Origin of the sequence: Aquibium pacificum, assembly GCF_040839445.1 — a bacterium.
Lineage (GTDB): Bacteria > Pseudomonadota > Alphaproteobacteria > Rhizobiales > Rhizobiaceae > Aquibium > Aquibium pacificus.
In genome coordinates, this window is sequence record NZ_JBDPGJ010000010.1 from 1 (window position 1) to 115,343 (window position 115,343).

101 protein-coding genes and 1 pseudogene (1 of these 102 running past the window's edge) are annotated in these 115,343 nt (G+C 65.4%); 57 read left to right on the forward strand and 45 right to left on the reverse strand.

The genetic code is table 11. The features are described 5' to 3' along the window. Window positions 1–162: 162 nt before the first annotated feature. The 13 genes from ABGN05_RS28200 to ABGN05_RS28260 all read right to left on the reverse strand — a co-directional run bounded on the left by ABGN05_RS28200 (window position 163) and on the right by ABGN05_RS28260 (window position 12,061). Entirely contained in the window at window positions 163–921 is a 759-nt protein-coding gene (locus tag ABGN05_RS28200) for an SDR family NAD(P)-dependent oxidoreductase (RefSeq protein WP_367957377.1), read from the reverse strand. Further along, a complete protein-coding gene (locus tag ABGN05_RS28205) occupies window positions 918–1,391 on the reverse strand; it encodes a PaaI family thioesterase (RefSeq protein ID WP_367957378.1) in 474 nt (157 codons plus the stop codon). The genes ABGN05_RS28200 and ABGN05_RS28205 overlap by 4 nt, the downstream gene beginning before the upstream one ends. Before the next feature lie 11 nt (window positions 1,392–1,402). Next, a complete protein-coding gene (locus tag ABGN05_RS28210) occupies window positions 1,403–2,419 on the reverse strand; it encodes a zinc-dependent alcohol dehydrogenase family protein (protein ID WP_367957379.1) in 1,017 nt (338 codons plus the stop codon). Window positions 2,420–2,449: 30 nt separating this feature from the next. Then, a complete protein-coding gene (locus ABGN05_RS28215) occupies window positions 2,450–4,549 on the reverse strand; it encodes a 3-hydroxyacyl-CoA dehydrogenase NAD-binding domain-containing protein (protein ID WP_367957380.1) in 2,100 nt (699 codons plus the stop codon). Then, window positions 4,546–5,766, reverse strand: coding sequence for an acetyl-CoA C-acetyltransferase (locus ABGN05_RS28220; RefSeq protein WP_367957381.1), 1,221 nt, complete (start codon window positions 5,764–5,766; stop codon window positions 4,546–4,548). Before ABGN05_RS28220 ends, ABGN05_RS28215 begins: the two co-directional genes overlap by 4 nt. Before the next feature lie 115 nt (window positions 5,767–5,881). Next, entirely contained in the window at window positions 5,882–6,349 is a 468-nt protein-coding gene (locus ABGN05_RS28225) for a DUF3237 domain-containing protein (protein ID WP_367957382.1), read from the reverse strand. Between the two features lies 1 nt (window position 6,350). Continuing rightward, on the reverse strand, window positions 6,351–6,815 hold the full coding sequence (locus ABGN05_RS28230; RefSeq protein WP_367957383.1) for a DUF3237 domain-containing protein: 465 nt from the start codon (window positions 6,813–6,815) through the stop codon (window positions 6,351–6,353). Between the two features lie 28 nt (window positions 6,816–6,843). Beyond that, window positions 6,844–7,620, reverse strand: coding sequence for an ABC transporter permease (locus tag ABGN05_RS28235; RefSeq protein ID WP_367957384.1), 777 nt, complete (start codon window positions 7,618–7,620; stop codon window positions 6,844–6,846). Continuing rightward, window positions 7,610–8,467: an ABC transporter ATP-binding protein gene (locus ABGN05_RS28240; RefSeq protein WP_367957385.1), complete on the reverse strand. Its 858-nt coding sequence runs from the start codon at window positions 8,465–8,467 to the stop codon at window positions 7,610–7,612. Before ABGN05_RS28240 ends, ABGN05_RS28235 begins: the two co-directional genes overlap by 11 nt. 2 nt (window positions 8,468–8,469) lie before the next feature. Next, the gene (locus tag ABGN05_RS28245) at window positions 8,470–9,234 is read right to left on the reverse strand and encodes an ABC transporter permease (RefSeq protein WP_367957386.1); all 765 of its coding nucleotides are present in this window, start codon (window positions 9,232–9,234) and stop codon (window positions 8,470–8,472) included. A gap of 10 nt (window positions 9,235–9,244) precedes the next feature. Continuing rightward, window positions 9,245–10,297 (reverse strand): ABC transporter substrate-binding protein, encoded by a 1,053-nt coding sequence (locus ABGN05_RS28250; RefSeq protein WP_367957387.1) that lies wholly within the window; start codon window positions 10,295–10,297, stop codon window positions 9,245–9,247. Between the two features lie 127 nt (window positions 10,298–10,424). Further along, window positions 10,425–11,330, reverse strand: a complete 906-nt coding sequence (locus tag ABGN05_RS28255; protein ID WP_367957388.1) for an NAD(P)-dependent oxidoreductase — start codon at window positions 11,328–11,330, stop codon at window positions 10,425–10,427. Between the two features lie 20 nt (window positions 11,331–11,350). After that, window positions 11,351–12,061 (reverse strand): arylmalonate decarboxylase, encoded by a 711-nt coding sequence (locus ABGN05_RS28260; protein WP_367957389.1) that lies wholly within the window; start codon window positions 12,059–12,061, stop codon window positions 11,351–11,353. Between the two features lie 146 nt (window positions 12,062–12,207). Between ABGN05_RS28260 and ABGN05_RS28265 the strand changes: the two genes are divergently transcribed. After that, on the forward strand, window positions 12,208–12,684 hold the full coding sequence (locus tag ABGN05_RS28265; protein ID WP_367957390.1) for a TRAP transporter small permease: 477 nt from the start codon (window positions 12,208–12,210) through the stop codon (window positions 12,682–12,684). Then, the gene (locus ABGN05_RS28270; RefSeq protein ID WP_367957391.1) at window positions 12,677–13,978 is read left to right on the forward strand and encodes a TRAP transporter large permease; all 1,302 of its coding nucleotides are present in this window, start codon (window positions 12,677–12,679) and stop codon (window positions 13,976–13,978) included. Before ABGN05_RS28265 ends, ABGN05_RS28270 begins: the two co-directional genes overlap by 8 nt. A 33-nt stretch (window positions 13,979–14,011) precedes the next feature. Here ABGN05_RS28270 and ABGN05_RS28275 read toward each other — a convergent pair whose 3' ends face one another. From ABGN05_RS28275 to hpaR, 9 genes are all read right to left on the reverse strand, one after another. Continuing rightward, window positions 14,012–14,815, reverse strand: coding sequence for an enoyl-CoA hydratase/isomerase family protein (locus tag ABGN05_RS28275; RefSeq protein WP_367957392.1), 804 nt, complete (start codon window positions 14,813–14,815; stop codon window positions 14,012–14,014). 4 nt (window positions 14,816–14,819) lie between these two features. Continuing rightward, the gene (locus ABGN05_RS28280) at window positions 14,820–15,272 is read right to left on the reverse strand and encodes a nuclear transport factor 2 family protein (protein WP_367957486.1); all 453 of its coding nucleotides are present in this window, start codon (window positions 15,270–15,272) and stop codon (window positions 14,820–14,822) included. An 82-nt stretch (window positions 15,273–15,354) separates the two neighbouring features. Then, window positions 15,355–16,368 (reverse strand): TRAP transporter substrate-binding protein, encoded by a 1,014-nt coding sequence (locus ABGN05_RS28285; protein ID WP_367957393.1) that lies wholly within the window; start codon window positions 16,366–16,368, stop codon window positions 15,355–15,357. An 84-nt stretch (window positions 16,369–16,452) separates the two neighbouring features. Further along, on the reverse strand, window positions 16,453–17,736 hold the full coding sequence (locus ABGN05_RS28290) for a TRAP transporter large permease (protein ID WP_367957394.1): 1,284 nt from the start codon (window positions 17,734–17,736) through the stop codon (window positions 16,453–16,455). Continuing rightward, the gene (locus ABGN05_RS28295) at window positions 17,733–18,230 is read right to left on the reverse strand and encodes a TRAP transporter small permease (RefSeq protein WP_367957395.1); all 498 of its coding nucleotides are present in this window, start codon (window positions 18,228–18,230) and stop codon (window positions 17,733–17,735) included. Before ABGN05_RS28295 ends, ABGN05_RS28290 begins: the two co-directional genes overlap by 4 nt. Before the next feature lie 6 nt (window positions 18,231–18,236). Next, window positions 18,237–19,214, reverse strand: coding sequence for a TRAP transporter substrate-binding protein DctP (dctP, locus tag ABGN05_RS28300; RefSeq protein WP_367957396.1), 978 nt, complete (start codon window positions 19,212–19,214; stop codon window positions 18,237–18,239). 136 nt (window positions 19,215–19,350) lie between these two features. Then, window positions 19,351–19,821, reverse strand: a complete 471-nt coding sequence (locus ABGN05_RS28305; RefSeq protein WP_367957397.1) for a DUF3237 family protein — start codon at window positions 19,819–19,821, stop codon at window positions 19,351–19,353. After that, a complete protein-coding gene (locus ABGN05_RS28310) occupies window positions 19,818–21,389 on the reverse strand; it encodes a class I adenylate-forming enzyme family protein (protein ID WP_367957398.1) in 1,572 nt (523 codons plus the stop codon). Before ABGN05_RS28310 ends, ABGN05_RS28305 begins: the two co-directional genes overlap by 4 nt. A gap of 199 nt (window positions 21,390–21,588) precedes the next feature. Further along, a complete protein-coding gene (gene hpaR / locus ABGN05_RS28315; RefSeq protein WP_367957399.1) occupies window positions 21,589–22,164 on the reverse strand; it encodes a homoprotocatechuate degradation operon regulator HpaR in 576 nt (191 codons plus the stop codon). 141 nt (window positions 22,165–22,305) lie between these two features. On the opposite strand from hpaR, the gene ABGN05_RS28320 reads away from it, so the two are divergent. From ABGN05_RS28320 to ABGN05_RS28360, 9 genes are all read left to right on the forward strand, one after another. Then, entirely contained in the window at window positions 22,306–24,153 is a 1,848-nt protein-coding gene (locus ABGN05_RS28320) for a feruloyl-CoA synthase (RefSeq protein WP_367957400.1), read from the forward strand. Between the two features lie 28 nt (window positions 24,154–24,181). Beyond that, window positions 24,182–25,006 (forward strand): enoyl-CoA hydratase-related protein, encoded by an 825-nt coding sequence (locus ABGN05_RS28325; RefSeq protein WP_367957401.1) that lies wholly within the window; start codon window positions 24,182–24,184, stop codon window positions 25,004–25,006. 346 nt (window positions 25,007–25,352) lie between these two features. Then, window positions 25,353–26,078, forward strand: a complete 726-nt coding sequence (locus tag ABGN05_RS28330; RefSeq protein WP_367957402.1) for a FadR/GntR family transcriptional regulator — start codon at window positions 25,353–25,355, stop codon at window positions 26,076–26,078. A 99-nt stretch (window positions 26,079–26,177) separates the two neighbouring features. Then, window positions 26,178–27,314, forward strand: coding sequence for a sugar ABC transporter substrate-binding protein (locus ABGN05_RS28335; RefSeq protein ID WP_367957403.1), 1,137 nt, complete (start codon window positions 26,178–26,180; stop codon window positions 27,312–27,314). Window positions 27,315–27,410: 96 nt separating this feature from the next. Further along, entirely contained in the window at window positions 27,411–28,922 is a 1,512-nt protein-coding gene (locus tag ABGN05_RS28340) for a sugar ABC transporter ATP-binding protein (RefSeq protein WP_367957404.1), read from the forward strand. Beyond that, window positions 28,919–29,959, forward strand: a complete 1,041-nt coding sequence (locus tag ABGN05_RS28345) for an ABC transporter permease (RefSeq protein WP_367957405.1) — start codon at window positions 28,919–28,921, stop codon at window positions 29,957–29,959. Before ABGN05_RS28340 ends, ABGN05_RS28345 begins: the two co-directional genes overlap by 4 nt. Before the next feature lie 9 nt (window positions 29,960–29,968). After that, window positions 29,969–30,919 (forward strand): ABC transporter permease, encoded by a 951-nt coding sequence (locus ABGN05_RS28350; protein ID WP_367957406.1) that lies wholly within the window; start codon window positions 29,969–29,971, stop codon window positions 30,917–30,919. 58 nt (window positions 30,920–30,977) lie between these two features. Next, complete coding sequence (locus ABGN05_RS28355) at window positions 30,978–31,841, forward strand: SMP-30/gluconolactonase/LRE family protein (protein ID WP_367957487.1); 864 nt, start codon at window positions 30,978–30,980, stop codon at window positions 31,839–31,841. Window positions 31,842–32,085: 244 nt separating this feature from the next. Beyond that, complete coding sequence (locus ABGN05_RS28360; protein WP_367957407.1) at window positions 32,086–32,529, forward strand: MarR family winged helix-turn-helix transcriptional regulator; 444 nt, start codon at window positions 32,086–32,088, stop codon at window positions 32,527–32,529. Between the two features lie 35 nt (window positions 32,530–32,564). Here ABGN05_RS28360 and ABGN05_RS28365 read toward each other — a convergent pair whose 3' ends face one another. Beyond that, window positions 32,565–33,302, reverse strand: coding sequence for an SDR family NAD(P)-dependent oxidoreductase (locus tag ABGN05_RS28365; RefSeq protein ID WP_367957408.1), 738 nt, complete (start codon window positions 33,300–33,302; stop codon window positions 32,565–32,567). Window positions 33,303–33,422: 120 nt separating this feature from the next. Next, window positions 33,423–34,169, reverse strand: coding sequence for an SDR family NAD(P)-dependent oxidoreductase (locus ABGN05_RS28370; protein ID WP_367957409.1), 747 nt, complete (start codon window positions 34,167–34,169; stop codon window positions 33,423–33,425). Window positions 34,170–34,361: 192 nt separating this feature from the next. Here ABGN05_RS28370 and ABGN05_RS28375 point away from each other — a divergent pair, with 192 nt between their 5' ends. The 7 genes from ABGN05_RS28375 (at window position 34,362) to ABGN05_RS28405 (ending at window position 42,280) form a co-directional block, all read left to right on the forward strand. Next, window positions 34,362–35,129 (forward strand): SDR family NAD(P)-dependent oxidoreductase, encoded by a 768-nt coding sequence (locus ABGN05_RS28375; protein WP_367957410.1) that lies wholly within the window; start codon window positions 34,362–34,364, stop codon window positions 35,127–35,129. A gap of 280 nt (window positions 35,130–35,409) precedes the next feature. Next, complete coding sequence (locus tag ABGN05_RS28380) at window positions 35,410–35,958, forward strand: nuclear transport factor 2 family protein (protein WP_367957411.1); 549 nt, start codon at window positions 35,410–35,412, stop codon at window positions 35,956–35,958. 399 nt (window positions 35,959–36,357) lie between these two features. Then, the gene (gene dctP / locus ABGN05_RS28385; RefSeq protein WP_367957412.1) at window positions 36,358–37,458 is read left to right on the forward strand and encodes a TRAP transporter substrate-binding protein DctP; all 1,101 of its coding nucleotides are present in this window, start codon (window positions 36,358–36,360) and stop codon (window positions 37,456–37,458) included. Window positions 37,459–37,514: 56 nt separating this feature from the next. Further along, complete coding sequence (locus ABGN05_RS28390) at window positions 37,515–38,105, forward strand: TRAP transporter small permease subunit (protein WP_367957413.1); 591 nt, start codon at window positions 37,515–37,517, stop codon at window positions 38,103–38,105. Then, window positions 38,102–39,421 (forward strand): TRAP transporter large permease, encoded by a 1,320-nt coding sequence (locus tag ABGN05_RS28395; protein WP_367957414.1) that lies wholly within the window; start codon window positions 38,102–38,104, stop codon window positions 39,419–39,421. Before ABGN05_RS28390 ends, ABGN05_RS28395 begins: the two co-directional genes overlap by 4 nt. A 13-nt stretch (window positions 39,422–39,434) precedes the next feature. Beyond that, complete coding sequence (locus tag ABGN05_RS28400; RefSeq protein ID WP_367957415.1) at window positions 39,435–41,315, forward strand: flavin-containing monooxygenase; 1,881 nt, start codon at window positions 39,435–39,437, stop codon at window positions 41,313–41,315. Next, the gene (locus tag ABGN05_RS28405) at window positions 41,267–42,280 is read left to right on the forward strand and encodes an alpha/beta hydrolase (RefSeq protein ID WP_367957416.1); all 1,014 of its coding nucleotides are present in this window, start codon (window positions 41,267–41,269) and stop codon (window positions 42,278–42,280) included. Before ABGN05_RS28400 ends, ABGN05_RS28405 begins: the two co-directional genes overlap by 49 nt. Window positions 42,281–42,300: 20 nt before the next feature. Here ABGN05_RS28405 and ABGN05_RS28410 read toward each other — a convergent pair whose 3' ends face one another. The 4 genes from ABGN05_RS28410 to ABGN05_RS28425 form a co-directional block, all read right to left on the reverse strand. Beyond that, on the reverse strand, window positions 42,301–43,053 hold the full coding sequence (locus tag ABGN05_RS28410) for an SDR family NAD(P)-dependent oxidoreductase (protein WP_367957417.1): 753 nt from the start codon (window positions 43,051–43,053) through the stop codon (window positions 42,301–42,303). A 75-nt stretch (window positions 43,054–43,128) separates the two neighbouring features. Beyond that, window positions 43,129–43,902 carry an SDR family oxidoreductase gene (locus ABGN05_RS28415; RefSeq protein WP_367957418.1) on the reverse strand — a complete coding sequence of 258 codons (774 nt, stop codon included), beginning with the start codon at window positions 43,900–43,902 and terminating at the stop codon, window positions 43,129–43,131. Between the two features lie 27 nt (window positions 43,903–43,929). Next, complete coding sequence (locus tag ABGN05_RS28420; RefSeq protein ID WP_367957419.1) at window positions 43,930–45,543, reverse strand: flavin-containing monooxygenase; 1,614 nt, start codon at window positions 45,541–45,543, stop codon at window positions 43,930–43,932. 123 nt (window positions 45,544–45,666) lie between these two features. Then, window positions 45,667–47,154, reverse strand: a complete 1,488-nt coding sequence (locus ABGN05_RS28425) for an aldehyde dehydrogenase (RefSeq protein WP_367957420.1) — start codon at window positions 47,152–47,154, stop codon at window positions 45,667–45,669. A gap of 313 nt (window positions 47,155–47,467) precedes the next feature. Here ABGN05_RS28425 and ABGN05_RS28430 point away from each other — a divergent pair, with 313 nt between their 5' ends. The 5 genes from ABGN05_RS28430 (at window position 47,468) to ABGN05_RS28450 (ending at window position 54,948) form a co-directional block, all read left to right on the forward strand. Continuing rightward, entirely contained in the window at window positions 47,468–49,192 is a 1,725-nt protein-coding gene (locus ABGN05_RS28430; protein WP_367957421.1) for a GMC family oxidoreductase, read from the forward strand. After that, complete coding sequence (locus tag ABGN05_RS28435) at window positions 49,189–50,364, forward strand: mandelate racemase/muconate lactonizing enzyme family protein (RefSeq protein WP_367957422.1); 1,176 nt, start codon at window positions 49,189–49,191, stop codon at window positions 50,362–50,364. The genes ABGN05_RS28430 and ABGN05_RS28435 overlap by 4 nt, the downstream gene beginning before the upstream one ends. A 147-nt stretch (window positions 50,365–50,511) precedes the next feature. Next, window positions 50,512–51,939, forward strand: coding sequence for an MmgE/PrpD family protein (locus tag ABGN05_RS28440; RefSeq protein WP_367957423.1), 1,428 nt, complete (start codon window positions 50,512–50,514; stop codon window positions 51,937–51,939). A gap of 106 nt (window positions 51,940–52,045) precedes the next feature. Further along, the gene (locus ABGN05_RS28445) at window positions 52,046–53,467 is read left to right on the forward strand and encodes an MmgE/PrpD family protein (protein ID WP_367957424.1); all 1,422 of its coding nucleotides are present in this window, start codon (window positions 52,046–52,048) and stop codon (window positions 53,465–53,467) included. Beyond that, window positions 53,464–54,948, forward strand: a complete 1,485-nt coding sequence (locus ABGN05_RS28450) for an aldehyde dehydrogenase family protein (protein ID WP_367957425.1) — start codon at window positions 53,464–53,466, stop codon at window positions 54,946–54,948. Before ABGN05_RS28445 ends, ABGN05_RS28450 begins: the two co-directional genes overlap by 4 nt. Window positions 54,949–55,004: 56 nt before the next feature. On the opposite strand, the gene tcuA (ABGN05_RS28455) is transcribed toward ABGN05_RS28450, so the two are convergent. Then, complete coding sequence (tcuA, locus tag ABGN05_RS28455) at window positions 55,005–56,543, reverse strand: FAD-dependent tricarballylate dehydrogenase TcuA (protein WP_367957426.1); 1,539 nt, start codon at window positions 56,541–56,543, stop codon at window positions 55,005–55,007. Between the two features lie 68 nt (window positions 56,544–56,611). Here tcuA (ABGN05_RS28455) and ABGN05_RS28460 point away from each other — a divergent pair, with 68 nt between their 5' ends. The 5 genes from ABGN05_RS28460 to ABGN05_RS28480 all read left to right on the forward strand — a co-directional run bounded on the left by ABGN05_RS28460 (window position 56,612) and on the right by ABGN05_RS28480 (window position 61,563). Then, a complete protein-coding gene (locus ABGN05_RS28460; RefSeq protein ID WP_367957427.1) occupies window positions 56,612–57,547 on the forward strand; it encodes a LysR substrate-binding domain-containing protein in 936 nt (311 codons plus the stop codon). 51 nt (window positions 57,548–57,598) lie between these two features. Then, window positions 57,599–58,333 (forward strand): cyclase family protein, encoded by a 735-nt coding sequence (locus tag ABGN05_RS28465; protein WP_367957428.1) that lies wholly within the window; start codon window positions 57,599–57,601, stop codon window positions 58,331–58,333. A gap of 199 nt (window positions 58,334–58,532) precedes the next feature. Further along, a complete protein-coding gene (gene dctP, locus ABGN05_RS28470) occupies window positions 58,533–59,612 on the forward strand; it encodes a TRAP transporter substrate-binding protein DctP (RefSeq protein ID WP_367957429.1) in 1,080 nt (359 codons plus the stop codon). 131 nt (window positions 59,613–59,743) lie between these two features. Beyond that, window positions 59,744–60,247 carry a TRAP transporter small permease subunit gene (locus ABGN05_RS28475; RefSeq protein WP_367957430.1) on the forward strand — a complete coding sequence of 168 codons (504 nt, stop codon included), beginning with the start codon at window positions 59,744–59,746 and terminating at the stop codon, window positions 60,245–60,247. Continuing rightward, on the forward strand, window positions 60,244–61,563 hold the full coding sequence (locus tag ABGN05_RS28480; RefSeq protein WP_367957431.1) for a TRAP transporter large permease: 1,320 nt from the start codon (window positions 60,244–60,246) through the stop codon (window positions 61,561–61,563). Before ABGN05_RS28475 ends, ABGN05_RS28480 begins: the two co-directional genes overlap by 4 nt. Window positions 61,564–61,601: 38 nt before the next feature. Here the strand turns inward: ABGN05_RS28480 and ABGN05_RS28485 are convergent, their stop codons facing one another. Then, window positions 61,602–62,309, reverse strand: a complete 708-nt coding sequence (locus ABGN05_RS28485; protein ID WP_367957432.1) for a 4-carboxy-4-hydroxy-2-oxoadipate aldolase/oxaloacetate decarboxylase — start codon at window positions 62,307–62,309, stop codon at window positions 61,602–61,604. A 172-nt stretch (window positions 62,310–62,481) separates the two neighbouring features. Here ABGN05_RS28485 and ABGN05_RS28490 point away from each other — a divergent pair, with 172 nt between their 5' ends. The 3 genes from ABGN05_RS28490 to ABGN05_RS28500 all read left to right on the forward strand — a co-directional run bounded on the left by ABGN05_RS28490 (window position 62,482) and on the right by ABGN05_RS28500 (window position 66,065). Continuing rightward, entirely contained in the window at window positions 62,482–63,288 is an 807-nt protein-coding gene (locus tag ABGN05_RS28490; RefSeq protein ID WP_367957433.1) for an N-acyl homoserine lactonase family protein, read from the forward strand. A 226-nt stretch (window positions 63,289–63,514) separates the two neighbouring features. Beyond that, complete coding sequence (locus tag ABGN05_RS28495) at window positions 63,515–64,996, forward strand: aldehyde dehydrogenase family protein (protein ID WP_367957434.1); 1,482 nt, start codon at window positions 63,515–63,517, stop codon at window positions 64,994–64,996. Window positions 64,997–65,078: 82 nt separating this feature from the next. After that, the gene (locus tag ABGN05_RS28500) at window positions 65,079–66,065 is read left to right on the forward strand and encodes an NAD-dependent epimerase/dehydratase family protein (RefSeq protein WP_367957435.1); all 987 of its coding nucleotides are present in this window, start codon (window positions 65,079–65,081) and stop codon (window positions 66,063–66,065) included. Here the strand turns inward: ABGN05_RS28500 and ABGN05_RS28505 are convergent. From ABGN05_RS28505 to ABGN05_RS28525, 5 genes are all read right to left on the reverse strand, one after another. Next, window positions 66,034–67,017, reverse strand: coding sequence for a MurR/RpiR family transcriptional regulator (locus ABGN05_RS28505; RefSeq protein ID WP_367957436.1), 984 nt, complete (start codon window positions 67,015–67,017; stop codon window positions 66,034–66,036). The two genes, ABGN05_RS28500 and ABGN05_RS28505, sit on opposite strands and share 32 nt — an antisense overlap. A 95-nt stretch (window positions 67,018–67,112) precedes the next feature. Next, a complete protein-coding gene (locus tag ABGN05_RS28510) occupies window positions 67,113–67,778 on the reverse strand; it encodes an RraA family protein (protein ID WP_367957437.1) in 666 nt (221 codons plus the stop codon). After that, window positions 67,775–68,449 carry an RraA family protein gene (locus ABGN05_RS28515; RefSeq protein WP_367957438.1) on the reverse strand — a complete coding sequence of 225 codons (675 nt, stop codon included), beginning with the start codon at window positions 68,447–68,449 and terminating at the stop codon, window positions 67,775–67,777. The genes ABGN05_RS28510 and ABGN05_RS28515 overlap by 4 nt, the downstream gene beginning before the upstream one ends. Further along, on the reverse strand, window positions 68,446–69,093 hold the full coding sequence (locus tag ABGN05_RS28520; RefSeq protein ID WP_367957439.1) for a 4-carboxy-4-hydroxy-2-oxoadipate aldolase/oxaloacetate decarboxylase: 648 nt from the start codon (window positions 69,091–69,093) through the stop codon (window positions 68,446–68,448). The genes ABGN05_RS28515 and ABGN05_RS28520 overlap by 4 nt, the downstream gene beginning before the upstream one ends. Before the next feature lie 17 nt (window positions 69,094–69,110). Continuing rightward, window positions 69,111–70,544, reverse strand: coding sequence for a serine dehydratase alpha family protein (locus tag ABGN05_RS28525; RefSeq protein ID WP_367957440.1), 1,434 nt, complete (start codon window positions 70,542–70,544; stop codon window positions 69,111–69,113). 437 nt (window positions 70,545–70,981) lie between these two features. On the opposite strand from ABGN05_RS28525, the gene tcuA (ABGN05_RS28530) reads away from it, so the two are divergent. The 9 genes from tcuA (ABGN05_RS28530) to ABGN05_RS28570 all read left to right on the forward strand — a co-directional run bounded on the left by tcuA (ABGN05_RS28530) (window position 70,982) and on the right by ABGN05_RS28570 (window position 82,256). Further along, window positions 70,982–72,499: an FAD-dependent tricarballylate dehydrogenase TcuA gene (tcuA, locus tag ABGN05_RS28530; protein ID WP_367957441.1), complete on the forward strand. Its 1,518-nt coding sequence runs from the start codon at window positions 70,982–70,984 to the stop codon at window positions 72,497–72,499. Between the two features lie 160 nt (window positions 72,500–72,659). Continuing rightward, a complete protein-coding gene (locus ABGN05_RS28535) occupies window positions 72,660–73,625 on the forward strand; it encodes a LysR substrate-binding domain-containing protein (protein WP_367957442.1) in 966 nt (321 codons plus the stop codon). Between the two features lie 145 nt (window positions 73,626–73,770). Next, window positions 73,771–75,159, forward strand: a complete 1,389-nt coding sequence (locus ABGN05_RS28540) for an MmgE/PrpD family protein (protein ID WP_367957443.1) — start codon at window positions 73,771–73,773, stop codon at window positions 75,157–75,159. Window positions 75,160–75,174: 15 nt separating this feature from the next. Then, the gene (gene acnA / locus ABGN05_RS28545; RefSeq protein WP_367957444.1) at window positions 75,175–77,868 is read left to right on the forward strand and encodes an aconitate hydratase AcnA; all 2,694 of its coding nucleotides are present in this window, start codon (window positions 75,175–75,177) and stop codon (window positions 77,866–77,868) included. Between the two features lie 293 nt (window positions 77,869–78,161). After that, window positions 78,162–79,265: a copper-containing nitrite reductase gene (gene nirK / locus ABGN05_RS28550; protein WP_367957445.1), complete on the forward strand. Its 1,104-nt coding sequence runs from the start codon at window positions 78,162–78,164 to the stop codon at window positions 79,263–79,265. A 58-nt stretch (window positions 79,266–79,323) separates the two neighbouring features. After that, on the forward strand, window positions 79,324–80,232 hold the full coding sequence (locus ABGN05_RS28555) for an SUMF1/EgtB/PvdO family nonheme iron enzyme (RefSeq protein ID WP_367957446.1): 909 nt from the start codon (window positions 79,324–79,326) through the stop codon (window positions 80,230–80,232). Then, entirely contained in the window at window positions 80,229–80,615 is a 387-nt protein-coding gene (locus ABGN05_RS28560; RefSeq protein ID WP_367957447.1) for a hypothetical protein, read from the forward strand. Before ABGN05_RS28555 ends, ABGN05_RS28560 begins: the two co-directional genes overlap by 4 nt. Then, window positions 80,612–81,859, forward strand: coding sequence for an NnrS family protein (locus ABGN05_RS28565; protein ID WP_367957448.1), 1,248 nt, complete (start codon window positions 80,612–80,614; stop codon window positions 81,857–81,859). The genes ABGN05_RS28560 and ABGN05_RS28565 overlap by 4 nt, the downstream gene beginning before the upstream one ends. Before the next feature lie 31 nt (window positions 81,860–81,890). After that, window positions 81,891–82,256 (forward strand): hypothetical protein, encoded by a 366-nt coding sequence (locus ABGN05_RS28570; RefSeq protein ID WP_367957449.1) that lies wholly within the window; start codon window positions 81,891–81,893, stop codon window positions 82,254–82,256. Here ABGN05_RS28570 and ABGN05_RS28575 read toward each other — a convergent pair. Genes ABGN05_RS28575 through ABGN05_RS28585 form a run of 3 tightly spaced genes read right to left on the reverse strand, consistent with a single transcriptional unit; the run spans window position 82,143 to window position 86,757 of the window. Continuing rightward, a complete protein-coding gene (locus tag ABGN05_RS28575; protein WP_367957450.1) occupies window positions 82,143–83,021 on the reverse strand; it encodes an isocitrate lyase/PEP mutase family protein in 879 nt (292 codons plus the stop codon). The genes ABGN05_RS28570 and ABGN05_RS28575 overlap by 114 nt on opposite strands. An 11-nt stretch (window positions 83,022–83,032) precedes the next feature. Continuing rightward, entirely contained in the window at window positions 83,033–84,709 is a 1,677-nt protein-coding gene (locus tag ABGN05_RS28580; RefSeq protein ID WP_367957451.1) for a hydantoinase B/oxoprolinase family protein, read from the reverse strand. Beyond that, window positions 84,706–86,757, reverse strand: a complete 2,052-nt coding sequence (locus ABGN05_RS28585; protein WP_367957452.1) for a hydantoinase/oxoprolinase family protein — start codon at window positions 86,755–86,757, stop codon at window positions 84,706–84,708. The genes ABGN05_RS28580 and ABGN05_RS28585 overlap by 4 nt, the downstream gene beginning before the upstream one ends. Window positions 86,758–86,989: 232 nt before the next feature. On the opposite strand from ABGN05_RS28585, the gene ABGN05_RS28590 reads away from it, so the two are divergent. Continuing rightward, window positions 86,990–87,700 carry a GntR family transcriptional regulator gene (locus tag ABGN05_RS28590; RefSeq protein ID WP_367957453.1) on the forward strand — a complete coding sequence of 237 codons (711 nt, stop codon included), beginning with the start codon at window positions 86,990–86,992 and terminating at the stop codon, window positions 87,698–87,700. Window positions 87,701–87,704: 4 nt separating this feature from the next. Here ABGN05_RS28590 and ABGN05_RS28595 read toward each other — a convergent pair. The 3 genes and pseudogenes from ABGN05_RS28595 to ABGN05_RS28605 all read right to left on the reverse strand — a co-directional run bounded on the left by ABGN05_RS28595 (window position 87,705) and on the right by ABGN05_RS28605 (window position 90,583). Further along, window positions 87,705–89,071, reverse strand: a pseudogene (locus ABGN05_RS28595) (TRAP transporter large permease). Next, window positions 89,013–89,525 (reverse strand): TRAP transporter small permease subunit, encoded by a 513-nt coding sequence (locus ABGN05_RS28600; protein ID WP_367957454.1) that lies wholly within the window; start codon window positions 89,523–89,525, stop codon window positions 89,013–89,015. The pseudogene ABGN05_RS28595 and the gene ABGN05_RS28600 overlap by 59 nt, the downstream one beginning before the upstream one ends. 56 nt (window positions 89,526–89,581) lie before the next feature. Next, on the reverse strand, window positions 89,582–90,583 hold the full coding sequence (locus ABGN05_RS28605; RefSeq protein ID WP_367957455.1) for a TRAP transporter substrate-binding protein: 1,002 nt from the start codon (window positions 90,581–90,583) through the stop codon (window positions 89,582–89,584). Window positions 90,584–91,491: 908 nt separating this feature from the next. Between ABGN05_RS28605 and ABGN05_RS28610 the strand changes: the two genes are divergently transcribed. The 6 genes from ABGN05_RS28610 to ABGN05_RS28635 all read left to right on the forward strand — a co-directional run bounded on the left by ABGN05_RS28610 (window position 91,492) and on the right by ABGN05_RS28635 (window position 98,255). Further along, a complete protein-coding gene (locus ABGN05_RS28610; protein WP_367957456.1) occupies window positions 91,492–93,162 on the forward strand; it encodes a thiamine pyrophosphate-binding protein in 1,671 nt (556 codons plus the stop codon). Window positions 93,163–93,274: 112 nt separating this feature from the next. Next, a complete protein-coding gene (locus ABGN05_RS28615) occupies window positions 93,275–93,808 on the forward strand; it encodes a TRAP transporter small permease (protein WP_367957457.1) in 534 nt (177 codons plus the stop codon). After that, the gene (locus ABGN05_RS28620) at window positions 93,801–95,294 is read left to right on the forward strand and encodes a TRAP transporter large permease (RefSeq protein WP_367957458.1); all 1,494 of its coding nucleotides are present in this window, start codon (window positions 93,801–93,803) and stop codon (window positions 95,292–95,294) included. Before ABGN05_RS28615 ends, ABGN05_RS28620 begins: the two co-directional genes overlap by 8 nt. 115 nt (window positions 95,295–95,409) lie before the next feature. Further along, the gene (locus tag ABGN05_RS28625; RefSeq protein ID WP_367957459.1) at window positions 95,410–96,669 is read left to right on the forward strand and encodes a type 2 periplasmic-binding domain-containing protein; all 1,260 of its coding nucleotides are present in this window, start codon (window positions 95,410–95,412) and stop codon (window positions 96,667–96,669) included. Between the two features lie 224 nt (window positions 96,670–96,893). Further along, a complete protein-coding gene (locus tag ABGN05_RS28630; RefSeq protein ID WP_367957460.1) occupies window positions 96,894–97,766 on the forward strand; it encodes a beta-keto acid cleavage family enzyme in 873 nt (290 codons plus the stop codon). Between the two features lie 105 nt (window positions 97,767–97,871). Beyond that, complete coding sequence (locus tag ABGN05_RS28635; RefSeq protein ID WP_367957461.1) at window positions 97,872–98,255, forward strand: PaaI family thioesterase; 384 nt, start codon at window positions 97,872–97,874, stop codon at window positions 98,253–98,255. A 262-nt stretch (window positions 98,256–98,517) separates the two neighbouring features. On the opposite strand, the gene ABGN05_RS28640 is transcribed toward ABGN05_RS28635, so the two are convergent. Further along, window positions 98,518–99,351 (reverse strand): MerR family transcriptional regulator, encoded by an 834-nt coding sequence (locus ABGN05_RS28640; RefSeq protein WP_367957462.1) that lies wholly within the window; start codon window positions 99,349–99,351, stop codon window positions 98,518–98,520. Between the two features lie 170 nt (window positions 99,352–99,521). On the opposite strand from ABGN05_RS28640, the gene ABGN05_RS28645 reads away from it, so the two are divergent. From ABGN05_RS28645 to ABGN05_RS28690, 10 genes are all read left to right on the forward strand, one after another. Continuing rightward, window positions 99,522–101,549 carry a hydantoinase/oxoprolinase family protein gene (locus ABGN05_RS28645; RefSeq protein WP_367957463.1) on the forward strand — a complete coding sequence of 676 codons (2,028 nt, stop codon included), beginning with the start codon at window positions 99,522–99,524 and terminating at the stop codon, window positions 101,547–101,549. 11 nt (window positions 101,550–101,560) lie between these two features. Further along, window positions 101,561–103,360, forward strand: coding sequence for a hydantoinase B/oxoprolinase family protein (locus tag ABGN05_RS28650; protein WP_367957464.1), 1,800 nt, complete (start codon window positions 101,561–101,563; stop codon window positions 103,358–103,360). Window positions 103,361–103,488: 128 nt separating this feature from the next. Further along, window positions 103,489–104,826 (forward strand): ABC transporter substrate-binding protein, encoded by a 1,338-nt coding sequence (locus ABGN05_RS28655; protein WP_367957465.1) that lies wholly within the window; start codon window positions 103,489–103,491, stop codon window positions 104,824–104,826. Window positions 104,827–104,865: 39 nt separating this feature from the next. Next, window positions 104,866–105,732, forward strand: coding sequence for a branched-chain amino acid ABC transporter permease (locus ABGN05_RS28660; protein ID WP_367957466.1), 867 nt, complete (start codon window positions 104,866–104,868; stop codon window positions 105,730–105,732). A 1-nt stretch (window position 105,733) separates the two neighbouring features. Next, window positions 105,734–106,747, forward strand: coding sequence for a branched-chain amino acid ABC transporter permease (locus tag ABGN05_RS28665; protein ID WP_367957467.1), 1,014 nt, complete (start codon window positions 105,734–105,736; stop codon window positions 106,745–106,747). Then, a complete protein-coding gene (locus tag ABGN05_RS28670) occupies window positions 106,744–107,559 on the forward strand; it encodes an ABC transporter ATP-binding protein (RefSeq protein WP_367957468.1) in 816 nt (271 codons plus the stop codon). Before ABGN05_RS28665 ends, ABGN05_RS28670 begins: the two co-directional genes overlap by 4 nt. Continuing rightward, window positions 107,543–108,259 carry an ABC transporter ATP-binding protein gene (locus ABGN05_RS28675; protein WP_367957469.1) on the forward strand — a complete coding sequence of 239 codons (717 nt, stop codon included), beginning with the start codon at window positions 107,543–107,545 and terminating at the stop codon, window positions 108,257–108,259. The genes ABGN05_RS28670 and ABGN05_RS28675 overlap by 17 nt, the downstream gene beginning before the upstream one ends. Before the next feature lie 42 nt (window positions 108,260–108,301). After that, on the forward strand, window positions 108,302–109,432 hold the full coding sequence (locus ABGN05_RS28680) for an MFS transporter (RefSeq protein WP_367957470.1): 1,131 nt from the start codon (window positions 108,302–108,304) through the stop codon (window positions 109,430–109,432). A gap of 78 nt (window positions 109,433–109,510) precedes the next feature. Beyond that, window positions 109,511–111,961, forward strand: coding sequence for a GcvT family protein (locus tag ABGN05_RS28685; protein WP_367957471.1), 2,451 nt, complete (start codon window positions 109,511–109,513; stop codon window positions 111,959–111,961). Window positions 111,962–111,991: 30 nt separating this feature from the next. Further along, window positions 111,992–112,435 (forward strand): GNAT family N-acetyltransferase, encoded by a 444-nt coding sequence (locus ABGN05_RS28690; RefSeq protein WP_367957472.1) that lies wholly within the window; start codon window positions 111,992–111,994, stop codon window positions 112,433–112,435. On the opposite strand, the gene ABGN05_RS28695 is transcribed toward ABGN05_RS28690, so the two are convergent. The 3 genes from ABGN05_RS28695 to ABGN05_RS28705 form a co-directional block, all read right to left on the reverse strand. Continuing rightward, a complete protein-coding gene (locus ABGN05_RS28695; protein ID WP_367957473.1) occupies window positions 112,411–112,827 on the reverse strand; it encodes a recombinase family protein in 417 nt (138 codons plus the stop codon). The genes ABGN05_RS28690 and ABGN05_RS28695 overlap by 25 nt on opposite strands. Before the next feature lie 635 nt (window positions 112,828–113,462). After that, the gene (locus tag ABGN05_RS28700) at window positions 113,463–115,214 is read right to left on the reverse strand and encodes a thiamine pyrophosphate-binding protein (protein ID WP_367957474.1); all 1,752 of its coding nucleotides are present in this window, start codon (window positions 115,212–115,214) and stop codon (window positions 113,463–113,465) included. 12 nt (window positions 115,215–115,226) lie between these two features. Then, a protein-coding gene (locus ABGN05_RS28705) for an HpcH/HpaI aldolase family protein (protein ID WP_367957475.1) crosses the window boundary here: on the reverse strand, window positions 115,227–115,343 show its 3' portion. The gene runs 579 nt beyond the window's last position; 117 of the gene's 696 nt are visible here — the last part of the coding sequence; its start codon lies beyond the right edge, outside the window — the gene reads right to left on this strand; it ends in the stop codon at window positions 115,227–115,229.

Sequence of the window (115,343 nt, forward strand, 5' to 3'; positions counted from 1 at the left end):
CTTTCGTGATCCAAAACCATGCGCACCGCTCGGGCACGCACCTCGGGAGAAAACCTGTTCGTCGTCTTGCTCATGATGGCTCCACCTTCTCAAGGTTTGGAACCTCCGGCAAACCCGGCGCGGTTCAGTTTCCGATTTGCAGAGCGGCTTCGGGGCCGGTGCTCAGATGGCCTTGACGGTGACGCCACCGTCCACGTGCAGGATCTCGCCGGTAACGAATTCGGCTTCGGGACCGATCAGGAAGGCGACGGCGCGGGCGACGTCCTCTTCCGTGCCGAGGCGCCCGAGCGGAGATTGCCGGCGGCGCTTCTCATAGCCCGCTGCATCCACCATCGCACGGGCGCCGGGTGTCGGGACCGCGCCGGGGGTGACGCCGTTGACGCGGATGCCCTGGGGGCCGAGTTCGACCGCCTGCTGCCGCGTCAGCGCCACCAGCGCGCCTTTAGCCGCGGTGTAGCAGGCCGTGTTCGGCAGGCCGAGATCGGCGACGGGGGAGGTGATGTTGACGATCGTCCCCGGTTGCCCGTCGCGATGCGCCAGCAGCGCCTGCGCGGCCCAGAACGCGCCCTTGACGCCGACGGCGAGCATCCGGTCGAGCACCTCTTCGGTGACCTCGCCGAGCGGCGCGTAGTGGATCCACATGGCGTTGGCGACGACGCTGGTCAGCGGTCCGTGCGCGTCGCGCAGGCGCGCCGCGGCATCGAGGACGCCCTCCCGGCTCGCGACGTCGCAGGGCAGGGCGATCGCCTTTCCGCCCGCCGCCGCAATCGCCGACACCGTTTCCTCGACCAGGGCGGCGTCGACGTCCAGCACGCCGACGGCCGCGCCGCGCTCCGCCAGAAGCCGCGAAATGCCCGCGCCGATGCCCCGGCCGGCACCGGTAACGAGGACGACCTGGCCCGCCAGCTGCTGCTGGATCATGCGGTTTCTCCTCCTGGTTTCGCGAGCGCCTGGCCGGCCGGCAGGACCAGCAGCGTCGAGGTCGCGGTTGCGATCACCGCCTCACCGTCCGATATCTCGGCCGCGGCGAACATCACCCGCCGGCCCGGTTTCTCGATGCGCCCATGCGCGGTGTAGCGGGCGCTCCGCGCCGCCTTCTGGAAGACGACATTCATGGTGAGTGTCGACAGGACCGCGTCGTCGGCGAGCTGCGTGAAGCCTGCGAAGGCCATGGCAAAGTCGAGCATCGTCGCCACCGCGCCGCCCTGCACCACGCCGGCGCCCTGCCGGAAGGTCTGCTGCGGCTCGTATCGGAAGACCAGCTCCCGGCGCCCGGGCTCCCACGCCTCCAGCACGCAGCCGAGGGCGACCGCGAGCGGATTGCTGTCCACGGCGACGGCCTCCCCGCCGTTGGCCATGAAGCGCCGCACGAGCACGAGATCGGGGTTCATCCGCGCCGCACTCACTGGATGTCGATGCAGACCTTGCCGACGTGGCGACCGGCTTCCAGGTAGCGCAGCCCGTCGGCCAGTTCGGAGAGGCCGAACCGTTTCTCGTCGATGACCGGCTTCAGGCCATTGGCGGCGATCGCATCCACCATCTGCTGCAGCATCAGCCGGCTTCCGGCGTTGGCGCCCTCCAGGCGCAGCGCCTGCATGGCCACGATTGGCACGTTGAGTTCGGCCCTGGGGCCCGTGACCACGCCGATGAGGGTGATGGTTCCGCCGGGCCTGAGGGCCCGCATGGAGTGCTTGAGGGTTTCGGCGCCGCCGATGTCGACAACGTGGTCTATCCCCGCGCCCCCCGTGAGGCCCATGATGGTCTTGCCCCATTCGGCGTCCTCGCGATGGTTCACCACGTGGTCGGCGCCGAGCCGTTTGAGCAGCTCGAGCTTTTCGGGACTGGACGAGGTGGCGAACACCGCCGCGCCGGCCATCTTGGCGAACTGCAGGGCGAACAGGGACACCCCGCCGGTTCCCTGGGTCAGCACGCGCTGGCCGGGCCGGATGCCGCCGCGCTCGATCAGCCCGTTCCAGGCGGTGGCCGCCGCGCAGGGCAGCGCCGCCGCCTCGGGAAAGGACATCGACGCCGGCATGCGCACCAGCGCGTCCTCGCGAAAGACCCGCTTCTCGACGGCGACACCGTCGAACATGCCGCCAAGATCCTCGGTGACGCATTCCAGACGCAGCGGCCCGGCCTGCCAGCGCGGGAAGAAGCAGTTCAGCACGCGGTCACCGACCTTCCAGGCGCGAACCTTCGCGCCGACGGCCACGACCTCGCCCGCGGCGTCGGAGAGCGGGATCAGCCGCGCCTGCTTCTGCATGCGGCCGTAGCCGCCTTTCACAGCCAGGATGTCGCGGTAGTTCAGCGACGCGGCGCGGATCGCGACGAGGACCTCACCGGGTCCGGGCTCCGGTTCGTCCATCTCCACGATGCGCAGGTTTTCGATGCCCATCGGGTCGACCAGTGCAGCTCTCATTGCCCGTCTCCTCGTTCTTTCGGTTCTTCTTCACAGTGCGTGGAAGCGTTCGCCGCTTTCGGCCATCCGCACGAGCGAGGCGGGTGGTTCGAAGCGCGGGCCGTATTTTCGCGAAAGGTCGCGTGCCTCTTCCACCATCGTCGCCGCGCCTATCATGTCGACATAGGCGAAGGGACCTCCGAGGTGAACCGGATAGCCCCAGCCGAGCACCGCGGCGACGTCGCCCGACAGCGGATCGCCCAGCACGCCGTCCTCCAGCGCGCGTGCGGCTTCGAGCGATTGCGTAACCAGCAGGCGGGAGCGCACGTCGTCATACGGCACGGGCGAGGCCGCGGGGAACATCCCGGCCAGGCCGGGCCAGGGCTCGGCGCCGTCCTCGGCATAGTCGTAGAGGCCATGTCCTGTCGGCCTCCCCACGCGGCCGGCGGCTTCGAGCTTCGCCAGCGCCTCGACCGCCTTCGAGCCGTCCATCGACTTCGGAGATCCCGGTCCGCTCATGGAAGTCAGAATGTCCTTCAGCAGCGGGATCTTTGTCAGGTCCGCCAGCGTCGCGGCACCGATGGCGAAGCCCGCGGTCGTCATCAAATTGTCGATCACCTGCGGGGCGACGCCCTCGGCGACGAGCGTCATCCCTTCGCCGGAAAGGCTCGACACGACACGGCTGGTGTAGAAACCGAGCCCGTCCTTGACGGTCAGAACCGTCTTGCGCATCGCGGCCGCGAGCATGACGGCGTCGCGCCAGGCCTTCTCAGACGTCGCGTCCGCCCGCACGATCTCCAAAAGTTTCATCGCCTCCACCGGCGCGAAGAAGTGCATGCCGACCATCCGCGACGGATCGCCGACGGCGGTCGAGAGCGAACCGATCGGTATCGTGGAAGTGTTGCTGCCGATGGTGGTGCCGGGTCGCATCGAGGAGTCGAGCCGGCGCAGCACGTCATGCTTCACGTCGAGGCGCTCGAAGACGGCTTCGATGGCCATGTCGGCATCGGCGGTCGCATCGTAGCTTTCCGTCGCCTCGATGCGGCCGAGAAGGGCCGCGGCCGCGTCGGCGGCGAGGCGGCCCCGGCCAACCTGCCGCTCGGCGAGTTTGCCGATGCGGCCGCGCGCCTCGTGCGCCTTCTCCCGAGAGACCTCGACGAGGACGACCGACAGGCCCGCAAGCGCCGCCGCATAGGCGATGCCGGTGCCCATCTGTCCGCCGCCGGCGACCGCGATGGTCCGCAGCGACCCATCGGGCTTGACCGATGGCCGGGCGGCTCGCGTCCCGTAATGGAGGACCCGCATGCGGTTGCGCGCGCCGTCGGAGACCGCAAGGCGCGCGAACTGCCGCGTCTCGACCGCGATGCCCGCGTCGAGCGTGCGCTCCAGCCCGTGATGCAGGGTGTGGAGAATGGCCGTGCCCGCCTCGTTGGTCGCGGCGGATTTCGCCCGCATCCGCGCCCAGGCGCCGGTGAGAAAGTTGCGCCCCTTCACCGTGTTCGGGTCGAGACCCGGCAGCGTCCATCCCTTGCGGTCCCATGGCTGGGCCGGTTCTGGGTTGGCGGCGATCCAGTCCGTGCAGGCATCCAGGAGTTCGCCGGCCGGCACGACGGCGTCGATCAGCCCGGCTTTGAGAGCGGTGGCGGCGTCCAGCGTGCGGCCCGGCAGGATGAGATCGGCCGCGGCCTGCATGCCGATGAGGCGCGGCAGGCGCTGCGTCCCGCCGGCTCCGGGCATCAGGCCGAGGCCGGCTTCCGGGAGGCCATACAGCGCGTCCGGCCGGTCCGCGGCAATGCGACGGTGGCAGCCGAGCGCGAGTTCGTAGCCGCCGCCGAGCGCGGTACCGTTGAGCGCCGCGACCACCGGCCGGCCCCAGGTCTCGAGCTTGCGGATGGCGAGGAGGAAGGGCGAGACGATCGCCACGATATCCTCCGGGGTTCTCGCCGCGCGCAGTTCGTCGAGATCGCCGCCGGCCGCGAAGCCATCCTTGGCCGAGCTGATGACGATCCCTTTCACCGAGGCATCGGCGAGAACCTCCTCGACCAGCGCGAGGAAGGCGTGGTTGAAGGCCTTGGTCAGCGTGTTGACCGGGCCGGGCGTCTCGATGGTCAGGAGGACGATGCCTCGTTCGAGGTCCGTGCGGCGGATCACGATGCGAGCCCCACGCGCTCAATGCAGGTGGCGACCCCCATGCCGAGGCCGACGCAGAGCGTCACCACGCCGCTTTCCTTGCCGGTCCGCTCCAGTTCGTCGAGCAGGGTGCCGACCAGCATGACGCCGGTCGCGCCGATCGGGTGGCCCATGGCGATGGCGCCGCCATTGACGTTGACGCGGTCGTGGCCGACGCCGGTGCGCTCCATGAAGTGCAGCACCACGGAGGCGAAGGCCTCGTTCACCTCGTAGAGGTCGATGTCGTCCAGCGTGCGGCCGGCGCGGGCGAGACAGCGCCGCGTGGCGTCGGCGGGAGCCGCGAGCATCAGGCACGGGTCCATCGCGGCATTCGCGAAGGAACGGATTCTGGCGCGCGGCTTCAGCCCCAGGCGTTCCCCGGCCTCTGCGGTGCCAACGAGCATGGCCGCAGCGCCGTCGACGATGCCCGACGAGTTGCCGGCGGTGTGGACGTGCGCGACCTTCGCGACCTGCGGGTAGCGCTGGCGCACGATGGCGTCGAACCCGCCCTTCTCGCCCATCGTCCTGAAGGCCGCCGGCAGTTTCGCAAGGTCCTCGATCGTCGTACCGGGCCTGACGTGTTCGTCACGATCGAGCATCAGCGTGCCATTGACGTCGTGCACGGGAACGATGGACCGGTCGAAGCGCCGCTCGTTCCACGCGTCGGCGGCGCGGGCCTGCGAGGCCGCGGCATAAGCGTCCGCGTCCGCACGGGAATGGCCGCAAAGGGTTGCCAGCAGGTCGGCCGCTTCGCCGAGCGGCGTGAAGTGCGCCTCATCGTTGAAGATCGCGTCGGTCCCGTTCGGGCCGCCGGTGCCGGCGATCGGAATGATCGACATCATTTCGACGCCGCCAGCCACGATCAGCTCCGCCTGGCCGGCCATGACCCGCGCCGCCGCAGAATTGACCGCGTCGAGGCCCGAGGCGCAGAAGCGGCTGACCGTCGATCCGGGAATAGTATCGGGCAGGCCCGCATGCAGGACCGAGGAGCGGGCGATGTTGGCGCCCTGGTCGTTGACGCCATCGCCGCAGCCGAAGATCACGTCCTCCGGCTCGAAGCGCGAGAAGCGCGTCCGCTCGTCCAGCGCCGACAGCACGGTCGCGCCGAGGTCGATCGGCGACAGCGTGTGCAGCGCTCCGGACGGTCGTCCCTTGCCGCGCGGGGTGCGCACGGAATCGAAGATATAGGCGTCTGGCAATCTCGTCTCCTGGCGGGTGTTCGCGCGTCCCGCGCGTGCGTCGGCCTGTGGCGCGGTCGCGGATATTGTTTAATTTGTTAATTTAATCCGTCAACCTCCTCGCGTCCCACATCGGTCACAGCACCTTGAAATAGCGGATGCGGTTTCCCGTCTCGAAGCGTTCGCCGAGGCCGACGAAGACGTGGCGCGACAGCCATCCGTGCGGACCCGGCGCGACCTCGAATGCGGGCGTGCAACGGAAGTAGTATTCGGTGGGTGAGACGACATCGCCGGGCCTCAGGGCCCACAGGCGCTCCATCACCTCCGGCGACGCGTGGCGGTAGCCGCGATTGTGCAACAGGATCGTCGTGCCGTCTTCGGTGCGCAGATGGTACCGCGCATCGAAGCAGAAGACGTCGTCCTCGCGCACGTGCGGCCACTCCCCGCCGCCCGGCAGGACCTCGCCGCGGATTGCGGGGCCCTCGAAGCTGCCGCCTTCGATGCCGACGCTGAGCCGGTTTCCGCCGACCGGCAGGGGCCCTAGCGAAAGGCGCTTCTTGAGGCGGATGGTGACCGCCATGGCGAATTCGAAGCGCGGTTCCATGTCAGCTCACCTCGAACAGATCGATCGAGGCGACGCTCCACGAGAAGGTTCCCACCGCAAGGAACACCGCCTTCGCAAGCCATTCGTGCCGCCCGGGGGGCGCTTCGAACCATGGCGCGCATCGGCGGGAAAACTCGGCCGCGCCGTCCGCCGGTCCGTTGCCGAAAGCGGCGCAAGCCTCGGGTGTGGCCCGGATCAGGCCGCGGCTGCGAAGGTAGACGTGGCTTCCGTCTTCGGCCGCCAGCATGAGCCGCGTGTCGGTCTCGATGATGCCGTCCGGCCGGAACACCAGCCAGTCCCCGCCGTCGTCGGCAACCGATGCCGCAATGCGTTCTCCCGCCAGGGTTCCGGACGCCGCCCGGAGAAAGCCGCGCCGCCCGGCATGCGTGTCGTAGACGAGCGGCGGGGCGTATTCGAGATCGAGGCGGCCGACATGGACAAGGCCGGGCGGGAGCGTCGTTTCCATCGCTTGCATCTCGTTCTTCCTCGTTCGGCTACCGCGACGGCCGGGTCGGCCTGGACCGGCGCTCCAGCATCCCGAGCGGGATCATGATGACGCTGGAGAGCACGAGAAGCACGACGACCGCCCCGAACACGCCGGCGGAATTGAACTGGGAGGCGGAGTATTCGATCAGGAAACCCAGCCCGCGATTGGAGGAAAGTGCCTCCGAGACGACGGTCGTGGTCAGCGCATAGCCGATAGAGGTGCGTAGCCCCGTGTAGATCCAGGGCAGGATCGCAGGCAGGCGCACCTTGCGCGTGATCTCGTCGCTTCGGGCACCCATCAGCCGCATTGACTGGATGATGTCCCGGTCGATGTCGCGCACCCCCGCGAGCGTCGCGTAGAAGAGCAGGAAGATCACCACCGAAGCGACCAGCGCTACCTTGGAGACGAGCCCGATCCCGAAGAAGATGACGAAGAGCGGCAGCAGCGCCACCTTCGGCAGGCCGTAGAGCGCGGCGATGAACGGCGCGACCAGCCGCTCCGTCCGGGGGGACAATCCGAGAAGGAGCCCGAAGCCGATGCCGAGCAGGGCGCCGACGGCATAGCCCATGAACAGCGTGATGATCGTGGAACCGACATGCAGCCAGATCGAGCCGTCGGCCAGCCACTTCCAGACGATTGCGACGATGTCGGACGGACTGCTGATGTAGAAGGCGGGGATCAGGCGTCCGGACGCGAACTGCCAGGTCGCCAGCAGAACCACCAGGAAGACCAGCTGCTGGGCCAGCACGACCTCCGGCTTCGGCGCCGCGTTCCTATTTCGCACCGCGCTCACCGCCGATGCTGGCCGCGAACTCGTCCTTCAGCTCGTTCCAGAGTTCCTCGTGGATGGCGCTGAACTCGGGCCGGAACCGCAGCTCCATGGCGTTTCTCGGCCGCTCGAAGGGGATGTCGCGCGTGGCACGGATCCGGCCCGGCCGGGAGGTGAACACCACGACGCGGTCGGCCATGAGCACGGCCTCCTCGAGATCGTGCGTGACCAGGATGACGGTCATCTGCCGCCTCTCGACCAGGTGCAGCAGTTCCTGCTGGAGCAGAAGGCGGAGCTGCGCGTCGAGTGCGCCGAAAGGTTCGTCCAGCAGCAGCGTCTCCGGCTCGTAGATCAGCATGCGGGCAAGCGCGGCGCGCTTGCGCATGCCGCCGGAGAGCTCGGCCGGATAGTGACGCTCGAAGCCGCCGAGGCCGACGAGGTCGATCATCTCCGCGACCCGTTCGCGGCGTTCGCCGGCACTTGCCTTGCGGCAACGCAATTCGAACGCGATCCCGATGTTGTCGGCGACGGTGCGCCAGGGCAGCAGCGTATCCTTCTGGGTCATGTAGCCGACCCGCGTGTTGGCGGCCAAGACCGGAGCCCCGTCGTATTCGATCGTGCCTTCGGTTGGTGCGAGCAGTCCGGCCACCATGTTCAGGATGGTGGATTTTCCGCAGCCGCTCGGCCCGACCAGGGCGAGGAACTGCTTTTCGGGAACCTCGAGCGTCACGCCATCGACGGCACGCACCGTCTTGCCGCGCGTCGCAAAATCGACCGCCACCTTCTCCAGGCCGATCTTGCGGCGGCGCGCCTCCGTCGGCCCGACGGCCGGTTCGGGGTGTACGAGACGCAGTACGGGCATCGTCAGCCTCCTCGTGTTTCCAGGTGGCGCCAGCGCAGCAGCCTGTCTTCCATCAGCGTGGTCGCCTCGTTGACGAGGCCGCCGAAGACCATCAGCACGAAGAGCGCGGAGTAGATTCCGGTCATGTCGAACTGCTGCGCGGAGCGGGTGATGAGATGACCGAGACCGCTGCGCGACAGCATCATCTCGCCGATCACCGCCGCGATGAGGGCATAGGGCAGCGCATTGCGCAGCCCTGCGATCGTCCATGTCAGGCAGGAGGGCACCACGACCTTGAAGAAGCGCTCGCTTGCGGTCGCACCCATCAGTTCCAGCGAGTCCATGAGTTCGTCGTCCACCGCGCGAGCGCCGGAAAAGGAGTTGAAGAACATCAGCAGGAACGACACGAAGGCCACCAGCACGATCTTCGGCTGCATGCCCAGGCCAAACCACATGATGAGCAGCGGCGTCAGGGCAACGATAGGCAGCGAGTTGAGGAGCACGATGAAGGGCCGGAACACGGCCGCGAGCCGCACCGAGCGTCCGAGCAGCATGCCGGCGAGCACCCCCGCCGGTATGCCGATTGCCAGTCCCGACGCGATCTCGGTCGCCGTGACGGCCAGGTGGTACCAGAGATCGCCGGCGACCCACTGGGCGAGCCGTCCGGCGATTGCGACCGGACTGCTGATCCAGCGATCCGAGACCAGGCGCGCGCACGCCTCCCACGCCGCGAGAATCGCGGCCAGAAGGAAGACGCGCTGCACCCAGAGGCTGGATCCGCCCGACACCGTCGGCAACCTATTTCAGGATCTCGCCCGCCGCCTTCTCGGCGAAGCTGTCGTCGACGAAATCCTCGTAGGTGACGGTGACCGGCTCCGGGGAAGTGATGGCCACCCAGTCGAGCAGCTTCTGGTAGCCTTCCTTGGAGATGACCGGCGTCGTTGCCGACTTGCCGCGGAACTTCGGCTCGAATGCGGAGAAGAGCGCGGCATCGGTTTCGGGGAAATAGCTCTTCAGCTTGGCGCCGACCGCGTCGGCATCGGCCGCCTGTGCCTTCATCGCTTTGGTCAGGGCGTTGACCATGCGCTGGGCGAGTTCCGGCTTCTCCTTCGTCAGCGCTCCGCGCGTGATGATGGCCGTATACGGAACGCCTGCGAGTTCGGGGATGTCGTCGGTCAGCGGATCGATCACGACCTTGCCGAGACCGGCCGCTTCGGCCTGCTGCGGAAAAGGCGCGCCCAGCATGAAGCCGTCGACCGCTCCCTGCTCGAACGCAGCGAACATGGCGGGGGGACTGCCCAGCGGCTGGATCGTCAGCGCCTGCTCGGGGTTCTTGCCGCGCTGCACGAGCCAGCTGCGCAGGAGAACGTCGGTGGTGCTTCCGATTCCGGTGACGCCCACCGATATGTCCTTCAGCCTCTCGACCTTGTCGTCGACTGACATGTCGGGGGTGATGCCGGTCTTCTCCAGCGCGGCGTTCGAAAGCACGAGCTGGATCGGATAGCCGTTGAACAGGGCTCCGACCGAGACGAGGTCAGCACCGTTCTGGCGCGCGGTGATGGCCGCCTGCATGCCGACTACGGCGAAGTCGGCGCTGCCGCCGGCGACTGCGGCGATCTGGCGCGAGCCGGAACCGACGTCGACCCAGTCGATCGCAATGCCCTCCTTCTCGAAGAGGCCCTCTGCCTCGGCGACGTAGAAGGGATAGAAGTGCAGCGCCGCTCCGGGCGTCGCGATGGTGACGGTCTGCGTGTCCTGGGCGGCGGCCGGGGCCGCCAGGGCCAGTCCGGCCGCGACGGCGAGTGCGCGCAGGGGAACTCGCAGCGCGGATGCGAATCGGTTGTCAGTCATGGATTCCTCCCGATGTCATTTCCGCCGCACGCAGGACTGGCGGACAATGTGTCGGCCAGGCTCCTCCCTGCATCGGCAGCTCAAAACTAATTAACTTGTTATATTTTTGCAAGCTTCGAATCGCGGCTCATGGCGCCGCCTCGGGATCGCCGCCGACGATGACGTCGCCCCATTCCTCGAAGACCTTGATCATGGTCGAGTAATCGGCATCGGCGCCCAGCCGCGCGGCGATGTGGGTGAAAAGGCCCGAGACGGTGAAACCCATGGTCGCCGGCATGCGCAGGTCCTGCGCGAGTTCGAGATAGAGGCCGATGTCCTTCAGCCCGATCGTCAGCGGCCCGCCATAGTCGAAGGTCCGCGGCAGGATCGCCTTGGGAAACTTGTCCACGGTGGCAGAGTTGCGCCCCGTGCTGACGTTGATGACGTCGATCATCGTTCTTGCGTCGAGGCCGGCCTTCACGCCCATCGAGATCGCCTCGCAGGTGGTGACGAAGGCGGTGATGGACAGGATGTTGTTCACGAGCTTGCACACCTGGGCCATGCCCGGTTCCGCGCCGATCACGAAGATGTTCGAGGCGACGGAGGCAAGCGCCGGCCGCGCCGCTTCGATCAGATCAGGCGCGCCCGCGACGATCGCGGTGAGCTTGCCTTCCGCCGCGCCGCGCGGTCCGCCGCTGATCGGCGCATCCAGGAAACCGATGCCGGCGGCCCCGAGCCTCGCACCGATCGCGGCGATGGTGCCACGCCCCAGCGTCGACATCTCGACATAGGTCGCGATCCGGCTACCGTGAAAGACGCCGAGATCGCCGAAGGCCGTATCCAAACTCGCCTGCTTGCCGGGCAGGCAGGCGAAGACGATTTCCACGCGATCGGCCACGTCTCGCGGGCTTGCGGCGATCGTGCCGCCCGCTGCTTCGAGCAGCCGGAGCGCTTCGGCGGCGCTGTCGAAGCCCACCACCTCGTGACCGCACTCGATCATCCGCCGCGCCATCGAGCCACCCATGTGGCCGAGGCCGATCATGCCGATTTCCATCGCCGTTCCTCCCGTGGATTCTAGGTTTGGTAGAGGCGCCCGAAGCCGGGCGCGCTGCCGCTTCGCCCGGCCAGCCGGACGGCGGCCCAGGCGCCCACCATCGCGCTGGAGACGACGGGCACCGCGAACTCGTTTTCGAGACCCGGACAGACCGCGTGCGTGGAGAGCCCGGCACAGGAGATCACGACAGCATCGGCCTCAGGCGCGCGCTCCCGGACCCGACGGGTCAGCGAGGCGATCCGTTCCGGCGCGGCCTCTTCGGCCTCCGACAGCGAGACGATGTCGAGGCCCTCGATCGCATCGATCGCAAAGCCCTCCGCCGAGAAATAGGAAGAAAACATCGCATTCACGTCGTTTGTGTAGGCGGTCGCCACCGCGAGCCTGCGCGCGCCGAGACTTCGCAGTGCCTGCACCAAGGCGGTGGCCAGCGTCGCGCACGGCAGCCCGCTCGCATTCTTCATCCGCCCGGCGAGTTCGCGGTCGAAGGCCGCACCCCGGAAGAAGCTCAGGGAGGTTCCGAAGAGCACGACGGCCTCGGCGCCCCGACCGGCCAGGTTTGCGCAGGCGGATTCCAGGCGCGCGATCGCTTCGGCGTATCCGGCTTCCGTCATGGCCGGGACCCCGATGCCCTCGACGAGGAATTCCACGTCGGGGAACATCGCCGTGGCGTCCGGGGGAACGCGTCCGGACGCCGGCGGCACGACGAGCCCGACCTTCGTCCTTGCGCCCAAAGCAGTTCCTCCCGTGGCCAGATTTATTTAATATGATAAACATTGACAGTTTCCGTGGCCAGCCCCTAGGGTCGCCGCGATCCGCCGGGTGGAAGCCGTTTTCGGCGACAGCCAGCGGTGGACCACTCGGAGCCAGGGAGGTGGCGATGAGCCTTTTGACGCGCGCCGTCGATCTGATTTCCGGTTTGCTGCTTGCCCTGATTGCGCTCACCACCTTCGGCGAGGCGACCCTGCGCTATCTGTTCGCAATCCAGATCCCCGACGCCTACACGCTGGCGGGCTACGCCCAGGCGATCGCCATCTTCTGGGGCATCTGCAGTGCCACCTATGCCGGCCGGCACATCACCGTCGATCTGCTGTGGGAATTCCTCGGCCGCAACGGCCGCCGCGTCGTGGACGTCGTCGCCGCGCTGTTCAGCGCGATCTTCCTCGGTGCGCTGGCCTGGATGCTTATCGCCAAGGTGCAACGCGCCCACGACAGCTTCGAGATGACCAGCGTGCTGCACTGGCCGATCTGGCCCTTCATCGCGGCGGCGGCGGCGGGAATCGCGGTCGCTTTCGTCCTCTCCCTGTTGCGCACTTTCGAGATGGCCCGCGGCGGAGCCGATCGCCCCCATGACTGACACCCTGATCGCCGTGGCCGGGTTCGTCGGCCTCTTCGTCCTCATCGTTCTGCGGGTGCCGATCGGCTTTGCCATGGGTATTGCGGGCGTGGCGGGCTTCGCCGCCGTCAGCGGCTGGAAGCCCGGCCTCAACCTGCTCATGAACTCGCCGCTTCGCACGGCTTCGGACTACACGCTGAGCGTCATCCCGATGTTCGTGCTGATGGGCGTCTTCGCCAGCGCGTCGGGCATGAGCCGCGAACTGTTCCGCGCCAACCGCTCATGGTTCGGCCACTTCAAGGGCGGCACGGCGATCTCCACGATCCTGGCCTGCGGCGGCTTCGCGGCAATCAACGGGTCGTCGGTCGCCACGGCCGCGACCATGACGACGGTGGCCCTGCCGGAGATGCGCAGGGCGGGCATGGAGCCGGGCCTCGCGGCCGGCACCATCGCGGCGGGCGGCACGCTCGGCATCATGATTCCCCCGTCGGTGACGATGCTGATCTATGGCATCCTCACCGAGCAGGACATCGCCAAGCTGTTCATGGCCGGCGTGATTCCAGGCCTGCTCGGCATCCTCTTCTACGTGATCGTCGTGCGCCTGATCGCCAGCCGGCGTCCCGATCTCTGTCCGGTCGGCGAACGCGCCGACCGTGCCGAGCGCTGGGGGTCGCTGCGCGACATCTGGGCGACGATGCTGCTGTTTGCCGTCATCATCGGATCGATCTACGGCGGTTTCGTCACCGTGACCGAGGCGGCGGGCATCGGCGCCACCGGCGCCTTCATCATCGGCGTCCTTCGCGGCCGGCTGAACGCCGCCCGGGTCGTCGAATGCCTGGTGGAAGCGCTGCGCACCTCGGCCTCCATCTTCGTCATCGCGATCGGCGCCTACCTGTTCGGATATTTCCTCACCGTCACGCAGACCGCGCAAGCTCTGACCGAAACGCTCGTGGCGCTGCCGATCGGCCCCTACGGCACGCTTGCCCTCATCCTCGTCGTCTACATCCTCCTCGGCGCCGTGATGGACGAACTGGCCATCATCCTGCTCACCGTCCCGATCATCTTTCCGGTGATCGTTTCCCTCGGCTTCGATCCGATCTGGTTCGGCGTCATCATCGTCATGACCGTGACGCTGGGTCTCATCACGCCTCCGGTCGGGATGAACGTCTTCGTCATCAATTCCATCGCGCGGGACGTGCCGCTGACGACCATCTTCCGCGGCGTCGCGCCGTTCATCGCCGCCGACATCGTGCGGCTCGTGGTCCTGTGCGCCGTACCGTGGCTCTCGCTGGCGATACCGAACACGATGAACTGAGGAGGGCGCCCCGACCGGTGGGCGAGGCGAGCGTCAGGCTATCCGGCCGGTCGTGCGCGCACGGGCCGCCGCATAGTCGGGCGCTTCGCGCACCAGGAACGCCCGCAGGCCCTCGCGGCTTTCGGGCGATCGGCCGAGCGCAATGGCGCGGTCGAGTGCTGAGTCGAGGGCAGCCGCTTCATCGAGGTCGAGCGCGTCGCGCAGCGACTGCCTGATCATCGCCACAGCCTCGCGCGGACCTGTCGCGAGAGCGCGGGCGAGGCCGAGCGCTTCGTCTTCGGCGGAGGAGCCCGAGGCGGCCAGGCGATTGACGAAATTCCAGCGATGGGCCGTCCCGGCGTCGATCTCCTGTCCGGTCAGCATCATTTCCAGCGCCCGGGAATAGCCGATCCGGCGCGGGATCCACACGGTCCCGCCAAGGCCAGGAAAAACGCCGAGCCTGATCTCGGGCAGGCAGAAGCGCGCATTTTCGCCGGCAATGACGATGTCGCAGGCTGCGGCGAGTTCCATGCCGCCGCCGAAAGCGACGCCGTCCACCGCAGCAATCGTTGGAAGCGGGAGCGACGCAAGGGTCCGCAGGGCCGCGCTTTCGGTGCGCAACATCGATGCGGGACCGTCCGGCGTGTCCTGCAGGCGCGCGAGTTCGCGAATGTCCGATCCCGCGCAGAACGCGCCGCCCCTCGTGCCGGCGACGAGGACTGCGCCGGCTTGGGATGGAACGTCGGCAAGGATCTCCGTCAGCCTTGCCGCCATATCGGGGGTCAGGGCGTTGGCGCCGCCGTTGCAAAGCCGCAGGACGAGGACGCCGTCCTCCACGGCCGCGCGGATTTCACCCATCGGATCAGGAATTGCCGGCGGTGCCGTCAGGCTCCCAGGGGCAGTCGACGTCGCGCCAGTAGTGGACGCGCCGTTCGCTGAACAGGAAGCCGGTGTCGGTGCGGCGGAAATTGTCGGTGGAGTGGCCGATGACCTCGAAGATCTTCTTGCCCGCTTCGCTATGCCACTTGGTCACGGTCCAGTAGGAGCGCGTCGCGTAGCCCCATTCGGTGGGCGTGAGCAGCAGGTTGTCGATGTGATGCTGCCGGCCGCGGAAGGCGGGGGTGGCCATGAGCGTGCGGAAGTAGCCCTCGAAGGCCGCGCGTCCCTCGTAGACGTTGCCGGCGGTATCCTCGAAGACCGCGTCGTCGGTGAACACGGCCCCGAGCCTGCCGATGTCGGCGGTATCGAGGGCCCACACGTATTCGGCGATCAATGTCTGGATCTTAGGGTAGTCGGCCCAGTTCGCGTCCGTCATCGGCACGATGGCAACTCCTGGCACGTCGGGGGAGAGGAGGGGCCGCCGACGCCCGTTGCGGGGCGCCGGCGGCCGACGGGGATCAGTAGCGGGCGTCGTTCGCGTCGAGCCGGTCGAACAGCTCGGCCTGTACCTGCTTCGCGTCCATGCCGTAGCGGTCGCTGGCCGTCTTCAGCACATCGTCGACCAGGGGAGCCGCCGCTTCCTTCCACTTGCCGAATTCCTCGTCGGTGAGGGTGTAGACGGTGTGGCCCTCAAGGCCCTTCAGCTTCTCCAGCGCGGCCATCTCGCCGTTGGCCCAGCCCTGGTTCACCTTGGCCGACCACTCCGGCGTGCAGTGGGAATCGATCACGGCCTTCTGCGCGTCCGAGAGGCCGGCATAGAAGTCCTTGTTGATCACCTGCGCCTGCGCGGTGATGTAGAAGGGCGCGCCCATGTGATACTTGAGCGCGCTCTCGGCCTTGATGACGAAGATGTCCGGCGGCCAGGTGACGCCGTCGACGACGCCGCGCTCGGCGAGTTCGCGGATCTCAGGCAGCGCCGCCTGGACGGTGTTGCCGCCCTGCGCGGTGACGAAGGCCGACGTGACGGGACCGGCCGGACGAATGCGCAGGCCCTTCAGCTGGTCAGGCGTGCGAACCTCGGTTTTCGCCAGATGCAGCGTGCCCGGATGGTGCATCGTCACCAGGCACAGCTTGACGTCCGGCATTTCCTTGTCGACGTAGGCCGTATACCACTCGTGCAGCGCCTTGGCGCCCGCGGTGCTGTTCTTGAACGTGAAGGGCAGCTCGATGATGCTCCAGATCGGGAACCGCCCGGGCGAGTAGCCGGGAGCGACCATCGCCATGTCGACGATGCCGTCCCTGGCCATGTCGTAGTGATCGGCCGCCTTGCCGAGCTGTTCGGCGGGGAAGACCTTGACGGCGATCTCGCCGCCGGATGCCGTCTCCACGTCCTTGCCCCATTCCGTGAGCCCCGCCACGAGCGGGTGCATTGGCGGAATCCAGAGCGAAAACTTCATGTCGACCGCCTGCGCGCTGGTCGCGCCGGCGAGCACGGACGTTGCAAGTGCTGCGGATAGAAACAGGTTTCTCATTGGTTCTCCTCCCAGAAAGGCGTCGGGTCGTCCGGGCGCCAATTCTATAACAAGTTAAACATTTCGGCGTGCCGCTGTCCAGCCTCAACCGTATCCGGCCCGGCGCGGCAGCCACGTGGCGAGGTCCGGCACGACGAACATGAGGGCGAGGAACATCACAAGCACGACGATGTAGGGAAAGGCTCCCCGGATGATGGTCGAAAGCGGCGCGCGCGTCGTCGCCTTGAGAACGAACAGGTTGAGCCCGACCGGCGGCGTCAGCATTGCGAGTTCGAGGTTCACGACCAGGAGGATGCCGTACCAGATCAGGTCCACGTCCAGAGCCAGCAGGACGGGCAGGACGATCGGCGTGGTGATGAGGATGATGGCGACCGCCTCGAGGAACATGCCGAGCACGAAGATGAACACCATGACGAGCAGGATGAAGGGAAGCGCGGAAAGTTCGAGGTGCGCCACGGCCTCCAGCACCTGCATGGGAAGGCGCGAGATGGTCAGCACATGGCTGAAGAGGCCGCTTGCGGCCACGATCGCAAGAATCATGGTGGCGGTCATGGCCGCCCCGTGCGCCGCTTCGTAGAGGGCGCGCCAGGTCAGGGTCCGGTAGACGAAGAGGGCGATGAGCAGGGCTCCGATGACGCCGACGGCTGCCGCTTCGCTGACGGTGAAGTAGCCGGAGTAGATGCCGCCCAGGACCGCGACGGGGAGCAGGAGGGGCGCTATCGCCGACCGCGCTGTGGCTACGATCTCCGGCAGTCCTGCGCGGGGCCGGGTTTGTTCCTGCGTCGAAAACCTGGACGAAACGGAGACGTAGACCGCGAAGGCGACCGCCAGTAGCAGGCCCGGCAGGATGCCGGCGATGAACAGCGCGCCGACGGAGGCGTTCGAGACCGCCGCGTAGAGGATCATCGGCCCCGATGGCGGAATGAGAATGCCGAGCGTGCCACCGCCGGCGACCGCGCCGGAGGCGCGTGCGGTCGCATAGCCGTACTTCTGCATCTGCGGGACGGCAACCGCGCCGATCGTCAGGGCGGTCGCCACCGACGAGCCGCTGATGGCCGCGAAGACGGTGCAGGACAGGATGGTCGCGACGCCGAGGCCGCCGGGCAGATGGCGGGTCAACGTATCGGCGAAACGGAAGAGGTCGTCGACGACCCGGGTCCGTATGATGATGTTCGCCATGAAGGCGAAGAGGGGGATGGCGACCAGGAGGTAGCTGTCGATCTCGCCCACGAAAATGTCGGCAAGCCCCATCAGCGAGCCGTGCGCGATGTAGCTCGCGACGATGGCGCTGAGCGCCAGCCCGGCGAAGATCGGCACGCCGGTGAAGAGCAGGAGCAGCGTTCCGAGGAAAAGGACCGCGAGGATCACGGCTCCTCCTCCTGCGCCGGGGGCGGTCCGAAAAGTCGCCGCGCGGCCGCGAGCGCCAGCATGAACGCGCCGACCGGCATGGCTGCCTGGACGATATGGAGAGGCAGTTCGACGTAGTCGGACGTGTGGAGATTGATGGCGCGCGAGAATTGCACCATGTCGATGCCCGTCCACAGGAGCACCGCCGCGGTGACGAGCACCACGAGGGCGGCCCAGCGGTCGGCGATGGCGCGACCGCGCGGCGGCAGCCTGGCGGTCAGGAGGTCGACGCCGATGTGCTCATTGCGCCGGAATGCCTCTGCCGCGGCGAGCATGACGATGTAGACCAGCGTGTGTCCGGCCATGTCGATCGGCCAGATGGACGAGGCGCCGGTGGTCAGGCGCACGAGGATGCCGTAGCCGAGCGAGCCGGCGCAGAAGATCATGAGCAAGGCGGAGAGGGCGGCTCCCAATGCAAGGAGCCGCCCCAGCCAGACATCGATGACCGCGAGCATGACGCCCTAGAGTTTCTCGAGGAGTTCGACGAGCTTGACACCGTTGGGAGAGGCCTGCTTGAGGAACTCCTCCTTGCCGGCGGGCTTCATGAAGTCTTCCCACTCCTTTGCTTCCTCATCCGTCTGGATGTGAAGCGTCATGCGGTCCTTCATATTCTCGTAGGCGTGCTGGTAGTTCTTTTCGTAGTCCTCGAACAGGCGCGCCTCGAGATTGGCGCTGGCTTCCTCGATGACCTTGCGGTTCTCCTCCGACAGGCCGTCCCACCATGCCTGGTTCGCGACGACGTTGCCGAAGACGCAGTTCAGCCGGTTCACCGTCCCGTACTTCTGCACCTCGTAGTACTTGCGCTCGAACGAGCCGATGAAATCGCCGCTCGCCGCATCGACGATGCCGGTGTCGAGCGCCTGGTAGACCTCGGCCGCGGACATGATGACCGTGCTTGCGCCGGCGGCCACGAAACCCGAATCGAAGATCTTGCCGCCGCCGCGCAGCTTTACGTCCTTGAAATCCTCAAGATGGACCAAGGGCTTGCTGTTCGACGAGATCAAGTTTGCGTTGCCGAGGAAGATCCACACCATGTTGTGGACGCCCGCCTTGGCGAGTTCCTCGTCGAGCATCCGCGCGGCCTCCGAATCGGGGAAGGCCTTGCCCCGCTCGGTACCGGACAGGATGAAGGGGATCAGCAGCGCGCTCATGTCTGGAAGCGTGCTGCCCCACTGGATGGAAACCTGGAAGCCGGCTTCGATCTGTCCGCGCACGACGGCCGGATAGACCTGGTTCGGCTTGTAGGCCTGCGCGGCCGGGAACATCTGGACGTCGATGCCGCCCCCGGAGTTCTTTTCGATTTCCTCGCCCCACGCATCGAGCGCCTTGGCCATGTAGTGGGCGGGCGGGAACTGATGCGCGACGCGTAGAACTTCCGTTTGCGCATAGGCGACGGTGCTGACGGCCATTGCCGCCAGCATGATGGAAAGTCTTTTCACCGTACTCCTCCCGTGACTGGTGAACGACATTGCCCGTGCCGGAATATCGCATCCGGCCTGGCAGGATTATTAAACATGTTTAGTAGTTTGGAGTAAAGCGCTTTCTCCGCCGGGCGGGGTGGCCGGAAGCCTGCCGCTACAGCACGGCGAAATAGTCGAAGACGGAGTGATCCGCGTGGCGTTCGGCGCGGCCGACGATGACGGTTCGCGTCAGCCAGTCGTGCGGACCGCGCGGCGTGTCGAAGGTCGGGGCGAGCCGCATGTAGTATTCGTCCGGGCCGACGGGTTCGAGCGCCTCCATCTTTCGCGCCGTCTCCGGCGGGGCGTGGCGATAGCCCGTGTTGCGCATGTAGATCTGTGTGCCGTCGTCGGCCTCCAGCATGTAGTGTGCGGTGAATGCCACGGTGTCGTCCGGGCGATAGAGCGCCCAGTCGCCGCCCGAGTTGGGCACCACTCGGCCATTGAGGCGCGGACCTTCGATCTCGCCGCCGGCCGCCGACACGAATCCCCGTATGCCGCCCGACGGCAGTTCGCCGATCTTCTGGCGGATGCCGAGCTTCAGCCGGATGCGGAAGACGAATTCGAGCTTCGGTGGGACGATGTTCATGCGCGGTCTCCCGGTTCTGACGATGAGGCGGCGCGGCCGACGAATTCCTCGCGCAGCTGTTTCTTGGATATCTTGCCGGCACCGGTGACGGGCAGGGCGTCGCGAAATTCGACCGAGCGCGGGCTCTTGTAGCGCGCGATCCGGTCCTTGCAGAAATCGATCACCGCGTCCGGGTCGAGGGCTGCGCCGTCGTCGGCGATGACGACGGCATGCACCGTCTCGCCCCAGAAGGGGTCCGGGACACCGATGACGGCGACCTGCTTCACGCCGGCCATCTGGCCGATCACGTTCTCGACCTCGAGGGAATAGACGTTCTCGCCACCGGTGATGATCATGTCCTTGATGCGGTCGACGATGTAGAAGAAGCCGTCCTCGTCGACATAGGCGGCGTCGCCGCTGTGCATCCAGCCATCGCGCAGTGCCTGCGCCGTCTCGTCGGGGAGATTCCAGTATTCCTTCATGACCATGGGCCCGCGCACGACCAGTTCGCCCACCTCGCCGGGAGCGCATTCCCGTCCGTCGGGCGCCACGATGCGCGCCTCCTCGTTGTAGACCGGCATGCCGCAGGAGCGCATGCGGTCGCCGGCCGTCTTCGGGTCGCGCCATTCGAACGGCATGAGCATGCCGAGCGGCGATATCTCGGTCATGCCCCAGCCGTGCAGGAAGAGGAGATCCGGCCACAGCCTGATCGCCCGGGCCAGCGTCGCCTCCGGCATGGGCGCCGCGCCGAACTGGATCTGGCTCAGCGAGGAGCAGTCGAACGTCTCCGTCTCGGCGAGGTTCACCAGCATCTCGATCATGGTGGGAACCAGGCAGATATGCGTGACGGCATGCTCCTGGATGAGCTCCAGGCAGTGGCGCGCGTCGAAACGCGGCATGAAGACGTGGGTGCCGCCCGCCATGGTCAACGAGTAGGTCGACATGCCGTCCGTCAGGTGGAACATCGGCGCGGCGTGCAGGTAGACGCTTTCGCGGCCATAGCCGATCAGCGCCAATGCGTTGAGCGCATTGGTGGAGAGGTTGTCATGCGTGAGCACGACGCCCTTCGAGCGGCCCGAGCTTCCCCCGGTGTAGAAGATTCCCGCCATCTCGCCGCCGCCGCGCAGCCGGTCGGGCAAGGGCTCCGCGCCGGCCACCATGTCCTCATAGTGGATCCACCCCTCCACGGGCGTCTCCGACAGAGAGATCACAGCCTTCATGCCGGACAGGATGTCGCCGAGCTGCTCCGCGCAGGCGCGCTGCGAATCGTCGACGACCAGCGCCACCGCGCCGCTGTCGCGCAGCACGTGGGCCACTTCGGCCGGCGAGAGCCGCGTGTTGACGGGGACCATCGCGGCGCCGGCCCACGGCAGGGCGAATTCGAGTTCGAAGTAGCGGTCGCTGTTGAGCGCCAGCAGGGCGACCCGGTCGCCGTATCCGATGTCCAGGGCGGCGATGCCGCCAGCCGCGCGCGCGACACGATCGAGCACCTCGGACCATTTGCGCCGCCGACCGCCATCGATCGTGGCGAGGCCGTTGCGGTTGACGAGCGCGGCGCGCTTCAGCGGCTGTGTGAGATAGGCCGGCATCCAGTTCCTCCCGCGCGGATTGCCGTAGGCCGGCCGGACCCCGCGTCTTGCGCGAACGATCGGCCGGCATGACGGCGCGCCCCTCGGGGAGCCACGCCGTCGGCATCCGGTTACGATCCGATATTAAACAAGTTAAATAACTCCGGTCAATCGGCGACCGACAGATCTGCCGTTCGCGACGCCTGATCCTGGTCGGAAGTCAGCCGGCGACCTTGCGGGGACGCCCGCGCGCCTTCGGCGGCGTCAGGGGGACGAGATCTGCCGGCAGGCCCTGACTTCCCGATGGAGGGAACGTCAGCGCCGAGACCTTCTCGTCGAGTTCCACGAGAAGGCTCTGGAGCTGGCGCAGCTTCTCGGTTCCCATGACATCGCGAATGCTGCGGTAGACCGCGCGCGCATCGGGCGCCACGAGTTCGAAGAGCGCCGCGCCGCGGTCGCTGAGCGAGACCAGCATGCGGCGCAGGTCCGAAGGGTCGGTGCGGCGGGTGATGTATTCGCGCTGTTCGAGGTCCCGCACGATGCGCGAGAGAGACGGAAACAGGATCGCGGTCATGCGCGCGAGTTCCGTCATCTCGACCTCCTCGAGCGATTCGATCGTCCAGATCACCCGCCATTGCGGCTCGGTAAGCGAATAATTGTGCAGGACGGACCGGAAGCTGCCCATCACGCTCTCGCGTGCGCGCACGATCGACAGCGGCAGCGCCTCGACCACCTGCTCCCTCGTCAGGTGCGCATGGACCCGCTTCTTCCTGCGCTCTTGCTCTGTCATGTTCATGCCGCCCAAGATTCCCGCATACTGTTCGTCTTCCCGCACGGACGCCCGAAAATCAAGTTGCGCGGGCGGATGGCGGAAATTAATAAATCTGTTAATCAAATATGCAAGTCCGGCGCCCGCCGCCGGGGAGGAGGCCACCGCATGCGGGCCAGCGACAGGAAAGATGCAGGATCGACGGACGCCGCGACGTCGCGCGCGCGTCCCTTTCGTGCGCTCGAGTCGGGCTCACGCGGCGTCGTCTGCAGCGCCTCACCCGACGGGACCTTCCGGCTCCGGTCGGACGAGGAACTGGCGGCATTCCCGGTTTCGCTGACGACCCGGGTTCTCGACGGCGCCCGCGACCACCCGGACCGGACCCTGTTCGCACAGCGGCCCGCCGAGGGTGGCGCATGGCGCCGGTGGACCTATGGCGAGGTCGGGCAGGCGATGCGCTGCGTTTCGCAGGCGCTCCTCGACCGCGACCTCTCGGATGAGCGGCCAGTGGTGATCCTGTCGGGGGCAAGCCCCGAACACGCCGTGCTGGCCTATGCCGCCATGCATGTGGGGGTTCCCTATGCACCGGTGAGCCCGGCCTACGCGCTGCTGTCGACCGATTTCCGCAAGCTGCGCCACGTTCTCGACCTCCTGAGGCCGGGGCTCGTCTTCTGCGACGATCATAGCCGCTACGCGGCCGCGATTCTCGCTGCGGCACCGCCCGATTGCGAGGTGGTGGCGGTGACGAGCGACGATCCGGGCGTGACCCGTTTCGACACCCTGCTGGCGACGCCGCCGACGGCGGCGGTCGATCGCGCCGCGAGACGTGTGGGGCCAAACACGGTCGCCAAGATCCTCTTCACCTCGGGCTCGACGGGGCTGCCGAAGGGCGTGATCAACACGCAGCGCATGCTGTGCAGCGCCCAGCAGATGTTCGCCCAGGCTTTTCCGTTCATGACGCGAAAGCCGCCGGTGCTGGTCGACTGGCTGCCCTGGCATCACACGTCCGGCGCCAACCAGGTGCTCGGCATGGTGCCCTATCTGGGTGGCTCTCTCTACATCGACGGCGGAAAGCCGACCGCGGAGGGAATGCCGCTCACCGTGGCCAACCTAAAGGATGTCACGCCGACGGCCTATTTCACCGTGCCCAAGGGCCTCGCGGAACTGATCCCGTACCTGAACCAGGATGCGGAATTCGCGAAGCGCTTCTTCGGCAACGTCGAGTTCGTCTTCTATTCGGGCGCGGCGCTGTCGGAGCCGGTGCTGCGGGCCTTCGACGCGGTGTCGGTTGCGGCTACCGGCTTCCGCACGCCGATCATGAGCGCCTACGGGGCCACCGAGACCGCGCCCTTCGCGCTCGTGGCGAACTGGCCGAGCGAGGAGACGGGGCTGGCGGGCGTGCCGCTGCCCGGGGTGGAGCTCAAGCTGGCGCCCTCGCAAGGCAAGCTGGAGGCGCGCCTCAAGGGTCCGAACGTGACGCCGGGCTACTGGCACGAGCCAGAACGCACGCGCGAGGCCTTCGACGAGGAGGGTTTCCTCCGTTTCGGCGACGCCATTGCCTTCGTCGGGGACGATCCCGCACTCGGATTGCGCTTCGACGGGCGCCTGTCGGAGGATTTCAAGCTTTCCACCGGCACATGGGTGAACGTCGGCGCCTTGCGCGCCGCCTTCCTGGCGGAGGCCGGCATGGCCATCCATGACGTCGTCATCTGCGGGGAGGGACGCGACGACGTGGGGGCGCTGGTGTTCCTTTCGCCGCAAGCCGTCGGGGGCGCGCGGACGCGCGTACAGGAAGCGCTGGACCGGCTGGCGGCGCGCGGCACGGGATCGTCGACCTTCATCGCCCGCGCGATCGTGCTGGCCGCCCCGCCGGCCGCCGACGCAGGCGAGATCACCGACAAGGGCTCGCTCAACGCCCGTGCCGTCCTTGCCAACCGCAGCGCCGATCTCGCCGCCCTCTACGCCGAACCGCCCGGAGACTCCCTGATGCGCGCCGCGCGCCCCGGAACGACCTGAGAGCATTCATTCTACCCGGAGAACCCAGATGCAGAATTCGGACCTGATCGTGACCTACGACGGCAATGTGGCGCGCGTCGCGATCGTCCGTCCCGAGACCAGGAACGCGCTGCGGCGCGAGACCCTGGAGCAGTTGCGCGCGGCGATCGCCGGACTTTCCGCGCGGGCCGACGTCCGCGCCATGGTGCTGACCGGCTGCGACCGGAGCTTCTGTTCGGGTGCCGATCTCGCCGACCCCATGATGGGCGGCCACCTGCCGCCGCAAGAGCGCGGCGAGGCCTGCGCGGCCGTGCTGGACGGGCTGATGCATGCCTTGATCCGCGACGTTCGCAACGCGCCGTTTCCCGTGGTCGTGGCCGTGAACGGCGTCGCGGCCGGCGGCGGCGTCGGGCTGGCGCTGGCTGGCGACATCGTGATCGCGGCGCGATCGGCGCGCTTCGTCCTCACCTTCACCCCAAAGCTCGGTCTCGTGCCGGATCTCGGCACGTCCTGGCAGCTCGCGCGCACCCTCGGCCGGGCGCGGGCGCTGGGCGTTCTGCTGACGGGCACGCCGGTTTCGGCCGAGCAGGCGCTCGACTGGGGGCTGATCTGGTCCGTGGCCGAAGACGACGCGCTGGAGGAACAGGCGATGGAAGTCGCAGCCCGGCTCGCGGCGGGACCCGTCGCCGGCCAGGTCGCGACGCGCCGTCTGCTGGACGGCGCCTTCGTCAACGACCTCGACGCGCAGCTCGATGCCGAGCGCGACGCCCAGGCGTCGCTCGTCGGCGGGGCGGAGGTGGTGGAAGCCATGGAGGCCTTCGCCCAGCGGCGGACACCGGAATTCCTGGCAGTCGTCCGGCCCGACGTTTCCTGATCCCCACACGTCGGGGAGTATCCCCGTGCTCGCCCGGACGGCCGAGAAGGGGTCGTCCTGAAACGCGATGAAGTCCTTCCGCCCGCCCTCGCGGAGCCCGCCTGGCTCGCCGGAAAACCACGATCCGCCCGCCATCGCACAGTGGTCGAATACCTCCGGTCGCGGCCGGACGTGCCTCCTCCATCATGAGGCGAGCCGATTTCGGGCGCGGCGGCTGGTAGGACAAATAGCGGACATTTTCTTCTCATGCACGACACTGGACCCCGTTGACAGCCCGTAGGCCATCGCCTTAACTCTTCTGGTCTGACAAATGGTACTCGGGGTCGCGAGCAAGCGCAGCAATTGCATGAACGACAAGACGGGATCAGGATCAGGCAGGGAAGAAGCTGGCGGTTCGGCCGTCGATGCGGTCGTGCGCGAGATCCGGAGGTTCATCGCCGATTCCGGCCTCACGGTCGGCGACAATCTCCCGACCGAACGGGACCTGTGCATCCGCTACGGTGCCAGCCGCAACACCGTGCGCGAGGCGATGCGCATCCTGAAGGCCTACGGCATGGTCGACGTGCGCCCGAAGATCGGCGCGACCATCACCGACAATCGAATGGCACGGGCGTTCGAGCTCCTGTCCTTCAACACGATGGAAGTCTCGCGCAAAACCTTCTCCGACGTCCAGGGGTTCCGGGACTTGCTGGAAGTCGGCTCGGCCGATCAGCTTCTCGACCGCATCACCGATCGCGACGTCGAGGAACTGTATGCGATCAACGGCAGGCTCGCCGACATCCACGACCTGCAGCAGGCCTCGGAGCTCGACTATTCTTTTCACGTCCGGCTGATCTCCATCCTCGACAATACGGCGATGCTCGACGTCTACAACGTCATGAAACCGGTCATCCTGCGCATCATGCAGAAGGGCAAGACGAGGCGCACCTTCATGACCGAGACATATTCCGAACATCAGGGGGTGATCGACGCGCTCGCGGCGAAGGATCGTCTCTCGTTCCAGTACAGGCTGCGCAGCCACCTGATGACCGGCTTCAGGAACTTCAGCGAGGAGATGGCGGGGGCGGCCTGAGGTTTCGCGGAGGAATATGCGTCCCGGACGGGCGCAGGGGGTGACGACGCCGGCCCGGTGGAGCGATCCGCGAACGGGCGTCGACAGGGAGGAAGAACCATGAAGCGACTGTTGAAATCGGCCGCCGCGATTGCCGTACTGGCGCTCGGCACCCAGTTTGCCTATGCCGGCCCCGAAATGGTGTCGGGACCGGGCGCGAACCCGGAATGTTTCGCCCCATGGTCGGGCGAGACCAAGTTCATGAAGTGGAATGCCAAGCCCGGACCATACCGCATCGCGGTGGTGAACGGCTTCGTCGGTAACACCTGGCGTATCCAGATGATCAAGACGGCGAAGGCCTTCGCCGAGGATCCGGCGATCAAGGACAAGATCAAGGAGTTCAAGGTCGTGTCGACCGGCACGGATGCGCCGGCGCAGCTCGGCGCCATCGAGGACTTCATCAACCAGGGCTTCGACGCGATCGTGACGATCGCGGTATCGCCGGACGGATTCGACCGCGTCATCCGCCTTGCCGACAAGAACGATGTCGTCATCGTTCCTTTCGACAACGTTCTGGATACCGACAAGGTCATGCAGGTCAACGAGGACCAGCTCGAGATGGGCCGCAAATGGGCGTCCTTCGTGCTCGACGAGCTGAAGGCCAGCGGCAAGACCTCCGGCAAGCTGCTCGAGGTCCGCGGCCTTCCCGGCAACTCGGTCGACCGCGACCGCTCGGTCGGCATCCACGAGGTGCTGGACAAGTCCGGCGGCACATGGGACGTCGTCCAGGTGGTCGGAAACTGGGACGACGGCACGGCCCAGAAGGTCACCGCCGACGCGATTGCCGTCCACGGCCAGTTCGACGGCTTCCTCGTCCAGGGCGGCACCACCGGCGTCGTGCAGGCGATGATGGATGCCAAGCACCCGATGGTGCCGATCGCCGGCGAATCCGAGAACGGCTTCCGCAAGCTTGTCGCGCAGCATTCCGGCGAGGGGTTGAAGGGCATCTCCATCGGCCAGTCGCCGGGCCTCGTCGCGATCGCGATGAAGGCTGCTGTTTCGGCGCTGGAGGGCAACGTCATGCCGCAGCTCATCTCGGTTCCCCTGCCGGTCGCGACCTACGATGAACTGAAGGACGGCACGAACTACTGGTCCGATCTGCCGGACAACTTCTTCACGGTGAACGAGTTTCCGCCCTGCGGCGTCAACGTCTCCGGCCCCGCGATCATGTCGCAGTCCGAGGCGGACGTGAAATAGCGCTGCGCCCTTCGCGGTCCCGGAAGACACCTTCCGGGACCACCATCGCCAGATTCCGCGAATTCCTGTAGCCTGTCGCCGGCGGGAGGAGATCCGTTGACCGAACCGATCGTCGAGTATCGCGGAATCTCGAAGTATTTCGCCGGAATCCGTGCGCTCGAGAAGGTCGACTTCGCGTGCAGGCCGGGCACGATCCATGCGATCCTCGGCGAGAACGGCGCGGGGAAGTCGACCCTCATCAAGATCATGGCCGGGGTGCTCGTGCCGGACGCCGGCGAGATGCTGCTCGAAGGCAGGACCGTTTCGTTCGCATCGCCGGATGAAGCGACGCGCAACGGCATCGTCTGCATGTTCCAGGAGCTGTCTCTCGTCCCCGACCTGACGGTTGCCGACAACATCTGCATTTCCGATCCGCCGCGCCGGTTCGGGCTGATCGACCGCCGCGCGCAGGTTCGCCGGGCGGAGGCTCTTCTTGCGCGTGTCCGCTGCGAGGACATCGATCCGCACGCGCTGGTCCGCGAACTGCCCCTGTCGCGCCGCCAGATGGTCGAGATCGCCAAGGCGCTTGGACGCGATCCGAAGGTGCTGATCCTCGACGAGGCGACCTCGGCGCTGACCTCGCGCGACGTCCAGACGGTGTACGACCTCCTTGCCGACCTCAAGGGCCGCGGCGTGTCCAGCCTCTTCATCTCCCACCGCATGCATGAGGTGGAAGCGCTCTGCGACACGCTGTCGGTGTTCCGCAACGGGCAGCATATCGAGACCTTCGCGAAGGGAGCCCATTCCGACACCGAGATCGTGCGACTGATGATCGGCCGCGACGTCGAGGCGCAGTTTCCGCCAAAGCCGCAGCCGAAGGCGCTGGACCCGATCCTGACGGTGAAGGGCCTGCGCTGGGAGAACCGTCTCAACGGCGTGGATGTCTCGATCGGGCGCGGCGAGATCGTCGGGCTGGGCGGGCTGGACGGCCAGGGACAGAAGGAACTGCTGCTGGCGCTGTTCGGCGTCCTGCGCGGCGTGTCTGGTTCGGTCGAGGTGGCGGGAAAGCGCGGCATCCCGTCCTCGCCTTACGCCGCCAAAAGCGGCTCCACGCGTATCGCATTGGTGCCGGAGGACCGCAAGACGGAGGGATTGATGCTCGGCATGCCGATCGCCGACAATCTGCTTGCCGCCGCTTTCGACCGCGTCTCGCGCGGGCCGGTGATCGACAGTGGCCTGGCCAGCCGCGCCGTCGCGGAGGCCCTTGCCAAGCTGCAGGTCAGGATCGGCGCGCCCACGGACGCCGTCATGACCCTGTCCGGCGGCAACCAGCAGAAGGTGGTCATCGCCAAGTGGCTCATGGTCGATCCCGACATCATCCTCCTCAACGATCCGACGCGCGGCATAGACGTCGGCACGAAACAGGAGATCTACCGCCTGATGCGGTCGCTTGCCGACGATGGCAAGGCGATCCTGTTCTATTCCTCCGACTACGCCGAACTGATCGGCTGCTCTGACCGCGTCTACGTGCTCTATGACGGGCGCGTGGTGAGTGAGCTGGAAGGCGACGCGATGACCGAGGAGGGGATCGTGGCCGCCTCACTGAACATCGACGTCGAGGCGGCATGACGCTCGCCCCGCTTGCACGCTGGCTCCGGCAGAACCGGGGTTTCGCCGGAGCACTCCTCCTCTTCGCGGCGATCTACCTCGTCTACAACCTGATGCATCCGCGCGGCTTTTCCGCTGCGGTCTTCGTGCAGAATTCCAACGAGGCGGTGGCGCTGGCCTTCGTCGCCATGGCGCAGACGGTACCGGTGCTGCTCGGCGGCCTCGATCTCTCCGTCGGCGCGGTGATGACCCTGACGAACTGCATCGCCTCCGAACTGGTCAGCGGCTCGCCGGCGCAGATCCTTTTCGGGATGGTGGCGACGCTTCTCGCCGGCACGGCGTTCGGGCTCATGAACGGCCTTGTCGTCGTCTACGGCCGCATCCAGCCCATCATCGCGACCCTGGCCACCGGTGCGATCGCCATGGGGCTGGCGCTGTGGATCCGGCCGAAGCCGGGCGGAGAGGTCGATGGCGATCTGAACTGGGCGCTCACCAATACGATATGGGATTTTGCCGACACCTACGGCTTCGACGCGGATTCGCCCTGGCTGGCCCCATTTGCCGACCTGCCGGTGCCGATCCTGATCCTGTTGGCGATCGCGGTGCTCGTCTGGGTGCCGTTCCGCCGCTCGGTGACCGGCCGCACCGTCTATGCCGTCGGTTCGGCCGAGGGCGCGGCCTACATGTCGGGCCTGCCGATCGCGCGCGCCAAGATCGCCGCCTTCACGCTCGGCGGATTCTTCGCCGCCTGCGGCGGGCTCTACCTCGCCATCCAGACCTCGTCGGGAAACGCCGACATCCAGCAGGCTGGTGCCTACACCTTGAACTCGATCGCCGCCGTCGTGCTCGGCGGCACCTCGCTGCTCGGCGGGGCGGGAGGCGCCATCGGCAGCCTGGTCGGCGCGCTCATCCTGCGGGTCATCTCCTTCTATTTCCGCATCCTTTCCATCGATCCGCTGCTCCAGCCGCTGATCGAGGGTCTGGTCCTGCTCGTGGCCGTGTCGTTCGGGGCTATCCGCACGCTCAGAGTGCGAAACAAGCTCGATCTCTTCCGCTGAGGTATCGCAATGCTCGCCAGGCTCTCGCCCGAAGACAGACCGATCGCCATCGCGGCGCTGTTCATCCTCGCGATCCTGATCGCCGGCACGGCATACACGCTGATCACCAGCGGCACCGTTCCCCTGCTGTCGCCGGGCTACCTCCTGCAGCAGCTGCAGACGGGCGCCTTTCTGGGCATCTGCGCGGCGGGCATGATGATGGTCATCCTGCTCGGCCACATCGACCTGTCGATCCCGTGGACGCTCTCGGCCGCCGCCATGACCGCCACCGCCGTCGGCGGCGACCTCGCTTTGCCCACCGCGCTGGCGGTGGGGCTGGCCGTCGGGTTGTTCAACGGGTTCGGCGTCGCCTATCTGCGCATTCCCTCGATGATCTTCACGCTCGGCGTCGACACCGTCCTTCGCGGCCTGATGGTCGCGCAGACGGGCGGCTTCGCGCCGCAGGACCGCGCCACGCCGATGATGCTCTTCCTGGCCAAGGAGAAGATTCTCGGCATCCCCGTCGCCATCTTCGTCTGGGCCGCCGTCTCCGTGGCGATTTCGGTGATCCTGACGCGCACGGCCTTCGGCCGCTCGGTCTACGCGACCGGTTCGCGGGAGGCCGCGGCCTATCTCTCGGGCATCCGCACCCGCCGCGTCATCATCGGCGCCTTCGTGACATCCGGCCTCTGCGCGGCGCTCGCCGGGTTCCTGCTGACGGGATACTCGGCCAAGGCCTACCAGGGCATGGGCAACGCCTTCCTGTTGCCGGCGATCGCGGCGCTCGTGCTCGGCGGCACGCATATCCTCGGCGGGCGCGGACGCTATGCCGGCACGCTGGTCGGCGTCATCCTCATCGTGCTCCTGAACTCGGTACTTTCGATCATGCAGATGCCGGAAGCCGGGCGCCAGATCATCTACGGCACGGTGATCATCGGCATGCTGCTCGTCTACGGCCGCAACGCCCGCGTCACGTCCTGAGGGAGGAAGAACCGTGCCTGCGCATCACTACGACATTCGCGACGGGCGTTTCGCCCGCATGGTCCACATGAACGCAGGCCCCGAAGTGTTGTGGTCGGGAGGGCGGTGGACCGAGGGGCCGGTCTACTTTCCGGCCGGCCGCTACGTGATCTGGTCCGATATCCCCAACGACCGCATCCTGCGCTGGGACGAGATGAACGGCGCGGTGGCCACCTTCGAGCAGCCCTGCCGCAACCAGAACGGCCACACGCTCGACCGCCAGGGGCGGCTGATCGCCTGCGAGCACCGCGGGCGCTGCGTCAGCCGCTACGAGTTTGGTGGCTCGCGCACAGTGCTGGCGGACCGCTTTGACGGCAAGCGCCTGAACTCGCCCAATGACGTGGTCGTGAAATCCGACGGGTCCGTCTGGTTCACCGACCCTTCCTACGGCATCGACAGCGACTACGAGGGCGACGCCTCGCCCATGGAACAGGACGGCCGCCACGTCTACAGGATCGATCCCGACGGCACCCTGACGCGTGTCGTGGAGGACATGAAGCAGCCCAACGGCCTCGCCTTCTCGCCCGACGAGGCCGTCCTTTATGTCGCTGATACGGGCAGGACGCATTTCCCCGACTGTTCGCCCGACATCCGCCGCTATCGGCTTTCCCCCGATGGCAAGTCTCTTCGCGACGGCGAGACGTTCGTCACCTGCGATGCCGGCCTGTTCGACGGCTTCCGCGTCGATACCGGCGGAAATCTCTGGTGTTCTGCCGCCGACGGCGTGCACTGTTTTGCCTCGGACGGGACGCTGCTCGGCAAGGTCCTGCTCGACGAGGTCGTATCAAACCTTTGTTTCGGCGGCCCGAAGCGCAACCGGCTGTTCATCACCGCCACGACGTCGCTCCGCTCGATCTACGTCAACGCGCGCGGCGCCGGCTAGCCGGCGCCTCAGACAACGCCTCCCGAAAATCTTGCCGGACTTGGCGCGGCGGCGCCGGACGATCCGCGTTGTTCGGTCCGCAACTGCGATAGGGCCGCGGCCCCGACGCCCTGATCGCGACCATGAGCGACGCAGCGACGCGACATCCGTGGAGTGGCCGACGCCAAGGGAATGTTTTACTGGCCTTCGCTATCGACGCTCGGCAAAGCTGCGCCGGAGCGGCGGGAAGAATGGGGAAAGCTCGATGCACGTAAGCTCCAGGATGCCGGGGCACCTGATCCGACGGCTGCATCAGCTGTCGACGCAAGTCTTCCTGCAGAGGGTGCGCGAGGCAGGGTTCGATCTGACGCCAGTGCAGTTCGCCGCGCTCGACGCGCTTCGACACAGTCCGGGCATCGATCAGGCGGGCCTTGCTCAGGCCATCGCCAAGGATCGCGCGACCGTCGGCGCGGTGGCCGACCGGCTGGCCCAGAAGGGCCTGGTGACGCGCATCGTCAGTGACCGGGACAAGCGGTCGCGCGAACTGGCGCTGACCGAGGCAGGCGAAGCGACCGTCACCGCGATATTGCCGGTGGTGGAACGGTTGCAGAAGGAGATCCTTCCCGGCCTCGACGAAGCCGAGTACGCGGCGTTCGTCGCGCTTGCCCGCAAGGCGGTGAGGGCGGCGCAGGCGTCCGGGCGAGAGTGAGACGCTAGCGGACGTCGCGTTCGGGATCAGGGGCGCTAGGCGGACAGGCCGCCGTCGATCGCGGTCTCTGCGCCGGTGATGAAGGCGCTTTCGTCGGACAGGAGAAACATGACGAGATCGGCCACGTCTCCGACCGTTCCCGCGCGTCCGAGCGGAATGCTCTTGCGCCTCATCCCGAAGTTTTCCGGGGTCATGGCGTCGAGGATCGGCGTGCTGATGAAGGCCGGATGGATCGAGTTGACGCGGATGTTGCGCGGCGCGAGTTCGACCGCAGCAGTCCTGGACATGCCGCGGACCGCCCATTTGCTCGCGGTATAGGCGATGCCTTTCGTACCGCGCAGGCCGGCATAGGAAGAAAGGTTGACCACCGAGGCGCCCGAAGGCGCGGCGGCCTGTTCGATGAAGCGGATGCCGAGGAACGTGCCCAACACGTTGATCTGCATGTTGCGTTCGAAGAACGCGACGTCTGTCTTCGCTATGGGCCGGGGGTCGAAGATGCCGGCATTGTTGACGAGGCCGCCGACGCCGCCCTCCGCCTTGCAGACCTCGGCGAGCCTGGCCCACGCGTCCTCGTCGCCGACGTCGTGCGCCACGAAGCGCGCGGGCGACCCCAGCTCCTCCGCCAGCTTCTGACCGTCGTCGCGGCGCACGTCGCTGATGATGACGCGGGCACCTTCGCCGGCTGCCTGGCGCGCGATCTGCGCTCCGATCCCGCCCGCGGCGCCGGTCACGAGGACGATGCGGCCGTCCAGCCTCTTGTTCCTGTCCTGCAAGGAATGCCTCCCGAATGAAATTGCCGTCACGATTGGAGCGGCTCATGGTGATTCTGAAACGGTTGCGCCGCCACCTGGCCGCGATCCGGAAACGGGCCGCGCCCGCGCGGTGCGTCAAGCCTAGGCGGCGGACGCTCCGATGCTCCAGCCTCCGTCGATGACGAGCGTATGGCCATTTATGAATTCCGCATCTGTGGAGGCGAGGAAGACGATCGCCGCCGCGATGTCTTCGGGACGCCCGAGCCGTGGCCATGGCGTTCCCTCGATCCAGATGCGCTGGAATTTCGGATCGGTACGCAGCTTCTCCGCAGTCAGCTCGGTTTCGACGAGACCGGGGGCGACGGCATTGCACCGTATCCCGCGCGGGCCATACTCGGCCGCCATCTGCCGGGTCAGTCCCGCGAGCGCCGCCTTGCTGGCGGTGTAGGCCGAGGTCGATGGCGTGGCCCGGAAATTCACGACCGAGGACACATGGACGATGCTGGCTCCCGCCTGCATGACCTTGAGCGCCTCGCGCGACATCCGGAAAGGCACCGTGAAGTTGATGTCCATGATGCGCGCCAGATTGGCGTCGTCGGTCTCCGCGACCGGCTTGGCGCCGGATATCCCGGCATTGTTGACCAGCAATCCCACCGACCCGAAATGACGGACCGTCCTGGCGATGATTTCGGCGGGGACGGCGGGGTCCGTCAGGTCGCATTCGATCGAGAGGAAGCCGTCGCGGAACTCGGGGGGAATGTCCGCGATACGGACGCGATCGACACCCGCGACACTCCAGCCACATGCTAGCAGCCGTAACGTCGTCGCCCGTCCTATGCCGCCGGCGGCGCCCGTGACGACGGCAATGCGTGAAGGGTCGGGCGCCATCGCCATTTCCACTGATTCCGGATTCCATGGAGGCGCAAACGCGCCGACCGAAGCATATCCCACGCATGAAACCCGGATCAGATCGTTTCCTCATGCTGGTATGCGCGACACGTATTCAACTTGTCGCTCCGCAGTCTCTATGCCGGCCGCATGCGGCCGAGGGAACCAAGGGCCGCGGAAAGCGGACATGCCATGATGGAATTCGATCTGACCGGAAAAACCGCACTGGTGACCGGCGGCGGACGCGGCATCGGCCGGGCGATCGCGCTCGGCCTGGCGCGTGCCGGCGCCCGGGTGATCGTCGCCGACATCGATGCCGGTAACGTCGCCGTCGTGGCCGGGGAGATCGCGGCCCAGGGAACCGGATCGCACGGCCTCCCGATGGACGTCTCCAGGGTCGACGATATCGACAGAGGCTTCGCGGCGATCGACGATCTGGGATGGCCGCTCGACATCGCCGTCCTCGCCGCGGGCGTGCTGCGGGCCAAGCCTCTCCTGGACCACACCGAGGATGACTGGAAGTTCATGTCCGAGGTCAACCTGAAGGGGACATTTTTCACCTTGCAGGCGGCGGCGCGGCGGATGGTGAAAGCGGGGCAGGGGGCGATCCTGACCCTCTCGTCCACCTCGGCATTCGTGGCCTCGAGGGTCCCCGAGATCCTCTACGACGTCACCAAGGGTGGCATCCGCCAGATGACCGTGTCGGCGGCGGCGGAACTGGCGCCGCACGGGGTCCGCGTCAACGCGCTCGCTCCGGGCACCATCGTGACGGACTTCAACCGGGCCACGCTCGATACGCCCGACAAGATCGCCTCGGCGGAATCGCGCCTTCCGATGGGCAGGCTGGGCGGTCCGGACGATGTCGTCGGGGCGGCGGTATTCCTGTGTTCTCCTGCGGCCGGCTATGTCACCGGGCATCTGCTCGCGGTCGATGGCGGGCGCCTGACGCGCTCCGGCTAGCCGGGCAACGCCGCGGAACGCATTGCCGCATAGGTACCCATCGGCAGGGGACGACGAAGCCAGGTCCATCGGATACCCCAGCATGCAGACGCGGAATTCCAGCAGTCGGGGAAGTCCTTCGATCGCGCTGGCATATTGACCTATCGCTACCCGGTTTGCAGTGGTGCCCGGGAGCAGCCGCGCGGCGGATCCAAATCCGAGCCGTGCCGCGGTGCGCCGTCGAACGGCCGGTCCGCTGCAGCAAACGATGCTGAAACCGGATCTGGGGGGAAAGATGGACGTGACTGAATCGGAACGCTTCGCCGCTCTCGACCGGCGCCTTCGCGCCGTCGAGGATCGTTTGGAGATTTACCAAATCGAAGGCGCCTACAGCCGCGCCTACGACGGCGCAAAGGGCGACGAGTGGGCCGCGCTGTTCACGGAGGACGGAATATACCAGGGCCGACAGCTGGCGGGCATGGGCGAGTTGAACTTCGTCCAGGGACGAAAGGCCCTGTCCGAATTCTGCTCGTCGAGCCCGGTCAACTGCATTCACTATATCAATGTACCCGATATCAGCATCGACGGCGACGAAGCGACGGCGCGGGCAAACTTTACCTTCCGCGCCTTCGGGACCGACAGCTTCGGCAGGGTGAACGCGACCGAGGCGCAAGGGTACTACGACGTCGCCTACCGGCGCACGTCGGAAGGGTGGCGGATCCGCCGACGTTTCACGGTCTACTTCGAGCGCCGGCAGGGCACTGCGTACGGCTACGAGCCGAGCGCATCGCCGTTCGGCGACAGCAATCCGCCCTTCGACGCCACGGCCGGTTTCCGGGATCGCCGGTGAGGTTCGGCACGGCGCCGGCATATGCGCGAATCGGAGGATTGGCGCCTTCCAGTATGTTTGCAGGGAATTCTAGAAGTTGGAAAAAGGCTGCGACTGCATTCGTCTCGTCAACTACGGTCGCGTTGCTTGCAGGGCGTGAGGTGATGATCGCTCAGAACCGGGAACAGGACGGCCGCGAGTAGTGGGAGGAGTTCATCGTCCGCGATGGGGTGGTCGTCTCGAGACCGTAGGCGAACCGTATCTTCGGCAATCGCCGACGGCATCCTTGCCGGCACACTCTTGGTGTCCGCAGGGCGGGCGAGGTGCCGCGGTTATCCGTGACGAAAATCTCCATCCGCTGATCGCCGTGAATCGCCAATTTGACAGCGAATTGTAACGACAGGCAAAGGGAGTGAGGAAATGAACATTCTGGGAATTCTGAGGGACGGCACGGGAAAGATGGCAGTAGGGGCCTCGGTCGCCGCTTTCGTGGCCGCCACCTGTCTTGCCGCGTTGCCGGCCCGGGCCGACGACGTGACGTGGACGATGGCCACCCATGCCGGTGGTCACTGGCTCGAACATGGCGCACAGGGATTCGCCGACAAGGTCGCGCTCTACACGGAAGGGCGGGTCAAGATCAACGTCGCCCAGCCGGGTGCGCTCGGAAGCCCCCTGACCACGACGCAGACGGTGAAGGACGGCATCGCCGAGGCTGCGACCACCTGGGGCGGCCACGTCCAGGGCATCGACAAGACCGGCGCGATCGTCGGTGGATGGCCGGGCGGCTTGAGGCCGGAAGAATGGTTCTTCTGGGTATACGAGGATGGCGGACTCGACCTGATAAAGCAGTGGCGGATGGAGAAGTTCGGGGTCGTCAGCATCCCGTGCGACACCGGCGAGACTGAGATCTTCCTGCATTCGCACAAGCCGGTTCGCACCATCGAGGACTTCAAGGGCCTGCGCGTTCGCACGTCCGGCGCCTGGGCCGAGATTGCGGCGAAGCTCGGCGCGAGCACGGTGGTGATCCCCGGAGACGAGGCCTTCTCCGCGCTCGAGCGCGGCGTGGTGGACGCCCTCGAATGGGCGGGACCGGGCCAGAACTTCAAGTCCGCGTTCCATACGATCGCGAAATACATCATCACGCCGGGCGTCCATTACGCATCCGGCTTGACCGAGTGCATCATCAACAAGGACGCCTGGGACAAGCTGTCCGAGCACGACAAGGTGATGGTCGAGGTCGCCGGCCGGCTGAACCTCTACGAATCCTATGCACGGTACGGCGAACTCGACATCGCCGGCTGGGCGAAGCTCAAGGAAGCCGCCGCCAGCGGCAACAACGAGTTCATCAAGCTCGACGATAGCTTCATCGCCGCCGCGCAGAAAGCTTCGAACGATTGGGCTGACGAGCAGGCTGGCAACAACGAATGGTTCAAGAAGGTGCTGGAATCCCAGCGCGCCACCTTGGATAAGCTCGAGACATGGGATGAATTCCGCCTTCCCATAGGCGGCGTGCGCGAATAGCGGCACATCCTCCCGGAGGTGCGGCGTAACTCGCCGCACCTTCTTCTCGATGCCGGTTGTCCCGCCGGCGACCGTCCACCACCGACTGTCTTGGCGGCATTCGCCGTCGGGATAGCTCCATCGGGAAACCGGAAATGCGATTGCTGACTATTGTCGACCGGATCACCAGCGGCGCGGCGTTGCTTGGTATCTGTGGCGTGCCGCCGCTGATAGCGATCATGGTGTTCGAGGTATTCAGCCGCTACGTCCTGAATGCTCCGACGATCTGGGTATTCGAATTGAGCTGGATGCTCATGGGCTTCATCTTCATCATGGGGGTTCCCTATGCAATGAAGCGCCGGGACCACGTGTCGGTCGACTTGATCTACGGGGCATTGTCGTTGCGCAAGCGCGCGGCGATCGACGCGATCGGATTTGCCCTTCTTCTGCCCTGCATCGCCTGGCTCGCCTACAAGATGGCCATGTTCGCGTACGCTGCCTTCATCAGCGGGGAAGTTTCCGGCGTGAGTGCATGGACCCCCGTCTTGTGGCCCTTCCGTACCGCACTCGCCGCCGGTCTCACCGTCTTTGCATTGCAGATCTTCGCCGAATTGATCCGCGCGCTTCGAACGGCGCTCGTCGGAGCCGAACGGGCACCGTCCAGATGAGCGAGTTCATCGGACTGCTCATGTTTCCGGCGCTGCTGGTCCTGATCGCGACCGGTATTCCGATTGCCTTCTCGATGCTCGTCGTCGCGCTGTTCTTCGGCCTGATGCGGTTCGGCGACGCGGCGATGTCGCTCTTCGTGACGAAGACGATAGACGTCTCTTCGAACTACGTCCTGGGTGCCATTCCGCTCTTCATCTTCATGGGCGCGATCCTGCAGGGATCCGGCGTCGCCGATCGCCTGTTCCAGGCGATCTACATGTGGACGCGCAGGTTGCCGGGCTCGCTCGCGCTTGCCGCGATGCTGATGTGCACGGTCTTCGGCGCGGTGACCGGCATCGCCGGGGCTGTCGAGACCCTCGTCGGCCTTCTCGCGCTGCCGCCCATGCTGAAGCACGGCTACGACAAGTCGCTGATCTCCGGCACGATCTGCGCCGGCGGCTCCCTGGGGACGGCCATACCGCCATCGATCACCGTGATCGTTCTCGCTCCGATCGCCAACGTTTCGGTCGGCGATCTTTTCGCCGGCATCATGCTGCCCGGCCTTCTGATGGCCGGCCTGTTCACGCTCTACATCCTCCTGGTGTCCTGGCTGCGCCCGGATTTCGCGCCTGCGACACCGCCCGAAGGGGACGAGCCGTCGTTCATCGAGAAGATCAAGGTGACGTTCGTGGCTCTGGTGCCGACGGTCGCTCTGATCGTCACCGTGCTCGGGACGATCCTCGCGGGCGTTGCGACGCCCACGGAAGCGGCGGCCTGCGGCGCGTTTGGCGCGCTCGTGCTCTCGGCGCTCAATCGCAGGCTCAATTTCAGCATGGTCGTCGCCGCGCTCTATCAGACCCTTTCGATTACGGCGATGATCATGCTGATCGTCCTGGCCGGGAACATCTTTGCCGCCGTGTTCTACGCGTCGGGCGGCATGACCGAGGTGAAGACCATCCTGACCGACTATGGCATCGCCGGCTGGCAGGCCATCGCCTTCATCATGGTCCTCGCTTTCCTCGGCGGCTTCATGCTCGACCTGATCTCGATCGTGCTGATCCTGATCCCCATCGCCATGCCTCTGGTGGTCAGCTACGGCGTCAACGAGTTGTGGTTCTGCGTGCTCTTCCTGATCATCCTGCAGACCAGCTACCTCAGCCCGCCGATGGCGCCGTCCATCTTCTACCTGCGGGCGATCGCTCCCGTCGAACTGCGCCTGGCGGACATGTACCGGGGCGTCGTCCCCTTCATCGTCCTGCAAGTGGTGACCTTCCTCCTCGTCTTCACCTTCCCCGAAGTGGCGTTGTGGCTGCCGCGGGTATTTTACGGAAACTGACGTGCAAAACCTGATGACAAAGAAGAGCGACGTGGCGGCGCGGCAGATGATCGAGGGCGCCGATCCCTATCTCCTGATCGCCACGCTCGCGTGCTGCGACGCCGACGGGACGCTGCTGGAAGAGGCGATGCCATATGCGATGCGGGGCATCGCCGACCGAACGGCCGCCGACCTGCCGGACGACCTGCGCGCGCGCCTGACCGAGCGCGCCCTGGCTCACCTCGCGAGTGGGAACGCCCAGGCCCTTCCCCCTTCGGACCCAAGATGGCGCCGCATCATCGATTTCGCCGCAGGGGCTCCGGTGCCGGATGAGTATGTCGACATGCTCATGGAGGAGGGCGGCCTGTGGCCGCGTCGCCTCTACCAGTCGGAGCTACCGCCGGCCTCGGTAAAACGGACACCGGAGGTGGCGATCGTCGGAGCCGGGCTTTCGGGCATCGGTCTCGGCGTCTATCTCAAGAAGGCCGGCATTCCCTTCACCATCTACGAGAAGAATCCGAGGCCGGGCGGCACCTGGTTCGACAACCGCTACCCCGGATGCGGTGTCGATACCGCCAGCCACATCTATTCGTTTTCGTTCGCTCTCAACCCCTCCTGGAAGCGATACTTCAGCAAGCAGGGCGACGTGCTCGACTACATCGAAACCTGCATCGATCGCTTCGACCTGCGTCCGCACATCCGTTTCGACACGAAGGTGAGCGACACCCGGTATGACGAGAAGGACCGTCGCTGGCGGTTTGCCACTGAGGCCGGTGGCGAGACGCGACAGCACGACGCCGACGTTCTCGTCAGCGCCGTCGGGCAGTTGAACGTGCCGTCGGTCCCCCGCCTGAAGGGGCTCGACAGTTTCAAGGGCGAGGTGGTGCACACGGCGGAATGGCGGCCGGAGATCAACTATGCCGGCAAGCGGGTTGCCCTGATCGGTTCCGGCGCGAGCGCGGTGCAGCTTGGCCCGAGCATCGCGCCCTCGGTGGCGAAGCTCACCGCCTTCCAGCGTTCTCCGCAATGGCTCTCGTCGCGCCCGCTCTACCACCAGCCGGTGCGCGAGGAGGACCTCTGGCTCTTCGAGAACGTCAAGTCATACATGAACTGGTACCGGATGACGCTTTTCTGGCAGTTCGGCGACCGGCTCTACCCGACGCTGATGATGGAGGAGGGACCGAACGGGCTCCGGGCTTCGGCGCAGAGCGACGGCGTGCGCGAACTGTTCACCAAGTATATCCGCGAGAAGCTGGCCGACCGCCCCGACCTCATCGAGAAGGTCGTGCCCGACTATCCGCCGATGGCCAAGCGTATCCCGATCGATTTCGGCTGGTTCGACATGCTCAAGCGCGACAATGTCGAGCTGGTCAGCGATGCGATCGACCATATCGAGCCCGATGCCGTGGTCACCGCCGACGGCCGGCGCCACGAGGTCGACCTGATCGTGCTGGCCACCGGCTTCGAGGCGACGCGCATGCTGCAGACCGTTCCGGTCAAAGGGCGGGACGGCGTGGAACTGCAGAAGGTCTGGTCGGGCGACGATCCGCGCGCCTATCTCGGCATCATGGTGCCGGGCTTCCCGAACTTCTTCATCATGTACGGCCCCAACACCAATCTGGGGCATGGCGGCAGCCTGATCTTTCAGATCGAGTGCCAGGCACGCTACGTCGCCTCCGCGATCAGTCATCTGGCATCGACCGGAGCCGCCGCGATCGAGGTTGGCAAGGAAGCCTGCGACGACTACAACCGCGAACTCGACCAGCTTCTGGACCGCACCGTGTGGAGCGCGCCCGGAGTCAACAACTGGTTCAAGAACAGCCGCGGCCGTATTGCCACAAACTCGCCCTGGCGCCTGGTCGACTATTGGCAGAAGACGCGCAGCTTCGATCCGTCGGTCTGCATCATCGACTGAGCATATCGGCTCGCTGGACGCATCGAGGAGAACGTCGGCTGAACGCGACCGCACTTCATCCCGCACTTCAAGCGCGCCTCGCCGAGGTCCAGGGTGCCCCACCGGTCGACACCCTGCCGGTCGAGACGGCGCGCCAGGGCTCGCTGGCGCGCTTCGGTTCCTTGCCGAAGGTGCCGGTTTTTCAGGTCACTGATCGAGCGATCGATGGCGGTCGCCTCCGGCTGCGGATCTACCGACCTCACAATCGGGGGACTGCGCCGATCCTGGTCTTCTTCCACGGGGGCGGCTTCGTCCTCGGCAGCGTCGACACGCATGATGCCTTGTGCCGCCAGCTCTGCGTGGGCGCCGACGCGGTCACGGTTTCCGTGGACTACGCGCTCGCGCCCGAGCAAAAGTTCCCGGCCGGCCTCGACGACTGCGTTGCCGCCATCCGATGGGCGAGGGAGCACGCAGCCGAATTCGGCGGCGATCCCGATCGCGTGGCGCTCGCAGGCGACAGCGCCGGCGCGAACCTCGCGATCGTCAGCGCCCTCCGCCTGCTGCGGACGGCCGGGCTGTCGTTCCGCGCGCTTCTGGCGGCATATCCCGTGACAGACGCGCCCGATCTCGCGCGGGCGTCTTATGTCGAGAGAGGCGCCGGCTTCGGACTGACGACGCAGGCCATGATCTGGTTCTTCGATCACTATCTCGACGAACCGGGCCGCGCGTCCGATCCGGATGTGTCGCCTTCGCGGTCGCCGGATCTGGCGGTCTTGCCGCCGACCTATGTCGTCACGGCGGAGTTCGATCCCCTGCGGGACGAAGGCATCGAGTTCGCGCGAAAGCTCGCGGCGGCCGGTGTCGCCGTCGTCCATGCCCATCACGACGATGCCAATCACGGCTTTCTGTCCTGGGCCGGGACCAACGAGCCGTCACAGGTGGCACTCGACGCCGCCTGCGCCTGGCTGACCGCGCAACTGGGATAGGCTGCCGGTTCCGGCAGGGCTCAACTCATCGAGCCGCCGTCCACCGGATAGACCGAACCCGTACAGAAACTGCTTTCGTCGCTAGCGAGGAAGAGCATCATCGATGCCACCTCCGAAGGTTCGGCGTAGCGCCCCAGTGGAATTTTCGCTGCGGGGTCCGCGGTCCGCCCTGCCGCATCCAGGTGGGCATCGATGGCCGCCATCATGCGCGTGCGCGTCTGGGCGGGATTGATGGAATTGACCCTGATCCTGTCCTTGGCTCCCTCGAGCGCGGCGGATCTCATCAACCCCAGCACGGCGTGCTTGCTGGCGCTGTAGGCGGCCAGGCCCGCCGAGCCGCGAAGACCGGCGCCGGACGAGGTGATGACGATGCTTCCCCCCGTCGCGCGCATGGCGGGCATCAACGATGCCAGCCCCAGCCAGACGCTGCGCACATTGACCGCCATGACGCGATCGAACGCGGAGACCGGCAATTCGTCGATCCTGCCGATCTGGCCCTCGATGCCGGCGTTCAGAAGCGCGATGTCGAGGCCTCCGAGCCGCTTGGGTGCCGCAGCGACGAAGGCCTTCGTCGCCTCTTCGTCGGTCACGTCCGCGACGAAGTAGGACACCTGGTCGGCCGGCAGGAGGTTCGCCAACTTCACCAGACCCTCTTCCTCGCGATCCACCAGCAGGACCTTCGCGCCCTCCTTGGTGAAAAGCTGCGCGGCGGCCGATCCCATGCCGCCGGCGGCGCCCGTGATGATCGCGACCTTTCCCTCTAGCCTCGGCATCTGGTCCTCCGACTTCCATGAATTCTCGCGGGCTGCGTCCGCGCGTGATCGCGCCCGCCTCGAAGGCGGACAAACCTAAGCTTCGGATGCGTTTCCGGCGTCGCCGAATGCCGCCCAGCCGCCGTCGACGGAAAGGACCGAACCGGTGATGTAGCGGGCGCTGTCGGACGCGAGGAACAGGATGGCCTCGGCGACTTCGTCCGGCGTGCCAAGCCGGCCCATCGGGATGCGCCGCGACAGGCGGCCTTCGTCGACCAACCCTCGCTCGACCAGCCCCTGCACCATGGAGGTGGCGATGAAGCCGGGGGCGACGGCGTTGACGCGAATGCCCTGCGCCGCCCATTCGCTGGCCAGCGCGCGCGTCAGGGAATGCACGCCCGCCTTCGCAGCCCCATAGGCGTTGCGCCGGGGCAGGCCGACCAGGCCGGCGATCGATCCGACGTTGACGATCGCACCCTTACGCTGCGCCGCCATCGGATGATAGGCAGCGCGGGAGCACAGGAAGGTGCCGTTGACGATCACCTTCGTGATGCGGTCGAAATACTCCATATCCTGGTGGATCGACGCTTCCTGGGATCCGACGATGCCCGCATTGTTGACCAGCACGTCCAGTCTCCCGAACCGCTTGTCGATCGCCGCGAAAGCCTTCGCGACCTGATCGGCGTCGGAGACGTCGCAGGCGAAGCCGTCGTGGTCGCCGGAGAGTTCCTTCGCCCGCGCGCGGGCCGTGTCCAGGTCGAGATCGATGGCGCATACGGCGTAGCCGGCCGCCGCGAACTGCTGCGCCAGCGCCCAGCCGATCCCGTTCGCCGCCCCGGTGATCGCGGCGACCTTCTGTTCAGAAGCCATTTCTTCCTCCCGCAACGCTGACGAATCTCATTTGATGATAAAGCCGCCGTAGTCCGACGCATCGGCGGCCGCCGTTATTTCGCGCACGTAGTTGTTCGTGCCACCCATGTACATGAAGTAGGAGTTGTCCTTGCCGGACACGTTCGCGCCCGTGTACCAGGACTTGGTCCGGAATATCAGCGTCTTCTGCGCCAGCGAGATGAGGTGATCGACCCATTTCGCTTCTTCTTCCGGCCGCGCCTCGATCGAAGCGTTGTCGCGGCTCTTCAGGTAGCCGAGGCAGGCCGCGAGCCAGTCGACGTGCTGTTCGATCGAGATCACCATGTTCGACAGCACCGAGGGGCTGCCGGGACCGGCGAGCATGAACATGTTGGGGAAGCCGGCGACCGTCAGGCCGAGATAGTTGGCCGGGCCGTCCGACCACTTCTGCTTCAGCGGCAGGCCGCCGCGACCGCGGATGTCGATGCGGACGAGGGCGCCGGTGAAGGCGTCGAAGCCGGTGGCGAGCACGAGATCGTCGATCGCGTAGTCGGCGGCCTGCGTCCTGAAGCCGTGCTCCGTCATCGAGACCAGTGGCTGTTCGCGAAGGTCGACGAGCGTCACGTTTTCCCGGTTGAAGGTTTCGTAGTAGCCGTTGTCGACGCAGAGGCGACGGCCGCCGATGCCGTATTCGGTGGGCACGAGCCGGGCGGCAACCTCCGGATCATTGATCTTGCCCGCGATCTTGCGACGGACGAAGTCGGAGGCGTGGCGGTTGACCTCCTCGTCGAGCGTGAGGTCGGGATAGGCATAGGTGAAGCCGAGCCCGCCGGTCTTCCACCGCTCCTCGAATTCGCGCTCGCGCTCTTCGGGCGGCGTGTCGCGTCCGGCCGCCGTGCCGGGGCGGAAGAGGTTGTTGTTGCGCGTCGCGGCGGCCTGCTGCCGGTGCTCGCGGTAGTTCGCCTTCCAATCCCGCTCGAAGTCGGGGTCCATCGGGGCGTTGTATCCCGGCACCGAATAGTTCGGCGTGCGCTGGAGGACGAAGAGACGCTCCGCCTGTTGCGCAACGGCGGGAACGACCTGGATGCCGGAGGATCCCGTGCCCACGACCGCGACGCGCCGTCCGGCGAAGTCGACGGCCGCCTCCGGCCATTTCGATGTCCGGTATACTTTGCCTTGGAACGCGTCGAGGCCGGGAATCGACGGCTCGACCGGCACCGACAGGACGCCCGTCGCGAAGATCACGTAGCGGCAGTCCATCTGCCGCCCGTCCTCCGTCGTGACGGTCCAGCGCTCGCGGGTCTCGTCGAAGACCGCCGATTTCACGCCCGCGTTCAGCTCGATGTCGCGCTTCAGGTCGAATTTTTCAGCGACGAAGTCGATGTAGCGCAGGATCTCCGGCTGGCTGGCGAACCGCTCGGTCCAGTGCCATTCCTGCTGCACCTCGTCGGAGAACGAGTAGGAGTATTGCAGGCTCTCGACGTCGCAGCGCGCGCCGGGGTAGCGGTTCCAGTACCACGTGCCGCCGATCTGCGATCCCCGTTCCAGCACCCGCGCGGAAAAGCCCAGTTCGCGCAGCCGGTAGAGCGTATAGAGGCCGGCAAAACCCGCCCCGACGACGATGGCGTCGAAGCTCGTATGTTCGCTCCGGCTGTCGGACATCTTTTGTCTTTTCCTTCTTGGAGACCGCACGCTTGAGCGCCGCGCTTCTCAGGATCGGATGGTGCGATTTCCGGACGCTTTCGAACCGGTCGGCGGCGCGGACCGCCGCACCCGAAGCGAGCCTCAGGTCTGGATGGCGAAGGGATCGCGTTCCTCTTCGGAGAAATTGATCATGACGTTCTGCGGCGCGAGGAACTCCATCAGACCCTCCTCGCCGCGTTCGCGCCCGAAGCCGCTTTCCTTGACGCCGCCGAAGGGGATCTGCGCGGCGACCGCGCGATAGGTGTTGACCCAGACCATGCCGGTGTTGAGGGCTCGGATGACCCGGTGGGCGCGATTGATGTTCTGCGTCCAGATGCCGGACGCCAGGCCGTAGCGCGTGTCGTTGCCGATCGCGATCGCCTCTTCCTCCGTATCGAAGGGGATGACCGCCAGCACCGGGCCGAAGATCTCCTCCTGCGCCAGCTTCATGTCGTTGCGCACGTCGGCGAAGATCGTCGGCTGGATGAAGAGGCCCTTGCCGAGGTCGCTGCCGGTGGCGCGCGCGCCTCCGGTGACCAGCCGGGCTCCCTCCGATTTGGCCGACGCGATGAAGCCCATGATGCGGTCGAACTGCGGCTCGTTGGCCGCCGTCCCCATCTCGGTCTTCATGTCGAGCGGATTGCCGAGGCGGATCGCCGGCGCGCGCTCGGCCAGCCGGGAGACGATCTGGTCGTAGACCGGCCGCTGCACCAGGAGGCGCGAGCCGGCGACGCAGGTCTGTCCGGTGGCGGCGAAGATGCCGGCGAAGGCGCCGACGCTCGCCTTGTCGAGATCGGCATCGGCGAAGATGATGTTGGGCGATTTCCCGCCGAGTTCGAGGATCACCGGGGTGAGCGTGCGCCCGGCCGCCGCCGCGATCGCGCGGCCCGCCGTGCCGCTGCCGGTGAAGCTGATCTTGTCGAGGCCCTCGGCGCTTGCGAGCGCCGCTCCGGTCCTGGCATCTCCGGTGACGACGTTGAAGACGCCCGTCGGGAAACCGGCCTGCTCGACCAGCCGGCTGAACTCGAGCGTGGTGACCGAGGCATGCTCCGAAGGCTTGACGACTACGCAGTTTCCCGCCGCCAGCGAGGCCGCGAGCTTGTTGCCGAGCAGCGCCATCGGCGAATTCCACGCCGTGATGATGCCGATCACGCCGAGCGGGCGCAGCGAGGCGTAGTCGAATACGTCGTTGCGGTCGAGCGGGATGACCTTGCCCCAGATCTTGTCGGCATAGCCGGCATAGAAGCGCAGCGTCCTGGCGAGGAAGCGGACCTGGTTCGTCGTCTCGCGGATGACCTTGCCGTTGTCGGTCGTCTCAAGCGTGCCGATTCGTTCGGCCGACTGTTCCGTGAGGTCGGCGAGCTTGAACAGCAGGGTCGCCCGCTCGAGCCCTGTCTTGCGCGACCACACCTCGTTGAACGTCTTGCGCGCCGTGGCGATTGCCTGTGCGACGTCGTCGGCATCGGCCTGCGAGACCGTCGCCCAAGGTTCCTGCGTGAACGGATTGAAGGTTGGAAAGCGTTCGCCGGCTGCCGGAGGCACCCATTGGCCGCCGATGTAGAGATCGTAGCTTTGCCCGGCATGCGCCATCCGACGGTCCTCCTCTTGCTTCGCGGGCTATGCGGAGCAAGCACGCCATGCGACCAGTCCGGATTGTATAAGGGAGGCCGAGAAGAACAAGAAAATAACTTTTGGGATGGCCAGCATTACCAGCAATTATTCCCGGAGCGTCGCTTCGCCCTCGATTTTCCACGCACTTCGTGCAGGAGGCAAGGTCGTCCGGTATGCTCGGCCGTTATGCTGCCACGCCGCCAAAGTCTTTCACCGAACGCGCGCGGTCGGCTAGGCAGAGCCTGTCTGCGGCTCGCCCGGAAGGCGCGGGTCCATCTTTGGGAGGTAGTGCGTGTCCGGCTCCGTAACGCTGCGCGAAGGGCGTCCGTCGCCGACGTTCGACTACATCGTGGTCGGAGCAGGCTCCGCCGGATGCGTCGTTGCCAACAGACTGTCCGAGGACGCCCGCACCCGGGTGCTGCTGATCGAGGCAGGGCCGAAGGACCGCAGCATCAATTTCCGCGTTCCCCTGCTGGTCGTGAACCTCCTCAAGAATCCGGACGTCACATGGCCGCTCGTGACGGAGCCGCAGAGGGCGCTGAACGACCGCACGCAATTGTGGACCCGGGGACGCGTGCTGGGCGGATCGAGTTCGATCAACGGCAACGTCTATGTGCGGGGCGATCCATGGGTCTTCGATTCCTGGGCCGGCATGGGTGCGCCGGGCTGGGGCTGGGACGACATGATGCCCTATTTCAAGAAGATGGAGACCTATGTCAGCGGTGGCGACGACGCCTATCGCGGACGCAAGGGACCCATCGGCGCCGTCAAGCTGGACCGGTTCGACGAACTGGCCGACGGGTTCGTCGCGGCCAGCGGCGAGGCCGGGCACAGGATCGTCGACGATTACAATGACGGCTCCTACGAGGGGACGGCCTACCTGCAATATTCGACAAAGCGAGGTTTCCGCTCCAGTACCTCCTGGTCCTACCTCCGCCCGGTCCGCAACCGCCGCAATCTCGAGGTCTGGACGGATACCGAGGTGGCTCGGGTCATTGTCGAAAATGGCGTCGCCGTCGGGATCGAGTGCCGCCGAAACGGCGTCACGACACGCGTCGATGCATCGGCCGAGATCATCCTTTCCGCCGGGCCGGTCATGTCGCCGAAACTGCTGGAGCTTTCCGGCTTCGGCAATCCCGACATCCTCGCCGCGCAGGGCGTGGAGGTTCAGCGCAACATGCCCGGCGTCGGCGAGAACCTGCAGGATCATCCGAACACGCGCCTCACTTTCGAATGCGCCAAGCCGATCACCATCAACGACGTGCTCCAGAACCCGGTCGTGCGCGTGAAGCAGGGCCTGAAATTCCTCATGTTCGGCAAGGGACTGCTGTCGATCTGCTCGGCGACCGCGCACACGGTGATGTACAGCCGGCCGGACGAGACCTCCCCGGACCTGAAGATCCAGCTGCAGCCGTTCTCCGGGCGGGACCGCTACGCGCGGCGCCCACAGGACGGGCTGGATCCGCATTCGGGCTTCACCGTCGGCGTCATGGGGCTCAAGCCAAAGTCGCGCGGTTCGGTGCATATCGGCTCGCCCGACCCTTATGCCTATCCGAAGATCGATCCCGCCTATCTGGAGCACCCGGACGATGCCCGGGTCCTGCTCCAGGGCATCAAGGCGGTCCGCGCGGTGGCCGCGCAGCCCTCGATGCGGCCGCTGATCGTCAAGGAGACGAGGCCCGGCGCCGCCACGGTTACCGACGAGGAGATCATGGCCTATATCCGCGAGACCACGCAGACGACCTGGCATATCGTGGGAAGCTGCCGGATGGGCACGGACGACGACGCAGTGGTGGCCCCCGACCTCAGGGTTCACGGCGTCCGGAACCTGCGCGTCGTCGATTCCTCGGTCTTCCCCACCATTCCCTCCTCGAACACCAATGCGCCGACCATCGCGCTTGCCGAAAAGGCCTCGGACATGATCCTTGCCGAGCGCAAGGCCGGCGCGTCCCGGCGAGGGGATACGACCGGGCGGCGCCCGGTCGGACCGGGCGAAACGATGAGGATCGCATCATGAAGATCGAGCGCATCGAGGTCCGCATCACGGAGATGCCGATCCGCATCAAGCGCATCTTCTCCAGCGGCTCCTACGATTCCGGCCCGGCGGGACAGCTTCTGGGGAAGCCGGTCTTCCTTCGGCTGATCGGCGAGGGGATCGAGGGCCACGCGCAGATCCGTCCCATCAGCCCCGGCCATTTCGTGGCCGATACGTCGGAGAGCGTCGCTACCGCCATCCGCGAGGTCTACGGGCCGCTGCTGATCGGCAGGAGCGTCTTCGACATCGAGGCGATCGACGAACTGCTGACCTCGCGCCTTGCGGGAAATCCGGCGGCGCGGGCGCTGATCGACATCGCGCTGCACGACGCGATGGGCAAGGCGCTGGGCGTGCCGGTGCACCGATTGCTCGGCGGATGTTCGCAGAGCCGGATCGAACTGGAATGGTCGGTCAGCCTGGCCGACGACGTCGGCGTCATGATCGAGGAGGCCCGGACCGCCGTCGACGACTACGGCATCAAGGTGCTATGTCTCAAGGCGGCCGGCAAGGGCGGCTGGCGCCGCGACGTCGAAAACTTCGGCAAGGTGCGGGCAGCACTCGGAGACGACGTGGTGATCGGCGTCGACCCGAACACAGGCTGGACCGTTCCGGAAACCATCGCCTTCATGCACGCCGTTCGCGAGCATGACCTCGGATATGTCGAGCAGCCGGTGCTGCGGCGCGACGTCCGCGGCATGGCCGAGATCAGGGCGCAGGCGAAGGGTGTGCCGGTCATGGCCGACGAGGGCCTGTTCACCCTGTCCGACGCGGCGGACCTGGCACTTGCCCGCGCGGTCGACGTCTACTGCATCAAGCTCTACAAGGTCGGCGGGCTGACTCCGGCCCGCAAGATCGCCGCGCTCGGCGAGGCGCATGGCATCCTGATCAACAGCGGCGGGCTGGCCGTGGCATCTCAGTTCGAGGCCGCCGCGTCCTGCCATTTCTGCGCGACGATCCCCGCGCGCCGTACCTTCGGCGCGGCCGAATTCGCCTTCGGCGTCGGCCCCAAGGGACCCGATCCGCTTGTCGCCGAAGGCGCGATGTCGATCACTGACGGGGCGGTGGACGTGCCGATGGGACCGGGCCTCGGCCTGACGCTCGATCTCGCCGCGCTCGAGCGCATGACGCTGCAGACCTTCGAGATCCGGGCCTGACCAGGATACGATCGGGTAATACCAGTCGGTCAAACAATAATTGGACGGTATGGCCGATCTTCGCGAAATTGGTGACAGCAAGACGTGTGATCGAGCGCGCTCCCATGGCGCCGCGAGGTCGCGCGCGATCAATACGGGAATGAAACCATGAACATCGACGTCGCTTCCACCCAGAGCCTGAAGCAGAGCGAAATGGGGCAGGGCGCTACGCGCGCGGTCGCCGAATTCGCGGTGAACCTCACCTACGAGGACCTGCCGCCCGAGGTTATCTCGGATGCCAAGCGCTGTATCCTCGACAGTCTGGGCTGCGGCGTCTTCGGCGCGCAGACCCCCTGGACGCAGTCCGTGCGGCGCGTCGTGGAAAGCCTCGGCCAGTCGCAGAAGTCGAGCGCCTGGGGCCAGAAGTTCAAGGCCGACCCGCTCGGCATTGCCTTCATTAACGGCACCTCCGCGCAGGGCTTCGAACTCGACGACTGCCACGACCAGTCGATGTCGCATTACGGCGCGGGCGTCGTGCCGGCCCTGCTCGCCTGCGCCGAGGCATTCGGCCCGTTCTCCGGCAAGGATCTCATCCTGGCGACTGTCGTCGGTTTCGAGCTCGGGACGCGCATCGGCAATACCGTCAGCCCGCATGCGTTCCACCGCGGGTTCCACCCCTGCGGCCTGACCAGCACCTTCGCCTCGGCCGCCACCGTCGGCAAGATGCTGAACCTCGACGTCGAGCAGTTCGTCAACGCGCTCGGGCTCGCGGGTTCCCAGGCGGCCGGTCTCATGGCCTCGCAGTTCGGCGCCATGGCCAAGAGGTTCCATTCAGGCAAGGCCTCGCAGAACGGCATCATCGCGGCGCTCTGCGCCCGCGAAGGCCTGACCGGCGTGCGCGATGTGCTGGAAGCGCCGTATGGCGGGTTCTGCTCCACCTATGCCGACAAGTACGATTTGAGCTGGGCCACCAACAAGCTCGGCGAGGAGTTCGAGATCCGCAAGAACGGGTTTAAGCAGTATTCGTCGCTGGCGAGCAGCCAGACGACCGTCGATGCGCTGCGCGCTATTCGCGCCGATCACGGGATCAGGGGCGAGGACGTGGCGAGCGTGCTCGTGCGGACCACCAACATGGTCTACGTCCACTGCGGCTGGCCCTACGAGCCGAAGGAGACCATCACCGCGCAGATGAACCTGCCCTATACGGGTGCGGTCACCCTGCTCGAGGGCACCGCCTTCATCGACCAGTACACCGACGACAAGCTGCGCGATCCGAAGATCATCGACCTCGCCAACCGCATCAAGGTCGTCGTCGATCCGGAACTCGATGCCGGCGGGCCGCACGAGATGCGCGCCGTGCGGGTCACGGTGACGATGAAGTCGGGCCAGGAATACCACCACGAACAGACCTACCGCAGCGGTCACTGGCGCAACCCGATCAGCGACGCGGACCTGTCGGCGAAGTTCAAGAACCTCGCGGGCCGAGTCCTGAAGGAAGACGCCGTCGAGGGCATCAACGCGATGGTACAGGGCCTGGACACCGCGGCCGAGCCGGCGCCGGAACTCGGCCGCATGCTGCAGGACGTCAAGGCCTAGTCAGGCCGATCACGGGATTGCTCGGGGCCGTCCCGCCGCGATCTTCCGATCGCGCTGCGATGCGGACCCGCTGCCGCCGGGCGCGGCCAAGGGAGTTATGACGAACATGGGCAAGCTGCTCGCACGGACCATCGCCGATTTCTCGGCCGATTTGAGCTATGACGACATCCCCGAAGCGGTGCGCGACGCGGCCCTGCTGCACATCGTCGACACCATCGGCGTGTGCATCGCCGGCGCCAGCCCGGCCGAGGAAAGCGGGCGCGCAGCGCAGGCGCTCGCCCGCGGTTGGGGCGGATCGTCCGGAGCCACGCTGTTCGGCGTGGGCGGACAGGCGCGGCCGGAACTCGCGGCACTGTTGAACGGCTCGCTGGCGCAGGCGCTGGAGATGGACGACAAGCACGGCTCCTCGCTGGCGCGCCCCGGCTCTACCGTCACCCCCGCCGTGCTCGCTGCGGGCGAGGCGCGTGGCGCTTCCCTGAAGGAAATGATCGCGGCGGTGACCGCCGGATACGAGGTGATGATCCGCCTCGGCTTCGTTGGCGGCGACCGGTTCCTGGCTCGCGGCTACCATACGAGCTCGCTCCTGGGGCCTTTCGGCGCGGCGGCGTCCATCGGCAATCTCGTCGGCGCCAAGGCAGAGAAGATCGTCGACGCGCTCGGCATCTCCGGGACGTTCGCCTCCGGCATCCAGGAATCGACCCGCACAGGCTCGACCTCCAAAATCCTGCACGGCGGCTGGGGCGCCCACGCCGGCATCCTGGCGATCGATCTCGCCCAGGCCGGCATCACCGGTCCGGAGAGCGTGTTCGAGGGAAAGTTCGGCTTCTTCGAGACGCATCTCACGCCGATCACCGGAAAACTCGACTTCGTCACGGGAGGCAGCGGTTTCGGATCGAAATGGTACCTGCCGGACACGGCGTACAAGCCCTATCCCTGCTGCCAGCTCCTGCACGCCTTCATCGAGGCCGCCAAGCGGATCCTGAAGGAGTTCGAGGCCGACGGCGTGACGGTCGACGACATCACCGCCGTCAACTGCAAGCTGGCCGAGCCGGGCCTGACGCTGGTCACCGAGCCGCGTGAGCGCAAGAAGCGCCCCCAGACGCCGCACGAGGGGCGCTTCAGCCTGTTCTTCGGCGTGGCCTCCGCGCTGATCTTTGGTACCGTCGGGCTGGAATCCTTCGCCGAAGAGAGGCTGCGCGACGAGCGCATCCTGAAGCTGGCGGCCAAGATCGAGGCCGAGGAAGACCCGGACTCCGACTATCCCGCGCATTGCCCGGCGATCCTCGACGTGACCGCGAAGGGCAAGACCTATCACTGCCACGTGCCCTACCATCCCGGATGCCCGGAAGCGCCGCTCCTCGAGGACGACGTCCTCGACAAGTTCGAGCGCAACACGTCCTGGTATTTCGGGGACGCGGCCCGCGCGGTCGGCCAGAAGCTCGCCAAAACGCCGCACGACGCGACGTTCGCCGCGGTCGTCTCGGCAATCGAATCCGCTGCCGGAGGGACAGCAAGGGCGGCCGAATGAGCGGCGACGGCCTCTTCGTCCGCGACCGCCTCTATATCGGTGGCGAATGGGTCCTTCCGCATTCCGGCAGGATCATCCAGTCGATCGATCCGGCGACCGAAAAGGTCTGGGCGCACGTCGCGGAGGCCGACGAGGCCGACATCGACGCGGCCGTAAAGGCGGCGCGCGCCGCGCTCTCCGGCCCCTGGTCGCGCATGGACCCATCGAGGCGCGGAGCTATTCTCTACAGGCTTGCGCAACTGATCACCGCGAATGCGCGCCAACTCGCCGAAATCGAAAGCCGCGACAACGGCAAGCCGGTCCGCGACACGTTCGGCGAGATGCAGCGCGCCGCCGACTGGCTGACCTTCTTCGCCGGTGCCGCCGACAAGGTGAACGGCGCGCAGATCCCCTTCAGGACAGACATGCTGGCCTACACGCGCCGCGAGCCGGTCGGCGTCGTCGGTGCCATCCTGCCGTGGAACTCGCCGATCCTCCTGTGCTGCTGGAAGCTCGGCCCGGCGCTGGCCGCCGGCAACACGATGGTCATCAAGCCGGCGGAACAGACGCCCGCGAGCATCCTGGAGATCGCGCGGCTGGCCGAAGAGGCCGGCGTGCCGCCTGGCGTGGTCAACGTGTGCCCGGGCTACGGCAAGATCGCCGGCCAGGCGCTGGCCTCCCATCCCGGCGTCAACAAGATTTCCTTCACCGGCCACCACGGCACGGCAATCCGCATCATGAAGTCGGCGGCGGACAATCTGAAGCGCTGCACGTTCGAATGCGGCGGCAAGTCGCCCTACATCGTCTTTGCCGACGCCGACATCGACCGCGCGCTGACGGTCGCCGTCCACAGCGCCTTCCGCTCGACCGGCCAGTCCTGTTCGCTCGCCTCGCGCGTCTTCGTCGAGCGCCCGGTCTACGAGAAGTTTGCCGCGACGATTGCCGAGCGCGCGGCGCGCATCCGCGTCGGCGCGCCGTCCGATCCGAAAACCCACATCGGCCCACACACCTCGGCCGAGCAACTGGCGAAGACGCAGAGCTACATCCAGCTGGGGCGCGAGAGCGGCGCCAGGCTGCTGACCGGTGGCGGCAGGCCCGAGGGACTGGATGTCGGCTACTACGTGCAGCCGACCGTGTTCTCCGACGTCGATCCCACGACGCGGCTCGCGCGCGAGGAAGTGTTCGGTCCCGTGCTGGCGATCATGCCGTTCGATACCGAGGAGGAAGTGGTCGGGCTTGCCAACTCGACCGACTACGGGCTGGTCGGCGGCCTGTTCACCTCGGACCTTTCCCGTGCCCACCGTGTCGCGGCGCGGATCGAGTGCGGGCTCGTCTCGGTCAACACCTTCCGCCCCGTGCACTGGATGCTGCCCTATGGCGGCTACAAGCTGAGCGGCATCGGCCGGGAGAACTCTATGCAGGTCATGGACCAGTTCACCGAGACGAAGACCATCGTCGTCGATCTGTCGACCGGCGTGCCCGAAGATCCCTTCGCCAACTGAGACTCGAAATTGCCATGACGCGCCGTGCGCCGCGCCGTGGCGGGGAGGCTATCGCCTCATCCCGCCAGAGCGGCCGCGGCCGCACTTGCGCCCGCCAGCCGGCCGAAGACCGTCCCGCTGGTGAGGCCGCTGGCGCCCGGATAGTTGTGGTAGAAGATGCCGCCCACCATCTCGCCGGCGGCGAACAGACCCCGTATCGGCCGTCCGTCCGTGTCCAGCACCTGGCCCTTCAGGTCGATCTTCAGGCCGCCGAACGTGAAGGTGATGCCGCAGGTGACGGCGTAGGCTTCGAACGGAGCGGTATCGAGGGGGTTCGCCCAGTTGGAACGAGGCACCGGCAGTCCCCTGGCGGCGCGGCCGTCGAGGTTGTTGGCATCGAACGGCACGCTCGTATCCACCGCAGCATTGTAGGTTTCGATCGTGTGGAGCAGACGCTCGCGGTTCACCTCGTCGAGCTGTTCGACCAGGCCCTCGATCGTGTCCGCGCTGACCTTGGTGACGAGCCGTGAGCGATACTCGTCGGTCAGGAGATGCAGCACCTTGCCGTCGTAGATCTGCCAGGCGACCTGCTCGGGCTGCCTCAGCACCTCCTGGCCATATTTGGCATAGGTGTAGTTGCGGAAGTCGGCACCCTCGTCGATGAACCGCTCGCCGTTCTTGTTCACGACGATGCCGAACGTGTAGCTGTGGCGCTGGTACTGGATGGTATCGGAGGAATTGCCGAAGTCGGCGGCGTAGCGTTCCCAGGCCGTGGCATGGCATCCCGACCAGTGGCCGGTCGGCTGCGCGCCGATCTGCAGCGCCATGGCCAGCCCGTCGCCTGTGTTGAAGCGGCTCCCGCGCACCTTGGCGAGATCCCAGCCCGGCCCGAGATACTTGGCGCGCCATTCGGCGTTCGCCTCGAAGCCGCCGCAGGCCAGCACAACGGCCTTCGAGCGCACCGTCTTCATCTCTCCATCCACGAAGACGCGCACGCCGGTGACCCCGCGCCCGTCCTCGTGGACGAGGCTTTTCACCGCCGCCTCGTAGCGGATCTCGACGCCGAGTTTCTCCGCGCGCGTGTAGAGGCCGTCGACCAGCCCGGGTCCCCCGGCGGAGACGACCAGCGTGGTGCCGCCCCAGAACTTGAAGCGGCCGTCCACCTTGTAGGCCTGGCGGCCGTAGTTGGCCATGAAGCGGATGCCCTGCTCCTTCAGCCAGAACAGGGCGTCGCGGCTGCTGCGCACGAGGATTTCGCACAGGTCCGGGTCGGTCCGCATCTGGGTGATGCGGGCCATGTCGTCGAAGAAGTCGTTCTCGGTGTATTCGCCGAAATCGGTGGTATCGATCTCCGCTTGCGTCAGGTCCGGCACCAGGGCCTTGACGTCCTCCAGCCCGTTGTAGACCGCGCGGAACTTGCCGTCGGTGAAGGTGCTGTTGCCGCCGCGTTCCTCCTCCGGCGCCCGCTCCAGGAGCAGCACGCTGCCGCCCGCGTTTCGGGCCGATATGGCGGCGCAGAGCGCCGCATTTCCCCCACCGACCACGATCACGTCGTACCTGGCGTCCTCGGACATAAAGGCGCTCTTCCCCGTCTCGAACTCTGTCGACGGTGACACTTACGGGCCTCCGAGTATGCATACAAAGAACGAGTTGACATTCTTGGATTTGCTGATGTTATACCCAGATGAAGTTGCAGCAGCTCAGATACGTCGCCGAGATCGCCAAACAGGGCAATCACCTGTCCGCGGCGGCGGAGGCGCTGAACACCTCCCAGCCGGGCGTCAGCCGCCAGATCCAGGTGCTCGAGGGGGAGCTCGGCGTCGACATCTTCCGCCGCACGCGCAACCGCATCATCGGGCTGACCGAGCCCGGCGAGCACGTGCTGGCGATCGCCAAGCGGGTGACGGCCGACGTCGCCACGCTGCGCTCCCTCAAGATGGATCTGGAGGCGCTCGACCAGGGCCAGATGGTGATTGCCACGACCCACACGCAGGCGCGCTACGTGCTGCCCAACATCGTGGCGAGCTTCATCAAGCGGTATCCGAAGGTGGAGCTGATCCTCAAGCAGGGCGATCCCGAAACGATCTGCGCCATGGTCGAGGACGGCGAGGCCGATTTCTCGGTCGGTCCGGAAACCCAGCGCAACTTTCCCGAATTGCTCCGCCTGCAGGGAAACGAGATCCATCGCATCGTGGTCGGCCCCAGCGGGCACTCGATCTTCTCGGAGCCGGAGCTCACCTACGAGAACCTCGCCGCCCATCCGCTCATCGCCTACGACACCCGCTACAGCGGCCGGTGGAAGGTGATGGAGGCGTTCCAACGCGCCGGCTGCACACCGAGGTTCGCGCTGAGCGCCATCGACGCGGACGTCTCCAAGACCTACGCGCTGCTCGATCTCGGGCTCGCGATCCTGACCAACGTCGCCTACAACCCGGCGCAGGACATCGGCCTGGAAGCGCGCGACGCCAGCCACCTGTTTCCGCCCAGCACCACGACCATCACGCTGCGCCCGACGAGCTACATCCGGCCCTACGTGCTGGAATTCATCTCCTCGCTGTCCGAGAACCTCTCCTTGAGGGCAGTGCGGTCGGCGTTGAAGAGCGCGATCGCGCGCGACTGACGGCAGGTTTTCGCGGCGGGCCGTCCGCCGAATTTTCTCAGGGAGGCCATCATGTGTGAAGCGGTGCAGCCGGGCACCGGCTGGCTGGGCTGGAACGAGTTCGTGGCGCCCCAGCCGGGGCTGCCAGCCGGACCGTGGATCGATCTGTCCTACCGCGTGGAGCCGGGAATGCCCTGCGCGTCGATCTTCGACAAGCCCTCCTTCCGCCGGGTCCGCGAGATGCCGGACCATCCCTTCAACGTCACCGAACTGAAGATGGTGGTGCATGCCGGGACGCATATCGATTCGCCGAGGCACTACTATCTCGACGGTCCGGCCTTCGAGGACATTCCGCTCGACCGACTGCACGGCGCGGGCGTCGTCTGGTCGGTCCCCTGCGAACCCGAGGAAGTCATCGCGCTCGACCGCCTGACCGGGATGTCCCCTGGATTGCGCGAGGGCGACATCCTGGCGATCGACACGGGCTGGGACAGGCGCTTCGGCACCCCGGCCTATGACCGCCACCCGAGCCTGTCCGTCGAAGCCGCGCAGTGGCTGGTCGAGCGCAGGATCAAGCTCTTCGCCTGCGACTATGCCACGCCGGACCTCGTCTACGATCTTCGCCCGGAAGGTTTCAATTGGCCCGTCCATCGGGCCCTGTTGAGCCGCGGCATCCTGATCTGCGAGCACCTTCGTGGCCACGGGACGTTGGCCGGGCGGCGGGTGGAGTTCCTGTTCAACGCGCTGAACATCGAGGGATCGGACGGCGCCCCGGTTCGGGCGTTGTGCCGGGAAGTCGCGGGCTGACCGATCCACTCCCGCGCGTGCTGGCCCGGCCGCCGTTCTTCGAGACACCATCCGAGCCTGGGCCCTTGTCTCGATGCGGATCGCTGATCCGGAGCCTCATTTCCTAGTATGCAGCTTGGGCATCCTGGGAGGATGTTCGGGTATTTGCCCCACCTGACTTTCCACCCTAGCGTTTGCTTTTCAAGGGAGGAATGGCAACATGGGCGACTTCAAACATGGATCATTGGTCCGCGCGCTGACGACGGCCGCGACTTTCGTTCTCGGGTTCTCGGCGGCAGCGACGACGGCCCACGCCGAAAACGTGCAGTGGACGCTGGCGGCGCATGCCGGGGGCATCTGGATGGAAGTCGGCGCGAAGAATTTCGCGCAACGCGTCGAATTCCTGACTGAAGGTCGCGTCAAGATCGACGTGGCCGCTCCCGGGATGGTCGGCCCGGCGCTGAAGGTCACCGAGACGGTTCAGAACGGTCTCGCCGAAGTCGGCCTCAACTGGATGGCCTACGACATCGGCATCGACAAGGCGGGCGTCGTGTTTGCCGGCTGGTCGGGCGGCCTGACGCCGGAAGAATACATGTTCTGGCTCTACAAGGGCGGCGGCGAGGAGCTGCTGGCCGAATGGCGCATGGAGAAGTTCGGCGTCGTCTCGATCCCCTGCAACATCGTCGAGACCGAGATTTTCCTGCACTCGCACAAGCCCGTGCGCACGCTGGAGGATTTCCAAGGACTGCGCATGCGCACCTCGGGCGCATGGGCCGAGATCGCCACCGAACTCGGCGCGACCACGGTCGTGCTGCCCGGACCGGAAGTCTTCGACGCGCTGGAACGCAAGGTCGTGGACGCGGTCGAATGGGGTGGCCCCGGGATCAACCTGACCGCCGGCTTCCACACCATCGCACCCTACATCATCGTTCCGGGCATTCATCAGCCGGCCAGCTTCAACGAATGCATGTTCAACAAGGACGCATGGGAAACGCTCTCCGATCACGACAAGGAAGCGATCAAGCTCGCCGGCAAGCTGAACACCTACGAGAGCTTCCTGGCCTACGGTGACAACGACATCGACGCCTGGCGCAAGCTGCACGAGACCAAGGGCGTCGAATTCGTTGAGCTCGATCCCTCCTTCATCGCCAAGGCCAAGGAAGCGTCCTTCGCCTGGGCGGAGAAGCAGGCGGCGACCAACGAGTGGTTCAAGAAGGCCTACGACAGCCAGCGCGAGACCCAGAAGCACATGGCGGTGTGGGGTGAATTCCGCCTGCCGATCGGGCAGACGCGGGACTGAGCCGCACACGAGCGAAACCGGGGGCCGGTCATCGGAGACACAGCCGGTGACCGGCCCCGGCCACGCCCGAGCCGCCGACAGTCACTGACCCTCGAAATGGTTCGACGCCTGTGCTGAGCAAACTGGAACGATTGAGCGACATTGCCGCGGTGGTCGGCGCGGCACTGATGGTGCCGCTCGTGGTCGCCATGGTCTACGAAGTCCTGAGCAGGCACCTTTTCGGCGCGCCGACGATCTGGGCTTTCGAACTGAGCTACATGATGATGTCGGGCATCTTCTCGCTCGGCTTCGCCTACGCGCTCAAGTACCGCCAGCACGTCAACGTCGATTTCATCTACGGCAGCCTGAGGCCGCGCTGGCGTGCCGTCGTGGACCTCGTCGGCTACACGATCTTCCTTCCCTGCGCGGTCGCCGTCAGCAGCGGTATGTTCCAGTACGCGCTTCGCGCCTACCGCTCGGGCGAAGTCAGCGGCGTGTCGTCCTGGAACCCGGTCGTCTGGCCGCTCCGAGCGGTGCTGTTCACGGGGTTCGCGATTCTGTCCCTTCAGGCGCTCGTCGAAGTGATCCGTTGCGTGCGCACGCTCGTCACCGGTGAAGCGCAAGACACCGAAAATGCCGAGGCCGGCCTGATATGACCTTTCTCGGCATCTGGATGTTTCCGACGCTCTTCCTCCTGATCGCGCTCGGCTTCCCGATCGCGTTCTCGATGCTGGGCGTGAGCCTCGTCTTCGGCTACCTCCGCTTCGGCGAAAAGATCGTCTCGCTGATGGTCTCCAAGGTGAACGAAGTGGGGTCCAACTACGTCCTGGGCGCCATTCCGCTGTTCATCCTGATGGGCGCGCTGCTGCAGCGCTCGGGGATCGCCGAACGCCTTTATGACGCGGTGCATATCTGGACGCGCAAGCTGCCCGGCGGCCTCGCGATCGGCACCATCGTGATGAGCACGATCTTCGCCGCCTCCACGGGCGTGGCCGGCGCAACCGAGACGGTCATCGGGCTGCTCGCGATTCCGGCGATGCTCAAGTACAACTATTCGAAGGAACTGATCTCCGGCACGATCTGCGCCGGCGGATCGCTGGGCACCATCATTCCGCCCTCGATCACCGTCATCGTGCTGGCGCCGATCGCCTCGCTGCCGGTCGGCAGTTTGTTTTCAGGCATCATGATGCCCGGGCTCGTGATGGCCGGCTTTTTCCTGCTCTACATTCTGGTCATCAGCTTCGTGAAGCCCGAACTCGCGCCCTTCGCCGAATTCGAGGAGGACGACGATCATTCGCTTGGAGCCAAACTTCTCATCACGGCGACCGCGCTGCTTCCCCCCGTCGCCCTGATTGTGGTCGTTCTCGGCAGCATCCTGGCGGGCTGGGCCACGCCGACCGAGGCGGCCGCGTGCGGCGCGGCCGGCTGCTTCGTGCTCGCCGTACTGCACGGAAGGATGACGTTCGCGGTGATGAAGGACGCGCTCTTCCGGACGCTCGGCGTAACCGCGATGATCATCATGATCGTTCTGGCCGGAAGCATCTTCTCCGCCGTCTTCTATTCGACCGGCGGGATGCGGGCGATGCAGTCGCTGCTGAACGATTACGGGATTACCGGCGGGGCCTCGATCGCGTTGATCCTGCTCCTGACCTTCGTCGCCGGCTTCGTGCTCGACCTGATCTCGGTGATCCTGATCGTCATCCCGATCGCCATGCCGCTGGTCAAGGCATCGGGCGTGGATCCGCTCTGGTTCGCCGTGGTTTTCCTGATCGTGCTGCAGGCCGCCTACCTGACGCCGCCGATGGCGCCGTCGATCTTCTACCTACGGGGGATCGCGCCGAAATCGATCACGCTGAAGCACATGTACCGGGGCGTGATACCCTTCATCTTCATGCAGGCCGCGACTGTCGCCCTGGTGATCCTGTTCCCGGGCCTCGCGACCTGGCTGCCGCAGGTTCTCTACGGCAACTGACGAGGTCCGTCCGCGGCGCGACCGAGGCCAGCAGGCGCTCAGCGCCGTCCCGGCCCCCAGTCGACGAGGTCGTGGTGGTGGACGACCTTGCCTTCGAGCAGCCTGTCGAGATCGAGCCTGGCGCCCGCCGGATCGAGCGGCAGTTCGCCCGACTTGGCGGGTCCCTTCTGCTCCTGTGCGTCGCGGGCCTGCGCCTTGGCGAGGATTTCCTCCGCCGAGGCCAGCGGCACCACCACCACCCCGTCGTCGTCGCCGACCAGGATGTCGCCCGGCTGGATCACGATACCGCCGAGCGTGACCGGGACGTTGATCGATCCGGGCGTGTTCTTCTGCGGGGCGCGGGGCGAGACGCCGCGGCAGAAAATCGGAAATCGGTCGGCGCGCAGTTCCCTGGCGTCGCGGATGGAACCGTTCATCACGGCTCCCGTCCCGCCGCGCGATCTGGCCAGCATCGCGCTCTTGTGGCCGAAACAGCCCGTGTCGTGGTCGCCGTCGTCGATTACCAGCACGTCGCCTGGCTGGATCATCTGCAGCGCCCTGTGCGTCATGATGTTGTCGCCTGGGAAACACAGGACCGTCAGCGCGCAGCCGGTCATCGATATGTTTTCGTAGAGCGGCCTGATCGACATGTTCAGCGCGCCGTGCCGTCCCATGGCGTCCGAGATCGTCGCGGTCGGCAGCCTGGCGAACGCCTCGAGCAGGCGCGGTTCCGGCCGCTGAACAGTGTGGAATATGTGCCCGTACATGATGTGGCCCTCCCGATTCAGGACGATCTAGACGGTTCCGTCCGACCTTGTCAGAACCGAACGCTTATACTGCTATGGCCCGCGGCGATTGGCACCGGCCCGGACGGGAGAGCTAGACTGCCGCCATTCGGCGGCTCGCCGCGAGTGATCAGGGTTCGGGACGCGTAGCGGGATGGAGCGGGGCAGCTACGAGATTTTCGCGATCCGCTACGGCCATCTGGCCAGGCGCTCGACGGAGAATTTCATCGGCGGCGACATCCACGACGTGGAAATGCCGCTCGACTATTTCGTGTGGGTGATCAGGGGCGAAGAGGGCTCCTATGTCGTCGACACCGGCTTCAGCGACGAGACCGCAAAGAAACGCTCCCGCCACATCGTGACGCCGGTGCGGCAAGGCCTCGCGGCTGCCGGGGTCGATCCGGACAGCGTGCGAGACGTGATCCTGACCCACCTGCATTACGACCACGCCGGCAACACGCCGCTCTTTCCCAACGCGACCTACCACGTCCAGGAACGCGAGATGGCGTTCTGCACCGGAGCGCACATGTGCACGCACGATCATGCGCATCACTACGAGGCCCACGACGTGGGGCAGATGGTGCGAAGCCTTTTCGAGGGGCGCGTCGCCTTCCATTCCGGGGATTCCGAACTGGCGCCGGGCATCAGCCTGCATCACGTCGGCGGACATACCGACGGGCTGCAGGTGGTTCGCGTCCGCACCGCGCGGGGCTGGGTGGTGCTGGCATCGGACGCCACGCATTTCTTCGCCAATCTCGAGACTGGCAGGCCCTTTCCGGCCGTGTTCGACCTCGAGGCGATGCAGCGGGGTTTCCGCCGCCTGCGCTCGCTGACGAGTTCGGACGATCATGTCATCCCCGGGCACGACCCCGAGGTTCTGAAGCGCTACCCGGAACTGCGGGCAGGCACGGAGGGATGGATCGTCCGCGTCGACCGTCCGCCGCTCGGACGGGAACCGTGAGCGGCCGGATCCGACACGACGGCGGGGCGGCGCATACCAGTATGTCCGATCGGTCATTGCGGCATGGCGGGTCCGGGAAGATACGAGACCTTGTGTTGGCCGGTCCGATGGCCGGCATTGGTGCATGCATGCCGGTCCTGCCCATGGCCATATGGGCGACCGAGACCGGCGGGGCCGCCGGCGGACCCGAACGAATGGAATGGCAGCTTCAGGGGAGGGGCTTGCATTGAACGTCAATTCGGAAACTCGAGGCGCGGCTCAGGGCAGGGCGTTCCACGACGGACGCATGCTGATCGGCGGCCGCATGGTCGAGAGTGCCAGCGGCCGCTGGCTGGAAAGCCACAACCCGGCAAACCTCGAACTGATCGGACGCGTGCCGATGGCCGACGCCGACGACGTCGCCCAGGCGGTCGAGGCCGCGCTTCTTGCCCAGAAGGAATGGGCGGCGAAAGACATAAACCAGCGCGCGGCGCTGCTCCTGAAATTCTGCGACAAGCTGCAGGAGCGTTCGGACGAAATCCTGGCCCTGGAAGTGGCGGACACCGGCAATACCATCACGCCGATGCGCAACGACCTCGTCAGCGGCCTCGAGCGCCTGCGCTATTTCGTCGGCATCGCCTACGAGCTGAAGGGCCAGAGCGTTCCTTCGACGGCGAAGAACCTGCATTTCACCATCCGCGAGCCGTACGGCGTCTGCGCGCGCATCCTGGCCTTCAACCACCCGATCTATTTCGCCCTGTGCGGCATCGGGGCGCCACTCATGGCCGGCAACGCCATCATCCTGAAGCCGTCGGAGCAGAGCCCGCTGTCGGCGTCCATCTTCGGCGAGGTAGCCGCGCAGGTCCTGCCGGCCGGCATCGTCAGCGTGGTGACCGGCGGGCAGGAGGCCGGTGAGGCGCTTGTCAGGCACCGCAAGATCAAGCGGCTCTCCTTCGTCGGTTCGGCGCGGACCGGCATGGCCATCCAGCGCACCGCTGCGGAGGTCTGCGTCAAGCACGTGTCGCTCGAACTCGGTGGCAAGAACCCCTTCATCGTCTATCCGGACGCGCCGGCCGCCAAGGCCGCGAAGGCCGCCGTCAGCGGCATGAATTTCGGCTGGCAGGGTCAGTCCTGCGGATCGACCAGCCGCCTGATGGTGCATGCGGACCTTTACGACGAGGTCGTCGCAGAGGTTGCGAAGGCGGTCGGTGCCATCCGCGTGGGCGATCCCTTCAGCGACGACAGCCAGATGGGGCCGATTAATTCGTCCGCGCAGTTCGACAAGGTGATGTCGGCCATCACGTCCGGCATCGACGACGGCGCGCGCCTCCTGTGCGGCGGCAAGCGGCCGGAGGGCAGGGAGTTCGAGACCGGCTACTGGGTCGAGCCGACGGTCTTCGCCGACGTGACCCCCGACATGCGCATCGCCCGCGAGGAAATCTTCGGACCCGTGCTCTCGATCATGAAATGGTCGACCGAGGAGGAGATGATCGAGATGGCCAACGGCGTCGACCTCGGGCTGACGGCGGCCGTGTGGACCAACGACATCACGAAGGCGATGAAGACCGCCCGCGCGTTGGAAAACGGCTACGTCTGGATCAACGGCGTCGGCGCACATGTCCGCGGCATGCCCTATGGCGGCTACAAGAACAGCGGCACCGGACGCGAGCGGGGCCTCGAGGAGATGGTCTCCTACACGGAAGAAAAATCCATCCACATCATGCTGTAACGGCCAGCCGGCTGAAGCGGCACCGACTGAACTGAGGCTGCGTTCCGGCGCGGCCTCGCGGAAACATCGAAGCAAGGACGTCATGGCAAGGATCGAAGGCAACAAATTTGTCATCGCGGGCGGGCTGAGCCAGATCGGCTCGGAGATCACCCAGCACCTGCTGGAGGCAGGGGCGCGCCAGGTGGTGCTGTTCGACAATTATTCGCTCGGCACCGAGAGCACCGTCAGCGGGCTGGTATCCGATCCCCGCGTCGTGCTGGTGCGTGGCGACATCCTGCGCACCAACGAACTCTTCGATGCCTTCGAGGACGCGTCCGGGGTCTTCGCCGTCGCCGGCTTCCTCACGCTACCCCTGTCGCTCAACCCGTCGCTCGGCCTCGCGGTTAACGTCACGGGCATGCTCAACATCTGCGAGGCGGCGCGATACCGCTCGGGGGTGAAGGTGATCTTCTCGTCGTCGGTCGCGGTCTACGGCGAGACCGAGGAGGACGTCACCACCGAGAAGGCGCCGTGGATGTGGTCGGGACAGCAGCCAGGTGCTGCACTCTACGGCGGATCGAAGATCATCGGCGAGAACCTCGGTCGCCTTTATTCCCAGCGCTACGGCGTGCCCTTCGTGTCGCTGCGCTATTCGTCCGTCTACGGCGAGCGCCAGCATCGCCGGGCCGTGAACTCGGCCTACATCGTCGATACGATCGACGCGATCCGCAAGGCGGAGAGACCCGTGATCCCCGATGACGGCAGCGAGGTCCACGACTACATCCACATCCACGACATCGCGCGAGCCAACGTCATGGCCATGGAGGCCGATGTCACCGGCGAATCCTACAACGTCGCGACCGGCGTCTCGACATCCCTCAACGACCTCGTCGCCATCATCCTGAAGGAGATGGGCTCTGACCTGAAGCCGGAGCACAAGAAGATCGTCGGCAAGATCCGCGCGACGGTCTCCAGTCGACTGAACTTCTCCAACGACAAGATCGTCGCGCAGATCGGCTGGAAACCCTCGATCGGCATCGAGGAAGGCATCCGGCGCATCATCGCCTGGTCCGAGACGGCCCAGGCGTAGCGGCCGGCGAAGCGGGATCGCGCTTCGGCGTTTCGGGCCATACCGACAGGTCGCGCGTGTACTGCTCGAACCCGAGAAGGTGCTGCTGGACCTCCGCCCGGTAGCGTTCGCCATATTCGACGACAAGGCCGTGGATCAGGACGACGGGGGCTGCGAAGGAATCGACGACCGTCGACAGGCTGATCGGCACGGGGATGACGAGGTCCGCGAGACGAGCAAGCGGCGAGCTTTCCTGATCCGTCACGGCGAGAATGCGCGCGCCGCGCGCCTTGGCATGTTGCCCGATCTCGATGGTCCGGCGCTGATAGCGCGGAAAACCGATCAGGATGACGAGCGTCTCCGGCCCGGCGTTGGAGAGCGCCAGCCAGTCCGAGGATCCCGTGCCCGAACTTGCAAGCCGCACCGACCGGCGCACCTTCCCCAACGCGTAGGCGAAATATTCGGCCAGCGCGGTCGATCCCATCGAACCGACGACGAAGACGCTCTCGGCATCGTGCAGGTCTTCGACGCAGCGCATGAGGGTCCCCCGGTCCGCCATTCTGCGGAGCAGCAGGAGGTTCTGCGTCTCCATGTCGACAACGCGGTCGAAGGCCGTCTGCGGCGTGTCGCCGGCCTGATCCGCGACGTCGTTGAGCATGCGCAGGCGCGCCGGCGTGGACATCTCGTACTGGAGGCTCTGCTGCACCTCCCGGCCCAGTTCGTCATAGCCGGAATAACCGAGCTGCGAGCAGAGCCGCGACACGGTGGCGGTCGAGACGCCCACCTGTTCGGCCAGATCGCGAATCGACAGGAAACCGATCTTTTCGGGATGCTGGAGCATGAAGCGCGCCAGCAGCTTCTGCTTGATGGTGAGCTCGCCGAGCGTCTCTCCGATGCGCCGGATCGGTTCGGGGGCGAACGCGAACGTATCGCGGGGGCCGGACCTCGTCCGCTGTCCACCTGATCTGGCCAATGCGCGGCGCTCTTCTCTTGCGGCCATCCGGCCAAGTGTCGAAACGAGGCGAGTATAGTCCGCGAGAAGTGGCTTACAACACGACGCTCCGAGCGTCAGCCCTTGGTCTGGAGCGTGTGGTAGCCGTGCGCCCGGCGCGCCTCCGCGATGCTGGCCCCGCCGCGCACGGCGTCCATGATCGCGCTTTCGGCGGCTTCGATCGTCCGGGCGATCTCCAGAACCTCCTGGGCGCGCTCCTTCGGCACGACCACGACGCCACTCGCATCACCGACGATCATGTCGTCGGGCCGCACCTGGCGGTTGCCGACGGACACCGTCACCTGCGTCCCATCGACCATCACGCGGTCCTTGCCGGTCATCATGAAGACACCGCGCGCAAACAGCGGGTAATCGTGCTCGTCGATGCCGTCGAGATCGCGGCAGACCCCCTCGATCAGCGTGCCGGCAATGTTCCTCGTCCGCGAATAGACTGTGAGGATGTCGCCCCAGACCGTGCAGTCCGTGCGGCCCTGGTTGTCGAGCACGACGACGTCGCCGGGGCGAACCTCGTCGATGTAGTCGCCGACGGTCCCCTTGGTCTCTCCGACCGGGACGTAGCGAACCGTGTAGGCGGTGCCGACCATGCGGCGGCACTTGCTGACGGCGGAGATGCCGAGGCACCCAGCCGCGATGCCGAGCCTGTCGCAGGCGTCCGATATCGTCGAGGTCGAGAATTCGGAAAAGGCGTCGATCAGTTTCTGATGCGGATGGCTCGGGGTCATTTCTTCAGCATGTTCTCGTAATTGTATTTGCGGTCCATCGCGAGGACGTCCATCCCGGCGAGGAGGTCGGCCTTCATCTGCTCTTCCTTCTCCATCAGCGACTCGGCGCGGACGATCACGTCCTCGAGTTTCGACGGAGGGATGAACACGACGCCGTTGATGTCGGCCACCACGACGTCGCCCGGACTGACCTGAACGTCGCCCATGCGGACGGTGACGTTGTACGCTTCCTGCATGATCCGGCCGCGCGCGGTGATGGGTACGGCCGCGCGGGCGAAGACGGGAAAACCCATCTCCTCGCAGGCATCGATGTCGCGCGCCGCGCCGTCGACGACCACGCCGCCGACGCCCTTCACCTTCGCCGCGCAGGACAGGACCTCGCCCCAGCAATTGTTCTTCACGTCGCCATGGTTGCTGATCACGATCACGTCGCCGGGCTGCGACGCGGCGATCGCTTCCACTCCGAGGTGGGTCTCGGATTTCTTCATGCCCGCGGCGGTGATCTTGATCGTCACCGCCCGCCCGACGACACGGGGGGAATGGAACATCGGCCGCACGCCGATCACGGCCCCCGCGATGCCGACCGAATCCATGGCGTCGGAGAGATTGGTGGTGGACAAGGCTTGCAGCCGTGTGCGGAACCTCGTGTCGAAATCGGCGCTGTCCATCATCCTGCTTTCGAATAGGCGGGGAAACCGTAGAGATCGAGCGTCGTCTCGCCGTTGCGGATGCGCCGGGTGAAATCGTCTTCCTTGGCGATGCGCGCGCGGGATTTTTCGAGCACCGCAGCGGCAGCATCCTTGGGGACGAACACGATCCCGTCGGCATCGGCGCGAACGAGATCGCCCGGCGCCACCGACACGCCTTCGAATATCATCGGCTCGCCGATCCGCGCGCCCGGGTTCTTGGCGGTGCCCTTGATGGAGATGCCTCGGCTGAAGACGGGGAAACCTGCTTCTATCAGTTCATCGGTGTCGCGCACCGAGCCGTTGGTGATGAGCCCCGCGACGCCGCGCGCCTTGGCCGCTTCCATGAGGATGCCGCCCCACTGGCCGGCCTCGATGTGGCGTCCGCAGTCGACAACCAGCACGTCGCCCGGCTCGGCGAGATAGAGCGCCTGGTGGAGGGCCAGATTGTCGGCCGGCGGCATTTTGATCGTCAGGGCCGGGCCGCAAAGCGACATTGCCCGGTCGAGGGGGCGAATATCCGCCGTGACGGCGCCTGTCCCGCCCTGCGCCTCGTGGATGGTTGCAGCCTGTATGGTGGAGAAGGCCGAGACGAACTCGGCCCCCACGCGCGTATGTGAAAGCGACATCCTGGTTGCGTCGCGGCTCAGCTGACGACCTGGATGCCGAGATCCTTGGCCGCCGCGAGCGCGGCTTCGACCGAGGGACTGCAGTCCACAATGGCGACACGCGCGCCGCCTCGGTTGCGCGAGTCGATCCAGACCGAGCCCTGATCGGTCGTGAGGCGGATGCGCTGCACCTCCGGCTCCTCGATCTCGGACAGGGTGATGTTGATGTTCTTGATGCCGGGAAGGTCCATGACCTTGCCGTACATGTCGCCATCGGACGTATGCGATCCGAACATCGCGCCCATCAGGATCGCCGGCACGTTGATGGAGCGGCGGTTGTAGAGATCCTTCGTCAGCTCGATGTCGACCTGCTTGATGCTGCCCTTCTTCAGCGCGTGGGCGATCCGCGCCATGTTGGTCGGCGAGCCGACGGCGATCGAGCTGCCGCCGACGACGATCTCGCCCATCGTCCGCGTCAGGGGACGGCTGCTTTCCAGCATCGCGTGCAGTTCCTCGCGCGCTTCGGCGAGGATGATGTTGGACGGGTCGTCCTGCCCGAGCGCCTGCTCCTTGGTCAGCAGCGCCTCGACCTGCGGCCGCTTGGAGAAGTAGGGGCGCATGTATTTCACGTTGACCGCCGTGATCACCGGCGCCGCCTCGCGATGGATGCGGGCCGCCATGGCAATCATGACGTCGACGTCGATGTCGACCGGGATGGTGCTCTTGAGAATGAGGTTGGACGCCAGGTTGCCGATCAGGATCGCGCTGCCGATATGCGCCCCGCACAGGCCGCGGGTAATGACGCGCGGCGTGCAGGGAACCGCCAGCGTCGGCGAGATCGCCAGAACCATGGCCTTGCCGACCTGTTCGGCCGTGCCGCCGCGAAGGTCCGTCAGCGCGGCCGCAGTCGCCGGCGATCCGGCGCCGTAGCCTTCCATGTTGCAGCCCGTCGTCGCCTTGCCCGCGCGATAGATGCTCCCGACCTTGAGGATCAGCGCCGCCGTCAGCTTGACGCGCGCAAGATCCACGCCGGTTACCATCAGCGCCTTCAGGAGACCGGTATACGGGCAGCTGTCGCCGGTTCCCGCACAGGGCGAAAGGCCGACCTCGTGGTTTCCGACCTCGGTCGCCAGCGTGTAGACCAGCGCGCGGTCGATCAGCTCATCCCCGATCAGCACGCCGACGTCCTGCTTCGCCAGATCGCTGGCCACGGTCCCGAGCACGAAGCTGTTGCCGTCCTTCGTCCCTTTCTCGAGGGCGCGCATGTTATGAGCGAAGGCCGCGAAGCACTCCTCGGTCACCAGGTCGAAGTCCTTGTCCTCGCGGATCATGGCTTCGGCCACCACCACCTGGCTGAGGGGCAGGTCGAGCTCGGTGCCGAGCGCGATCAGTTCGCCGATCGTTAGGAAACCTTTCTGCACTTCGATGGCGACGCGGTCGAGATGGTCCTGGGTGAGCAAGCTGAGTGACATGGGGGGCTCCTGGCGATCGGGCGTGCCGCACGCAATGCATAGGGTCGGGCATCGGCGGAACGGTGTCGTGGCGGCAACATACACGCTTCGTTCATTTTGGCAAACGATGTAACGAATGTTTCATTTCAGATTTGGCCGGTTCCGCCTTCCGGAGCCGCCGGCTTCTCCCGGAGCGACCGCCGCCCGACATGACGGGATACTTGTGCGTCAGGACAAAAACCCCAGGGATTCGGTCGAATAGCTGATCAGGACCGCCGGCAACCGGACGAACGGCTCGGGAGCGCATGGCGTCGGCGAGCGCAATGCGAGGCTGTTTCACCATACCAGGATGACAAAGCGTTCTAACTTCGTCGAACGGTTGAATGTTACGTCGAGGCCTGAACCTGAAGATTGGCTTCCCAACCTTCCAGTAGAACTCACGCGGCGAACAGCAAGACATGCATCCTGAGCAAAAGTATCAAAGTTACGACGTCATCGTCGTCGGCGGGGGCAATGCGGCGCTCTGCGCCGCACTGTCTGCGGCCGAACTGGGCGTGAGTGTCGTCATTCTGGAGCGGGCACCGCAAGAGGAACGCGGCGGCAATACGGCCTACACCGAAGGGCTGATGCGGTTCGTCTACAACGGCGCCGACGACATTCTCGCGCTGTCGCCGGACCTGTCGGAGGAGGAACAGAGAAGCGACTTCGGCACCTATACCGAGGACGATTTCTTCGACGACATGGCGCGCGTGACGGAGAACCGGACCGATCCCGATCTCTGCGAGATCCTCGTGCGCCAGAGCAACGAGACCGTCCATTGGCTCAAGGACCAGGGGCTTCGCTTCCTGCCGCAGTTCGGGCGCCAGTCCTTCAAGGTCGACGGCCGCTACAAGTTCTGGGGCGGCGCGACGCTGGCCGTCTCCGGTGGCGGACGCGGGATGGTCGATTCCCTGTTCAAGGCCGCGGAGCGGAAGGGCATCACCATCGTGTACGACGCCTGGGTGCGCGACCTGATCTCGTCCGATGACGGGGTTCACGGCGTCGAAGTCCAGATCGCCGGCAAGACGACGAAGATCTACGCCCAGTCCATCGTTCTCGCCTGCGGCGGCTTCGAGGCCAACACCGAGTGGCGCACGCGCTATCTCGGGCCGGGCTGGGACCTGGCGAAGGTCCGCGGCTCGAAGTACAACACCGGCGACGGGCTGAACATGGCGCTGAAGATTGGCGCGCAGCCTTGTGGCCACTGGTCGGGTTGCCATGCGGTCAGCTGGGAGCGCTATGCCAGCGATTTCGGCGACATGTCGACCGTCGATGATTACGAACGCGACAGCTATCCGTTCTCCATCATGGTCAACGCCGAGGGCCGTCGCTTTCTCGACGAAGGCGCCGACATCCGCAACTACACCTATGCCAAGTACGGGCACATCGTCATGAAGCAGCCGGGTCAGTTTGCCTGGCAGATCTTCGATTCGTCGGTCACGCACCTGCTGCGTCCCGAATACAGCGCACGCCGCGTCACCAGGATAACCGCCAACACCATCGAGGAACTCGCCGAGAAGCTCGACGACGTGAATGGCGAACAGTTGATCAGGGAAATCAAGGCATTCAATGCGGCCGTGAAGCGCGACAAGCCCTTCGATCCGACTGTCAAGGACGGACGCGGTACCGACGGCCTGGCGATCCCGAAGTCGAACTGGGCGATACCGCTGGAGAACCCGCCCTTCGAGGCGTTCTCCGTGACCTGCGGTATCACTTTCACCTTCGGCGGGCTGAACATCACCACCGAGGGGCAGGTGAGGGACGTCAACCATCGGCCGATCCCGGGGCTCTATGCGGCAGGCGAAATGGTCGGCGGCCTATTCTACTTCAACTATCCAGGTTCCACGGGCCTCACCAGCGGCGCGGTCTTCGGCCGCCTGGCGGGACGCCACGCCGCCGCGGCGGTCACCAAGGCGATCGAAAACGCGGCGGAATGAGATCGCAGCCGTGGCCGCGCGGCTAGGAGGCTTCCCGCCGGCCATCAGCAACCGGTTGTAATTCTCCGTGCCTGTGGCGATACTCGGACACCGCCACCGCCACAGTGCCGACCGGCTGGCGTCTTTTCGTGCCGGCGGTCGCCACGAGATTGATCCATCCATGCAGCTTCGCCAGTTGAAGTACGTCCTCGAGGTCTATCGCCGGGGAAATCACATATCGGCCGCTGCCGATGCGCTGAACACGTCTCAACCGGGCATCAGCAAGCAGATCCGCCAGCTCGAGCTCGAACTCGGCTTCGACATCTTCGAGCGCACGCGCAACCGCATTGTCGGCGCCACGGCCGCCGGTCTGGAACTGATCGAAAACGCGGAACGGATCTTCCGCGAGATCGACGATATCCAGAAGATCAGCGACGACTACAACGAGGAAAAGGGCGGCAGGCTGACGATTGCGACCACGCACACCTTCGCGCGCTACGTCTTGCCGAACGTGATCCGCGAGTTTCTGGCGCGGCAGCCGAACGTCCGTATCGGCCTGCTTCAGGGCAATCCCACCGAGGTCAGCGAATACGTCCAGGCGGGAAGTGCCGATCTCGGAGTGTCGACCGAGCCGCAGAAGAGCTTTCTCGGTCTGGTGCGGCTGCCGATTCTCAGCATCAAGCGCTCGGTCATCGCGCCCAAGGATCACCCGATCGCGAAACTCGAGAAGATCACGCTCCAGGAACTGGCGAAACACCCGCTCATCGGTCACGACCATTTCCGCAGCGGCGGCTGGGCCATCATGGACGCGTTCGCAAAGGAAGGGATCAAGCCGCTCGTTCCGTTTGCCGGCGTCGATTCGGACGTGGGCAAGACCTACGTCAACATCGGGCTCGGTATCGCCATCACCGCGTCGATCGCGTTCGACCCCGAGCGCGACAAGAACCTCGTCGCGCGCGACGTCAGCCATCTGTTTCCGTCCAGCACGGCCTATGTCTCGTTCCGCAAGAGTTCGTACCTGCGCAAGATCGAGGTCGATTTCATGCTGAAACTGTCGCCGGAACTCACCCGCCAGCGCATCCGCGCCAGCCGCGAGGAGACGGTCCATAGCCGCGCCGATCCGGCGGGCGGCGACGATCGAAGTTAGCCATACCAGTATGAGCATTTCGGCGTTGTTCCGACCGGGGCCTCGGCCCTAACGTGCCGGCGTTGCGGGGAGGACGCGGTCCATCTCCGGCTCGTCGTGGAATTGCGCGCGGGCAAGGACACGTGCAACCCCGGGACGCGGAACAGTGGCGACAGCATATCGGTCGACGGGCCTCGTCGAATTCCTTCACGATCTGACCTACGACCAGCTGCCGCAAGACGTGCGCGCAAAGGCGCGGCAGTGCCTGCTGGACGCGCTCGGATGCGGACTGTTCGGGACCCTCCAGCCATGGTCGCGCATCCTGGCCGCGGAGATGATCGAGGAACGGAGCTCGGGAAACTGCACCGTCATCGGGTATGGGACCCGGCTCTCGGCACCCGCCGCGGCGATGTGCAACGGTCTGGCGATCCATGGCTATGAACTCGACGACCTGATCGCCAGCTCGATCGTCCATCCGGCAGCCGCGGTCGTCCCCGCCGCGCTCGCGGCCGCGGAGGCGAGCGGCGCTTCCGGCGAGGCGCTGATATCAGGCATCGTCGCTGGCTACGAGATCATGCACCGTGTCGCCGTCGGCATGGGCGTAAGCCCCTCGCGGCTCGGCTTCCACGTCACGAGCCTGACCGCCCCCGTCGCCGCCGCGATGGCCGCAGGCAAGGTCGCGGGCCTGGACCTCGCGCAACTGACGTCGGCTATCGGTCTGTCCTGTTCGGCAGCCGCGGGCATCAAGGCCTTCGCCTCGGGCGATGGCGGCGGCATGGTCAAGCGGCTGCATCTCGGGCGCGGGGCCGAAGCGGGCGTGCGGGCCTGCCAGCTGGCCCGCCGCGGCTTTTCCGGCCCGCCCTATGCCATCGACGGCAGGTTCGGTCTTCTCGAGATCTTCGGCGGCGCGACGGCCGCTCCCGAGCGCCTGACCGACGGGCTGGGCACGCGATGGGCGATCAGCGACATCTGGTTCAAGGTCTATCCGATCTGCGGCTGGATCCAGCCTGTCGTGCAGGCTCTTTCGGACATGCGCGGCGGCCGGGAACTCGCAGCGGAAGACATCGTGTCCATCCGCGTCGGAGTCAGCAGCTATGCGGCCGCCAACAACGGCAATCCCGCGCCGGTCGATACGATGGGCGCGCAGTACTCCATCCCCTTCTGTGCCGCGCTCGCGCTTCTGGGCGATCCGAAGGACCCGGCGGAGTATGGGGAGAAGCGGCTGACGCAGAAGGCGATGCGCGACGTCCAGACGAAGGTCGCGATCCATGTCAGTGCCGAGGCCGAGGCGGTCTATCCTGCAAAGTTCGCGGGGGACGTGGAACTCACGCTCGCCGACGGCAGCGTCAGGCACATGTGGGTGCCTGAATGCCGGGGCACGCCGGCCGACCCGTGCAGCGATGCCGAACTTGAGCAGAAGTTTTCGATCCTGGCGCGAAAGGTGCTGACCGAAGGCGACGCGCGTGCCCTGGCTGGCAACGTTTCGCGGATCGAAGAACTGAAGACCCTGGGCGAGTTGACCCACCTCCTGGGCGCAGCCCGCAATGCCTCGTGAAATGAGCAACGCCTGATGAGCAACCCGTTTGACTCGATCGCCCGACGCGAAATCGACCTGCCCGGTCTAGGCGCGAAGGAATACTATTCGCTCGCCGCGCTCAATGCGGCAGGGCAGGGCGACCACATGCGCCTGCCCGTCGTGCTGCGCGTTGTGCTGGAATCGCTCCTGCGGCACTGCGACGGCCGACGCATCACCGAGGAGCAGGTGCGCGCGCTCGCCAACTGGCAGCCGGTCGCCGAGCGGACCGAGGAAATCCCCTTCACGGTCGGCCGCGTCGCGCTCAACTGCGCGGCCGGCATTCCGCTGCTCGGCGATCTCACCGCGATGCGCTCCACCATGGACCGGCTCGGTCTTCCGGTCGAGAGCGTGCAGCCGGCCGTCCCGGTCGACATGGCGCTCGACCATACGCTCACGGTCGATTTCTACGGCTTCCCCGACGCCAAACTCCGCAACATGGAGCTGGATATCCAGCGCAACCACGAGCGCTACCAGTTCGTCAAATGGGCGGTGCAGGCCTATGAGGGCATCCGGCTCTTCCCGCCGGGCGCCGGGATACTGCACCAGCTGAACCTCGAATTTCTGGCGCCCGGCCTCCTGGTCAAGGACGGCGTGTGCATGCCCGATACGATGGTGGCGACGGATTCGCACACCTGCATGATCTCGGGACTGGGAACGGTCGGGTGGGGTGTCGGCGGCATCGAGGCGCAGGGCGCGATCCTCGGCCAGCCCGTCTGCTTCCTCATGCCGGATGTGGTCGGCATCGAGGTGCGCGGCGAACTCGGCGAAGGCGTCACCGCGACGGACCTGGTTCTCCACGTCACCGAGATGCTGCGCAAGGCAAAGGTGGTCGGGCAGTTCCTCGAGTTCCACGGCGAAGGCGTATCGAAGCTCAGCATCCCGGATCGCGCCACCATCGCCAACATGGCGCCGGAATATGGCGCCACGATCGGCTACTTCCCGATGGACGAGCAGACCATCGGCTACCTGCGCCAGACGGGCCGGCCCGAAGACACGGTGCATGCGACTGAACTCTACTACCGCACGCAGGGACTGTTCGGGGCGCCGAAAGAGGGCGAGGTGGCCTACACCCGGCTGCTCCAGCTCGATCTGGGGGACGTCGTCCCGAGCGTCGCCGGCCCCCGGCGGCCGCAGGACCGGATCGGCCTGTCGGACGTCAAGCATGTGTTCGAAGACACGCTCGTAAAGCCGCAAGGCGAGGGCGGCTATGCGCGTCCGGCGTCGAAACCCCGCAACGGCGGCTTTCGCGACGGCGACGTGGTGATCGCCGCGGTCACCTCCTGCACGAATACCTCCAATCCGAGCGTCATGCTGGCCGCCGGTCTGGTCGCCAGGAAGGCGGTGGCGGCGGGATTGACGACGAAGCCCTGGGTCAAGACCTCGCTCACGCCCGGCTCGCTCGTGGTGAGCCGCTATCTCGAGGAGACTGGGCTGCAGGACCCGCTTGACGCGCTGGGCTTCGCGGTCGCCGGCTACAGCTGCGCCACCTGTGTCGGCGCTTCCGGGCCGCTCGACCCCGCGCTTGAGGAAGAGATCAGGTCGTCCGACGGCGTGGCTTGCGCGGTGCTGTCGGGCAACAGGAACTTCGAGGCGCGCATCCATCGCATGGTCAAGGCGTCGTTCCTTGCCAGCCCGCCGCTGGTCGTCGCCTTCGCGCTCGCCGGTACCGTCGACATCGACATGACGCGCGATCCGATCGGCACCGGCACGGACGGCCGCGCCGTCTATCTCAGGGACATCTGGCCGAGCCGCGAGGAACTGGCCGACGCGATGGCCAAAGCGGCTGATCCCGGCTTCTACCGCGAGACCTATTCCGGCGACTTCACGGCACGCAACCCCTACTGGGCCGACATTCCCAACGAGACCGGCCGCCTGTTCCCCTGGGACGACCGCTCGACCTACATCAAGGAGCCGCCGTTCCTCGACGGCGGTATGCGCCAGGACGTGCTCAAGGACATCGACGGCGCGCGTGCGCTGGCGATCCTCGGCAATTCCGTCACGACCGACCACATCTCGCCGATCGGCAGCATAGGCCGCGACACGGTCGCCGGCGCATACCTGTCACGGCAAGGCGTCGCGGCGAAGGATTTCAACAATTTCGGCTCCCGGCGCATGAACCACGAGGTCATGGTCCGCGGCGCGTTCTCGAACGTGCGGCTGCGCAACCTCATGGTGCCGGGCACCGAGGGCAGCGTTACCTGCCACCAACCTTCGGGCGAGACGATGTCGATCTACGACGCCTCGCTGCGCTACCATGAAGAGGGCGTGCCGCTGATCGTGCTGGCGGGCGAGGAATACGGCACGGGAAGCGCCCGCGACTGGGCGGCCAAGGGCACGCGGCTTCTGAACGTGCGCGCCGTCGTCGCGTCGAGCTTCGAGCGCATCCATCGTTCGAACCTGATCGGCATGGGCGTGCTTCCATGTCAGTTTCCCGCTGGCGAGACGGGCGAGAGCCTGGGCTTCGACGGTTCGGAAATCTTCTATCTCAAAGGTGTCGAGGGCGACGTCCGGCCAAGGCAATCCCTCACCCTCGCGGTCAGGAAGGCGGATGGCGCGGTCCGCGAGATCCCGCTCGTTCTGCGCGTCGATACGCAGGTCGAGATCGACTATCTGCGCGCCGGCGGCATGATGCCTTTCATCCTCGGCAACCTGATCGGCAATCTGGCGGGAGCCGGAGGAGCCGGTTAGCGACGGGCCTGCAGCCAAACGAGACCGCTTGCAACACCGCCGCGCCCGAGACGTGCGGCGGCGCGCCTTCGCGCGTTCGTCGCGCAACTCCGGTTCAACTCCCGATCCCCGGCGGACCGGCGGCCACGGGCCGGCCGGATCGCCGTCTGCAAGGCGGCATCTCGACGGCGATTTCGCCCTAGAGAGAACGAGGCGGCCTTCCCGTCGCCAATTTGCGCCACGACAAAGAAGGCTTTTGCGCGCGGGCATAGGTTCACTCCATCGAAAACGATGGATCGAAAAGGAGAACCGCCATGTTCACGCGTCGCCAGGCACTTCTGGGAGCGGCCGCAACCGCCATGCTGGCCGCGATGCCGCCGCTTGCAGCCGCGGCCAACGAAACCGAGATTGCAGCGCTTCCGCGCGAGAAGGTCGCGCTCGTGGCGCCGCCCTACGTGCATGCCCACGAGCAGGTCGCAACGGGCGGGCCGAAGGTCGTCGAGTTCACCATGCCCATCGTCGAGAAGACGGTCGTCATCGACGACGAGGGGACCGAATTCCAGGCAATGACCTTCGACGGTTCCATGCCCGGCCCGATGATGGTGGTGCACGAAGGCGACTATGTCGAGCTGACGCTGATCAACCCCGAGACGAACTCGTTGCCGCACAACATCGACTTCCATGCCGCCACTGGCGCGCTGGGCGGCGGGGCGCTGACCCTCATCAATCCCGGCGAACAGGTGACCCTGCGCTTCAAGGCGACCCGCACCGGTACCTTCGTCTACCACTGCGCGCCGGAAGGGGCGATGATCCCCTGGCACGTCGTGTCGGGCATGAGCGGCACGATCATGGTGCTGCCGCGCGACGGACTGAAGAATGAGAAGGGCGAGACCCTGACCTACGACAAGGTCTTCTACGTCGGCGAGAACGACCTCTACGTCCCGCGCGACGAGGAAGGCAACTTCAAGACCTACGAGAGCCACGGCGATTCCTACGCCGACACGGTCGAGGTGATGAGGGGCCTGATCCCGACCCACGTCGTCTTCAACGGCGCGAAGGGCGCGCTGACCGGCGACAACGCCATGAAGGCGAAAGTCGGCGAGACCGTGCTGATCGTCCACAGCCAGGCGAACCGGGATACCCGGCCCCACCTGATCGGCGGCCATGGCGACTACGTCTGGGAACAGGGCAAATTCGCCAACCCGCCGGCCAAGGACCTCGAGACCTGGTTCATCCGCGGCGGCTCCGCCGGGGCGGCGCTCTACACATTCCTGCAGCCCGGCATCTACGCCTACGTCAACCACAACCTGATCGAAGCTGTGGAACTCGGCGCGACGGCGCACTTCGTGGTCGAGGGCGAGTGGGACGACGACCTGATGAAGCAGGTCGCGGCGCCTGGCCCGATCCCCATGAACTGATCGCCCGAAGGCAAGGCGGCCCGGCATCGACCGGACCGCCTCTCTGGCGGAGGCCGACATGCACCTCACCCTTCTCGAAGCCGCCCTGGGCGCCGCGGCGGCCATCGCGGTCCCCCTCACGGCCGCCGGGATCATGGCGGGCTCCCCTGTCGATCCGGCGATGCAGCCGGCCGCGACAGTGGTCGTCGGCGCGACGACGCTCGACTTTCCGTTGCCCGGAGAATTCCTCGCCGTCGGAACCCCGGCGGTGGCTCCGGTGGAGCGGGCGGCGGTGGGCGCCTTCCAGATCATGAAGCGGCAGGTAAGCCTCGCCGACTACCGGCGCTGCGTGGACGAGGCAGCATGTGCCGCGCCCGACGCGAGGATGGTGCAAGCCGACGTCCCGGTCACCGGGGTGAACTGGCTGGACGCGCAATCCTATGCTCAGTGGTACTCGAAGGCGACCCGCCTAACGTGGCGGCTTCCCACCGCGATCGAAGCCGCCGCTGCCGCGGCGGAGCGCTTCTCGGGCGACGCCTTCTCCGCCGCCGCGGACGACCCTGCCAATCCCGCCGTGCGCTGGATCAGGCGCTATCGCGAGGAGGCGGCCGCGAAGCGCCCACCCGACCCCAAGCCGAAGCCCGCCGGCTATTACGGGGCCAACTCGAAGGGCGTGGAGGACTTCGCCGGGAACGTCTGGGAATGGACGTCGACCTGCTACGCGAGGACGATCCTGGGCGAGGATCGCGACGTCGTCGATTCCACGGAGAATTGCGGCGTCCGGGTGATGGAGGGACGGCATCGGGCGTACATGTCCACCTTCGTCCGCGACGGCAAGAGCGGCGGATGCGCCGTCGGCACGCCTCCCGAGAACCTCGGTTTCCGGCTCGTCCTGGAAGACCGCTCCGCCGTGGCGGCAGCGGCCGCGAGGCTGCGAAACCTCGTCGACACGATCGGTACGAAGATTGCCCAGGAGAACGGCAAATGAGAGCCATGACAACCGGCCGCGGGGCCAGTCCCCATATCGAGCGCGTTCCGGAGGAACCGGATGCGGTCGTTGAACGCCTGAGGCGCGGGATCGCGGCGGCCGGTCTCGACTGCCGCTGCGAAGCGCTGGCCACCGCCGTGCTCGATGAAGCCGGCGCGGAGGAAGAACGCCTCCGACGCGCCCGGGGCCTCGAAGACGCCAGGAAGATGAGGGACGCGATCGTCATCGTCCTGACGCTTCTGGGAGAACTCGATTCGCTCGACCCTGACGAACCCGACCGGACCGTCTTCCACGAGATCGCGTCGCTGTTCCAGGACGTCGAGGACTTCGCCGCCCACGGCGTCGTCTCGGCAAGACGGGCCGCCGGACGGGGCAACGCATGACCTCCACGCGCGCGATCTCCGCCGCCGACCGCTCCGTTCCACGCGCGGCCCTGAAATCCGGCGACGCGTCCAGGGACGGGCGCGGCCGCATCCGCGCGATGCCGCCGATCCTGCACTACGGATTCCGGCCGTTCTTCTTTCTCGGCGCGCTGTACGCCGGCCTCGCCGTGCCGCTGTGGCTCTGGGCCTACTTCGGCGGCATCGAGATCGGCGGACCCTTTCCGGGCATGCGCTGGCATGCCCACGAGATGCTGTCCGGATACCTCGCCGCGGTCATCGCCGGCTTCGTGCTGACCGCCGTTCCCAACTGGACGGGGCGGCTGCCGCTGAGCGGGTTGCCGCTCCTCCTGCTCGTGGCCCTCTGGTTGGCGGGCCGGGCTGCGTGCCTGGTCGTGGGGGATCCATGGCTTGCGATGGCGGCCGATCTCGCCTTCCCGGCATTCCTCGCATTCGCGATCTGGCGGGAGGTCATCGCCGGCCGGAACTGGAAGAACGCGCCGGTCGCCGTGATGATCACGCTGTTCGGCATGGCCAACGCCACGGATCACCTGGCCAGCGCCGGGCTCCTGCCGCACGATTTAGGGCAGAGGCTCGCGCTCGCTGTCGCCGCCATGCTGCTCGCGCTGATCGGTGGCCGGATCGTGCCGAGCTTCACGCGAAACTGGCTCGTGAAGGAGGGCGCGACAAAGCTTCCCGCCGGCTTCGGCGCAATCGACAAGGCCGCGCTCGCAGCGACCGCGGCGGCCACCGCCGGCTGGGCCCTCTTTCCCGGTTCCACCGCCGTCGGCGCCATCCTCAGCCTCGCCGGGCTGTTGGTCGCAGCCAGGCTCCTGCGCTGGCGGGGACTTGCGACGGTCCGGGAACCGATCCTCTTCGTCCTCCATGCCGGTTACGGCTGGCTCTCCGTCTCGCTCTTGCTGCTGGGGGCATCCACGCTTCTGCCCGCGGTCCCGTATTCCGCCGCGCTGCACGCACTGACGGCGGGCGCGATCGGGACCATGACGCTGGCGGTCATGACGCGGGCGAGCCTCGGCCACACCGGACGCGCGATCGTCGCCGACCGGGCGTTGACGGCGCTCTACGCGATGGTTTCGGCCGGCGCCGCCCTCAGGGTCGCGGCGCCCTTCGCCGGGGACGGCTACTCCGCCCTCCTGACAACCGGGGGAGCGCTGTGGAGCGCGGCCTTCCTGCTTTTCGCCGTCCGCTATGCGCCGATTCTCTGGGGACCACGCGCCGTGAAATGACGTTCCGCTTGTTAGCGGAATGCGATCGGCGATGCTGGTCACCGCTGTGCTGGTTCAGTGGCGCCCGCTCGCCGCGCTCTGGCTCCATGCGGTTCTGGTGCTGGGCGCGCTGGCCTTGGCGGTCTGGGAATTCGGCTTCGACTGGTGGCAGCCTGCTCCACGCGGCGTCGTCATCATCATCGCCTTCCGGCTGCTCACGCCGGGGTGGGTGAACCTCGTCGCCGGAAGCGATCGGCGTCTTCCCCCGTCGAGATGCGGAACCGAAATCACGCGGATATCGCCGTCAATGCCCGGAGCCCGCGCCCGCAGCCAGGCCATTGGCTACGATATCTTCGTAGAGGCGCTCGGCGTCAACGATCCTCTCCAGCCCAACCAGCGTATTGAAGGCGTCAAATGAGATCATGCGATCGGCCGCCTTTCCATACGTGCCAGTCGTCTTCAGTTCCGTGAAATAGAGCTCCAGCGCATGAGCCACCGCGTAGAGAACGTCCGCCTGCAGGTAGTAGGCGTAGCCCATCGCGGCGAGTTCCTCGCGCGGGATGAGCGGTGACTTGCCGCGGAACACCCAGTTGTACAACACTGGCCCGTCGATGAGGCGCGGGATGGATGCGGCCTGCTCCCGAGACACCGGCGCTTCCACGAAGATCACGTCCGCGCCGGCCTCCAGATAGCGGTTCCCTCGCTCGATGGCGGCCTCGAACCCGTCCGTGGCGATGGCATCGGTGCGTGCGAAGAGGAGGAAGCGCTCCGACTTCCGCGTATCCACGAAGGCCTTGATCTTGGCCTCGAACGCGCTTGCCGGCACGACGCGCTTGTTCTCCATGTGCCCGCACTTCTTCGGGAACACTTGATCCTCGAGATGGATCCCGGAGGCGCCGGTGCGCTCGACCTCGCTCACCAGCCGCATCACGTTGAGATAGTTCCCATATCCGTCGTCCCCATCCACCAGGACCGGGCGGGAGGTGCAGCCGACGATACGACGAACGGCGTCGAGGTTCTCGGTGAGCGTCAGAAGCCCGACATCCGGCATTCCGTGAGCCGAGCCCGAGATGTTGTAGCCACCGACATGCAGCCAGTCGAAACCCTTGGCATCGGCAATGCGGGCGCTGAGCCCGTCATAGACGCCGATGATCTGCTGAACGGTCGCGACGGGTTCATTCATGGACATGATCCTCAGCCATAGCAGCGCGCGATGAACGCGTCGGAGAATTTCCCGGATGCGCGGTCGCGCGCAATCAGCGCCGGGTCTCGCCCCGCCGGTGCTCCATAACCACCGGCGCCGGGCGTCTCGATCGCGATCGCCTGCCCCGGTCCGAAATCGACGCCCGCCGGCTTGCTTGGCAGTTCGGTTTCGCTTCCGTCGGGCTCGAAGCGCATGAAGCGACCGCTGCGCCCGTCCTGTCCGCCGAAGATGCCCCAGGGACGGCTGTCGAAACGCTCGCCGGAGCCGGAGAAGGTGCATGTGTGACCAATCGGGCTCAGCACGCGACGTATGGCGAGCCCGCCGCGGTAAGTGCCGGCGCCCCCCGAATCCTGTACGAGCCCGTATTCGATCACACGCAAGGGGTAATCCATTTCGATTGCTTCCACGGGCAGGTTGGAGGTGTTGGTGATGTGCACTTGGACACCGTCCTTGCCGTCATGCGTGCTGCGACCGCCGAATCCGCCGCCTAACGTTTCGAAATAGATGTAGCGCCGGCCGGTGGCGGGATCGATGCCGGTGAAGACGGCGGTGGTGTTCGCGCCATTCCCGGCGCCCACGGCCTTGTCAGGCACGGCCTCGGCCAATGCGCCGATCAGCGCATCGATGATGCGCTGGCAGGTGTGGGCCCGGTTCGCAACGGAGGCCGGAAACACCGCGTTGACGAGACTGCCCGCCGGTGCCGACCACTCGCAGACGTCGAGAACGCCCTGGTTGTTTGCCACCTCCGGGTCGAGCAGCGCCTTGATCGTGTAGGAGATGGCCGAAAGCGTTGCGCTGGGCGTGCAGTTGATGTTGCCGGCCGTCTGCGCAGCCGTCCCGGAGAAGTCGACGTGCAGGCGGTCGCCCGCGATCGTCACCTTGACCTCGATGGGCAGGGAGCGGTTGCCGCAGCCATCGTCGTCCATGACATCGCGGAAGCGGTAGATACCGTCGGGCAACTGGCCGATCGCATGGCGCATGCGGATTTCGGTCCGGCGAATGATCTCGCCAAATGCAGCTTCGAGAGTTCCAGACCCGTAACGGCCGATCACTTCGGCGAAGCGCCGCGCGCCGAGGCGAGCCGCGGCGATCTGGGCGTTGAGGTCGCCGCGGCGCTCTTCGGGAACGCGTGTGTTGAGAAGGATCAGGTCGTAGATGTCGCGATTGAGGTGCCCGGCGGAATAGAGCCTCACCAGCGGCACCCGCAGGCCTTCCTGGTAGATCTCCGTCATGCCGCCGCCCATGAGGCCCGGCGTCATCCCGCCGAAATCGGCGTGGTGGGCGATGTTGCAGACGAATCCGACGACCCTGCCTTTATCGAACACGGGCATCGCGACGTTGAGATCGGGGAGATGCGTGCCTCCGGCCTCGAAAGGATCGTTGGCGACGAACAGGTCGCCCTCGCGCATCTCCTCCAGCGGAACGCGTTTCAGCAGCACCTCCATCAGGCCCATCATCGAGCCGAGGTGGATCGGCAATGAATCCTTGGCCTGAACGACGAGCCTGCCCTTCGTGTCGGCAAGAGCCGTCGAGTGGTCCCGCCGTTCCTTGATGTTCTGAGAAAAGGCACTTTTCATCAGCGCGAGAAAGGATTCATCCACCACCGAACCGAGAGCATTGTGGATGATTTCGACAGTCACCGCGTCGATCGGCATATGCATGTTCATCGGGCTAGCTCTAGGAGAAGGTTCATCCCGGAATCCATGGTGGCAACGGTGCCGGGATGGACCAGCGTGGTCGTGTCCATCTGCTCTATGACTGCAGGACCCTTGACGACGTGGCCCGGCGCCAGGTCGGCCCTGTCGTAGATGGGCGTCTCGACCGCCCCGGACCGGCTGAACCAGACCGAACGTGTTTCGCGCGGCGTCGGGCGATCGGTCCGCAACTCGCGAGCTTCCGCCTCTCCGAGCCGATGAAGACCGCCACGCGCCACGCAACGGAAGTTGACGACTTCGATCGCCGCGGCCGGATCGTTGTGGCCGTAGTTCGCTTCGTGAATCGCGTGGAAGTCGTCGGAGAGCCGGTCGACGAGACTGTCCGCGCCGATCTCACGGATCCGCTCGGGCGACGCCTCGACGGACAGTTCATAATTCTGGCCGACATAGCGCAGGTCCAGCGACAAGGTCGTGCTGCGACGCTCGGGTGAGATTTCCTCGATCTCGAACCATCGTTCCGATTCCTCCAGCAGTTCCGCAGCGACCGCTCGGATCGCCGGCACCGAAGCCGCCACGAGCGGCATGCGGTTGGTGCGGACCATATTCTCCTTGAGGTCCGACACGACGATGCCCTGCGCGCACAAGATGCCGGGATGCGGCGGCACGATGACGCTGCCTATCGAGAGCGCCCGGGCCACATCCTCGGCATGCAGCGGTCCACCGCCGCCGAACGGCATCAGCGTGAAATCGCGCGGATCGTGGCCCCGCTCGACCGATACGGAGCGAATGGCCCGCACCATGTTGGCAACGACAATGTCGATGCAGCCCAGCGCGGCGTGTTCGAGCGACATGCCGAGGCGTTCCGCGATCGGCCGGAACGCATCGCGCGCGAGTTCGACCTCGAGGGGAACGCGACCGGCCAGCAGGCCGCGCGAAGACAGGCGACCGAGGATGAGATTGGCGTCGGTGACGGTCGGCTCAGTCCCGCCCAAGCCGTAGCAGGCTGGCCCCGGCTTTGCGCCGGCGCTGTATGGTCCCACCTTCAGCATCCCGCCAGTGTCGAACCATGCGATCGAGCCGCCGCCGGCACCGACGGCGTTGACGTCCACCATGGGAAGCCTGACCGGGAAGCCGCCGATCGAGCGATCGTAGGCTATACCCGCCTGACCCCGGCTGATCAGGCACACATCGGCGCTCGTTCCGCCCATGTCCAGCGTGATGACGTTGTCGGCACGCGAGTGGCGGGCGACGTGCGCGGCGCCGATGACGCCCCCGGCAGGACCAGACAGGGCCGTCCTCACCGGGAATCGGCGGGCCTGACGCACCGACATGAGGCCTCCCGAGGACTGGTTTATGCCGACGCTCGCTTCCGGCAGTTCATCGGCCAGCACGTTCTCCAGCCGTTCGAGATAGTGGTTCATGACCGGGACGAGATAGGCATTGAGCACCGTCGTCGACATGCGCTCGTATTCGCGGAACTCCGGCTGAACCTCGCTCGAAAGCGAGACCTCGATACCTGCCGCCTCGATGGCCGCTGCCAGCCTGCGCTCGTGCTCGGGATTCAGGAACGAGAACAGCAGACAGACGGCGCAGGATCTGACTCCGGACGCCTTCAGGGCCTCGACGATCTCATCGATGTCGCGGTCGGTGAGCGCGCGTATCACCGCGCCTTTCGCATCGACCCGCTCGGGAGCGGTCAGCCGCAATTCGCGATCGACGAGCGGAGCGGGATAGTCGAGGTTGAGGTCGTACATATGCGGGCGGGTCTGTCGCCCGATCTCGAGCAGATCGCGGAACCCCTCGGTCGTGACCAGCGCGATGCGACCGCCTTTGCGCTGGATGAGCGCGTTCGTCGCGACCGTGGTGCCGTGACAGATCCGGTCGATCTCATTGGCATCGGCAAGCCCGCGGGTCACGATTTCCCGAAGTCCGTCGAGAATGGCGTCGGCCGGATTGTCCGGAGTGGAAGAGAGCTTGAATACCTGCGACGCGCCCTTCCCGACATCGAGGATGTGGAAGTCCGTGAACGTACCCCCGACATCGACGCCAACGATCTTCATGTCCGCTCAATCCAAATTGTATTTTTCGTGCATATTTATTTCCATACACAATGTCAATCGGTCTCGCTGCCGTGCTGCGCGTGCGGTGTGGCGTTGGGAGCGTCGAGTGCGTATAGGTCGTCGGCATCGAGCGGAACTTTGGCTGCGAGACTGGGGATTTCCGGGTGCCGGCCAGCGGCAACCGGCCAACGCGATCGCGCAACGCACGAAAAATGCAAGGATCGGAAAAGGGATGGTGGAAACGACGAAGGACCGGCGCCCGAAAGGAACGGGCACCCGCTGGGCCTATGAGGAAATTCGCAACCAGATCCTGTCGCTTCAGCTCAAGCCTGGCGCTGATCTCGACGAACAGGTCCTGATCGGGATTCTCGGCGTCTCCCGGACTCCCATTCGTGAGGCGCTGATCCGGCTGGCTGCGGAAGGCCTCGTGGAGATGCTCCCGAATCGGGGCGCGCGGGTCTCGCGCGTCGACCTGTCGGGTGTGCGGGAGTTTTTCGAGGCGCTGGATGCCGCGCAGCGCATGGTGACACGGTGGGCGGCGCTGCGGCGCACGCAGCGGGATATCACGATCATCGATGCCGGGCGCCGCAGCTTCGAGAAGGCTGCCGCCGATGGCGACATCACCGGCATGATGGATACCAACCTCGCGTTCCACGAGGCGATCGGAACGGCCTCCGGCAATGCGCTCGTGGCGAAGCACTACGCGCAACTGCTCGCTCTGGGGCTGCGGCTTTCGCGCATCTCGCTCGCCTACGAAGGTACCGAAACCAGGCGCGATCAGCACATCGGCGCCATCGTGGAAGACCACAGGATCATGACCGGCCACATCGTGGCCGGAGATGCCGATGCCGCGGAGGAGACCGCGCGCGCCCACACCGAACTCTTCCGGAAGCGCGTGCTCGAGTACATGACGAGCAGCCTCGCCACCGACATGTCCTTCTGATCCGCTACCTGGTCAACCAGAGGGCGATTTCCGGAAAGACGACGAGGAGCACGGTCGCCAGGCACATCAGAAGGAAGAAGGGAAACGAGGCGCGCGCCACGCGCACGATGCTCTCGCCTGTCTGCGACTGCAGGATGAAGAGGTTGAACCCGACGGGAGGAGTGATTTGCGCCATCTCCACCATGACCACGAGGAAAATGCCGAACCATACGGGTCCCACCCCGCGCCGACCGCAAGCGGCAGGGTGATGGGCAGCGTCATGACCGTGATCGACGTTCCTTCCAGGAACATGCCGAGCATCAGGTAGAAAAGGGCCAGCATCGCGATCAGGCCATATGGGCCGAGGTCGAGGCTGCCGATGGCCCCTGCGATGGTCGCCGGGATGTGCAGATAGCCCATGGCCGTCGACATGAAGCTGGCGGCAATGAGAATCGAACACAACATCGCCGAGGTTACGACAGCCGCCTGGACCGATTCCGCGATGACCCGGACGCTGAACTGGCCGGTCAGCACGATCACGGCGAGGCTGACGCCGACGCCGACGGCGCCTGCCTCCGAAGGCGTGGCGATTCCCGAGTAGAGGACGCCCAGCACGCTGCCGATCAGCACGATCACGGGCGCAAGCGTGATCAGCCCGGCAACGTAGTCGCGGGCCGCGTAGCGCGGCTCGTCGACGGGAGTCGTGCCCTCGCGCCGGATGGCGACCAGCATGATGTAGAGCGAGTAGATGGCTGCGATCATCAGCCCGGGAACGACACCGGCGAGGAATAGCCTGGTGATCGAGACCTCGCCGAGCACACCATAGATGATCAGCACGACGGAGGGCGGGATCATGAGGCCCAGGCTTCCCGCGCCTGCGAGCGAGCCGATTGATATGTCACGCGCATAGCCCCGCTTCAGAAGCTCGCCCGTGGTGATCTTCCCCACGGTCGCCGTCGTCGCCGCGCTCGATCCGCTGACGGCGGCAAACAGCGTGCAGCCGAGGATGTTCACATGCAGCAGCCTGCCGGGCAGCAGCGAGACGAGAGGCGCCAGACCGTTGAAGAGCCGCCTCGAAATGTCGGTACGGAACATCAACTCGCCCATCCAGACAAACATCGGAATTGCCGAGAGCTCCCAGCGTGTGGCGGCCGACCATGTTACCGACTGCATGATGAAGCCGATGCGGTCGATCGAGAACCCCGCAAGCAGGTGGAGGCTCGTCACCCCGACGAGCAGCAGTGCGGCGAAAATCCAGATGCCGACCGTCAGATAGGCGAGCATGAGGCCGAGCACGGCCACCGCGGTAAAGACGGCTTCGAAACCCATCTGGTCAGGCGCTTTCGTGGTTGTCGCGGATAGGATTCCCGCCGCCGAGCAGGCGAAGCGCATAGGCCAGGAGCTGGATCATGAAGATCACGAGACCCGCCACGAAAACCGCCAACGGAAGCCACAGCGGCGTCTGCGCGAGCGTGTTGCTGCGCGTGCCTCGGGCATAGGCGGCCTCGATGGCAAGGAGGTGATAGCGGGACAGATAGAGGCAGAGTGCGAACACGAGGATCACCACCGCCAGCTCGACCCGGCGCTGGGCCGTAGTTCCGAGAAGACGCGTCAGCAGATTGACCCGGATCAGCCCGCCGGTATTCAGCGCATGACCGAGGCCCAGCATTGTCAGCGCTGCGACCTCGTAGCCGACGAACTCGTCCAGGACGAACGTCGATGTGTTGAAGAAGGCGCGCAGCACCATCTCCAGGATGGTGTGGCCGACCATTGCGACCAGCATGGTCCCGGCGATCAGGGCGGCGAATGCCGAAAGGATGGAAGCCGCACGATCGAGAGCCGTCATGGTCGCACTCCGCATGAATGAGTGCCGCGGATGTACCGCGGCCCCATCGCGTCGGTCTAGCGACCGGCCCTCTTCTGGAAATCGTCGATGATCGACTGACCCTTGCTGCCGATCTCGGCGACCCATCCGTCGCGAGCCTTTTTGCCGCCTGCAATCAGCGCGGCCATGTAGTCGTCCGCGAGCCCGCTCACGACGGTCACGCCCTTCTCCTTCATCAGGGCATAGTTCTGTTTGGTCCTGTCGGCGAGCGCGGCCCAGGCAAACTCCTCCGCCGCCTTGGCGGCATCCATCACTGCCGTCTTCTGCTCATCGGACAGGCTGTCGAACTCCGTCTTGTTGAGCGTGGCCATGCTCAGGGGCATGGCGTAGTTGATCTCGGTGAAGTGGTTCAGGTGATCCCAGAACTGAGCGCCGACTCCGCCCTCCGCCGAGGTCAGCACGGCCTCGATGCCGTTTGCGGCCAACTGCGGGATCACGTCGCCCCATGCCAGCTGGACAGGGCTTGCCTGCAGCTCGGACATCGTGAGCGTCGAGTTCGTGTCGTAGCTGCGGATCTTCAGCCCCTTGAGAGCGTCGAGGCCGTCGATCGGCTTGTTGGCCCAGATGCCCGAGGGCGGCCATGGCGCGGTGTAGAGCAGCATCTGGTTGTTGGCTGCCAGCACCTCTTCATAAGCCGGACGGCCCGCTTCGTAGAGCAGCTTGGCTTCGCCGGAATTCGCCAGAAGAAAGGGAAGGCTCGAGAGCTTGAAGACGGCGTCGATACCGCCCCAGAAGGCCGTTGACGCATCGCCGATCTGGACCGCTCCCGTGCGCACGGCGTCGAAGACATCCTGAGATTTGTATCCCAACGCGCCGCCCATGTGCAGCGTCACCTCGATGCTGCCGCCACTCAGTTCCTTGACCTTGTCGGCAAAGACCTTGTCGGCCTGCCCCGGCAGCGAATTGGCCTGGTAGTCGTTGGAAAGATCCCATTTCACCGTATCCGCGAACGCGGTTCCGCCCAGCATCACGGTGGCGCCGATCAGCGCGGCGCCAATGAAAGATGTCGTCCTCGTCATCCTGAAGTGTCCTCTGGCTGGCAGCGTCGTAGGACGCCATTGATGATCCTTGCGGGACAAAATATGCACGAAAAATATTTGATGTCTACAAGATTGCGGACGAGCGGGGCCGGATCACCCCGAGCGTGCGCAGGCGGATCGTCGGACGTCCGCCTTGTGCACGCCCGCTGCTTCACGCTTTCGTTCTTGGCGCCGAGCGATCATGCAGACGAGGCTCGCCACAAGGTAGAACCACGGCGAAGCGAGCTTGGCCGATGCCTCGCGGGTCAATAGGGGGCAAGGTGACGCGCGGTCTCCGAAGGTCGGCGCTCCTGCACCATGCCGCCGGACATGACCCGCGCTGTATACCGTCTCAACCATCAGCGCCGTACTACACGTCCGCTGAACGCCGGTTGTTCGCGGCGTCGGTTTAGAACGCTTTGTCATCCTAGTATGGAAAACGGACCCACAACTCATCTGGCGGCGACTGGCACGAGGGCAGACCAATCGGCCGTCCCTTCGATGATCGACGGGCTTCTTGACCGGAAGCCGTTGAAATCCGGCTATCGCAGGCGACAAATCGGGCCGAGAGTAGCCGATCCAGACGGAAGAATCGCGCTGGCGACATAACAGATGTACCGTTTGTTACATTAATTGCCAAAATGAATAATCTGTGTATCGTGATGTCACGACAGGTTACGCCTGTGGCCGCTCCATCAAGGCACTGCGCCCGACGCGATCGATTCCTGGGAGATCCATTCATACGACTTGCCAATCAAGGCTCATTTTTACCCCTTCGGTGGTTCGATCCGAAGAGCTGCTGACGGTTGGCGATCCGGCCTTATCCTTAGATGTAGCCGGAGTGTTGCCCAGAACTAAAATAGGTATTTGGGGTGTATTTATTATACGCCCTTCAGGGAGGACGTTTAATGCGGAAGATTTCTGGCAACCGCTATCTGGCGGAGGCATTAAGGTCTTACGGGGTCGATTATTTTTTCCACATGCCCGCGCTACTAATGCCTGCTTTCGCAGAAATGCACGGTATGGGCATTACTCTACTTTCCGCCCATAGTGAAAAGGCGGCTGCATACATGGCCGACGGGTACTCGCGCGTCAGCAACAAAGTGAGCGTCGTAGGCGCGCAATACGTCGGTGCAGCCAATCTGGCTGCCGGATTGCAAGACCCGTGGCTCGGCCGGTCGCCGGTTCTGGCGATGACCGGTGGGCCTGCGCGAGGCTTGCGGAACAAGCATGTCTATCAAGAGATAGACGCTCTTCAAATGTACGATGCAGTTACGAAGTTCAATGTGTCAGTCGAGAGCGTGAATCGTCTCCCGGACCTTCTTCGGCAAGCTTTCCGAGCGGCGACGACCGGTGTGCCCGGGCCAGTACATCTGGAAATCCCGGGACATCTCGCCGACCTCGATGGGGAGTTTACACTCGATGGTGGACTTCCCGTATCCGAGGCCCGCTTCGCCAGCTTTCCCGCCTTTCGGCCGGAGCCCGACATGGTCGCGGTGCGCGAAGCAGTAGAGCTTCTGAAGGCGGCGAGACGGCCCATCATTGTTGCAGGCGGTGGCGTGACGGCATCCGGAGGCGAACGGGCGCTCCAGGAATTCGCCGAGCTGATGAAAATTCCGGTGGCGACATCGCTCAACGGCAAAGGGGCGATTCCCGAGCGACACGAACTCGCTTGTGGGGTCGTCGGTACCTATCCGCGCATGTCCGCCAACCACACCGTCAACGAAGCGGACGTGGTGTTCTTCGCCGGTGCTCAGGCTGGTAGCCAGGTCACCAACATGTGGAAGAGCCCGGTCCCCGGGGCGACTAAGGTTATTCAGCTCAACATCGATCCAGCCGAGCTGGGACGCAATTATCCCAATGACGTCAGTCTGTTGGGCGACGCCAGGACGACGTTGCAGCGCATGATCGAGGTGGCCGAACCTGTTGGCGGAAGGGATGAATGGCTCGGGCGCGCCAAACAGCTTGCAGACGACTGGCGCCGCGACAATGAACCGAGAATGTCCTCCGGTGCGACACCTATCCGTCCGGAGCGCCTGGTCCGTGAGATCGAAAACACACTGCCCGATGACGGCATCTTTGTAGTCGACACCGGTCACGCCGGGATGTGGGCCGCTGCGATGTTCGACATCAAACCTGGTCAGAAATTCCTTCGGGCCGCCGGATCTCTGGGTTGGGGCTATCCTGCCTCGCTTGGCGCAAAATGCGCCGCACCGGATCGCCCGGTTGTTTGTTTCACCGGAGACGGCGGCTTCTATTACCATCTGTCCGAGTTGGAGACGGCGTTGCGCTACGGCATAAACACCGTGACGGTCGTCAACAACAACCATTCGCACAATCAGGAGTACGGTTCGATGAACCGTGCTTACAAGGGCAACCAGACCCCGGACGCCATCAGGATGTGGCAGTTCGACAAGCGGGTGAATTTCGCCGACATCGCGAAGGGCTTCGGGTGCGAGGGGATCCGTGTGGAAGATCCTGGCGACGTTGCCGACGCACTCAAACATGCTCTCTCTCTGGATAAGCCGGTCGTGGTTGATGTTCTGACGGATATCAAGGCGATGGCTGACAGGCCCTAGGCGGGGGATCGTCTGATGCAGGAGATCCAGCGGACCTGGTTTCGGACATTTCCGAACGTGCGTGCCTGGCGCTCGGTCATCCGATCGGGCGCCGACGGGAGGAGTATCCAAAATGCGGGATGACAAACCGACAGAACGACCTCGCGGGGCCGCGCGCATTCTCGGCTGGGCGGTGAATGGCGGTGGCGTGATCGCTGCCGGTGCGACCTTGATTCTCATGGTGCACATCATCGTCGACGTGGCGATGCGATATCTCGCCAATGCGCCGCTGCCGGGGACGATCGAAGTCGTTTCCTACTGGTGGATGGTGCTCATAATCTTTCCCGCCGTCGCCCTGACCCAGCGGAGACGTGAGCATATCGACGTCTCCCTCATGATCGAGCTGATGCCCGATCTGCATCGCAAGCTTTCGGAGATCGCGGCACGGTTGGTGAGCATCGTCCTGGTGCTGCTCTTGGCTTGGTATGGCTGGTTCTACGCGCTTGATCAGATGGAACGTGGCGAAGTTGCCATGGGGACGGTGACGGTCCTGATCTGGCCAGCGCGGTTTGCGATTCCGCTGGGCATGTTGTTGCTTGCCCTCCAACTGACGGAGGATCTCATCGCGAGCATTCGCAGCTTGAGAGAAGAGCCTCCCCATGAGTAATCCCGAAAGCCTGAGACGAGAAGCTGTCGATGAGATGAATGTTTCTGTGCATGGCAGTGGCCGTAAGTCGGCCGTGCATGGGATGATTCTCCCGTTGCTTCTGGTGTTGCTGGTGGTTTGTCTTTATTTCACGGTAGCGCCTGGTATTCCTCGCGAAATGCGCGGGCTGAGTGGCATCGGCGTGATGCTGGTGCTGATGAGTTTCGGCATACCGATCGCCGTCACCATGGCGATTACGGGTGGGATCGGCGTGTGGGCGCTCCGGGGGGCACCCGCGGTGATATCCGCTTTCGAGAACCTGCCGCATCACGCTGCTGCGAGCTGGACTTTTTCGGTGATACCCATGTTCATTCTCATGGGCATCATCCTGTGGCGTTCCGGGGTGAGCAACCACGTGTTCGCAGCAGCTCGGGCGTGGTTGAACTGGTTGCCGGGCGGGCTTGCCGTTGCGACGAATTTCGCCGGCGCGGGACTTGCTGCGGCAAGTGGCTCGACGCTTGGAATCTCCTTCGCGCTTGCACGCATCGCCGTGCCCGAAATGCTCAAATCTGGCTACGACCGCGGACTTGCGTCGGGGGTCGTCATCATGGCGGGGACGCTGGGTCAGCTCATACCGCCCAGTATCCTTCTGGTTATCTATGCCGGTGTGGCGGAAGTACCTGTCGGACCGTTGCTGATCGCGGCCGTGGTACCCGGCTTCATGACGGCCTTTGCCTATGGGGCGATGATCATTCTTCGCGTAGCGGCCAATCCAAAGCTCGCCCCGAAATCGACCGAGATTGTGCCGCTGCGGGAACGCATTCGATTGCTCGGCAATGTATGGCCACTGCCATTGCTGATCATGATCATCATTGGCGGACTGTTTTCGGGGGTGTTTACAGCAACCGAAGCGGGTGCCTACGCGGCCGGGGCGGCGATAATCATTGCGTTCATCTTCTCAGGCCGAAAGGCTGCGGGGCAGATCGGGCAAGCGCTGATGGACGCGGCGTCCGCGATCGCTTCGATCCTGTTCCTGATCGTGGGTGTGACGCTGCTGAACAGGTTCCTCGCGCTGAGCGGACTGCCGTTCGCAATGTCCGAATTCATCGACTCGCTCGGGCTCGGACGCGTCGAGTTTCTGATCGCGGTCATGTTTTTCTATCTGATCCTCGGCATGTTCATGGATCCGCTGGCGATCATGCTGCTGACGATACCGATTTTTGCGCCGACGCTGGAAACGCTGGGCATCGACCTGCTGTGGTACGGCATCTTCGCCGTCGCCATGGGTGAGTTGGCGATCGTCACACCGCCTGTCGGCATCCTCTCTTACCTGGTTCACAAATTGATCAATGACAAATCGGTCCTGGGAGATTCCAGGCCGATCTCTTTGGGTGAAGTATTCGGAGGCTTGGGCTGGTTTGTGGCAACCCAGCTCCTGATCCTCGTCATCCTCATATTCTTCCCGGAAATTGTGGAGTGGCTACCTGCCCTTTCGAAGGCTGCGTAGCCAAGCCGGTCGTGGTCAGGGATGACCGGTTCATATCCGTCTTGTTGGCCCACAATAAGCGAACCTGAGGTGAAACCGCCGACCTAATGCGGCACAAACAAGGAGGAGAAACTCAATGAAAAATACCACAATCTTACGATGCGGCAGGACTCTGTTGGGAGGCGCACTGGCTCTCGGCATTTCGGTCACCGCAATAACGCAAGTTTTCGCGGAAGACGCCGCGATGGACGTGCCGGTCTACGAGGGCGTCGAGGCACTGGACAGCATCAAGCTGACCTATGCCCAGTACAGCGCTGCGGCGCAAAGCCCGCACGTGCAGGCGTTCGCCGACTATGTGAACAAGGCATCGGGCGGAAAGATAGAGATCGAGGTTTTCTGGGCCAGTGCGCTGATGTCCGCGTCGGAATCCGCCAAAGGTATCGCCGCTGGTCTGGCCGATCTCGGGAGCGCGCTTCCAGTCTACACGCCGGCCGACTTCCCGGTGACGAACTGGCTCAATGCGCTCTCCAACCAGTTTCCTCCGGGCCAACCGTACGGCAAGCTGGTCTCCGGAGGGGCGAACAGTGAATTTCACGTGCTCAATGATGACGTGCGGCGCGAATACGACAAGAACGGGCTGCATATTCTAGGCGCAGCCGGCGGCGCGGCTTACGATATGATGTGCAACAAGCCGGTTGCGGATCTGGAACAGGCCAAGGGCAAGCGCGTGCGCAGTCCCAATCAGGCATTCGCCAGGGAAGTCGAAGCGCTCGGCATGGTCGCTGTTCCGATCGTGATCTCGGAAGTCTACGAGGCCTACAGCCGCGGCATCATCGACTGCGTCATCCTTTACCCCTGGGGCTACAATTCATATGGGCTGACGGGCGTCGGCGGCGACAACTACTGGATCCGCATTCCGCTGTCAGGCTGGATGGCAACTCTGGCGCTCGTCAACAAAGGCGTATGGGACGGCCTTCCTCCGGTTGCCCAGCGCATCTTGACCGACGGCTACGCGACCCTGCTGGAGGTCGATGCCGCGCAAACACTTGCAGGCACGGTGAAGTTCGGCGATTCCGTCCGGGAGGGTAAAGTCCAGGTCCTGGAAATCTCGGACGATATGATGGCAGCATTGAAGGCACATCAGGCAAAAATCGTCGCAGAATTGGCAGCGAATGCACCGGAAGGCGTCACCGATCCCCAGCAGGCGATCGATCAGTTCATGGAACTGATGAAGAAGTGGAGCGACATCGTCTCGAATGATTTGGGCATTCCAGCCGAGTCAGCCGATGCAAATGAAGTGAACGACGCGTGGCACGAAGACCATACGGCTGAACTGAGAGCTTATCAGCAGCGCGTTTCGAAAGAACTTGCCGCAGCATATGCGGCTGCCGAATAGGCCGACCTTCTCTGCCCGAGCCGCCTTCTTGCGGTTCGGGTTCAGTGTTCGGCCGGGCCGTGTCAGGCCCGCGTCCGGCGCCAGGTGATACCGATATTTCCCCCATCCCAGTCGATCGGTGAAGGTTCCAGTTGGATCCCGACGCTGTCCAGGCGGGCCAAGTTGATGCCTTTTGATGACCTTTCAGGCGCGCTGTCGAAACAGCGATGGACATTGGAGTAACGATGAAACGGAAGGTAATTCTGACTTGCGCGGTGACGGGCGGCGGAGCGATTGGCCCAAAAGGCAAATACGTGCCCATTACACCCGAACATATTGCTTCGGAGGCGGTGGCCGCCGCCAAGGCTGGCGCAGCCTCCGTTCACATTCACGTTCGCGATCCCGAGACCGGCGCCCCATCCATGGCGTTGGCTCTCTATGAGGAAGTCGTTGAGCGTATCCGGGCCAGCGGCGTCGATGTGCTTATCAATCTGACGGGAGGTGTCGGCGGAACCTACATCCCCTCCCTGGAGCCGGGCAATCCAATAAAGGAAGTTCTATCTCCATACCTGCGTACGCAACACATCAAGAAGTTGAGGCCGGATATCTGTACCCTCGATATCACGACAATGAATTTTGGAGAGAACGCTGTTGTAAATACTCCGGCCCATCTGAGGATAATGTCGAAGATCATACAGGAAGCCGGCGTCAAGCCCGAGCTCGAGGTTTTCGATCTTGGCCAGATCGATCTTGCGAACCGTCTTTTGGCCGCGGGAGAGTTGCCCGCGCCGCCGTTTTTCCAGTTCTGTCTCGGAATTCGCGGCGGAGCACCCGCTACCACCGAGAGCATGGTCATGATGCGCTCGCTTTTGCCGCAAAACACCCTTTGGTCGGCTTTTGGGATCGGACGCGCCCAATTTCCCATGATTGCGCAATCCGTGATCCTGGGAGGGCACTGCCGTGTGGGATTGGAGGACAACCTCTATCTTGAACGGGGCGTGCTGGCCGAAGGCAACGTCCCTCTGGTCGAACGAGCGGTGACGATTATCGAGGCGCTTGGATGCGCGGTTGCGACCCCCGCGGAAGCACGCGAGATTCTTTCGCTCGAGAGCGTATAGCCGGATATGGACGGGGAAACAGAAGGAGTAGATGAAGCGCCGGCCACCGATTTCCTACCTTCGAATGAGGGGTGGACTCTGATATCCGACAACAGATTCGCGGATATGGTTGCAGATCTGTGGATCAAGCAGACGGGCGAGGACCTGAGCGTGGGAATGATTCGCGAGGAACGCCACGACAACGGCACTGGCACGATACATGGCGGGATGATTTGCACCCTGGCTGATATAGGTCTGGGGAAAATGGTTCGCCTGCGGCGTAACCGGGACCGGCCACTGGATGCCCCCGGAATTGCTAGCGCCACCATACAACTCGACGTGAATTTTTGTGGGCGGGTCGGTCGTGGTGATTTCGTTTACAGCAGGGCCATCATCAAATCGATGAGCCGGTCGTTGACCTTCGCTCAAGGCGAACTGCGCGTCGGCGACCGCACCGTCGCCATCATGCAGGGCGTTTTCAAGGTGATTGACGGCAAGCGAGCGGTTTGAAACGCAAATCCCTGCATTTCCTCCTTCGGCGATAGCAGCGCGGGCGCAGCTTCGACGAACGGTTCGATCAGGTGCCGCACGAAGCTGGCATGATCGTCCGGTGCCCCGGGAAAAGGGTCGAGGAGGCGCGCCATGGCTCGCTGCTTGTCTTGCGCGTCCCGGATCGCGGAACTGGCGCAGAGCGCTTCCTCGGCGAGGTCGGGGCTGGGCTCCTTTTTCGAGAACGCATGGCGAGCGATCGTGATGGCGGTTGTCGCAATTCTCAAAAAGTCGGAGGCGTATTGACCCACAGCAGGATGGTCGTCGTCTGGCCCGGGTTCAGCCAGGCGTGTCTCAACGTACTCGGGAAATAGATGCTTTCACCCTGGCCGAGATTGTGCTGCTTGTCGCCCTGGATGGTGATCTGGAACTGTCCGAACAGGACGTAGATGAATTCCTCGCCGTCGTGGTCGTAGGCGCCATGGCTGCCGATACCGGGCTCGATGTACCAGCGCTGGCAGTCCATCATGGTCTTGCCTGAGGCCATCTGTTCGATCCGCAGACCCGAGCCGAGCGTTGGCTGCAGAACCCCTCCCGACTTCGGCGTTATCACCGTTTGCTGGCCCGCCATGGTATCCTCGGCCATCAGCTCGGTCAGGGTCAGGCCGTAATAGGATGCCAGCGCCTTCGTTTCGGGAATGCCGCCCAGCGACGTGCGCTCGATCGATGCAAGCACCTTCTGGTCGATGCCGGTGCGGCCGGATAGCTCGCGTAGCGTCAGTTTGGCCGCCTGGCGCAGACGGCGCAGGCGGTCTCCCACCGTGCTGACCGTTTCGCTCGGCTCGGGGGCAGGGCCCGCGGGGACGATCGCCGATCTCAGCGCGGTGATGCTGAGGCCCTGGATCTTGCGCAGGCGCTGGATGTTCTGCGCCTCCGCGACATGGCGCTGTTCGAACTGGCGGTGGCCCGTCGCGGTCACATGCGGAGTAAGGAGATTCTGGTCGCACCAGTAGCGCAGGGTGCTGACCGGGATGCCGGTCAGCCGGCTCAGATCCGAGATCCTCAGGACCGCTTTCGAGCCGGCGCCGCTGCCGGAATCTTCAACATCGTTGCTCATTTTTTGACCTGCATGGCGGGGATTCTATCTGCCACAGCCACTGGGCGATGTCAGGCGAGAAAAATTCAACAAATTAACTTGACATATTTTTTCAACCGTTCACTTTTGGTTGTCAAGCGCCGGGGACGGTCGCGCACGGAATACGCTAAAAAGTAGGAAGGACTGCTCGGATGTGGCGAGTTGGGATTGACGTTGGGGGAACTTTCACCGACCTTTTCGCTTGGAACGAACAGAATAACAACTACAAGACAGCTAAAGTTCTTACGACGAAAGACGACCGTTCACGCGGAGTTTTGCAGTCGATCGAAGCCGCCGGCATCGCCTTCGGCGACATTTCCCTCCTGATGCACGGCACGACCACGGCGACGAACGCGCTGATCGAACGCGACTTTCCCGACGCCGCCTTCATCACCACCGACGGGTTCCGCGACACGATCGAAATCGGACGCCAGCACCGCAAGGCGCTCTATGATCCCTACCAGACCAAGCCCAAGCCGCTGATCCGCCGTCGCCACCGTTTTGCGCTGGACGAGCGCATGGCGGTCACCGGCAAGGTTCGCCGGCCGCTGGACGTGGACGCCGCGAACAGGATCGCCGCCACGATTGCCGAGCGCGGGATCAAGGCGGTCGGGATCGGCTTCATCAACGCCTATGTGAACCCCGAGCACGAGCAGCAGATGCGCGACATCCTGCGCGAGCATGTGCCCGAGGCGCACGTGGTCATCTCGGCCGAGACGCGGCCGATCTTTCGCGAGCACCCGCGCTTCGTCACGACGGCGATCCGCGCCTGCCTGATGCCGGTGATGACCATCTATTTCGACCGGCTGAGCACGTCGCTCGCCGAAAAGGGATTTACCGGCACGCTGCTGATCCTGAAGAGCAATGGCGGTGTCATGGGGGCCGAGAACGCCAAGGAGCGCCCCGAGGAACTGATCGAATCCGGCCCGGCCGGCGGCGTCGCCTACGCTTCGTACCTGGCGCGCACCACGGGCTTTGGAAACATCATCCACACCGATGTCGGCGGGACCAGCTTCGACGCTTCGATCGTGGAGAACGGCGGCGGCCTGATCACCCGCAACTACGAGCTGGAATGGGAGGTGCCGGTCAGCGTTCCCATGCTCGACATCCACTCCGTGGGCGCGGGCGGCGGATCGATCGGATGGGTCGACGACGGCGGCTCGCTGCGCGTCGGTCCGCGAAGCGCCGGCTCCGAACCCGGCCCCGCCTGCTACGGCCGCGGCGGCCTCGAACCCACCATCACCGACGCCAACCTCGTGCTGGGGCGTCTCGATCCCACGCTGTCGAACAAGTTCTCGCTGGACGTGGCGGCGGCGGAAGCGGCCATCGACAGGCTCGCCGGCAAGATAGGCCTGACCCGGCTGCAGGCTGCCGAAGGCATGATCAAGATCTCCTGCGAGACCATGGCCCAGGCGGTGAAAGGCGTCGTCGTGGAGCGCGCCCGCGATCCTCGCGATTTCGTGCTGGCCAGTTTCGGCGGCGCGGGTCCGATGCACGCCTGTTTCGTCGCCCAGGCGATGAACATCCCCAAGGTGATCATACCCGGGCAGGCCGGTGTGGCCTCGGCATTCGGCGCCACGGCAATGAACGTCCGGCACGACGTCGAGGCTTTCCACTACGCCGATCTGGGCACCGTCAGTGTCGATGCCCTCAACCGGATCTACGAACAGCTCGAAGTGGAGGCGCGCGAGCGGTTGGCGCGCGACTCGGTACCCGCCGACAAGATCGAGATCGGCCGCACCGCGCAGATGCGCTACGTCGGCCAGACATATGAAGTCGACGTGTCGATCCGTTCGGGCAAGCTGGACAAGGACCACCTGCCGGAGATCGCCGAGGCATTCCATGCCGCGCATCGCCAGGAGTATGGCGTCAGTTCGGATGATTTCCCCATCGCTTTCGTCGCCCTGGGGGTGGTCGCCACGGGCGCGCTGACCGAGGCGCCTGTCTTCAACTTCGCTTCCGGCGCCAAGACCGAGGGCAGCCAGGACCGCAGCCGCAAGGTCTATTTCGAAGGCACCTGGGTCGACGCCGTCCTGAAGAACGCAGCCGATATCCTGACGGGCGAGACCATCCGCGGCCCGGCCCTCATAGAATATCAGGATTCCATCGCCGTCTTGCCGCCCGGCTGCGACGGCGAGGTCGACCCGCACGGCAACCTGATCGTCAGCATCTCGAACTGAGGAGAACCGGCATGGCCACTTCCAACCCGACCCAGAATGCCGTGACGGGCATCTCCGACCGGATCGATCCCGTCACCTTCGAAGTGTTGCGCAACAGCTTCGAATACGCCTGCACCCGCATGGCGACGATCATGCAGAGAACCTCGTTCTCGCCGATCCTCGCCGACATCCTGGACTTCTCGAATGCGATCTACGACGCGGACGCCAACCTGCTCGCCCAGGCCGCGAACTGCCCGGTGCATCTTGCGGCGATGAAGTTCAGTGCCGACGCGGCTCTGAAGCGCTTTCCCAAGGAGACGCTGAAGCCCGGCGACATCGTCGCCCTGAACGATCCCTATCAGGGTGGTACTCATATCAACGACATCACCTTCGTTATGCCGATCTTCCACGAGACCTTTCTCGTCGGTTTCGCGGTCAGCCGCGGGCACTGGATGGATCTGGGCGGCGGCGCGGCGGGAGGCATGTCGTTCTCGACCCACATCGCCGCCGAGGGGCTGCGCCTGCCGCCGATCAAGCTCTACGAGAACTACGTGATCAACGAGGATTTCCTCGCGATCATCATGAACAACACGAGGACGCCCTTCTACATCAAGGGCGACCTTCAGGCCCACCTCGGCGCGCTCAAGGCCGCCGAGGCGGAGGTCACCCGTGCGGCCGATCGCTACGGTCGCGATCTGGTGCAACTGGCGATGAAGGAACTGATCGCCTACACCGAGCGGATCGTCCGCAAGAGCATCGAGATCATTCCAGACGGCGTCTACGAGGCCGAGGATTTCGCCGATACGGACGGCTTCTCGCCGGATCCGATCAAGGTGAAGGTCAAGCTCATCATCGAGGGGTCCGACATCACGGTGGATTTCACCGGCTCGGATCCGATCGTGAAGGGCTCGATCAACTCGCCCTATGCCAACACCGCCTCGGCCGCCCTCTATTCGCTGCAGTTCTTCCTCGCGCCGCACGCGCCCTCGAATGCGGGAATGTTCGCGCCCATCAAGCTGGTCATCCCCGAAGGCACCTGGCTCAATCCGGTCTGGCCGGCGCCGACCATCGGCTGCACGACGCTGGCCTCGTCCAAGATCACCAGCGCGATCTGGCAGGCTCTCGCCAAGGCCATCCCCGAACGCGTGACGGGCTCGACCTGCTCGGAATGCAACTGGTTCGTCTCGACCGCAGTCGATCGCGCCAAGGGAATCGCGGGCGTGTTCTCCGATCTGCCGGCCGGCGGCTGGGGCGGTACGCCCTTCAACGACGGCATGAACGTGACGATGGACCCGCTGGGCAACTGCATGAACATGGCCGCGGAAACCGCGGAGCTCTTCTTCCCGATCGAATACGAGAGCTTCGACCTGCGCCAGGATTCGGCCGGCCCGGGGAAGTTCCGCGGCGGGTTGGGAGCCGTGTTCAAGGTCCGCTACCTCTGTGAGGGCGAGCTGAACATGGAAACCTCGCGCACCCGCCAGGGCAGCCCCGGCGTGAACGGCGGGGGCTTCAGCGCCGTCCAGCGCTCGAGCCACCTCTATCCGGATGGCAGTCGCCAGGTCATCGGCGGGCTCAGCCCCAACGGCGACTGGACCAGTCCCCTGCTGTCCGGCCACGCGTTCAATTATGACGAGCAGTTCCTGTTCGAAAGCACGGGAGGCGGCGGTTGGGGCAGACCCTCCGAGCGGCCCATCGACAAGGTGCTGGACGACGTGCTGGACGAATACATCTCGATCGACGCCGCGCGCCGCGACTACGGCGTGGTGATCGACCCGGCCACCATGACGGTGAACGAGGCCGAGACCGCCCGGCTGCGCAAGCTTCAGACATAACGCGGTGCAGCCCCGGCACCGGCTGCCCGGGCTGCATCCGCCGACCGCGGGCTCAACCGCGGCGCCATTTCCGCTCTTTTTTCGAAGAAACCAGGCACCGCTTCGGCGGCAACAGGGAGTATTGCAAAATGACAAGCTACAAGTCCCAGCGGCTTGCCGCTCCGGCGATCGGGCGTCGCGCCTTCCTAACCTCCTCCGCCGCCACCGCCGGGCTCGGCGCGGCGACGCTGGCCGGCATCAATGCGGGCCATGCCCAGCAGTCGGGAACCATCAAGATCGGACAGATGGTCTCTTTGACCGGTCCGCTTGCCGTCGACGGCGTCGAGCACAAGAACGGCCTCGACATGGCCATCGAGGAAATCAACGAGGCTGGCGGCATCCTCGGCATGACGGTGGAGAGCGTCGTGCTCGACAGCGCCAACCAGACCGCCGAGGAAGTCTCGTCCGCGGCCAACCTGCTCATCGACCGCGAAGGCGTCAGCGCCATCGTCAACGGCTACAATGTCGGCGCCAACCAGGCCGAATACGATGCCATCGCCGACGCCGGCATCATCTACATTCACTACAACACGTCGGTCGGCCACCACGAGGTCTTCGAGAGCGATCCCGAACGCTACTTCGGCATCTTCATGGCAGACCCGGCCGAGGTCTACTACGGCTACGGCCTGCCGGTCATGCTCGACCGCATCCGCTCGCAGGGCATCTGGAAGCCCGAAAACAACCGGATCGCGCTGATCACCGGCTCGCTGCCCTATTCCATCGTCATCTCGAACGCGATCCGCGACAACGCCGCGAAATACGGGTTCGAGGTCTCGTTCGAGGAAGTGGTTCCCGTTCCGACCACCGAATGGGGCGCTGTGCTGAAGAAGGTGCGCGACGACGCGCCGGCGGTCATCGCCAACACGCATTTCTACCCGGGCGACCTGGCGCAATGCCAGGTGCAGTTCGCGCAGAATCCGACCAACAGCCTCGTCTACTACCAGTACGGCCCGCTGCTGAAAGCCTTTTCCGAGCTGGCGGGCGAAGCCGCGCGCGGCGTCCTGACCTCGTCGGTGATCGGCATCCTACCGGACGAACTGGGCAACGCCTTCCGTGAAAAGTACTACGCCAAGTTCGGCGATACGGCGGAAGCCGATCCGGGCGCATCGACCTATTCGGAGATGTACCACTATGCCATCGCCGCGGCGCTGGCCGGTGGCGTCGGCGAGCCGGGTAACCACGAGCAGAACCGCAAGATCGCCGACAATTTGCGCCGCTTCGTCTACCGCGCGCCATTCGGGACCCTCCGCTACGACCCGCGCTTCAACGCGGCCATTCCGTACCCGACGCTGTCGGAGGATCCATCGCTGGCGATGCCGCATCTGCTCTACCAGATCACGGATCCGGCCGCGGCAAACCCCAAGAAGCTGATCTACCCCGCTCCCTACAACGAAGCGGAATTCACGCTGCCGCCCTGGTTCAAGTGAGCCCCTCCGCCTGCCGCAACCAAGGAAACCCGAGCCACAATGGACATCCTGGCGACCACCCTCGGATTGGGCGCTTTCTACGCTGCGAGCGCCGTCTCCCTGGCTCTGATCTGGGGGACGTTCGGCATGCTCAACCTGGCGCATGGCGCGTTCATTACGGTGGGAGCGTATGCCTCGCTCCTCGTCGTGAACCAGCTGGGGATGCCGCCGTGGACCGGGATTCTGGCGGGCGCGGCGGGCGGCGCGGCCATCGGCGCCGTGATCAACACTCTGCTGGTGGCGCGCGTCTTCGCGCGCCCCGGCTTCGAGATCAACATCATCATCCTGACGATGGCGGCGGCGACCATCGTGGTCGACGGCATCAACAACATCGTCGGTCCGTCGACCCAGCGGCAGCCCTTCGCGATCGAGGGGCGGTTCGCCTTCGGTGAAACCTCAATCGCCTGGCAGACGGTCATGGTGATCGCGATCAGTCTGGCCATGACCCTGATCCTGACGCTGATGCTGCGCTACACCGCGCTCGGACGCTCGATCAACGCGGTTGCGCAAGAGCCGACGGCCGCGCGGCTGAACGGCATCAACGTCAACCGGATCGTGATGAAGGTGATGCTGATCTCGGGGGCCGTCGCCGGCGTGTCGGGCGTCCTGATCACGCAAAGCACCGCGGTCTATCCGACGGTCGGCCAGGAACCGCTGCTGAAGGCGCTGATCATCTGCGTCATCGGCGGGCTGGGGAGCATTACCGGTGCCGTGGTCGGCGCCTTCCTTCTCGCCTTTCTCGAGACCGTGGCCCAGTTCGAGCTGGGCACCAAGTGGGGCAGCCCGGTCCTGCTCTTCGCGGCGGTGGCGATGCTCGTCCTGCGTCCGAACGGATTGTTCGGCTCCCGCGACATCACGAGAAACTGACATGAACCGTCTCAGCCCGCAGAAGCAGGACTATCTCATCCTTGCGGTGTTCACCCTCGCTTTGGTCCTGCTGCCGCTGACCGGACGGTCGAACTATTTCCTCGGGCAGGGCACGCTCTACCTGATCTGGGCCGCGGTGGTCACCCAGTGGAACATCGTGCTCGGTGTGGCCGGCATTATGTCGATCGGCAACCTGGCGCTGTTTGCCGCCGGCGGCTACTCGGTTGCGCTTCTCGGCCTGTACTTCGACATCTCGCCCTGGGTCAGCCTGCCGATCGGGGCGCTGGCCGGCCTGGGCATGGCGCTCCTGATGGGCCTTTCGACGCTTCGGCTCCGCGGCGCTTACACCGTGGTCGTGACACTGTCGATCTCGATGGTGATGTATCAGCTGATCGTCACCGACGTGGCCTGTTTCCGCCGCACCGCGAGCGCCTGCTATTCCCTGACCGGAGGTTCGCGCGGCGTCACCCGGTTCGGAGATTTCGGCTTCAACGAGATGTTCGGCTACGGCGGCGCGGCCTGGGGCAATTTCCTGCTGGCGTTGGCGACCCTGGTTCTGTGCATGGCTGCGGCGATCACCGTGATCCACAGCCCCTATGGCCGCGCCTTCCAGGCCCTGCGCGACAACGAGCAGGCGGCCCGTGCGCGCGGCATCCGCATCGAGAAGTTCCAGCTGATCGTCTTTGCCGCCGCAGGATTCTTCACGGGTCTGGCAGGCGGCGTCTATGCCGGCACCCAGCGCACCTTCGGGCCCCAGATCCTGGGGTTCCCGACGCTTCTGTTCCTCCTGTCGATCATGATCGTGGGTGGACGTGGCCGGATCTGGGGTCCCGTGCTGGGCACGATCTGCCTCGCCCTGGTGCAGGAAAACACCACCGGCCTCGCACAGTGGCAGAGCTCGACCTATGCGCTGCTGCTCATCGTGATCCTGATCATGGCGCCCGAGGGGCTGGCAGGCGGCCTTTCGCCGTTGCTGCCCTGGGCGAAGGCGCGCGCCGGGGGAGGCGGGTCGTGAGCGGTCCCGATGCCAAACACGGGACCGCCCTTGAGGTCAGCCACCTGACAAAGCGCTATGGCGCGATGGCGGCGGTCGACGATCTGACCTTTCACGTCGAATGCAACGAGATACTGGGCATCAGCGGACCCAACGGGGCCGGCAAGACGACCCTTTTCGATCTCGTCTCGGGACTGACTGTTCCCAGCGGAGGCGAGGTGGTGCTGTTCGGCAGGAACATCACCACGCAGCGTCCCGAGCAGATCTGCCACCTCGGCCTGGCCCGGACCTTCCAGCTCAACGCCGTGTTCGATTCCATGACGGTCGAGGAAAACCTGATGACCGCCAACTATTTCGGCCATCGCAACCGCAGTTTTCCGGCGCTGAGTTTCGACAGCCACAGCCGCGCCGCCTGCGACTCGGCGCTTGAGATCGTCGGCCTGTCCAGCGAGCGCAGGCGGCCCGCCGCGACTTTGACGGGGCTGCAGCGCAAGCTTCTGATGCTCGCCAGCGCGATCGCGACCGAGCCGCGCCTCCTGATGCTGGACGAGCCGGTGGGCGGCCTCAACCGCGACGAGATCGACCAGTGCGCACAGGTCATCCGTCACATCCGCGCCGAGCGCAACCTGACAATCGTCTTGATCGAACACGTGATGAGCTTCGTCACCGCGCTGGCCGACCGGGTGATGGTGCTGCACCACGGCGCGAAACTCTATGAGGGGAGCATCGCAGGCATGGCCGAGAGCGCCGAGGTGGTCTCGGCCTATCTCGGCACCTCGGGCCTCAGGGATTTGAAGAGGGCCGCTGGGACGAACGATGTCCACGCAACTTGAGATAGAAAATCTTTCGGCGAACTATGGCCGCGAGCCGGTGCTGACCGATGTGTCGCTGCGGGTCGCCGCCGCGCAGGTCACCGGCATCGTCGGCCCGAACGGCAACGGCAAGACCACGTGCCTGCGTGCCATCTCGGGACTGATGCCGCGCATGTCGGGGGTTGTCAGGCTGAACGGGGAGCGCATCGACAACCTGGCGCCCGAACAGATCGCGCGGCGCGGGATCATCCATGTGCCGCAGGGCGACCTGATCTACAGGAAGATGACGGTTCGCGACAATCTGCTTGTCGGCGGCACCATGAACCCGAGCCGAGGGGCGACCGCCGACCGGCTCGAACACGTGCTGACACTGTTTCCGCGCCTGCGCGAACGGCTGTCCCAGACGGCGAGTTCGCTGTCGGGAGGCGAGCGGCGGATGCTCGGCATCGGCCGCGGCCTGATGGCGGCGAAGATGCAGCTCCTGATGCTGGACGAGCCGTCTCTGGGCCTCGCGCCCTTGGTCATCGACCAGATCTACGAGGCGATCAACAACCTGTCCGCCCAGGGCATGGCGATCCTGATCGTCGAGGAAAGCGTGGAACGCATCGCCGCCACCGCCCGCCACCTGTCTCTGCTCAGCCATGGCGAGTTCGTGTGGTCCGGACCGCCTGCCGAGCTCCTCGCGAGCGACGCGCTTGCCGAAACCTATCTCGGGGTCTGATCGATGGCAGCCGAACCGGAACCGCGCAGATCGATACTCCTGATGGCTGGCGCCATCCTCGCGAACGGCGCGGCGGGGCTCCTGTACGTCTGGAGCCTGTTCATCCTGCCGATCGAGGCCTCGCTTGGGCTCGGCCGCGCCGACATGGGCATGATCTCCTCGCTGGCGCTTATCAGCTTCACGGTCGGGGCCTCGGTCATGCCGGCGTTTCTGGCGCGGATCGGACGATTGGGGGTCGCTTGCCTGGCATTCGCTCTGATCGCAGGAGGGCATCTGGTCTTCGGGATATGGCCGAGCTGGGCGGCACTGGCCCTCGGCTACGGCGTCGGATTCGGCGCGGGCTCGGGCACGGCCTATGCCTTCGCCCTGTCGCTGGCGGCCGCGCTACCGGCGCATGTGAGGGCTGTCGCGATCGGCGTCGCGATGGGCGCATTCGCACTGAGCGGCATCCTGCTTCCGGTGACGCTGGGCGGATGGATCGCGTCCGCCGCCCCCGGGAGCGCCTTCGTGCGCATCGGCATCGTCGTACTTGTTGTCGGCCTTCTCTGTGTGCTGGCCGTCCTGGCCTCCGGCGCGAGCCGGCGCGATCATGAGGCGCAAACCCTCGCTGGCACCGCCCCGCGGATGGACCGGCCGTTCCTGGTGCTGGCAATGATCTTTTTCATGCTTTGCTTCATCGGTCTCGCCGTGATTTCGCACGCGGCGGCCATGGCCGCTTCCGCTGGAATCCCCGCTCCGGGCTATGCCGCGTCCGCGCTGACCCTGGGCTATCTGGCGGGCTCGATCCTCGGCGCGCCGATCGCCGAGCGGCTCGGCGAACGGCGGGTTCTGATGGCACTCGGCGCGCTGGCGCTCGTCGGCACGCTGGCCATGTTCGCGGCAAGCGCTGCCGTGTTCTTCGCGGGCGCGGCCCTCGTCGGCATCACCTTCGGCGGCTCGGGATCGATCATGCCGGTGCTGCTGGGCCTGCGCTACGGCGCCGAACACATCTCGCGTCTCTATGGGCGGCTGATCATCGCCTACGGACTGGCGGGATTGGTCGCGCCCGACATCGCCGGTCGTCTCTTCGATCGGGCGCAGAGCTATGCCCCTACCATCGGCCTCTGTGCCGTCCTCGCTCTCACCGCCATCGTGGCGCCCCTGCTTCTGGAGCGATCCAGCAGAGGCCGATGACTCCCCAATGCAATTCAACTATCCGTCCCGGGCCGTCCTTGTGCCGGTCGGGCGGTCCGTTCCGGAAAGGAGCCGGTCTTGGACATTCCCTCGAGCGCCGAAGTCGTCATCATTGGAGGTGGCGTTGCCGGCTGCTCCATCGCCTATCACCTCACGAAGCTCGGCATCAGCGACGTGGTCCTGTGCGAGCGCAAGCAGCTCACCTGCGGCACGACCTGGCACGCCGCGGGCCTGGTGACGCAGCTGCGTGCGACGCGGCAGATGACCGAACTGGCGCAATATACGGGTGAGCTGTTCGGCACGCTCGAAGCGGAGACGGGCCAGGCTACCGGCTTTCGCCGCAACGGCTCCCTTCGTGTCGCCAACAATGCCGCACGCTACGAGGAGCTCGCCCGCGGCGCCTCCATGGCCCGCAATTTCGGCCTTCCGGTCGAGGCGGTCACCGCGGCCGGCATCAAGGAGCGCTGGCCGCTGGTCGACACATCCGATCTCGTGGGCGGCTTCTGGTCCCCCATGGACGGACAGGTGAACCCCGCCGACGTGACGATGGCCTACGCCAAGGGCGCGCGGATGGGCGGCGCGCGCATCGTCGAAGCCCTGACCGTGACGCAGATCCTGGTGGAGGGGGGCTGCGCGACCGGCGTGATGACCTCGCAAGGCGCGATCAGGGCGAAGCACGTGGTGATCTGCGGTGGCATGTGGTCGCGCGAGCTGGCGGCCGAGATCGGCGTCACCGTGCCCCTGCAGGCAGTCGAGCATTTCTATGTGGTCACGGAGACGATCCCCGATCTGCCACGCGACCTTCCTGTCCTGTTCGTCGGCGACGAATGGACCTACTACAAGGAAGATGCCGGCAAGCTGCTGATCGGCTTTTTCGAGCCGAAGGGCAAACCCTGGGGCCTCGACGGCATTCCAGCGGATTTCAGTTTCGACAGCCTGCCCGAAGACCTCGATCACATCGCGCCCCACCTCGACGATGCGATAAAGCGGATCCCGCGCCTGCAGTCGGTGGGAATGCAGCTCTTCTTCAACGGACCGGAGAGCTTCACGCCCGACAACCGGTATCTGCTGGGCGAGACGCCAGAGGTCGCCGGGCTGTTCTGCGCCACCGGCTTCAACTCGCTCGGCATCCTCTCGTCGGGCGGCGTCGGCCGCTCGCTCGCATCCTGGATCCAGAACGGCCGACCGCCGGTCGACCTGATCGACGTCGACGTGCGACGGGTCCAGACCTTCCAGCGCAACCGCAGCTACCTCGCGGCGCGGGCGGGCGAATCCATCGGCGTGAGCTTCGACATTCACTGGCCCTCGCGCCAGTTCGAAACCGCCCGTGGCATCCGCCGGTCGCCGATCCACGACAGGCTGCTGGCGGCCGGCGCCTGGATGACGGAAGCGGCCGGGTGGGAGCGGCCCGGCTTCTACGGCACGGAAGAAGAACGCGCGGACATCCGCTATTCCTACGACCGGCCCAGCTGGTTTGCCAATGTGGGCGCCGAATGCCGCACCACGGCCGAGGCGGTGGGCATCTTCGACCACAGCTGTTTCGCAAAGTACCGTGTGGAAGGGCCCGATGCGCTCACGGTATTGAACAAGGTGTCCGCCAACCAGATGGACGTGCCGGTGGGCCGGGTCGTCTACACCCAATGGCTGAACGAGATCGGCGGCATCGAGGCCGACGTCACCGTCACGCGGCTGGCGGAGGACGCCTTCCTGGTTGTCACCATCTGCGTTTCACAGCGCCGCGACCTGTCCTGGCTGAAGCGGCACATTCCAGAAGACGCGCGCGTCATGGTCTGCGACGTCACCTCCGGCCTGCCGATGCTGGCGGTGATGGGCCCGAAGGCGCGCGAACTGATGCGGCGCGTCTCGCCGGACGACTTCAGCAATGAAGGCTTTCCCTTCGGCACCAGCCGCGAAATCGATCTCGGTTTCGCGCGCGTTCGCGCCAGCCGGCTGACCTACATGGGCGAACTGGGCTACGAACTCTACGCGGAAGCCGAATTCGCCGCTCACGTCTACGACACGTTGATCGAGGCCGGTCGCGACCTCGGCCTCGGCCGTGTCGGCTTCTTCGCGCTGAACTCGCTGCGCATGGAAAAGGGATACCGCCACTGGGGCCACGACATCGGCGAAGAGGATACGCCCTACCAGGCCGGTCTCGGCTTCGCGGTGGCGCTCGACAAGCCGGGCGGTTTCATCGGACGCGACGCGCTTGCCCGGCAGAAGTCGTCGGGACCGCTGCGCCGGCGCATGGTACAGATCAGGCTCGTCGACACCGAAGCGCCGCCGCTGCTGCTTCACCACGAGCCGGTGCTTCTCGATGGCCGGATCATCGGCTCCGTCACCTCGGGAGCGTACGGCTACCGCGTGGGAGCGTCGCTGGGACTGGCCTATGTCGAGAACGAGGGCGGCGTCACGAAGGACTGGCTCGAAAGCGGTAAGCTGGAGGTAGAGATCGCCATGAAGCGGTGGCCAATCATCGCGCAATTCGGGCCCTGGTACGATCCGAAGGGCGAGCGCATCAAGGCCTGACACCGCCCACGGAGGAGAGACCCACTCGCCATGCAGATCCGCAAGCCAAAGCCCGACGACCGGCCAGAATGGGACCGGCTCTATTCCGGCTATGCCAACTTCTACAAGGTTGACCAGACGCCCGAGATGCGCGACCGCGTATGGGGCTGGCTGCACGATCCCGCTCACGAGAGCGAGGGACTGGTGGCTGAGGAGGGGGACCATCTGGTCGCCCTTGCCCATTTCCGCCCCTTCGCGCGGCCGCTCTCCGCGACCACCGGCTGCTTTCTCGACGACCTCTTCGTCGATCCGGAGACCCGCGGCACCGGCGTTGCCGACGCGATGCTTGCCGCACTGGAAGAGATCGCGCGGACGCGCGGCTGGACTGTCGTCCGCTGGATCACGGCCGAGAACAACTATCGCGCTCGCGCCGTGTACGATCGGAAGGCGGCGCGGACAGGTTGGGTAACTTACGACTTGGTGCCAGGCAAATAGGATCGGACAGTTCGTCTCCGCGAAGCTACCTGGATGTGCGGGGTTGTGCTCGGATGTACTTCGTTTCGAGGCGCAGGAGCACCGAAGTAACGGAGTATCCGATAGGGTGTTCTTTGGCGCATCCCATGCGCTTTGGCGACATCCCGAGCCCGGGTGACCGGCGCGGACGCATCGGACTGCGGCGTACCGTTCCTGCACTCCAAGGCCTGGCGGCCGTCCGAGCCGAGCGCCTCGCGCTCGTGCGGCGCGAAGCGGGCGTGGGTGGGTTCGCCGATCAACTCGCGCTCGGACTTGGCGAGTGCGGCCATGAGGTGGACCATGAGTTGGGCGCTGGAAGTCCCGGCATCACAGCTCTCGGTGAGCGAGCGGACGCTTATCCCGCGCGAGTTCATCGCAGATCAAATCCAACGCTGATCGTGTCCGATCATTCGGCGGCAACAACAGTCTGCGACGCCTCACACCATGGGATCGACTTTCCAGACCGAAAGTCCGCTATCAAAATCTACGACGATAGGCCCGACCGACCGATAGTGGCCCCGGACAAGCCAGTCCGACAGCTCGGATGGCTTGAAGTGACCTTCGCCCACACAGAACGATCCGTCAGCCGGGGCCTGACATGGCTGTGAGCCTAGGGAGAGCTCGTAGGCTAGACGTTGCTACCTATCTAACTGAATTTGCTGGTAGCGGAGGTCCGTTACCGCCGTTCCCCCTGAGACCAAGAACCGATGTTTGCTTTCGAAATTGAACAGATCAACGTCGCCTGATTGGAGCAGTCTGGGCGCCGAGATCCAACTTGCCGGAAGGAGCGCCCTGATTTGTTCGCAGCAAATGACGATTTATCGGTAGTCGGGATTCGCGAGGGGTGGCGCACTTCGACCCTGAAACCGGTTCAACTATTGCGGGATGAACGGGAGGTGTGCGCCCCCACATTGGTCGTAGAGATCGACTCCGCCATTTTTCCTAAGCGAACGAAGGAGCTCCTGCCCGATTGTTGGTTTCTCTCCGCTACCGGCCTTGTGGATCAGGCTCACACTGGCCTGTCGCCTTTGGTGATCTTGAGGGTTCGGTTGTCGACGCCGGGCAGCATCTTGGCCGGGTCGCGGGTGACGACCACGTCGATGACGGAAGGGCGGTCGCGTTCGGCATTGGCGGCACGGATGGCCGGCGCCAGTTGGTCGGGATGCTCAACGCGAATGCCGTGACAGCCGAAATCGCTGGCGATTTCCGCGTAGTTCATCTCGACCAGATCGGCCGACTGGTAGGCGCCGTACATGGAATGCTGCAGCGCCTTGATGTAGCCGGACGCGGCGTTGTTGACGATCATCAGGGTGAAGGGCGTGCCGACGCGGCGGGCGGTCTCGAGTTCGCCGATCGTCATGTTGAAGCCACCATCGCCGGTAATGGCGACCACCGGCTGGTCGGGCACGGCCATCTGGGCGCCCATGGCGCCGGGCAGGCCGTAGCCGATCGAGGCGAAGCCACGGTCGGCCACGAACCTGCGGCCCGCCGCCTTCGTGTCATAGAGCAGGCCGCCCCAGTGCGCGGCGAAGCCGCCATCGGCAACCAGCACCGACTCGGCCGGCATTTCGTTGTTCAACTCGTTCAGCATGCGGCCCATATTGATCGGCACCTCATCCGACAAGAGCCGGTCGGCTGCGCCCTTGCGCCATTTGGCCATGCGGGCGGTCACTTCCGCTGCATAATCGGACCGGGCCGCACGTGACGTCGCCGCCGCGCCGTGAAGGGCGGCGGACAGATCTTCCAGCGCAAGCCGGGCGTCGCCGACCAGAGCATGGTCGGTCCGCGTGGTGCGGCCAATCTCCTCGGGCAGCAGCTCAATGTGGATGATCGGAGCGGCGCCGTTGAACAGCTGGAAACGCTTGGTGGCGATCTCGCCTAGCTTGCAACCGATCACGATCAGGCAGTCGGAGCATTCGATCAGCTCGTTGGCGATGCGCGAGTAGCGCCCGAACAGGCCGATTGAGAGCGGATGGACGCAGGCGATGGCGCCCTTGCCCGACAGCGTGTGGGCGACGGGGATGGAGTGAGCCCCAGCGAAGGCCTGCAGTGCTTCATAGGCCTGCGAGATATGGATGCCGCCGCCAACCAGCAGGAGCGGACGGCTGGCCTTGGCGATCGCCGCGGCAGCCTTTTCGACTGCCCGCGCGTCAGGCCGCGAGCGATAAGCCGGAAAGCGTGTGGTCGCTGGATCAATCCAGAGGTCGGAAAGCGGATAGTCGAAGCTCTCATGCGCGATGTCCTCGGGCACATCGACTACAACAGGACCCGGCCTGCCGGAGGTGGCGACCGCAAAGGCGCGGCGCACCGCCTCCGGCACCCGGGAGGACCGCTCGACGCGGATCACGTCCTTGACCGCGGGGCGCAGAATATCGAGCTGGCGGGTCTCCTGGGTCATGTTCTTCCAGGAATGGTCGCGGTGGGTGTCGCCGACGAACACGACCTGGGCGATGCCGGCGTTGAAGCTTTCAACCAGCGCCGTCACCAGATTGGTGGCGCCGGGCCCCAGCGTGGCGTCGCAAACGCCAGGCCTGCCCGAAACCCGCGCCCAGGCGTCAGCCGCAAATGCCCCGCAGCGCTCGTCATTGATGAGATGATGCGTCAGACCCTTGCGGCGAACCGCGTCGTAGAAGGGCAACAGCTGGAACCCGCCCATGCCGAACATGGGGCCAACACCCGCCCGCTCCAGAATCTCGACAATCGCTTCTCCGCCGGTGAGGGTGAGGGTGGAATAGTCTGCTATGTGCGCTGCCTGGTTCACGAGGCGGTCCTTTCAGTCGATTTGCATGCAACGGGCTGCAATCTCATCCGTCCCGAGGCGAATGAAGTCGTTGGTGTGGAGATAGAGGAAGCTCACGCCTAGTCTGTGGAGTTCGCCGATCGTATCGGG

Bases quoted from the DNA above. Each gene is read 5' to 3' on its own strand.
- ABGN05_RS28200 (WP_367957377.1), bottom strand. From the start codon at position 921: ATGATCCAGCAGCAGCTGGCGGGCCAGGTCGTCCTCGTTACCGGTGCC.
- ABGN05_RS28205 (WP_367957378.1), bottom strand. From the start codon at position 1,391: ATGAACCCCGATCTCGTGCTCGTGCGGCGCTTCATGGCCAACGGCGGG.
- ABGN05_RS28210 (WP_367957379.1), bottom strand. From the start codon at position 2,419: ATGAGAGCTGCACTGGTCGACCCGATGGGCATCGAAAACCTGCGCATC.
- ABGN05_RS28225 (WP_367957382.1), bottom strand. From the start codon at position 6,349: ATGGAACCGCGCTTCGAATTCGCCATGGCGGTCACCATCCGCCTCAAG.
- ABGN05_RS28230 (WP_367957383.1), bottom strand. From the start codon at position 6,815: ATGGAAACGACGCTCCCGCCCGGCCTTGTCCATGTCGGCCGCCTCGAT.
- ABGN05_RS28240 (WP_367957385.1), bottom strand. From the start codon at position 8,467: ATGCCCGTACTGCGTCTCGTACACCCCGAACCGGCCGTCGGGCCGACG.
- ABGN05_RS28250 (WP_367957387.1), bottom strand. From the start codon at position 10,297: ATGACTGACAACCGATTCGCATCCGCGCTGCGAGTTCCCCTGCGCGCA.
- ABGN05_RS28255 (WP_367957388.1), bottom strand. From the start codon at position 11,330: ATGGAAATCGGCATGATCGGCCTCGGCCACATGGGTGGCTCGATGGCG.
- ABGN05_RS28265 (WP_367957390.1), top strand. From the start codon at position 12,208: ATGAGCCTTTTGACGCGCGCCGTCGATCTGATTTCCGGTTTGCTGCTT.
- ABGN05_RS28270 (WP_367957391.1), top strand. From the start codon at position 12,677: ATGACTGACACCCTGATCGCCGTGGCCGGGTTCGTCGGCCTCTTCGTC.
- ABGN05_RS28275 (WP_367957392.1), bottom strand. From the start codon at position 14,815: ATGGGTGAAATCCGCGCGGCCGTGGAGGACGGCGTCCTCGTCCTGCGG.
- ABGN05_RS28280 (WP_367957486.1), bottom strand. From the start codon at position 15,272: ATGACGGACGCGAACTGGGCCGACTACCCTAAGATCCAGACATTGATC.
- ABGN05_RS28285 (WP_367957393.1), bottom strand. From the start codon at position 16,368: ATGAGAAACCTGTTTCTATCCGCAGCACTTGCAACGTCCGTGCTCGCC.
- ABGN05_RS28295 (WP_367957395.1), bottom strand. From the start codon at position 18,230: ATGCTCGCGGTCATCGATGTCTGGCTGGGGCGGCTCCTTGCATTGGGA.
- ABGN05_RS28305 (WP_367957397.1), bottom strand. From the start codon at position 19,821: ATGAACATCGTCCCACCGAAGCTCGAATTCGTCTTCCGCATCCGGCTG.
- ABGN05_RS28310 (WP_367957398.1), bottom strand. From the start codon at position 21,389: ATGCCGGCCTATCTCACACAGCCGCTGAAGCGCGCCGCGCTCGTCAAC.
- hpaR (WP_367957399.1), bottom strand. From the start codon at position 22,164: ATGAACATGACAGAGCAAGAGCGCAGGAAGAAGCGGGTCCATGCGCAC.
- ABGN05_RS28320 (WP_367957400.1), top strand. From the start codon at position 22,306: ATGCGGGCCAGCGACAGGAAAGATGCAGGATCGACGGACGCCGCGACG.
- ABGN05_RS28325 (WP_367957401.1), top strand. From the start codon at position 24,182: ATGCAGAATTCGGACCTGATCGTGACCTACGACGGCAATGTGGCGCGC.
- ABGN05_RS28330 (WP_367957402.1), top strand. From the start codon at position 25,353: ATGAACGACAAGACGGGATCAGGATCAGGCAGGGAAGAAGCTGGCGGT.
- ABGN05_RS28335 (WP_367957403.1), top strand. From the start codon at position 26,178: ATGAAGCGACTGTTGAAATCGGCCGCCGCGATTGCCGTACTGGCGCTC.
- ABGN05_RS28345 (WP_367957405.1), top strand. From the start codon at position 28,919: ATGACGCTCGCCCCGCTTGCACGCTGGCTCCGGCAGAACCGGGGTTTC.
- ABGN05_RS28350 (WP_367957406.1), top strand. From the start codon at position 29,969: ATGCTCGCCAGGCTCTCGCCCGAAGACAGACCGATCGCCATCGCGGCG.
- ABGN05_RS28355 (WP_367957487.1), top strand. From the start codon at position 30,978: ATGGTCCACATGAACGCAGGCCCCGAAGTGTTGTGGTCGGGAGGGCGG.
- ABGN05_RS28360 (WP_367957407.1), top strand. From the start codon at position 32,086: ATGCACGTAAGCTCCAGGATGCCGGGGCACCTGATCCGACGGCTGCAT.
- ABGN05_RS28370 (WP_367957409.1), bottom strand. From the start codon at position 34,169: ATGGCGCCCGACCCTTCACGCATTGCCGTCGTCACGGGCGCCGCCGGC.
- ABGN05_RS28375 (WP_367957410.1), top strand. From the start codon at position 34,362: ATGATGGAATTCGATCTGACCGGAAAAACCGCACTGGTGACCGGCGGC.
- dctP (WP_367957412.1), top strand. From the start codon at position 36,358: ATGAACATTCTGGGAATTCTGAGGGACGGCACGGGAAAGATGGCAGTA.
- ABGN05_RS28395 (WP_367957414.1), top strand. From the start codon at position 38,102: ATGAGCGAGTTCATCGGACTGCTCATGTTTCCGGCGCTGCTGGTCCTG.
- ABGN05_RS28400 (WP_367957415.1), top strand. From the start codon at position 39,435: ATGACAAAGAAGAGCGACGTGGCGGCGCGGCAGATGATCGAGGGCGCC.
- ABGN05_RS28410 (WP_367957417.1), bottom strand. From the start codon at position 43,053: ATGCCGAGGCTAGAGGGAAAGGTCGCGATCATCACGGGCGCCGCCGGC.
- ABGN05_RS28415 (WP_367957418.1), bottom strand. From the start codon at position 43,902: ATGGCTTCTGAACAGAAGGTCGCCGCGATCACCGGGGCGGCGAACGGG.
- ABGN05_RS28420 (WP_367957419.1), bottom strand. From the start codon at position 45,543: ATGTCCGACAGCCGGAGCGAACATACGAGCTTCGACGCCATCGTCGTC.
- ABGN05_RS28425 (WP_367957420.1), bottom strand. From the start codon at position 47,154: ATGGCGCATGCCGGGCAAAGCTACGATCTCTACATCGGCGGCCAATGG.
- ABGN05_RS28435 (WP_367957422.1), top strand. From the start codon at position 49,189: ATGAAGATCGAGCGCATCGAGGTCCGCATCACGGAGATGCCGATCCGC.
- ABGN05_RS28440 (WP_367957423.1), top strand. From the start codon at position 50,512: ATGAACATCGACGTCGCTTCCACCCAGAGCCTGAAGCAGAGCGAAATG.
- ABGN05_RS28445 (WP_367957424.1), top strand. From the start codon at position 52,046: ATGGGCAAGCTGCTCGCACGGACCATCGCCGATTTCTCGGCCGATTTG.
- ABGN05_RS28450 (WP_367957425.1), top strand. From the start codon at position 53,464: ATGAGCGGCGACGGCCTCTTCGTCCGCGACCGCCTCTATATCGGTGGC.
- ABGN05_RS28460 (WP_367957427.1), top strand. From the start codon at position 56,612: ATGAAGTTGCAGCAGCTCAGATACGTCGCCGAGATCGCCAAACAGGGC.
- ABGN05_RS28465 (WP_367957428.1), top strand. From the start codon at position 57,599: ATGTGTGAAGCGGTGCAGCCGGGCACCGGCTGGCTGGGCTGGAACGAG.
- dctP (WP_367957429.1), top strand. From the start codon at position 58,533: ATGGGCGACTTCAAACATGGATCATTGGTCCGCGCGCTGACGACGGCC.
- ABGN05_RS28480 (WP_367957431.1), top strand. From the start codon at position 60,244: ATGACCTTTCTCGGCATCTGGATGTTTCCGACGCTCTTCCTCCTGATC.
- ABGN05_RS28485 (WP_367957432.1), bottom strand. From the start codon at position 62,309: ATGTACGGGCACATATTCCACACTGTTCAGCGGCCGGAACCGCGCCTG.
- ABGN05_RS28490 (WP_367957433.1), top strand. From the start codon at position 62,482: ATGGAGCGGGGCAGCTACGAGATTTTCGCGATCCGCTACGGCCATCTG.
- ABGN05_RS28500 (WP_367957435.1), top strand. From the start codon at position 65,079: ATGGCAAGGATCGAAGGCAACAAATTTGTCATCGCGGGCGGGCTGAGC.
- ABGN05_RS28510 (WP_367957437.1), bottom strand. From the start codon at position 67,778: ATGACCCCGAGCCATCCGCATCAGAAACTGATCGACGCCTTTTCCGAA.
- ABGN05_RS28515 (WP_367957438.1), bottom strand. From the start codon at position 68,449: ATGATGGACAGCGCCGATTTCGACACGAGGTTCCGCACACGGCTGCAA.
- ABGN05_RS28520 (WP_367957439.1), bottom strand. From the start codon at position 69,093: ATGTCGCTTTCACATACGCGCGTGGGGGCCGAGTTCGTCTCGGCCTTC.
- ABGN05_RS28525 (WP_367957440.1), bottom strand. From the start codon at position 70,544: ATGTCACTCAGCTTGCTCACCCAGGACCATCTCGACCGCGTCGCCATC.
- tcuA (WP_367957441.1), top strand. From the start codon at position 70,982: ATGCATCCTGAGCAAAAGTATCAAAGTTACGACGTCATCGTCGTCGGC.
- ABGN05_RS28535 (WP_367957442.1), top strand. From the start codon at position 72,660: ATGCAGCTTCGCCAGTTGAAGTACGTCCTCGAGGTCTATCGCCGGGGA.
- acnA (WP_367957444.1), top strand. From the start codon at position 75,175: ATGAGCAACCCGTTTGACTCGATCGCCCGACGCGAAATCGACCTGCCC.
- nirK (WP_367957445.1), top strand. From the start codon at position 78,162: ATGTTCACGCGTCGCCAGGCACTTCTGGGAGCGGCCGCAACCGCCATG.
- ABGN05_RS28555 (WP_367957446.1), top strand. From the start codon at position 79,324: ATGCACCTCACCCTTCTCGAAGCCGCCCTGGGCGCCGCGGCGGCCATC.
- ABGN05_RS28560 (WP_367957447.1), top strand. From the start codon at position 80,229: ATGAGAGCCATGACAACCGGCCGCGGGGCCAGTCCCCATATCGAGCGC.
- ABGN05_RS28565 (WP_367957448.1), top strand. From the start codon at position 80,612: ATGACCTCCACGCGCGCGATCTCCGCCGCCGACCGCTCCGTTCCACGC.
- ABGN05_RS28570 (WP_367957449.1), top strand. From the start codon at position 81,891: ATGCTGGTCACCGCTGTGCTGGTTCAGTGGCGCCCGCTCGCCGCGCTC.
- ABGN05_RS28575 (WP_367957450.1), bottom strand. From the start codon at position 83,021: ATGAATGAACCCGTCGCGACCGTTCAGCAGATCATCGGCGTCTATGAC.
- ABGN05_RS28580 (WP_367957451.1), bottom strand. From the start codon at position 84,709: ATGAACATGCATATGCCGATCGACGCGGTGACTGTCGAAATCATCCAC.
- ABGN05_RS28585 (WP_367957452.1), bottom strand. From the start codon at position 86,757: ATGAAGATCGTTGGCGTCGATGTCGGGGGTACGTTCACGGACTTCCAC.
- ABGN05_RS28590 (WP_367957453.1), top strand. From the start codon at position 86,990: ATGGTGGAAACGACGAAGGACCGGCGCCCGAAAGGAACGGGCACCCGC.
- ABGN05_RS28600 (WP_367957454.1), bottom strand. From the start codon at position 89,525: ATGACGGCTCTCGATCGTGCGGCTTCCATCCTTTCGGCATTCGCCGCC.
- ABGN05_RS28605 (WP_367957455.1), bottom strand. From the start codon at position 90,583: ATGACGAGGACGACATCTTTCATTGGCGCCGCGCTGATCGGCGCCACC.
- ABGN05_RS28610 (WP_367957456.1), top strand. From the start codon at position 91,492: ATGCGGAAGATTTCTGGCAACCGCTATCTGGCGGAGGCATTAAGGTCT.
- ABGN05_RS28615 (WP_367957457.1), top strand. From the start codon at position 93,275: ATGCGGGATGACAAACCGACAGAACGACCTCGCGGGGCCGCGCGCATT.
- ABGN05_RS28620 (WP_367957458.1), top strand. From the start codon at position 93,801: ATGAGTAATCCCGAAAGCCTGAGACGAGAAGCTGTCGATGAGATGAAT.
- ABGN05_RS28625 (WP_367957459.1), top strand. From the start codon at position 95,410: ATGAAAAATACCACAATCTTACGATGCGGCAGGACTCTGTTGGGAGGC.
- ABGN05_RS28630 (WP_367957460.1), top strand. From the start codon at position 96,894: ATGAAACGGAAGGTAATTCTGACTTGCGCGGTGACGGGCGGCGGAGCG.
- ABGN05_RS28635 (WP_367957461.1), top strand. From the start codon at position 97,872: ATGGTTGCAGATCTGTGGATCAAGCAGACGGGCGAGGACCTGAGCGTG.
- ABGN05_RS28640 (WP_367957462.1), bottom strand. From the start codon at position 99,351: ATGAGCAACGATGTTGAAGATTCCGGCAGCGGCGCCGGCTCGAAAGCG.
- ABGN05_RS28645 (WP_367957463.1), top strand. From the start codon at position 99,522: ATGTGGCGAGTTGGGATTGACGTTGGGGGAACTTTCACCGACCTTTTC.
- ABGN05_RS28650 (WP_367957464.1), top strand. From the start codon at position 101,561: ATGGCCACTTCCAACCCGACCCAGAATGCCGTGACGGGCATCTCCGAC.
- ABGN05_RS28655 (WP_367957465.1), top strand. From the start codon at position 103,489: ATGACAAGCTACAAGTCCCAGCGGCTTGCCGCTCCGGCGATCGGGCGT.
- ABGN05_RS28660 (WP_367957466.1), top strand. From the start codon at position 104,866: ATGGACATCCTGGCGACCACCCTCGGATTGGGCGCTTTCTACGCTGCG.
- ABGN05_RS28665 (WP_367957467.1), top strand. From the start codon at position 105,734: ATGAACCGTCTCAGCCCGCAGAAGCAGGACTATCTCATCCTTGCGGTG.
- ABGN05_RS28675 (WP_367957469.1), top strand. From the start codon at position 107,543: ATGTCCACGCAACTTGAGATAGAAAATCTTTCGGCGAACTATGGCCGC.
- ABGN05_RS28680 (WP_367957470.1), top strand. From the start codon at position 108,302: ATGGCTGGCGCCATCCTCGCGAACGGCGCGGCGGGGCTCCTGTACGTC.
- ABGN05_RS28690 (WP_367957472.1), top strand. From the start codon at position 111,992: ATGCAGATCCGCAAGCCAAAGCCCGACGACCGGCCAGAATGGGACCGG.
- ABGN05_RS28695 (WP_367957473.1), bottom strand. From the start codon at position 112,827: ATGAACTCGCGCGGGATAAGCGTCCGCTCGCTCACCGAGAGCTGTGAT.